Genomic DNA, 111909 nt, shown 5'->3' with positions numbered 1-111909 from the left:
CAGTGCCAATTTATGGCTCGCAAGCTTCGCCAAGGCCGGGGGTCCTTCGTTTGTCCGATTTGAAGGCTGGCGCCCGCTGTATCAGCCTTTCGGGCTCCGCCCGAAGTAGGACCGCAGGAGCGCGGCCGAGTCGGCTTCGAGGACGCCGCCGTAGACGTCGGGGTTGTGGTTGAGGCGGGGGTCGCGGACGACGTCCCAGAGGGAGCCGGCCGCGCCCGTCTTCGGCTCCCAGGCGCCGAACACGATTTCACCCACCCGGGCGAGCACCGCCGCCCCGGCGCACATCGTGCACGGCTCCAGGGTCACCACTAGGGTGCAGCGCTCGAGCCGCCAGCCGTCGCCGTGGACCGCAGCGGCCTCCCTGAGCGCCAGCACCTCCGCGTGCGCGGTCGGGTCGCCGAGGGCCTCGCGGGCGTTCGCGGCGGCGGCGAGTTCGCGTCCGTCGGGGCCGATGACCAGCGCCCCCACCGGGAGGTCGCCGCGGGGTGCGGGGTCCGGGGTGTCGGTCGGCCCCGGAAGGGGCCGCCGGTCCGCCGGGAGGCCTCCGGTGCGCGCGATCTGGAGGGCGCGTCGCATCCAGGTCTCGTGGACCTCGCGGCGGGACTGCATGGGGCTTCGGCTCTAGGAGCCGGTCGCGTCTTCCAGGGCCTCGGCGAAGCCGATGGTCTTGGCGACCTCGGCGACGACGTCGGAGGGCATCATGCCTTCCTTGGCGCACAGGGCCAGCAGGGTCGAACCGGGCACGCCCAGGTCGCCCAGCACGTCCGCCTCGCCGACGGGCTCGGCGTCGAGCTCGGTCGGGCGGGCCGAGATCGACTCCTCGTCCTCGGTGTCGATCTCCTCGGTGTCCTCGGGCTCGAGGTCGCCCAGGAGGGCCTCGCCCAGGCGCGACTGCGACGCGTACTCGGCATCGGAGCCGAAGGTGCGCAGGTCGTCGCCGTTGTCGAGGCGCATCACCGTCAGGTACTCGTCGTCGGCGTCGACGAACAACAGCGTCAAGTCGGCGTCAGGGAAAGCCTCACGCATGGCCTCAGCCGCGTCCTCGACGTCGGCAACAGCGTCGAGGTCGACCTCCGCGGCCTCCCACTCGTCGCCCTCGCGGCCCACAGCCACAGCGAAATACGACACGATCCGTCCCCGTCTTCTCATTCAATGGAACCTGCGGCCCGATTGGGCAGCCGTTCGATACGACCTACTGAAGGATGTGGCGACCCGCGGTTGATGTAACCACAGGATCCAGTCGCCGGTCAGCAAAAGATACAGCTCGCATGAGAGCCCCGTGACGCCAGCGGCCGTCCCTGCGACCGCCGCTACGCCGACCGCTGCCCCGCGGTCACCGTAGCGCGCCAGCAGCGCGGCGGCGACCGCTCCGATCGTACTCGCGGCCAAAGTCACCCAGGCGAAGCCCGCCCCTGTAGGCAGGGCCTCGCCGGCGCTCCTGGCGTACGCCAAGAGCCACAGGAGCACCCAGAGCCCGGACAGGACCGAGCCCGCCGCGGCGGGTCCGACGCGGACCGGGTGGGGCTCCCTCCAGCGCGGCCTCCCGGAGCGCGGCGGGGGCGCTGTCGCGGGCGGCTCAGCGGGGCCCGCCCACGAGGTGGGCCCGATGGGTCCCTCATGCATACGAGACAGGGTACGCAGGCGGGGGCGCCAGCGGAAGCGGCATCACCGGCTGCGGAGGCGGCTCGACGGCGCGGACCTGGCCGTCGGGGAACGTCACGTGGTACCGGCGGCCGTCCCAGAGCGCGGGGGGCGTCTGCGGGTCGGACCCGGCGTAGACGGCGCGGGCGGCGTGCATGGTGCGCACGGCGTGCTCGATGCACCCCTGGTCCCAGGGCCTGCCGATGGACGCGAGGTCGTACTGCTCGGCGAGATCGGAGGCGGCCCTTTGGAAGTCCCGCATGGCCGTCTCGCCCGGCTTGCCGCGGTGGCGGTAGGCCCAGGCGCGGGCGGCGGCGCGGCGCGCGAACGTCGCGAGGGACGCCAGCTCGGGCGGCGAGACCTGTCCGGCGGCCACCATGGGGGCGAGGGAGGTCTGGGTGCGGCGGGCGTCGGCGGCGCGCAGCCACAGGGCCGCGCCGACCATGGTGAAGAACAGGGGCGCGAGGAACGCCGGGTAGAGCGCGAACCACAGGGCGGGCATGTCGAGGTTGACGCCGAGCACGGAGGAGCCGTTCCACAGGGCGTGGAGGCCCATGCCGCACAGGAGCATCCCGATGATCCACACGGTCTGGAGGCCCTTGCGTCCGGGCTTGCGGGCGGCCTTGCCGAGGCCGATCGCCGACAGGCCCGTCATGAGCGGGTGGGCGAACATGGTGGCGAGGCCGCGCACGGCGACGAGGATGGTGACCTGCGCGATCCCGGCGGCCGCGTCGAGCGACTCGGCGCCGTACAGGTACGCGCCGGAGGCGTAGAGGACGTTCTCGGCGACGGCGAAGCCGGCCCCGGACAGTCCGCAGTAGACGAGGGCGTCGAGGGTGCCGGTGAGGTGGCGGCGGGCCGTCCAGTACACCAGGAGCGGGCCGAGGAGCTTCGCGATCTCCTCGATCACGGGCGCGGAGACGACGGCCGCGAGGTTCGGGTCGAGGTCGTTCCGTTCCAGGAGGATCGAGGCGCTGGTGTTGACGACGAGGGAGATCGCGGTCGCGACGCACGCGCCCCAGCCGAAGCAGAACGCGAGCACGAGCCACGGGCGGCGCCGGTAGCGGCCGAGCCACAGGAACGTGCCGACCAGCAGCGGCGCGGGCAGGATCGCGGCGGCGAGGCCGACCGCGAAGGCCTGTGCGCCCGAGCCTTCGACGATGGCCCAGGCGAGGACCGTGGCCCCTGCCGCGAAGAGCATGGCGGTCCCGGCGATGAGGAAGGCCTTGGTCTTGCGGGCCAGGCCGATCCAGGCGAGCACGATGCCGCCGAGCGCGAGGACGATGGCGGCGCCGAGGATCGCCTGCGCCGTGGTCGAGAGGTTCATCGCGGGGGCTCCTGGCCGGAGTCGGTGGCGGGGTCGGGGCGGCCGAGGGTCTGGCCGGAGTCGGTGCCGGTCTCCTCGATGTCGCTGAGGCCCAGCGAGGGGCTCTCGGCCTCGGGGGCGCTCTCGCGGATGACGAAGTGCTCGCCGATGCCGGAGACGGCGAGGAGGCGCTTGAGGAAGTCGCCGAGGTTAGCGAGGACGAGCACCGCGCGGGCGCGGGCGGCCGCGCGGGCGACGATCACGAGCGTGCCCAGTCCGCGCGAGTCGCAGAACGTCACGCCCCGCATGTCGAGGACGACCCGCACGGGGTCCTCCACGAGCGCGGCGTCCACGGCCGCGGAGAGCCGGGGCGCGGTGTGCAGGTCGATTTCGCCGGTCAGCACCACGATCGTCTCGTTCGCCTCGCGGTGTACCGAGATGTCGAGCTTCTGGTGCGTCACGAGGACAACCCTAACCGGTTTCCCACGAAAGGAGGAGCCCCCGGCGCGGATCGGACGCGAAACCTTGTCGCGCTTGCCGTTCGAACAACCGAGGCGCGACGATGTCGTACCCGCCTGTCAGGTTTGAGACGGGGGGCCCACGCCGCGGCCGAACCTCTTCAGCATGCGCATCGATCGTTCGAACACGCTGCGCCACTGCGATGTCACACCCCTGTGTCAGGGTTTGAACCGGGGGCCCACTCGGCGGTCGAACCTCTTCAGCGTGCCTTCCGTCCCGCGCCTACGCCTGCCCCGGTTCCAGGAGCCCCAGGATGCGGGCGATCTCGGGGTCGTCCGCCCGGCCCTCCTGCCAGGCCGCGAGGGCGTCGCGGGCCTGGTCGAGGCGGCTCGTCAGGTGCCCCTCGCGCTCGCGCAGGTCCCTGGTCCGCTCGGAGGTCTGCCGCAGCGCCTGCCCCTGCGCCCACAGGTCGATGAACACCTTCACCTTGGTGCGCAGCATCCACGGGTCGAACGGCTTCGTGATGTAGTCGACCGCGCCCACCGAGTACCCGCGCATCGCCAGGTGCGCGTCCCGGTCGGCCGCGGTCAGGAAGATGATCGGCGTGTGCCGGGTCTTCTCGCGCTGTTTGATGTGCCGCGCCGTCTCGAACCCGTCCATGCCGGGCATCTGCGCGTCCAGCAGGATCGCCGCGTAGTCCTCCGACAGGAGCCGCTTCAGCGCCTCCTCGCCGGACGTGACCGCGATCGTGTTCACCGGCAGCCCTTGGAGAATGGCTTCCAGCGCGAGGAGGTTCTCGGAACGGTCGTCAACGAGCAGGACGCGGGCGGTGCTCATCTGGTGCCTCCAACGGTCGGTCCGTCATTGTCGCGTTCGGACGCGACGGCCCCGCCCGCGGGGCCCGACTCGTGTGCGCCGCCTCGCGCAGCGTGGCGCCCGTTCCCGCTCGGGGCCGTGACGATCCACTGCGACATGGTGTCGAGCAGCAGGTCGAGGTCCACGGGCTTGGTCAGGTACGCGCTCGCGCCCGCCTCGACGGACTTCTCCCGCTGCTCGGCGAGGGCCTGCGCGGTGAGGAACACGATCGGCAGGTCCGCGAACTGCGGCATGCGGCGGATGACGCGGGTCGTCTCGTTCCCGTCCATGCCCGGCATCATCGAGTCCATGAGGACGATGTCGATGCCCGGGTGGTGCTGGAGGGCGTCGATGCCGTCCGCGCCGTTCTCGGCGTAGTGCACGTCGATGCCGTGCAGCTCCAGGGCCGCGGTGAGCGCGAAGACGTTGCGGATGTCGTCGTCGACGATGAGGACCGTGGCGCCTTCGAGGTGCTGGGCCGCGGCCGACGACGAGGGCGTCTCCGGTGCGCCCGTGAGGATCCCGGGGGAGGGCTCGCGGACGGCCGGGAGCTCGGAGCGCACGGGCGTGTAGTCGCCGTCGGCGTCGATCTCGACGGGGACGACGAACGTGAACTTCGACCCGGCGTCGCCGGTGTGCTCGATGAACACGTCGCCGCCGAGCATGAGCGACAGCGACTTCGAGATCGAAAGGCCCAGGCCCGTACCGCCGAACGTGCGCCGCGTCGTGCCGTCGGCCTGCTGGAACGGCTCGAAGATGATGCCCTTCTTGCCTTCGGCGACGCCGATGCCGGTGTCGACGACGCTGAACGCGAGCCGCTCGCCCGCCGCGTTCAGGTGCGGGGCGTCGAAGCGCAGGTCCGCCGGGACGCGCCGCACCGCGAGCGTCACCGAGCCGACCCGCGTGAACTTCACCGCGTTCGACAGGAGGTTGCGCAGGACCTGCTGGAACTTCTGCCCGTCGGTCTGCATCAGCTGCGGCACGCCCGCGCCGACGTCGACCTTGAAGTCCAGGCCCTTGTCCTCGGCCTGCGGCCGGAACGCCGACTCGATGTCGCCGAGGATCTCGGCCAGGTCGACCGGGTGGACCGACACGTCCATGCGCCCGGCCTCGATCTTCGACAGGTCGAGGATGTCGTCGATGAGCGTGAGCAGGTCGGTGCCCGCGTTGTAGATCGTGCGCGCGAACTCGATCTGGCGCTCCGAGAGGTTCCCGTCCGAGTTCTCCGACAGGAGCCGCGCGAGCAGCAGCAGCGAGTTCAGCGGCGTGCGCAGCTCGTGCGAGACGTTCGCGAGGAACTCCGACTTGTACTTCGAGGCCTGCGCGAGCTGCTCGGCCTTCTCCTCGATGTCCTTGCGGGCGGTCTCGACCTCTTCGTTCTTCAGCTCGATCGCCTTGTTCTGCGCCGAGAGCAGCTGCGCCTTCTCCTCGAGCTCGACGTTGGTCTCCTGCAGGCGGTTCGACTGCGCCCGCAGCTCCTGCGCCATCCGCTGGGACTCGCGCAGCAGCACCTCGGTGCGGGCGTTGCCCTCGATCGTGGCGAGCGTGACGCCGACGTTCGGGGCCAGCGCGTCGAGGAACCGCTTGTGGAGCCCGGAGTAGGTGTTGAACGAGGCGAACTCGATGACGCCGCGCACCTTGTCGCCGAACTGGACGGGCAGGATGATGAGGTCGGTCGGGGTGGCCTGGCCGAGGCCCGAGGAGATCTCCAGGTAGCCCTCGGGGATGTCGTGCAGGTGGATGGTGCGCTTGGACGCGGCGGCCTGGCCGACCATGCCCTCGTTGTCCTCGATGAGCTTCTTCTCGCCGGGGTTGGGGTGGCCGTAGACGGCGTTGAGCCGGTAGGTGACGTGCCCGGAGACGTCCTCGTGGCGGACGTAGAACGTGGAGGTCTGCGCGTCGATGAGCGGCGTGACCTCGTCGAGGACCATGCGGGTGACCTCTTCGACGCCTCTGCGGCCCTGGAGGAGCGAGGAGATGCGGGCGAGGTTCGAGTTGAGCCAGTCCGCGTCGGTGTTCTGGCGGGTCTTGTCGCGCAGGGCGGTGATCATCTGGTTGATCGACTCGGTGAGGTCGGCGATCTCGCCCGCGGCCTCGAAGTCGACGGACTGGGTGAGGTCGCCGCGGGCCACGGCGTGGGCGACGTTCGCGATGGCGCGCAGCTGGAGTGTGAGCGTCGCGGCGAGCGAGTTCACGTTGCGGGTGAGGGCGAGCCAGGTGCCGGAGACGCCCGCGACCTCGGCCTGGCCGCCGAGGTTGCCTTCGACGCCGACCTCGCGGGCGACGCGGGTGACCTCGGTGGCGAAGCTGGAGAGCTGCTCGACCATGGTGTTCACGGTGGTCTTCAGTTCGAGCATCTCGCCTTGGACGTCGACGGTGACCTTCTGCGTCAGGTCGCCGCGCGCCACGGCCGTGGTGACCGAGGCGATGTCGCGGACCTGGCTGGTGAGGCTGGAGGCCATCGAGTTGACGTTCTCGGTGAGGTCCTTCCAGGTGCCGGAGACGCCCTGCACGTTGGCCTGGCCGCCGAGGACGCCGTCCGTGCCGACTTCGCGGGCGACGCGGGTGACCTCGTCGGCGAACTGGGAGAGCTGGGCGACCATCGTGTTCATGGTGGTCTTCAGCTCGAGCATCTCGCCCTGCGCGTCCACGGTGATCTGCCGGTTGAGGTCGCCTCGGGCGACCGCGGTGGCGACGGAGGAGATGTTGCGGACCTGGGCGGTCAGGTTGGAGGCCATGGAGTTCACGTTGTCGGTGAGGGCCTCCCAGATGCCGGAGACGCCCTGGACGTTCGCCTGTCCGCCGAGGCGGCCGTCGGTGCCCACTTCGCGGGCGACGCGCGTGACCTCGTCGGCGAACTGCGACAGCTGCGCCACCATCGAGTTCATCGTCGACTTCAGCTCGAGCATCTCGCCGCGCGCATCGACGGTGATCTGCCGGGACAGGTCGCCGGTGGCGACGGCCGTGGCGACGGAGGAGATGTTGCGGACCTGGGCGGTCAGGTTGGACGCCATCAGGTTCACGTTCTCGGTGAGGTCCTTCCAGGTGCCGGAGACGCCCTGGACGTTCGCCTGGCCGCCGAGGCGGCCCTCGCTGCCGACCTCGCGGGCCACGCGCGTGACCTCGTCGGCGAAGCTGGAGAGCTGGTCGACCATGATGTTGACGGTGGTCTTGACCTCGAGGATCTCGCCCTGGGCGTCGACGGCGATCTTCTGCGTCAGGTCGCCGCGGGCGACGGCGGCGGTGACGGTGGAGATCGAGCGGACCTGCTCGGTGAGGTTGGAGGCGAGCTGGTTCACGTTCTGGGTGAGGTCGCGCCAGGTGCCGGAGACGCCGAACACCTGGGCCTGGCCGCCGAGGCGCCCCTCGGTGCCCACCTCGCGGGCCACGCGCGTGACCTCGTCGGCGAAGCTGGAGAGCTGGTCCACCATCGTGTTGACGGTGGTCTTCACCTCGAGGATCTCGCCCTGCGCGGGGACGGCGATCTTCTGCGTCAGGTCGCCGCGGGCGACCGCGCTGGTGACCTTGGCGATGTCGCGGACCTGGTCGGTGAGGCTCGCGGCCATGTCGTTCACCGAGTCGGTGAGGTCCTTCCAGGTGCCGGAGACGCCGGGCACGGCCGCCTGGCCGCCGAGGCGGCCCTCGGTGCCGACCTCGCGGGCGACGCGGGTGACCTCGCCCGCGAAGACCTGGAGGGTCGCGGTGAGGGAGTTGATGGTGTCGGCGAGTTCGGCGACCTCGCCGGAGGCCTTGACGGTGATGGTCTGGCCGAGGTCGCCCGCGGCGATGGCGCGGGTCACGGTGGAGATGGAGCGGACCTGCTCGGTCAGGTTGGAGGCCATGGTGTTCACGGCGTCCGTCAGGGAGCGCCAGGTGCCGGAGACGCCCTGGACGTCGGCCTGGCCGCCGAGCTGGCCTTCGGTGCCGACCTCGCGGGCGACGCGCGTGACCTCGCCGGCGAAGGAGCGCAGGAGCCCGACCATCTGGTTCACGGTCTCGCCGAGGCGGCGGAACTCGCCGCGCAGCTGCGAGCCGTCGATCTCCATGGCGGCCTCCTGGGAGAGGTCGCCCGCGGCGACCGCCTCGAGGACGCGGCCGAGCTCGGTGGTGGGGCGCACCAGGTCCTCGACCAGGCGGTTGACGCTGGCCGCGCCGTCGGACCAGCCGCCGTCGAGGTGCTCGATGACGAGCCGGTGGTTCCAGGAGCCCTCCTGGCCGACGACGCGGGCGATGAGCGCGAGGTCGCGGGCCTGCCGGTCGGCCTGCTCGACCACGGCGTTGAACCGGTCGACGACCTCCCCGGCGAGCCCCTCGCCGCGCGGCAGCCGCACCGAGAAGTCGCCCCGTTCGACGGCGCCGAGCGCGTCGGCGAGGCTGCGGAGCAGGTCCGACTCGTCGGTCGGGCTCGCTGTACGGGAAACGGTGTCCGTCATGGCGTGGTTCCTCAGCTGCGGAGACAGGCTTGGGTACCAGGTTGTCACATGAACCGGGCAAACGTGAAGGCAGGTTACTCAGGGCATTGTGTTCGGTCACGGCAAGTTAGGGAAAGAAAACTGACTGAAGCTCGCAACCGGTGTCTTCTGTGGTGCGTGTGATCTATCGCAGCGCTCCCGCGGTGAGTTCGACGATCAGTGGAGACCGCGAGAGCGCCGCACCCCCCAATCGAAGATTCCCATAGGAGACATATGTCCCCCCTGAACAAGACCGGTCTGCGCGTCGCCGCGGCCGGAGCCGCGGCGGCCCTCGCGCTCGCGGTCGGCGCCCCCGCCTTCGCGCAGGAGACCGAGCCGGAGAACCCCGAGAACACCGAGAACACCGAGACCACCCCCGCGGCGGAGGAGTCCACCCCCGAGGCAGAGGCCACCACCGAGGAAGCCCCCGCCGAAGAGAACCCGGCCGAGGAGGAGGCCCCCGGCGCCGGCTCCGAGAACGCCGAGGAGAAGGACCCTGCGCTCGAAGAGGTCCCCGAGACCGAGGTCCCCGAGGGCGAGCTGCCCGAGGCCGGCGAGGACGACGAAGACGAGTTCGGCTCCTTCTACTCGTACTCCTACATCGACGAGGTCCTCCAGAACGCGAACCTCGGCGAGTCCGTCGAGGCCCACCCCGAGTTCTACATCGAGGCCGCCGCCGAGAACCCCGACGACGTGGCCGCCACCGTCCTCGTCTTCAACGACTCGGTCTCGCTCGCGAGCATCGAGGACGTCTGGGAGCTCACCAACCACGCGTGGGCCTGGGCCCCCTACGACAACTGCACCGTCTGGGAGTGGGGCACCACCTGCGTCGTCCTCGACTTCGAGGGTGAGGCCGGCACGACCTACGGCCTCGACGCCCCGCTGTACTTCGACATCGTCGACGAGGTCGACGACAACGACATCGCCCCGTACTACGCGGTCGACGTCGACGCCGAGACGCTCGACCTGGTCCTCGAAGAGGGCTACTACGACCTCGAGACCGACAACCAGCTCGGCCTGACCGAGATCGAGCCCACCGAGGGCGACTGGTGGAACGGCTTCGGCGCGTTCTACTTCGAGGCCGGCCAGGCCCTCCCGGACGTCCCGACCGCCGAGCAGCCGGGCACCGGCGGCGGCCAGCTGCCGACCACCGGCAACTCCTCGATCGTCCTGATCAGCTCGGCCGCCGCCGCGCTGCTGGCCGGTGCGGTCGTGTTCTTCATGCTGCGCCGCCGCAAGGCCCAGGCCACCTGGGAGTAGCTCCCGCAGGGGTCCGCTGAGGTACGAGAGAACCCGGACCGACTCCGCTTGCACGGCGGCCGCCCCCACGGGCGGCCGCCGTTTCGCGTTCCCCCTGCACCGCAACGCCTCCGCGCACCATGCGACATGCGGGTCCGCGGCGGGCCCGACGCGGCGACGCGGTCCCCCGCACCGTTACCGGACCGGCATAGACTTGGGCCCGTGACGTACCCCGAGAGGTTCGCCAGGCGCCTCCGGCTCCCGGCCGACGACCGCTCCCCCGCCGCCGCCCGCGCCGCCGTCCGCGCGGTGCTCACCGAGGCCGGGCTCACCGAGCTGCTCGACGAGACCCTGCTGCTCACCACCGAGCTGGCCACCAACGGCGTCGTCCACGCCGGCACCGACATCAACCTCACCGTCGCGGCCGACCCGATCGGCGTGCGCGTCACCGTCACCGACTACCGCTCCGGCGGCATCGACCCCCTCGACACCGCGATGCCCGAGGTCACCGCCGAAGGCGGCCGCGGCCTCCTCCTCGTCGACCGGTTCGCGTCCTCGTGGGGCACCACGCACGACCAGACCGGCAAGTCCATCTGGTTCCGCATCGACCGCGACCCCGACGCCCGCCCCGCCACCCGCCCCGACCCGGACGCCGACACCGAGACCCACCTCCCCGACCTCGGCCAGCTCGCCGCGCTCCTCACCGTCGCCCCCGCGATCCAGTCGCGCCTGCCGGTCGACCAGATCGTCACCGAGCTCCTCGCCCGCTGCCACGACGCCACCGCCGCCGCGGGCGGCGCGATCGAGTACGACGCCGGGGACGGCGCCGGAGCGCAGATCCTCGCCAAGTTCGGCGACGTCGGCACCGTCTCCGTCGCGGTCCCCCTCCCGCTCACCGCCCCCGCGACCGGCAAGCTCATGCTCGCCGGGGAGCCCGAGCCGTCCTGGCGGCCCCTCGCCGAGCTCGTCGCCGAACGCATCGCGCTCGCCGTCCAGATCGACCGCATGCGCACCGACGAGCAGCGCCGCTCCGGCTGGCTCACCTACCTCGCCGAAGCCGGCGAGCTCCTCGCGCACTCCCTCGAAGAGCACCTGACGGTGGCACTCATCCCGCAGCTCGTCGTCCCCCAGCTCGGCCGCTGGGCCGCCGTCCACCTCACCGGCGACGGCCCCGACCTGCGCCTCGCCTCGCTCACGCACGCCGAGGAAGGCGAACTGGAGCACCTGCGCGCCAAGCTCGACACCGCGGCCCCGGCGCTCGCCGCCGCGCTCGCGACCGACGGGTGGACGGGCATGGAGCTGCCCGTCCCGCGCGGCCTCGACGGCATCGCCGTGCCGCTCTCGGCGCGCGGCGCCACCATCGGCGTCCTCACCGTCGGCAAGCACGTCGACCGCCAGCACTCCTCCGAGGAGCGCGCGGTCGTCGCCGACCTCGCCAAGCGCAGCGCGCTCGCCCTCGACAACGCCCGCATCCACGCCGAGCGCCAGGCCGTCGCCAACGAGCTGCAGGCCGCGCTCATGCCCGGCTCGCTGCCGGACGTCTCCGGCGTCTCGTTCGCCGCCGAGTACCTGCCCGCCACGGCGCGCCGCCTGCCCGGGTCCGGGCCGGGACCGGTCTCCGGCACCGAGGTCGGCGGCGACTTCTACGACGCGACCGAGCTCGCCGACCACCGCCTGTGGGTCGCGATCGGCGACGTGTGCGGCAAGGGCGCGCAGGCCGCAGCCGTCACCGGCGTCGTCCGCGACGTCCTGCGGGTCATGGCCCGCGACGGCCGCCCGCTGCCGCGCGCCCTCGAACTGCTCAACGCGACGCTCCTGGAGCAGCCCGGCGACATGCGGTACGCGACCATCGCGTCCGCGCTCCTGGACCCCGGCCGCGACGGCACTCTCAACGCGACCCTGTGCCTCTCCGGCCACGAGAAGCCGCTGCTGCTGCGCGCCGACGGCGAGACCGCCTGGGTCGGCCGCGAAGGCACCGCCGTCGGGCTCTTCCCCGACGTCAAGGTCAACCCCGAGGAGGTCCGCCTCGACGCCGGGGACGCCCTCGTGTTCTTCACCGACGGCGTCACCGAGCGCCGCGACGGCGCCGCCATGTTCGGCCACGAACGCATCGAGCGGGCCGTCCGGGACGCGGCGGGCAAGGGCGCCAGGCAGATCGCCACGGCCCTGCTCGAGGCCGTCGAGGCGTTCTCCCCCGAGTCACCCCGCGACGACATCGCGATCCTCGTCGTCCGCTGCGACCCGAAGTAAGGCAAAGGGAGAGGGCCCCGCGAGGTGACTCGCGGGGCCCTCTCCGTTCGCCTTAGTGCAGGAGCGTGCCCGCGCCGTAGTAGCTGTTGCCGTGGTGCAGCTCGACGACCTTCACAACGGTGGTCGAGTTCGGGGCGTGCACGATCAGGCCGTTGCCGATGTACATGCCCACGTGCGCGAGGCCGTTGTAGAACACGAAGTCGCCCGGCTGCAGCTCGTCCTCGCTGATGTGCGCGACCATGTCCCACTGCGCGGCCGCGTTGTGCGGCAGGCTGATCCCGATCTGCGAGTACGCGCCGAGCATGAGGCCCGAGCAGTCCCACGAGTCCGGCCCGGCCGAACCCCACACGTACGGCTCGTCGAGCTGGTCGAGCGCGAAGTCCACGACGGCCCACTGGTCGTCGGTCATGCGCGGCAGGTCGTACTCGAGGACCTCCTCGCCCGCGGCGGTCTTCCACTCCTCTTCGAGGTCGTCCATGCGGGCGGTGAGGTCGTCGGCGGCCTTCTGCAGGTTCGCCTGCTCGGTCTCCAGGTCGGCCTGGAGATCGGTGAGCAGGTCCCGCTGGGTCGTGTACTCCTCGGTCGCGGTCCGCAGGTCGTCCATGAGGTCGAAGTTGTAGAGGTTCGCCGAGTTCAGCCGGTCCATGCGCTCGACGAACGCGTCCGGCGTGCCCGATTCGAGCAGCAGCGCCGCGTCCCCGATGCCTTGGTCCACATAGGTCTCGCCGATGAAGTCGGCGAGCTGGTCGCGCAGGACGTCCAGGTCGGCCTCGGCGGTCTCGAGGTTCGCCTCGGTCTCCGCGATGAGCTCCCGGTTCTCGTCCACCTCGGACGCGAGCTGGTTGTACTCCTCGACGGCCGCAGCGAGGTCGACGTCCAGGTCCTCGATCTCGGCGTTGATGTCCTCGGGCGAGTCCTGTGCCCAGGCGGGCCCCGAACCGACGGTGACCAGCAGGCCTCCGGCGACGGCGGCGGACATCCACTTGCGTCGAACAGGCGACTGCTTCACGAGGAGGGCGCTCCTTCGGATGGGAAGACGGGGTGCACTCAAAACACGCACAGGGCCGCCCGCGGGATGCACGGCGCTGGGGGCGCCGCCGGGAGGCCGAACATGAGCCTAGCGCGCGGGATTACGGGCGGGTAGCCCCCGGGAGTGACAAATTCGCAGCGTAACGAGCATTCCACCGATGGTGTGTCGCTCCTGTGAGTTGCCTGGGAATGTGTACCATTGACCGCATGACCTCCCCGATGTGTCCCTGTCGCCGCTGTCACCAGCGCTGAGCCGCCGCGTGCCGCTCGGCGCTTCCCCGCCGACAACCGTTCCGACACATCGAAAGCCACGTCTTCGGATGAACTCCAGCACTCGAATGAGCTCCAGCCTGCTGCTGCTGCCGCCCGCCGCCCTCGACACCGAGCGGCTCGAGGCGCTCGCCGCGTTCTACGCCGCGAACCTCCACCTCAACCCGCGCTTCACGAAAGGCAGCCGGTGGGCGCGCCGCGTGCTCGCCGGACCCGGCCACGAAGCGTGGCTCCTCGCCTGGCTGCCCGGACAGGGCACCGACCTCCACGACCACGGCGGCGTCACCCGCCCCGCGGCGGCCGCGGTCGCCGTCGTCTCCGGCGAGCTCACCGAGTTCACCGTGCAGCCGGGCGACTTCCCCGGCCTGCGCCGCGAGCGGCTCGGCACGGGCGACGTCTCGGTCGTCGACGACCGGACGGTCCACGGCATGCGCAACCTGTCCGACGCCCCCGCGGTGAGCCTCCACGTGTACTCGCCCGGGCTCGAGGCGATGCGGACCTACCTGCTCGACGAGACCGGCCTCGCGCCGTCGAAGATCATGCGCGCGGGCGAGGACTGGTAACGGGCCGAACGTGAACGGAGGGTCCCGGGCAAATCGGGCATTGATGGGCCCCCGGCATCAACCCTGACCCATGGGTACGACACCGTTTCCGGTCAGCCGCGGCGCCCGGGCGTGTCGGCCGCCGACAGGGTCTCGCCCACCGCCTGCGGCAAGGCCTTCGCCACGTCTGAGGCGGTCACCGTGCGGTGTCCCGCACCGGCGATGCCGCCCGCCCGACCGTGCAGGTAGGCGGCGGCGACCGCGGCCTTCACGCCCGACATGCCCGAGGCGAGCAGCGAGGCCACGAAACCCGCGAGCACATCGCCCGAACCGGCCGTCGCCAGCTGCGGGCGGCCCGTCGGGTTCGCCCACACCTCGCCGTCGCTCGAAGCGACGACCGTGTGGTGCCCCTTCAACAGCACCGTGCAGTTCAACCGCTTCGCCAAAGCTGCCGCGGCCGCGCCCCGGTCCTCGCTCGGCGGCGAACCGTAGAGCCGCTCGTACTCGCGGTCGTGCGGCGTGAGCACCACCGGCGCCTCCCGCTGCGACAAGACCGACGGGTACTCGCCGATGAGCGTCAGCGCGTCCGCGTCGAGCACCACGGGCGCAGGCGATTCGAGCACGTGGCGCAGCTCCGCGAGCGCCGCCTCGTCGGTCCCGAAACCGGGCCCGGCGAGCCAGGCCTGGACGCGTCCGGCCTCCTTGACCTCCTGCGTGCACACCACCTCGGGGTGGCGGCGGCGGACGTGCTCGGCGGCGGTCCCGGCGTAGCGCACGTACCCGGCCGGTCCCGCGAGCGCGCCGGAGGAGGCGAGGACGGCCGCGCCCGGGTACTGCTCGGAGCCCGCGGCGACGCCGACGACGCCGCGCGTGTACTTGTCGTCGTCGGGGCCCGGCTCGTGCCACCAGGCGGCGAGGTCGCCGTCGCCCGCGACGCGCACGGCCGGGTGCGGGTCGAGGTAGGGGCCGAGTCCGATGTCGACCAGGACGAGGCGGCCGACGAGGAGGGCGGCGCGGCCGAGCACGTGGCAGGGCTTGCGGGAGCCGAAGGCGACGGTGACGTCGGCGGTGACGGCGCTGGCGGGGACGGCGCCGGTGTCGACGTCCACTCCGGAGGGGACGTCGACGGCGACGACGGTGTCGGCGTCGATGGCGGCGAGGGCGTCGATGGCGCGTCCGGGGAGGCCGGGTCGGCCGCCGATGCCGAGGACGCCGTCGAGGAGGAGGTCGCAGTGGCGGGGCGGGCGGGCGACGAGTCGGCCTCCGGCCCTGGTGAGCGCGGCGGCGGCGACCGGGTGGACGCGTTCGCCCATGACGGGGACGGCGAAGACGCGGGCGCCGCGGCGGGCGAGGCGGGCCGCGGCGAAGAGGGCGTCGCCGCCGTTGTCGCCGGGTCCGGCGAGGACGATGACGGTGGCGCCGTAGACGCCTCTGCCGCCGGTACGGGTGGTGTTGCGCCGCTTCAAGATTCGTGCGCATTCGACGGCGAGTCCGGCGGCGGCGCGCTGCATGAGGGTGCCCGGCGGGAGCTGGGCCATCAGCTGGGCTTCGGCGCGGCGTACTGCCGCTGCTGACCAGGCACCGTCCATGGTGTTCCCTCTCAGGCCCGCTGGGGCCGTCATGCCGTTTCGGCGATCACCACCGCTGTAGCGATACCGCCATCATGCGACAGCGACACGTGCCAGCGTGAGACGCCACGCTGCTCGGCCGCTGCCGCCACCGTTCCGGTGATGGTCAATGTGGGGCGGCCGTCGGGGAGGGAGAGGACTTGGCAGTCGGCCCAGTGCATGCCGCCGGGGGCGCCGAGTGCTTTGGCCACGGCTTCTTTGGCGGCGAAGCGGGCGGCGAGGGACTCGGTGCGGCGGGCGTGCCCGTCGGGGGTGCGGCGTTCGGCCTCGGTGAAGAGCTTCTCGGCGACATGGGGGGTCCGTTCGAGCACGCGCTCGAACCGGTCCACTGCCACTACGTCTATGCCCACGGCGACGATCACCCCCCAAGAGTGCCACGGGATCGGGCGTACCGCCCCCGCATCTGAAGGTTCACCGCACCGGGTGACGCCTTGCGGGTCCCCGCTTGGGGTCTCAAGGGGCGGGGTCGAGGCCGACGGCGGGGAGGATCGCCTGGTCCACGATGGCCTCGAGGTAGTCGTCGCCGGGGTCGGCGCCGGTGTCCATCATGCGCTTGGTGACGAGGGCTTCGCCGATGTCGAGGACGACGGGGGTGAGGCGGGCGGGGTCGATGCGGCCTTGTGCGGCGTAGTGGCGCAGGACGGTCTGGGTGAAGGTGCCGCCGCGGGCGTCGAAGACGCGGGTGAAGAGGGCTTCGACGGCGGCGGGGTCGCGGCGGGGGTCGGCGACGATGGCCATGACGGCGCGTCCGGCGGGGCTGAAGGCCCAGTCGCACATGAGGCGGAGGGCGGCGAGGAGGTCGCCGCGGAGGTCGTCGGCGCCGGGGTCGGGCTGTTCGAGGGGATGGAGTTCGGCGAGGGCGTCGAGGAGGAGGTCGACGGGGTCGGACCAGCGGCGGTAGAGGGTGGAGCGGGGGGTGGCGGCGCGTTTGGCTATGGCGTCCATGGTGAGTCGGCCGGGTCCGGCTTCGGCGGCCTCTTCGACGGCGGCGGTGTAGATGGCGTCGAGGAGCGCCTTGCCGCGTCTGCGCGTCTGTCCTTCGGCCACGGACCGCCCCCGATCGTTAGCTACAGTCGTGTATCTTCAATTTTTAGATACAGTTGTGTACCTAAAAATCTGGAGGCGAGATGACCCTCTCCCCGCCCGCCATTATGAGCACGCCGCTGCGCGAACGCTCCCCCGCACCCGATCTGGCCAGGGGCCTCATGCTCCTGCTCATCGCGCTCGCGCACGCCCACATGTTCCTCGCCCACGAGACGACCGGCTGGCGCGGCTACGCGGTCGACGGCACCGTCCTCGACCGCACCGTCGCCGGGGCGCAGGTCCTCCTCGTCGACGGCCGGGCCCTGCCGATGTTCGCCGCGCTCTTCGGCTACGGCCTCGCGCTGCTCGCGGGCCGCCGCCTCGCCGCGGGCGTCCCTGCGCCCCAGGTGAAGCGGCTCGTCCGCCGCCGCAGCGCCTGGCTCCTCGCGTTCGGCGCCGCGCACGCACTGCTCCTGTTCTTCGGCGACATCCTGGCCGCCTACGGCCTCATCGGCCTCGTGTTCGCGGGTCTGCTGTGGAGCCGGGACCGGACGCTCGTGCGCACCGCGTGGATCGCCGCCGCCGCGCACGTCCTCGTCGTGGCCGCCCTCGGCGCGTCCGCCGAGGCCGCGGGCCACGCGAACTCGTCGCCGACGCTCGTCGCCGACCCGCTCGAGGCCGCCGCGATGCGCCTGGCCGTCTGGTCGGCCCTCACGGCCAGTTTCTACGTCGTCAGCGTCCTGCCCGCCTTCGCGCTCGGCGTCTGGGCGGCCCGCCGCCGCGTCCTCGACGAGCCCGGCCGCCACCTGCCGCTGCTGCGCCGGACCGCGTTGTGGGGCATCGCGATCGGCGTCGCGGGCGGCGTCCCGCTCATGCTTGCCGACACGCGGCTCCTGCATCCCGAAGGGGCTGTAGGGATCGGCCTGTACGCCCTCCACAGCGTCACCGGGATCGCCTCCGGACTCGGCTACGCGGCCCTCGTCGCCCTCGCCGCCCGCCGGGGAAGGGCGCGCGGACCGGTCGCGGACGCGCTCGCCGCGACCGGCCAGCGCTCGCTCACCTGCTATCTGCTGCAGTCGGTCGCGTTCACGGCACTGTTCACGCCGGTGTTCGGGAACCTCGGGGCGAGACTGGGGGACGCGGCCGCGTCCGGGGTCGCCGTCCTCGTCTGGGCCGCGACGGTGGTCCTCGCGGCGTGGATGGCGCGGGCCGGGCTGCGCGGCCCGTTCGAGGTGCTGCTGCGGCGGCTCACCTACGGCCGCGCCTGAAGACGGCACAGGGGCCCGGACGCGACCGCGTCCGGGCCCCTGTCGTGCAAGCGGGTCTAGCAGATTGCGGGTTCGTACCAGGTGCATTCGAGGCTCGCGGGCATCTCGCCCTCGGCCGGGAACGCGGCCTCCTCGGCCTCTGCTTCGAGTTCGGCGAAGTCGGGCGTGTCGACCTCGGAGGAGAAGGTGCTGATCTCGGCCTCGGTCGTCGCGGTGCTGTGCGAGGCGACGGCCACGGCGATCTTGTCCTCGATGTCCTTGACCGTGGACCACAGGAAGTCGTTGACGACGATGCCGAAGACCAGTTCGCGGCCGTCGGCGTCGGTGACGTACCCGGAGAGGGCCGAGACGCTGGTCATCGAGCCGGTCTTGGCGCGCACGTTCGCGGCGGCGGGGGTGCCGCACATGCGGCTCGCGAGGGTGCCGTCCTGGCAGGCGATCGGCAGCGAGTCGTACCAGGTGCCGAACCAGTCGGCCTTCTTGGCGCCGACGAGGAGGTCGGTGAGCATGTTCGATGTCATCATGTTGTGGCGCGAGATGCCGGAGCCGTCGACCTGGCGGATGGGGCCGGTGTCGACGCCGTACGGCTCGATCCCGGCGTAGGTGGCGGCCTTGCCGCTGGCGAAGGTGCCCTTGCCGGTCGCCTCGTAGCCGAGGGTCTTGAACAGGGCTTCGGCGACGGAGGCGTTGGAGGGCTTGAGGACCACGCCCGTGAGCTCGGTGAGCGTCATCGACTGGTGGGACGCGAGGGTCTCCAGGCCCTGCGGGGTCGCCTCGCCGAAGCGGAGGTCGCCGTTGAGGGTGATGCCCGCTTCGGCGAGGGAGTCGGCGAAGACGTCGGCGGCGAGCTGCGTCGGCTCGATGACCGAGCGGGTCGCGTAGGTGCCGGTGGTGCCCGCTTTCACGGTGCCGCTGATGCGGATCACGTTGTCGTGCGGGTCGCGGTCGACGACGACGCTCGTGGCGGTGCCGGTCGTGGCGTTGTTGACGATCTCGACGTAGTCGTTCGCGGGGGCCATGCTGATCTGGGCGGGGTCGCCCGCGGCCGCGCCGGGTTTGACGAACACGCGCACGGACCCGGCGTTGTAGTCGTTCCCGGAGGCGACGGTGAGCGCGGAGACCTCTGCGGCGTACGTGTACTGGAGGTCGGCCCAGCCCCATTCGGTGCCGGAGCGGACCGCGTCGAACGCGGTGTCGTCGGCGACGAGGTCGCCGTCGATCGTGGACACGCCTTGGGCGGCGAGGTCCTCGGCCATCCGGTCGTAGTCGGCTTCGAGGATCGTCGGGTCGCCGAAGCCGCGCAGGTACAGGTCGCCCGCGACGACGCCGTCCGCGGGGCGGTCGCCCGCGACCTCGGTGCTGTAGGTGAAGTCGCCGCCGAGCTGTTCCAGGGCGGCGGCGGTGGTGGTGAGCTTGTCGTTGGAGCCGGGGATGGCGCGCTTGGCGCCGCCGCGCTCGTACAGGACCTCGCCGGTGTTCGCGTCTGCGACGGTGACGCCGATCTGCGAGTCGGTGAGGCGCTTGTCGGTGAGGATCGCGTCGATCGCGGCGGCGAGCGCCTCGTCTCCGGTCTCCTGCGCTTGGGCGACGACGGTGCCCGCGATGGTGATGGCGCCCGCGGCGGTGACGGCCACGGCGCTCGAGATCAGGGTGCGTTTTCTCACGACGCGAGTCTATGCGCGTCAATCGCGTAACGATGCCCGATACGGGGGCCCTGTGGCGAATCTCGTTGGGACGCAGCGCGACCGGATCGTCACGGAGACGCGGACGGCGTGCGCGGAGCTCCGCGCACGCCGTCACAGCAGCAGTCTTACTCCACCGTCACGGACTTGGCGAGGTTGCGCGGCTGGTCGATGTCGCGGCCGAGCGCGGTGGCGAGCTCGATCGCGTACTCCTGCAGCGGGACCGTGGTGAGCAGCGGGGCGAGCAGGGTGGGCGTCGCGGGCGTCTCGATCACGAAGTCCGCGTGCGAGGCGGTGATCGCGTCGCCCTCCTCGCAGATCGCGATGACCTTCGCGCCGCGCGCCTTGACCTCCTGGATGTTGGAGATCATCTTGTCGTGCAGCAGGGAGCGGCCGCGCGGGCTCGGCACGATCGCGACGACGGGCGTGCCGTCCTCGATGAGCGAGATCGGGCCGTGCTTGAGCTCGCCCGCCGCGAAGCCCTCCGCGTGCAGGTACGCGAGCTCCTTGAGCTTCAGCGCGCCTTCGAGGGCGACCGGGTAGCCGACGTGGCGGCCGATGAACAGGACGCGGTCCTTCCCGGCGGCGGCCGACTCGCGGGCCATCTCGCGCACCGGCTCGAGGTGCTCGATGACCTTCGCGATCTTCCCGGGCGAGGCCACGAGCTCGTCGAGGATCGCGGAGACCTCGTCGGCGTACTTGATGCCGCGCACCTGCGCGAGGTGCAGGCCCACCAGGTAGCAGGCGGCGAGCTGGGTCAGGAACGCCTTCGTGGACGCGACCGCGACCTCGATCCCGGCGCGCGTGTAGAGCACGGCGTCGGACTCGCGCGGGATCGTCGACCCGACGGTGTTGGAGATGGCGAGGACGCGGGCCTTCTGGTCCTTCGCGTGGCGCAGCGCCATGAGCGTGTCCATGGTCTCGCCCGACTGCGAGATGACGACGACCAGCGTGGAGCGGTCGAGGACGGGGTCGCGGTAGCGGAACTCGCTGGCGAGCTCGACCTCGCAGGGGATGCGCGTCCAGTGCTCGATGGCGTACTTGGTGACGAGCCCGGCGTGGTACGAGGTGCCGCACGCGACGATGAAGACCTTGTCGATGTCGCGGAAGTCCTGGTCGGACATGCGGACCTCGTCGAGGACGATCTGGCCGGTCTCGTCGATGCGCCCGCGCAGCGTGTCGGCGACCGCCTGCGGCTGCTCGTGGATCTCCTTGGCCATGAACGTGTCGTAGCCGCCCTTCTCGGCGGCGGCGATGTCCCAGTCCACGGAGAACGGCTTGCCTTCGGACGGCAGCCCGTCGAAGCCGCGCACGGTGATGCCGTCCTTGCGGTTGATGGTGACGATCTGGTCCTGGCCCAGCTCGATCGCCTCGGTCGTGTAGGCGATGAACGCCGCGACGTCGGAGGCCATGAAGTACTCGCCGTCGCCGAGGCCGACCACGAGCGGGGAGTTGCGGCGGGCGCCGACCACGGTGTCGGGGTCGTCGGCGGCCACGGCCAGGAGCGTGAACGCGCCTTCGAGGCGCGCGCAGACGCGGGTCATGGCCTCGGTGAGGTTCCCGTCGACGGCGTACTCGCGGGCGAGGAGGTGCGCGGCGGTCTCGGAGTCGGTGTCGGACTGGAACTCGATGCCCGCGGCCTCGAGCTCGGCGCGCAGCTGCCCGAAGTTCTCGATGATGCCGTTGTGGATGAGCGCGATGCGCCCGTCCGCGGAGAGGTGGGGGTGGGCGTTGCGGTCGGAGGGGACGCCGTGCGTGGCCCAGCGGGTGTGCCCGATGCCGCACGCGGCCTCCAGCTCGCGGTCCTGCTCGGCGAGGACCGCCTCGAGATTGGCGAGCTTCCCGGCCTTCTTGTCGAACTCCAGGTACGGGTCGGCGCCTTCGGGGGCGTAGACGAGGGCGACGCCCGCCGAGTCGTAGCCGCGGTACTCGAGACGGCGCAGGCCGTCGATCACGACGTCGACGACGCTGCGCGCCCCGACGTATCCAACGATTCCACACATGCGAAGAACCCTACCGCAGTTTCGCGCATCACTCCTGCGCGGATGACCTAGAACTGATCACACCGTTTGATCGTTCCCGGCGTTCGCGGCCCGTTCACCACCGCTTCACCGCGCGTTTGCGCAGCATGAGCGGCACTCGCGAACGCGCCTAGGCGCTACTCGGCGGCCCTGCCCGACGCGCTCCTGCGCGGCGCTACTCGACAGCGCTACTCCGCAGCGCTATTCGACGACGGCGATGCCGCGGGTCCCGTCCTCGTCCACGAAGCTCACCGCCGCGCCGGTGCCGACCGGGCTGAGCTGCGCGTCGTGGCACCAGTTCGCCGGGATCGGCTCGCCGTCGGCGGTCTCCTCCGCGAACGGGACCTCGGCGGCCGTGCCGTTCGCGATCTCGTACAGGCGGCACTCGGGCCGGGTCGGGTCCAGCGACAGGTCGGCCGCGAGCACCGCCCGGTTGTCCGGCAGCACCGTCCCCCAGCCGCGCGCGACCTCCGGGTCCAGCGGCGTGAAGCCCAGCCGCACCGCCTTGCGGTACAAGCGGTCCCCCGAGTCCACGTCGTACGCCATGACCCCCAGCCAGGAGCCCTCCCTGTCCTTCGCGGTGTAGCACTCGATGATCTGCACGCTGCGCCGCTCGGCCGCCGGGGCCTGCGCCTTCGACTCCCCGCCCGCCGCGACCCCCGAGGCCGCCGCGGCCGTCGGCTGCGACAGGTGCAGGGTCCCGCCGCACGCCGACGAGTTCGTCGAACCGAACCGCTGGTCGTCGACCCGCCAGCGCTCGACGCCGTCGGCGATCCCGTAGGAGATGAGCTGGTGCTCGAAGCTGCGCGCGGAGAACGGCCCGTCGGTCACGCGGTGCTCGACCCGGCTGTCGAGGACGATCGCGTCCTCGGTGACCAGGAAGGACTCGGGGACGACCTGGGCGCTGATGCTGATCTCCTGCTGCCACGCGGGCGTGCCGGCTTCAAGGTCGAAGGCCATCACGATGTCGCGCGCCACGGACCGGTCCGGCGCGGGCACGCAGTCGGCGAGCACGAGCGCGCGCCCGCCCGCGAGCTGCGCGGCGGTGCCCTCGCAGCCGTCGGGCATCGCGGCCTCCCACACGAGGCCGCCGCCGAAGTCGTAGACGGAGAAGGACTCGCTCTTGTCCTTCGTGAACAGCAGCCGGTCCTGGGCGAGCGCGAGCAGGACGCCGGGCGAGCCGTCGAAGTCGGCGGTCGCGACCTCCCCGCCGTCGCGGGCGTTGAGCACGCGGGTCTGGAAGTCGCCGTTGTTGTCCGCGCGCGGCCCGGTGAGCGCCACCAGGTCCTGCGCCTGCGACAGGACCGGCGACTGCGAGGCCAGCCAGTTCCAGCGGCGGTGGTACCAGACGGCCGCGCCCGTCGCCGGGTCGAGCATCGTCACCGCCTGCGGGGTCGGATCGGCCGGGTGGTCGGTGCGCAGGAGCCCGTACGGGGTGTCGGTGAAGCGGCCGACGCCCGCGAGGTCGGCGAGGCTGTCGAGCCCGGGGTCGGTGACGCTGCCGGTGGCGGCCGCGTCTCCGACGAGCACGTCCTGGTTCGCGAGTTCGGCCCAGCGCTGCATCGCGGGCGCGAGCGCCGCCGCGATCATGACGATGATCGCGGCCGCGAGCACGCCCATCTTGCGGCGCAACTGCTTCGGGGCGGGCACGCGCCCGCCCGAGTAGCCCTCGACCACGAACTCCGAGAGCGCCAGGAGCCCGCCGCCGACGACGCCGAACACGTACGCGAGCGCCGCGACGCCCGCGCGGTGCGTGATGAACTGGCCCGGCCCGGCTTCGGGCATCGACGAGTAGACGGCCCACCCGGCTCCGGCCGCGAAGACCGCCGTGAAGAGGGCCGCGATGATCGTGCGCAGGCCCGCGTGGGTGGCGGCCGTGGCGATGACGACGGCGACGAGCAGGACCGACCCCACCGTGCCGATGATCATGTAGACACCGGAGGAGCCCGAGCTCGCACCGGTGCCGAACGACGCCCAGACGAGGAGCACCGCCCAGCACACCAGGGCCGTGATCCCGGCCGCGCGCAAGAAGACCCGCGCGAGCGGACGCCCGAACCGGGTCGGTTCGCCGCTCGCTGACGGCGTGCTGGAACGGCCGGTGCCGGTGGCGCTGTGGGACATGCCCTCTTTCTACCGGTCACCGTTGCCCAGAGCGGTGCTTTCGCGCAGATCGCGAGGCGGTTTCTCCCTTGCGCCCGAACGCCGGGGCCCCGGTGTCACCGGGCGGCAGCGACCGGCCCGCGGGGTTCAGCCGAGCGGCGCGGAGGCGACCGGCGTGTAGAGCGGCTGCGCGCCGACCTGGCCCTTGCCGAAGTCGGAGCGGTACAGCACGACCTCGTTCGCCGTCCAGCTCGGACCGTAGTAGCGGCGCAGGGTCAACAGGTCCTGCGCGGCCTGCTGGTTCGTGACGCGGTCGCCGGGACGGGCGAGGGTCACGTGCGGGCGGTACTGCTTCTGGTCCACCGGCAGGCCCCCCGCGAGGAGCCCGGCGCGGATGCGGTGCACGAGGTCCACGAGCGCGGCGACGTCGCCGTCGAGCCCGGCGTAGACCACGGAGTAGCGGCCGCGCCCGAACCGGCCGCCGCCGGAGACGCACAGCCGCATCGGCGCGGACTCGCGCGCGGCGGCGGCGATGACCTCGGCGGTCTCGGCGCAGCGTTCTGCGGGGACCTCGCCGAGGAAGGAGAGGGTCAGGTGCCAGTTCTCGGAGCGGACGAGCCGCGACGAGGTGCGGCCGGTCGCGCCGGGGCGGCTGGGCGCGCCGCGACGGGCGATGTTCAGGTCCGCGACGACCTCGGCGAGGTCGGCGACGGCGTTGTCCGGCAGCGGGAGCGCGGCGAAGAGGCGCTCGGTGCGCACTTGGGTCGCGGCCTGCGGGACCGCGGTGGCGGAGGCACTCACTGGATTCCCTCCAGGGGCTCTACTCGGGGTCAGTGACACGCGCTGCGGCGAGAGGTGTGTCGACGCGGCGTGGTCGGGGCTGTCACGATGTGACCTATCCTCGCAGCAACGCCAACACTTAATTCAGTGAAATCCCACGGGACGGGACAGTAATTTCGTCGGAGTAACACTCCTGTTGACGCCTGATGCAGCGGAGGCGCAGGAGGTTCCGGGTACGGCGGGAGCACTCGGACGATTCACGGGGACGGCGGCCCGCCTTGCGTTCATGGAGTGGGAATCACCGGACAACAGTGAATGAAAAGTCGGGGGCCGACTATGGCATCGCTTTGCCGGTGAGGACGGCCGCGCGGCGCTTCAGCTGGGCGCGCTTGGCGAGGGCCAGCGCGGCAGGGGTCACGATGCCGACGATACCGCCGAGCCACAACCCCGCGCGGGCCCCGTAGACCTCCATGAAGAAGCCGACGATCGGCGCGAAGACTGCGGTGGAGCCGAGGAAGACCAGCATGTAGAGGCTCAGGACGCGGCCGCGGAAGTCGGCGCGGACGCCCATCTGGACGCGCTGGTTGGCGGCCTGGGCGTAGTAGACCATCGCGAAGCCGGTGGGGGCGAGGAGCGCCATGGCCGACCAGATCGAGGGCGCGAAGCCGACGAGGAGCGTGCCGACGCCCAGGAGCGCCGAGGAGGCGAGCATCGTGTTCAGGCTCGGGCGGGTCGAGCGGCGCCCGGAGGCGAGGGACCCGGCGAGCGCGCCGACGGCGAGGGCGGTGAGGAGCAGGCCGTAGGAGTCGGCGCCGGTGTTGAACTCGGTGCGGGCGAGCATCGAGAGGGTGAGCGCGAAGTTGAACGTGAAGCCGGAGACGAGGAGCGAGACGATGAGGACCGCGATGATGTCGGGGCGGGCGGCGGTGTAGCGGAGGGCGTCGCGGATGCCTCCGGCGGCGGCGTCGCGGCGTACCGGGTTGGAGAGGCTGCGGCGCAGCAGGACCGCGCAGGACAGGGCGGGGCCGAGGAACGCGAAGGCGCACAGGACGATGACCGTCCCGGTGGAGGTGAGCGCGATGAGGACGCCGGCGAGGGCGGGCCCGGCGATGCGGCTCATGTTGAAGATGGCGGAGCCGAGGCCGACGGCGTTGGGGAGGGCTTCGCGGTCGACGAGTTCGGAGTAGAAGGCCTGGCGGGCGGGGCCTTCGACGACGGCGACGGAGCCGAAGGCGAACATGCCGACGTAGACCATCCACAGTTCGATGTGCCCGGTGAGGACGACGGCGGCGAGTCCGGCGGTGACGGCGGCGGAGCCGAGGGAGCACAGGAGGAGGACGCGGCGCTTGTCGAAGCTGTCGGCGATCTTGCCGCCTTGGAGGGCGAAGAGGAGGTAGGGGCCGAACTGGAGGGCGAGGGTCCAGCCGAGGGCGGTGCCGGAGTTGCCGGAGAGTTCGAGGACGAGCCAGCTGACGGCGGTGGTCTGGAGCCAGAAGGCGAGGGTGCCGAGCAGCTGCCCGGCGGCGTAGACGCGGAAGCCGGGGTAGGCGAGCGCGCGGAAGGTGCGCTGCAGCTGACTGAGGATCACCGGGGACATCGCATGCAAGGATATCTACTTACCGGTCGGCTAGCCAGTAACCGTGACCGACTTCTCGCAATCCCGGGCACGACGAGAAAACAGGCGGGCCGGAGGCCGCTCCCGCCTATACGGGAGGCCCCGGGTACCCGCCCAGTCCCACCTTCACCACTACCAGTGAAAAAGGACAGGGTCCCATACGGGTACGACAAAGGCCCGCACTCGAACAGAATGCGGGCCTTCCTCGTATTCGGGCTTGTCGGCGGAGCCGCCCTACTTCTTGTCGGCGGAGCCGAACAGGACGTCGTCCCAGCCCGGGAGCTGGTTGCGGGGCTTGGAGCCCGCGGCGGCGAGGGGCGGCGTGTTCATGTCGTCCTCGGCCGCCGAGCGCTTGCCCGGGCGCAGCACCGCGAGCGAGGGCACCTCCGGCGTCTCGCGCTGCTCCGGCGCGGACGTGCCCGGCAGGCCCAGCTGCGAGGTCCGCTTCCCGCGGCCCGGCATGTCGTCGAGCGGGCGCTCCAGCACCTCGCGCAGGCGGTCGCGCCGCAGCGGGTCCGGGTGCGAGGCGTCGTCGTCGCGGTCGCGCAGCCCGTGCATCGGGTCGCGCGAAGGCCGCACCGGGTCGCCGGGGCGCACCCCGAGCTCCGAGACCGCGTCCTGGTGGCCGGGCACCTGCTGTGGCAGCGGCGTCGAGAGGAACTGGGCCATCTCGTCGTCCGGCGTCACCGTCTGGCGGGCCCGGTCGAGCTTCCAGCGCGCACGCGCGGTCGTCTTGCCCGACGACCACGAGGCCTGCACGAGCCACGAGCCGTCCTCGGTGCGCCAGGCGTCCCACGAGACGGCCTCGGGGTCCACCCCGTGCGTCCCGAGCTTGACGTCGACCACATTGGACATGCGCTCGCCGCGCTCCGAGGTCGCCAGCCGCGAACGGCGGGCGGCCTGGGCGAGCATCGCGCGCTCCTGGAGCACCGGACCGGCGTAGCGCAGGACCCGGTCGACCGCGACCTGCGCGGACGCGGCGATGTCCTCGGCGCTCTCACCGGCGCGGATGCGGGTCTGGATGTCGCGGGGGGAGAGGCTGACGGCGGCGGGGCGCTGCGGCACCGGGCGGCGGGAGGACTCGGGCCTGCTCGGCGGACCCTCTACTTTGGCCCGGAGGGCCTTGCCGTCCTCGGGGACGTCGACCACGGCCGCGACACGCTCGTCGATCGGCAGCGCGAGCAGCCTCCCGAGTTCGTCGGCGAGCACCAGCGCATGACCGTCCTCTGAGAGGGCTACGAACCGTACCGGCCTCATGCCTTTCCACCCCTCGCGTTCGTGTGTCAGCGCCGCTTCGCCAGCTCATCCGAGCGTACGCCCAACCCTACCGGCGGACCACAACCGGCGGGGTGCCGATAACGGATCGCCTTCGCTCCAGGGAATCCCGCGGCGTCCGTGCCCGCCCGCGTCGACGCGACGGCCTTTCATGTCAGCGTGACCGATTGTCGCAGGCACTGACGCAGCGTACATTGGCAGCGTGCCCACCGACGGAACTTCCCAGCCACCGGCCTCGCCCGGCTCGTCGGCGTCCCCTCGCGAGGCGTACCAGCGCGTCAAGCGGACCCCGGACCTGCCGGCGCCCGAAGCGGTGAAGATGCGCATGGCGCCCATCGCCGCGATCGGCACTCTACTGTGGGCGGTCGCGCTGGTGCTGACGCAGATCTTCCGCGACGAACTGGCCGACTCCGGCCGCGAGTGGTGGGGGGCCTGCGCCCTCGCGGGCGTCGTCATCGGCCTCCTCGGCACCGCCGGGATGGCGTTCGCCGACAAGCGGCACTTCCGGAAGCCTTAGAGGAGCTCGGAGCCTTCGTCGTCGTAGACGACCTCGGACTTCTCGACGCCCTGCGGGGTCGTGTCGACGAACTCGCTGATCTGGGAGTGGGCGCCGCAGCCGTGGTCGGCGGAGACGACGCGGGCGTCCTCCGACGAGTACAGGTTCGCGCACGCGCCGAAGACCAGGCGCATCGATCCGGCCAGCGGCATGAAGAAACCGCAGGTGCCGCACCGCGCAGGGGCCGGGGCGGCCTCGGCGATCGGGGCGTGCGGGCCTCGGTCGCCGTCGTACCAGCGCTGCGCGGTCTCGGCGCGGCCCTCGCGGTTCATCACGCGTTCGCGGCCCAGGCCGAGCTCGAAGGCGATGTCCTCGACGGCGTCGTCGTCGGAGAGCTGGTAGGCGGGCATGAGGCGGTCGTCGTCGTCCTCGGTCGGGAGGACTTCGCCGGTGCCGACCTCGCCGCCCTGGAGGCGGTCGGCCCACGGGACCCACGCGGGCGAGCGGAGCGCGTCCGGCCCGGGCAGGAGCGCCGACTCGGAGACGGTCGCCACGCGGGCGCGCGGCGCGCGGGTGAGCACGACGGCCCAGCGCCAGCCGCGGTAGCCGGGCAGGGTGCACTCGAAGTAGTGGGTGACGACCCGCTCGGTCTCGGCCTCGACGCTCAGGTGCTCGCCGATCCCGTCGCCCGCTTCCTCGGCGGCCTCGCGGGCGAGGTCGAGGGCGTCGGCGAGGACCCGGTCCAGGCGCGGTTTGCGGCTGCGGGTCTTGGCGGCGGCGGTAGAGGTGTCAGGCACGCTTTCAAGCATAGGTCAGCTCGGGCCCGCACCCGGCGGACGGTGCGCCGGGTGGGAAGCGGAATACACCACACTCCGCGGCCGAGACCCGAGGGATCGGCCCGGTAGCTTTGAGGCCATGCGAATACTCGTCGTGTGCGCGGTCGCCGAGGAAGCCCAGGCCGTCGAGGCCGGGCGCTCACTCCGCCACGAGCTGGACGTCCTGGTCTGCGGCGTCGGACCGGCCGCGGCCGCGGCCGCCACCGCCCGGACCATCGCCGAGAACAGCCACATGGGCCGCGCCTACGACGTCGTCGTGAACGCGGGCATCTGCGGCGCGTTCCGCGGCAAGGCCCGGATCGGGGACCTCCTCATCGCCACCGACTCGGTCGCCGCCGAGCTCGGCGTCGCGCTCCCGTGGCGGTTCCAGCCGATCGACGAGATCGGCTTCGGCACCAACCGGATCGGGTGCAACACGGTCCTCACCGTCGCCGTCGAGGGCGTGCGCGGCGAGATCCTCACGCTCGCCTCGATCACCGGCTCCGACGGGCTCGCCGCGAACCTCGCGCACCGCTACCCGGACGCGATCGGGGAGGCCATGGAGGGCTTCGGGGTCGCCACGGCCGCACAGCAGGCCGGGCTGCCGTTCGCGGAGATCCGCGCCGTCTCCAACTACATCGGCGACCGCGACGTCGAGCACTGGGACTGGGCCTCCGCGTTGAAGACGCTCACGACCGGGATCAGGGAGCTGTAGGCATGGCGGCACTGGGCACCCCGTTCGACCTCGCCTCCGACCGCGACCCGGCCGGCGCGCTGCACCTGGCGCACTCGCCGTGCCCGAACGACACGTTCATCTACCACGCGTGGACCTCCGGCCTCATCGACGGCGCCCCGGCGACGCGGCTGACGTTCGCCGACATCGACGTCACCAACACCGCTTGCGCGCGAGGCGAGTTCGACGTCGCGAAGGTCTCGTACGCGGCCCTGCCGTACCTCGGCGACGAGTGGCGGCTGCTGCCCGCGGGCGGCGCGCTCGGGCGCGGGTGCGGGCCGCTCGTCCTCACCGGCGGCGGCACGGAGGTCGGCGACCTGGCGGGGAAGCGCGTGGCCGTGCCCTCGGACCGCAGCACCGCGTTCATGCTGTTCAACCTGTGGCTGCGCGACCTCGGCTCGCCCGAGGTGGCGTGGGAGGTCGTGCCGTTCGACCAGATCATGCCCGCGGTGCAGGGCGGCCGGTTCGACGCCGGGCTCGTCATCCACGAGGCCCGGTTCACCTACCGCGAGTACGGGCTCGAGTCGCTGGTCGACCTCGGCGAATGGTGGGAGGGGAGCACCGGCTGCCCGATCCCGCTCGGCGCGATCGTCGCGAAGTCCCATCTCGACACCGACGCGGTCACCGACGCGATCCGCGCCTCGCTCGACCACGCGTGGGCACACCCGGAGGCGAGCCGCGCCTATGTGGCCGAGCACGCGCAGGAGATGTCGGAAGCGGTGTGCCGCATGCACATCGACCTGTACGTGAACGAGTTCTCGCGGGACCTCGGGTCCGAGGGCCGCATGGCGGTCGAGCGGCTCCTGGGCGGCGCGGCCGAGCTGGGGCTGGTGCCGAAGCTGCGCATCGCGGTCCCGTAGCGCGACCTGCGTAGCCGTCCGGTCACCCGAGCGTCCATGCCGTCCGGTTCGTGCCAGGCTAGGCTTGACGGACTCATCAGTTCCCTGCGAGACGAGAAGTTCGAGGTTCAGCGGTGCCCAGTGGTCGAGTGAAATGGTTCGACACCGAGAAGGGATTCGGATTCGTCTCCCGCGACGACGGCGGGAAGGACGTGTTCGTGCACCGCGACGCGCTGCCCGAGGGCGTCGAAGAACTCGCCAAGGGCACCAAGGTCGAGTACAGCATCATCGACACGCGCCGCGGGGTCCAGGCGATGGGCTTGCACGTCGTGGCGGCCCCGCAGGCCGGCGCGGCCCCGGCGGCCGAGACGCCGAAGCGCTCGCCCGAGGAGCTCAACAGCCTGCTGCAGGACATGATCGGCGTCCTCGAGCAGCAGATCATGCCGCCGCTCTCGCGCGGACGCCGCCCGGACCGCAAGACCGGCGCCAAGATCGCCGAGATGCTCCGGGCCGTCGCCAGCGACCTCGAATAGCCGACACCGCACGAGGTTCCTTTAGCCGATACCGGCACGAGGTTCCTTCGCGACCGCTTCGTGTCGTACCCCGATGTCAGGGTTGTTGACGGGGGGCCCATCGTGCGGAACATTTCCGGAATATCGGGAGAAAACGGTCGACCGCGAACGGCGGGATAGTCTCTGTGAGGTGACCTCCCAGGCTCAGGCGACTCCCCAGACGACCGATGTGCACACCCGCGCCGACGCGGCCGCCACTCCCGACGGCGCGCCTTCCGCCCCGGTCGAGGCGCTGCTCGAACGGCTCGCGTCGCTGCCGTCGCTCATGGTGGCGTTCTCGGGCGGCGCCGACTCGGCGTTCCTGCTCGCGGCCGCAGTGCGGGCGCTCGGCCCGGAGCGGGTCGAGGCCGCGACCGCCGTCTCGCCTTCACTGCCGCGCGTCGAGCTCGAGCGCGCCCGCGAGTTCGCGGCCGGGCTCGGCGTCGCGCACCACGCCCCGGTCACCGACGAGCTCTCGCGCGAGGGCTACCGCGCCAACGCCGGGGACCGCTGCTTCTTCTGCAAGACCGAGCTGATGAGCGTCGTCGGGCCGCTCGCGGCCGAGCGCGGCATCGCGTTCGTCGCGACCGGCACCAACGCCGACGACCTCCGCGCCGGGTTCCGGCCCGGCATCCGCGCCGCCGCGGACGCGGGCGCGATCACGCCGCTCGCGGACGCGGGGCTCAGCAAGTCCGAGATCCGCGAGGCCTCGCTCGCGTGGGGGCTGCCCACTTGGGACAAGCCCGCGGCGGCGTGCCTCGCGAGCCGCATCGCGTACGGGGTCGAGGTGACCGCGGGCGGGCTCGAACGCGTCGCCGACGCCGAGCAGGCGCTGCGGCACGCGCTCGCCGAGGCGATGATCCCCGTGCGGAACCTGCGGGTGCGGGACATGGGCGGCGACGCAGCGAAGGTCGAGATCGACGCCGAACTGGTGGCGGCCGTGGCCGAGCGGCCCGAGGTGCTCGCGGCGGTCGAGGGCTTCGCGGAGGTGCGGCTCGACGAGCAGGGCTTCCGGTCCGGGGCGATGAACGAGCTCCTGCCGAACCCCGAGCGGTATCGCTGAGCGGGCTTCGCTGAGCGGTGCGACAGGGCAGCGACCGGTGCCGCGGGCGGCGATCGGGCTGGGTTCGCCTGAGCAGGACCGGATCTCGGGTGGCGCCGTTGGGCGGGCTTCACTGGGCGGGCTTATCAGGATATTCCGGATATGTTCCGCACGATGGGCCCCCCGTCGACAACCCTGACATGCGGGTGTGACAGCAGGCGGTTCGAGAGGAATGCTCGGAGTGGCGAGCCGGGTGGAGAGTGCCCGGTGAGACGGGCCAGCGGCGATCGTCAGTGGAGGATGAGTCCGAAGATCCGCCTCACCGGGTCCATAACCCCTCGGGAACCCCTCATTCCCCGAGGCCCCCACCGTGGGCCATGAGGCTGAGCGCGGCCTGAACCGTCCCTGGCAATTCCCTGATATAGGGGTGTTCACCTCATAACGGGCAGTGCGCCGTCTTATGTGGCGCATGGCCCGCAATCATCCCCAATCGACATTCGGCCGGGCGATCTTCCTTCACTTCCGCCTCTGCCGCATCGCGGTTCCCTCGGGCGGGCGGCGTGCGGGCGGCGCGGCGTGTAGAACGGTCCTGTGGATGTGTCGGGCTGCGCCAGCGCCTACCAGCCGGGCTGCTCGGCCGGTTGCGGCGCGCCGCTGGGCGCGTCCTGCGGTCCCGGCGGTCCGTGCAATCCGTGCGCGGCCGCGTGCGGCGGGGCGACCGATCCGGGGCCGTACCATGCGCTCATGGCGGGGCTCTTGGGTTTCGGGCGGTTGACGCCGGAGCAGTTGGAGGCCGCGCGGGCGCGGCACCGGCCCGGGCCGCGGCGGTTCGGGCTCCGGTTGATAGCGGTGTACCGGCGGTGGCTGTCACCGCGCGTGCAGGTGGAGTGCCGGTTCACGCCGAGCTGCTCGGGTTTCGGGTACCGGGCGGTGTCGCGGTACGGCCTGTGGACGGGCGGGCGGCTCGCGCTGGGGCGGGTGCTGCGGTGCCGTCCGGGGGTGACTCCCGGCACGCATGATCCGGTGCCCGGTCGAAGCGGCGACCGTTAAGATCCAGCGCATGAGTGACTCGAACATCGCCGGCCGTCCGTCCGACCTGCCGGCCAAGACCCGCAGCCGCGCCGTCAAGCCCGGGCACCTGGAGGTCGGTGAGTTCACCTCCGGCCACATCGGTGCGTCGTCGCCGTTCGGCACCTCCTCGTTCCCGCTGCCCGCGGGCACCGTCTACTACGAGAACACCGGGCCGGTGGAGACGCGCGTCCTGGAGGACGAGCGGCACTAGTGCCGGACAGCAACGGATTACCAAGACGTTGTAAGAAAATTTCATAGGTGGTATGTTCTTGCGCACACGGGGTGCGCGTCTCGTCGTGCGCTCGGCACGTCGCGGCGCGCGCCCCGTCCCCCCGTTCAACCCCGGAGGAAGAAGCGCAATGTTGCGTACCGCCCGCATCGCGGCGGGAGTGCTGGGCACAGCCCTGCTACTGACCGCCTGCGAAACCCCTGATCAACCGCCCGGCGACGGCGGCTCGTGGACCGACGAGCCCACCGATTCGCAACTGGCGTCCCTCGCACAGGACACGGCCGCTGAGGCCGAGCAGTTCTACTTCGTCATGACCGACCGCTTCGCCGACGGCGACGCCGCGAACAACACCGGCGGCCTGGAAGGCGACTCGCTCGCCACGGGCTACGACCCCACGAAGCGCATGTTCTACCAGGGCGGCGACCTCGCCGGGGTCGAGCAGCAGCTCGACTACATCGAGGGCCTCGGCACGACCGCGATCTGGCTGACCCCCGTCGTCGTCAACCAGCCCGTGCAGATCACCGACAACTGGACCGGCGCGGGCTACCACGGCTACTGGGGCACCGACTTCACCGCCGTCGACCCGCACCTGGGCGACGACGCGCAGCTCCAGAGCCTCATCGACGCCGCGCACGACCGCGGCATCGAGATCTACCTGGACATCGTCGTGAACCACACGGCCGACGCCGTCGAGTACGCCGAAGGATCCAATACGTACGTGGAGAAGGAGGACTCGCCCTACACGGATGCCGACGGGCGGGCCTTCGAGGACGCGAACTACGCCGAATCCGACGAGTTCCCGCAGGTCGACGGGTCCTCGTCGGCTTACACGCCGGTGCTGGAGGACGACGAGGCGTCGCTGAAGTCGCCCGAGTGGCTCAACGACCCGACGATGTACCACAACCGGGGCGACTCGACCTACACCGGCGAGTCCTCGACGTACGGCGACTTCTCCGGCCTCGACGACCTGTGGACCGAGCGTCCCGAGGTCGTGGACGGCTGGATCGACGTGTACTCGGAGTGGATCGCCGAATCGGGCGTCGACGGTTTCCGCATGGACACCGTGAAGCACGTCAATCTTGAATTCTGGCCGCAATTTCTTGCAGGGATCCGCGAGGCCTCCGACGCGAAGGGCATCGACTTCTTCGCGTTCGGCGAGGTCTACTCCGGCGACCCGAACGTGACGAGCGAGTACGTGCGCCAGGGCGACCTCGACGCCGTCCTCGACTTCGGGTTCCACGGCGCGGCCACCGGCTTCGCGTCCGGCACCGCCGGGGCCGACGGCCTCGCGAACCTCTACGCCTCGGACGCGCTGTTCACGACGGACGGGACCGACGCGCTCGCCAGCCCCACGTTCGTGTCGAACCACGACATCGGCCGCGTCGGCCGCACGATCACCGAGACCGCGGACGAGTCGACGTGGACCGCGCGGGCGATCCTCGCCCAGCAGCTCATGTTCCTCACCCGCGGCCAGCCCGTCGTCTACTACGGCGACGAGCAGGGCTTCACCGGCTCGGGCGGCGACGACTACTCGCGCCAGACCATGTTCGCGTCCCAGGTCGACGAGTACCTCGACGACGACCTCATCGGCACCGACGCGACCCACGCCGTCGACAACTACGACACGTCGCACCCGATCTACCAGGCCATCGCCGAGCTCTCGCAGCTGCGCGAGGCGCACCCGGCGCTCGCCACCGGCACCCAGGTGACCCGCTCGACCGGGGACGGCGTCTTCGCGTTCTCGCGCATCGCGAACGCCGAAGGCGTGGAATACCTTGTGGCCGTGTCGAACTCGACCGAGGCGCAGACCGTCGCGGTGGAGACGTACTCCGACACGTTCACGCCGGTGTACGGCGACGGCGCGATCGAAGCCGCCGACGGGACCGCCTCGATCACCGTGCCGCCGCTGTCGGCCGTGGTCTTCAAGGCCGACGACGCCGTCGACGGCGGGGACGCGCCTTCGGTCAGCCTCACCGTGGACGAGGAGTCGGCGACCACCGCCTACGTCTCGGCCGAGGTCGCGGGCGACCCGCTCGCGCGCGTCGCCTTCGCCGTCTCCGTGGACGGCGGCGAGTGGACCTACGCGGGCACCTCGCCCGGCCCGGACCACCGCATCGCCTACGACCTGGACGGCCTCGCGGGCGGGAAGTCCGTCGAGTTCAAGGCCGTCGCCGTCGACCGCGAGGGCCGCACGGCCTCCGCGCTCGCGACCACCACCGTGGCCACGCCCGACCAGGCCGGCGGGTCCCTCGACTGGGCCCAGGTCCACTACGACGGGGACGCCTCCGAGTGGGGCGTGTACGCGTGGGGCGACATCGCCGAGTCCTCGCAGACGACCTGGCCCGAGTCGAACGCCTTCGCGGGCACCGACTCCTACGGGTCGTTCGCCTCGCTGCGGCTCGCCGAGGACGCGAAGTCCGTGGGGTACCTGGTCATCGACGGCGAAGGGAACAAGGACTACGCGTCCGACCGGACCTTCGACCCGAACGCGACGCCGGAGATCTGGCTCAGCGCCGGTACCGGCGACGTCGCGTACTCGCTGGCCGAGGCCAACGGGTACGTCACCGTGCACGCACCCGACGACGGGACCGGCTGGGGCCTGCACCTGTGGGGCGACGCCCTCGCCGACGGCGTTGCGACGCAATGGGACGCGCCCCGCGCGCCCGACGGCCACGACGCATGGGGCAAGTACTGGCACGTGCCCGTCGACGACGTGAACGCCGACATGGGGATCATCGTCCACTCAGGAGACACGAAGCTGTACGGCTCCGACATCCTCCTCAAGCCCGCCGCCATGGGCGAGACCTGGGTGACCGCCTCCGGCGCGCACGCCTCGCAGGCCGCCGCCGACGGCAAGGCCGTCATCCACTACCAGCGCCCCGACGGGGACCTCGACGGCTGGAGTCTCCACACCTGGGAGGGCGCGGCCGCCCCGACCGACTGGAACAACGGGCTCCAGCCCGTGCGCACCGACGCCTACGGCGCGGTGTACGAAGTGCCGCTTGCGGACGGCGCTGAGGCGCTGTCGTACATCCTCCACCGCGGCGACGAGAAGGACCTCCCCACGGACCAGCGCCTCGACTTCGCCGAGTACGGCCAGGAAGTGTGGATCACCGCCGCGACCCCGGGCTACGTCCGCCCGGCCGGGGCCTCCAACGGCCGTTCGCAGGAGCTCGACCTCGCTGCGGAGCAGGCGGTCTGGCTCGACGGCGACACCCTCGCCATGGACGTCGACGCCACCGACGGGAAGGTCTTCGAGCTCCTCGCCAGCGCCGACGGGTCGATCACGGCCCAGGACGGGTCGCTGACCGGGAACTTCACGACCATCCCGCTGACCGCCGCGGGCGGCTTGACCGAAGCCCAGCGTCAGGCGTGGCCGCAGTACTGGGGCTACCGGGCGTTCAAGGTTGGCGCGGACGGCGACGCGATCCGGGAGGCCCTGCGCGGGCAGCTCGTCGCGGTCGAACGCGACCACACGGGCGCGGCCTGGTACGCGACGGGCGTGCAGACCGCCGGCGCGATCGACGCGGTCTACGACGACGCGCGCAACGCCGACCTGGGCGTGACGTGGAAGGGCAAGAAGCCCCAGCTCTCGTTGTGGGCGCCCACCGCGCAGTCGGTGCGGCTCGAGCTGTTCGACTCGCCCGAGGACACTGAGCCGGCAGTGCACGAGATGTCCTTCTCTGAGCGCACGGGCGTGTGGTCGGTGAAGGGCGCGAAGGACTGGGACCGCAAGTACTACCGGTTCGCGCTGGAGGTGTGGCACCCCGCTTCGCAAGCGGTGGAGTCGTACTCGGTGACCGACCCGTACTCGCTGTCGCTGGCGGCGGACTCGACGCACAGCCAGATCGTGAACCTCGACGCGGCCGACCTCGAACCGGAGGGCTGGGACAAGGAGGACGCGCCCGCCGAGGTCGACCCGGCCGCGGCGCAGGTGTGGGAGCTGCACGTCAGGGACTTCTCGATCGCCGACGAGTCGATGGACGAGGAGCTGCGCGGCACCTATGCGGCGTTCACGCAGGAGGACTCGACGTCGGTGCGGCACCTGGCGGAGCTGGCCGAGGCCGGGTTGACGCATGTGCACCTGCTGCCGACGTTCGACATCGCGTCGATCCCCGAGACGAACCAGGCCGCAGTGGACTGCGACCTGGACCTGATGGCCGCGAACTCGACCGAGCAGCAGGCGTGCGTCGGGGCGGTGCGCTCCGAGGACGCGTTCAACTGGGGCTACGACCCGCTGCACTTCAACACGCCGGAGGGCTCGTACGCGACCGACCCCGATGGGGCGCAGCGCATCCTGGAGTACCGGCAGATGGTGCAGGCCATGCACGAAATGGGCCTGCGCGTGGTGAACGACGTCGTCTACAACCACACGGCCGCGTCGGGGACCGCCGACAAGTCGGTGCTCGACCGGATCGTGCCCGGCTACTACCACCGCCTGGACGCGGACGGCGAGGTCCACACCTCGACGTGCTGCGCGAACACCGCGACCGAGCGGCCGATGTTCGACAAGTTCATCGTCGAGTCGACCGAGCTGTGGCAGGACGCCTACCACGTCGACGGCTTCCGCTTCGACCTCATGGGCCACCACCCGAAGTCGAACCTCCTCGCGGTCCAGGCCGCCCTGGACGAGGACATCCTCCTGTACGGCGAGGGCTGGAACTTCGGGGAGGTCGCGAACGACGCCCTGTTCGAGCAGGCCACGCAGGTGAACATGGCGGGCACCGGGATCGGGACGTTCAACGACCGGATGCGCGACGCCGTCCGCGGCGGCGGCCCCTTCGACGGCGACCCGACCACGCAGGGCTTCGGCTCGGGCGCGTGGACCGACGACAACGACGGCACCGCAACCGATCAGGAGCTGGCGGCGCTGCTGCACGCCCAGGACCTGACGAAGCTCGGCCTGGTCGGCAACCTCGCCGACTACGAGTTCACCGCGACCGACGGCGAATCGACCACGGGCGCGGAGCTGGACTACAACGGGACCGGCGCCGGATACACCGCCCAGCCGGGCGAAGCGGTGAACTATGTGGACGCCCACGACAACGAGATCCTGTTCGACGCGCTGGCGTACAAGCTCGACGCCGACGTGAGCGGGACCGAGCGGGCGCAGATGCAGGTCCTGTCGATGGCGACTGCGGTGCTCAGCCAGGGCACCGGGTTCTCCACGGCCGGTTCGGAACTGCTCAGGTCGAAGTCCCTCGACCGCGACTCGTACGACTCCGGCGACTGGTTCAACGCCATCCGCTGGAACTGCGAGGGCGCCGAGGGCTTCGGGACCTCCAGCAACGGGTTCGGGGCGGGGCTGCCGCCGCAGTGGACCTCGGAGGCCAAGTGGCCGTACGCCGAGGACGCGATCGCGGCGGTGGACCAGCCGAGCTGCGCGGACATCGAGCTGGCGAACCAGCGGTACCTGGAGCTGCTGCGGATCTCGGCGTCGACGTGCGCGTTCAACCTCGGGGACGCCGAGGCCGTGGCCGAGCGGGTCTCGTTCCCGCTCTCGGGCACCGGCGCGGAGCTGCCGGGCGTCATCACCATGCGCGTCGACCTCGACGGGCTCGACGACGCGTTCACGTCCGTGACCGTCGTGTTCAACGCGAGCCCGGAGGCGGTCGCCCAGACCGTCGCCGACGCGGCCGGGTCCGGCTCGGCGCTCCACCCGGTGCTGCAGGACTCCGCCGACCCCGCGTTCGCGGACGCGTCCTTCGACGACGCGACGGGGACGTTCCACGTCCCCGGCCGGACCGTGGCGGTGTTCACGAGCTGAGCCGATGTAGCGATTCGCTAACGAAACCGCTCTTGACAGGGCGGGAATACTAGGGATTAGTTTCGGATCCCTGAAGCCGGGGCGGGCGCGGCACCCGTCCCGGTTTAATGTTTTCTCAAGAAACCTGAGGAAGACAGGCGCGGCGCGTGCCGGATACGATCGCAGCATGACGTACCCCCCGCAAGACCCCGCCGCGCAGCCCGGCGGCCAGTACGGGCCCTCCCAGCCCGGCGCGCAGCCGAACGCGGGAGGCTACGCCCCGGGCCAGGCCGGCCCCGAGACCTACGCGACCACGCAGCTCCCCGGCCAGTACCCCGGCCAGCCCGACCCCCAGTACGCGCAGCACCCGCAGTACGACCCGGCCTCGGGCTACCAGGCCCCCTACGGCCAGTACGGGCCGCCGCCGGTGCAGCCGAACACGAAGAGCAGCAGCGGCACCGTGTTCCTCGTCCTCGGCGTCGTCCTGCTCATGGCGATCGGCGCGTTCGGCGGCTACTACTTCCTCGGCAACGACAAGGACGCCACGCTCGCCGACGACGCGACCGTCGAGAACACCCCCGGAGGCGGGAACGGCGAGGACGAGAGCGGCGACGAAGGCGGCGAGGAGTCCGAAGGCGCGCCGCTGCCCTCCGGCACGCACCTCACGGTGACCTCGCTCGGCTCGGTCACCCCCATCCCCGGAGACGAGTGGCAGTACACGGCCGGGCCGGGCGTCTCGTCCGAACCGCTCGCCGACGCCGAGATCTACCAGGTCAACCACACCGAGTCGTGGGTGTCGATGTTCGCCGTCGGCCTCTACTCGGGCGCGGCGGCCGTGTTCGACCCCGCCGACCTCCCCGCCAGCGCGCTGAGCGCCTCCGAAGTGTGGCTCGGCTCCGGGTTCTCCACTGTGGAGGGCTACCAGATGAGCGAGATCAAGTACACCGAAGTCGAGGTCGACGGGCGGCCCGGCGTGCTCGCCGAATGGCGGAACTCCTGGACCGCCTCCCCCGACACCCCCGACCTGTACGAGGACACGGCACTGCTCGTCGTGGACGTGGACGGCGTCAACGGGTTCATCGGGGTCGCGTCCGTGTCCGAGTCCGGCACCGCGATGTACGCCCCCGCGATCGAGGCGCTGCTCGCCACCGACTTCGGGGCCGAGACCGCCTGAGACGCAACGAAGGCCGCGCCGACCGGCGCGGCCTTCCGCGCGCTCAGGGGCGGGCGAGCTTCTCGCGGACCCGCGCGAGCTCGCGCGTCGCCCGGTACCGGACGTACACGGCCTCGGCGGTCCGCCACAGACCCTGCGCGCCCGCCTTGTCGCGCATGGCGTCGAGGACGTCGCCGACGAGCTCGTCGGTGTAGGCGGCGCTGGACTCCTGCCCGTACTCGTTGAAGCCCTCGCGGGCGTGCGCGTAGTGGCGCAGCGCGTCGTCGCAGCGGTCACCGAGGTGCGCGACGTAGCCGAGCCCCAGGTGGGTGTGGGCGACCGCCAGGGGCGCGCCGACCTCCAGCGACAACGCCATGAGCTGCTCGTAGTGGGCGAGGGCCTCGTCGACGAGGCCGAGGCGGGCGATGTGCCAGCCGACGACCCAGCTCGACCGGTACGACCAGATGCGGTCCCCCGCCTCGAGGAAGTACACCGTCGCGTCCTGCGCGTACTTGACCGCGTTCGCGTCGTCGTCCTCGCGGGCGGCGTGCACCGAGAGCCCGAACGACACGAAGCCCTTCGCCCACGGCTGGTCGATGTCGTCGGCGATCGCCATGGCCCGGTCGATGAGCCGCCCGCCCTCCTCCTGGTCGCCGTGGAGCATCGTCGCCGCCGACAGGTAGCCCAGCGAGATGACCTGGCCGAAGCCGTCCCCGGAGCGCTCGGCGGCGGCGAACGCGGCGGTCTGGACCTCCATGAGGTCGACCCCGAGCGACCGGTCGAGCATGTACCCCGAGACGCACCAGGCCAGGAGCCAGAACCGGCGGTCGCCGCCGGGCACGGCCTCGCGGCGCAGCAGGCCCAGGAGCACCTCGTACTCGGTGGCGAACCAGGACGCGGCGGCGGGCATGTCCGGGACGGGCTCGGGCGTGGTGCCGGGGGCGGGCTCGCCGACGTCGATGGTGCCGCCGTGGAAGGTGAGGCGCTGGTCGGCGGCGTGCGCGGAGTGGATGTAGTAGTCGACGAGGCGCGCCTCGGCGGCGTCGCGGTCGGGCGCGGCGACCTCGTCGCGGAAGCGTTCGGCCGCATAGGAGCGCAGGAGGTCGTGCATCGTGTAGCGGCCTTCGCGGTGCTGGTCGGCCAGGTGCACGTCGGCCAGTTCCTGCAGGGCCGCTTCGGCGTCGGCGGCCGGGGCTCCCATGAGGCTCGCCATGGCCGGGACGGTGAGGTCGGGGCCGGGGTGGAGGCCGAAGAGCCGGAACGCGCGCGCCGCCCGGGAGCCGAGGGCCTGGTAGGAGCAGGCGAACACCGAGCGCGGGTCGGCGGCCGGGTCGGCGGTGGAGAGGACCCGGAACACGTTCGTCGTGGAGTCGAGGCGGTCGGCGAGCGAGGACAGCGAGAACTGCGGGTGGGCGGCGGCCCACGCCCCGATGAGGGTGAGCGCCAGCGGGAGCCTGCCGCAGGAGGCGACGATGCGCAGGACCGCGCGCTCCTCGTCGATGGCCCGGTCCATGCCGATGCGGCGCACCAGGAGCGCCCACGCGTCGGCGTCGGAGAGGAGGTCGAGCGGGACGATGTCGGCGCCTTCGGTCGCGTCGAGGCCGGTGAGGCGGTCGCGGCTGGTCACGAGCGTGAACGATCCCGGCGCGACCGGCAGGAGCGGGCGCACCTGCGCCGCGTCCTTGGCGTTGTCGAGGACGACGAGGAGGCTGCGTCCCGCGAGGACCGTGCGGTACAGGCCGATCCGCTCGTCGAGCCCGGCCGGGAGCTGGTGCGCCTCGACGCCGAGGGCGGCCAGCGCTTCGCCGAGGACGGTGGCGGCGTCGGTGCCGGGCGCGAGGGGGTCGAAGCCGCGCAGGTTGAAGTACAGCTGCCCGTCGGGGAAGCGGTGGGCGACGCGGTGGGCCCAGGAGACGGCGAGCGCGGTCTTGCCGACGCCGCCCATCCCGGTGATGACGGCGAGCCCGGCGGCGCCCGCGGACATCTCGAGGACGCCGTCGAGGACCCGCAGCTGGCTTGCGCGGCCGGTGAAGCGGGTGTTCGCGCGCGGGAGCATCGCCGGGACGCGGCGGGGGAACGGCGTCTCAGCGGCGGCGGGGACGGCCGGGCCCGGGGTCGGCGGGCCGTCGCGGAGGATCGCGGTGTGGAGGTCGCGCAGGCCCTGGTCGGGGTCGGCGCCGAGTTCGTCGGCGAGGCGTTCCCGCAGGGCCGCATACGCTTCGAGGGCTTCGGCGGTGCGTCCGCACAGGTGGAGGGCGCGCATGAGCAGGGCGGTGAAGCGCTGCCTGGTGCCGTGGACGGCGACGATCTGCCGCAGCTCGTCGACGACCTCGGCGGCGCGGCCCAGCTCCAGGTCGAGGTCGATGCGGCGCTCCAGGAGCGCGAGGCGGTGCTCGTCGTAGCGGCGGCGGACCGCGTCCACCGTGGGCCCGGAGAGGTTCGCGAGGGCGGGCCCGCGCCATTCGCCGAGGGCTTCGCGGAGGGCGGCGACGGCCTCGTCGAGGCGGCCTTCGGCGCGCAGCGCCCTGGCCCGGTCCTCGTTCGCCCTGCAGCGCAGCGTGTCCAGCTCGGCGGTGTCGATGCGGAAGCGGTAGGCGCGGCCCACGGTCTCCACCCGGTCGCGGGCGGCGCCGAGCTTGCGGCGGAGCACCCCGACCGTGTTCTGCACCTGCGTCTCCGGGTCCTGCGGGATGTCGAGGCCGTAGACGGCGCGCACGATGCTCTCGAGGGGGACCACGCTGTTCGCGTCGTCGAGGAGGATCGAGAGCACGGTCGCGGTGTTCCCGCGCGGGACCGCGCACGGCGTGCCGTCGACGCGGAGTTCGAGGGGCCCGAGCAGGCGCACGTCGAGGTGGGGCATGTGGTTCCGCCTTCGATCCGGGACGGGACGGGGGGACATCCAGTGTCCCACAACGCCATAAGTGACGCATTCCTCAAGACCTGCGCGACGGGGGCATGACCGATCGGTGACCGATCCGTGAGCGGGCCCGCGACGATGCCGTTCCACAGCGTTTGAGGAGGCAGACTGATGCACCGGATCGAGATCCCCGAGGACTACGAGGACCGCCTCGCCGCCGGACGCCACGCCGCCGCGCGGCTCCCCTTGGGCGACATCCGCGACGGCGTCGACCGCGCCCTCGACGCCGCGCCTTCCCGGGAGCGGTACGAGGAGGCGGCCGACCTGGCCGACCGCGCCGAGTCCCTCACGCGCGAACTGACCGAGCGCGGCTTCGACGGCACCGACGCCGACCGGGTCGCATGGCTGCGCCTGGACTACCTCGGGCGGCTGCAGTCGCTCGCGCTGAGCCCGACCATCGACCGGTTGAGCAACCCCGCTGTGGCCGACGCGATCCAGGCGGCCTGGACCGCCGCCGAGGCGGCCCGCTCGGAGTACGTGCTCGTCCTCGAACGCGCCCACGCCGACATGCTCGCCGCCCGCGTCCCCGACCGCGGCGGCGACGAACTGCGCGACCGCATCGCCCGCGCCGCGCACGAGCGGTTCGGCCACACCACCGACGACGACCTCTGCTCCGCGGAGGTCAATGTGGAGGGACGGTTGACGGAGTTCAAGTTCCTCGTCCCCAACGCCACCCTCGACACCGAGTGCGAGGAGCTCTCCGAGCAGGCCACCGCGACCATCCAGGCGGCGCAGGCGAAGGCCGTCGAGCGCCTCGGCGGCCTGCTCGCGTTAGGGCCTGATGGCGACCGGGAAGAGGACCGTGCTGGCCACCGCGGCGTCGCGCTCTTCGGCGAGGGCGAGGCGGCGGGGGTCGGCCATGTAGGCGTCCAGCGCCGCCTGGCCGGGGAAGCGGTAGACGTGGACCTCGTGCGGGGCGCCGTCCGCGCCGTCGCCGACCGCGCGGGAGACGAGCTCGCCGCCGTGCTCGGGGACGAGCGCGGTCACCTTGTCCTCATAGGCGTGGAGGGCCTCCTCCGCGCCGGGGAGGGCGCGGAGGAGGCAGCACAGTTCGATCGGGGCTTCGGCCATGCGTCCATGATCCCCGGCGGTCAGGCCTCGTCGCCCGGGACCCAGCGGAGGAGGTCGCCGGGCTGGCAGCCGAGGACGCGGCACATCGCCTCGAGCGTGGTGAAGCGGACGGCTTTCGCCCTGCCGTTCTTCAGGACCGCGACGTTCGCGGGCGTGATCCCGACGGCCGCGGCGAACTCGCCGACCGACATGCCGCGCTCGGCGAGGAGGACGTCGAGGTCGACGACGATCGGCATCAGACGACCTCGGCCATCTCGGTCTCGAGGTCGGTGGCCTTGCGGAGCAGGCCGCGCATGATGACCATGAGGAGGGCGAAGGCGAGCCCGACCCCGACGCAGACGACCGCGCCGCCCCACAGGCCCAGCTCGTCCATGCTCGCGTCCTGGGTGAAGGGCATCGCGCCGAACGTGAGGTGCAGGAAGACGCCGAAGGCGAGGACGGTCGCGCCGAGGGCGGCGCCGATGATCGTGTCGAGCCAGCGGAACGCGCGGAGCGAGAAGATCGCGCCTGACTTGATCATGGCGAGCAGCCGCCAGAGGGCGAACAGCGCGACCTGGACGCAGGCGACGCCGAGGACCGCGACCGCCGTGTAGGCCAGCACATACGGGCGCGTCTCGGTGGCGGAGCCGACGATGGCCTGCGCCATGGCCTCTTCGACGGCGTTGGGGGCGACCACGATCTGCCCGAAGAGACCGGCGGCGAAGGCGGCGGCGATGGCGAGCTGCAGCAGGGCTATCGAAAAGCGATTCATGCATCGATTATCGATCGATAGCTATCGAAAATCAATAGGGCGCTTGGGGTTGGCACGAACCCGGGAGCGGCCCCCGCAAAACCGGTCGCGCCCGACCCCTCGGCGGCGGCAGGATGTGGGCATGGCAGACCACCTGGGCCCCTGGGAACCCGAGACACCCGCCGAAGTCCGCGAACACCTCGCGAAGGTCGACGTCCCGTGGTGGATCGCGGGCGGCTACGCGATCGAGTTCGCCGTCGGCACGCCCTTCCGCACCCACGCCGACATCGACATCCTGCTCCTGCGCCGCGACCAGCTCGCCGCGCAGGCCGCCCTCCCCGGCTGGGAATGGTGGGCCGCCGACCCGCCGGGCACGCTGCGCCCCTGGGAAAGCGGCGAGACCCTGCCGCCCCACGTCCACGACATCTGGTGCCGCCCGACCGCTGACGCGCCCTGGCGGCTCCAGTTCATGCTCGACGAGGCCGACGGCGACGACTGGGTCTCCCGCCGCGACCCCGGCATCCGCCGCCCTATCGACGCGATCGGCCGCACCGGACCCGGCGGCATCCCGTACCTCGCCCCCGAGATCCAGCTCATGTACAAGGCCGGGAACATCCGCCCCAAGGACCAGCAGGACTTCGACGCGATGCTCCCGCACCTCGACCCCGAAGAGCGCCAATGGCTCCGCACCGCCATCACCGCCGCGTACGGGACCCGTCCATGGCTCGAACAGCTCTGACGCGCTTTGGGCCGCTCTGGGCCGTCAGCGGCGCGCCCGGGGCCGGGAAGACCACCGCGCACGCCGAACTGCTCGCGCGCGGGGACGGACTCGTCGCCATGGACATCGACGAACTGCTCGAGGACAGTGCGCTCCTCGGCGTCCCGATCGCGGTCCCCGAAGCCGCACCGATCTGGCCCGCCTACGGCAGGATGTGGCGGCGGATCATCGACATGACGCGCCGCTCAGGCCACCCCGTGGTCTTCCTGAGCCCCAACATCCCCAGCGAGTTCCCCGGCGCCACCGGCCACCTGCTCCTCGACTGCGACGACGACGTCCGCGCCGAGCGGCTGCGCGCCCGCGGATGGGACCAGGCCCAGGTCGACGACGCCCTCCGGGACGCCCGCGCCTACCGGCCCCTGTTCCGCGCGTCCCTCCGCACCGACGACACCACCCCCGCGGGCGTCGCCGACCGCATCCTCGACTGGATCGCCCGATCCGCGTAGGGTCGGGATTCGACCAGGGAGGCAACGCGATGGCACACAACGACACACCCGAAGAGCGGCTCTGGCAGGACTCAGGGACGATCCGCGAGCTCACCGCCGGGCGGCCGTTCTGCGCGGGCGTCCTGCTCGTCCGCGACGGCAAGGTCCTCACCACCCTCAACGCCGACGGCGTCGACGCGGCGGACGCGGACGGCACCGAGTGGCACGTCGGCGGTGTCGGCGGCGGCATGGAACCCGGCGAGGACCCCTGGGAGTGCGCGCTGCGCGAAGCCCGCGAAGAACTCGGCGTCCCGGTGCGGCTCGTCGCCGCCGACCGGACCTACCTGCACGACATCGCGACCGACACGCTGCGCCAGGCCCGCACCGGCGACGCCCCGGCCCCGTTCATCGTGCACCGCAACCCGAACCCCGACCCGACCAGGCCGTACCGTCCCGACCTCCCCGCCGGTCCGTACACGTACTTCTGCATGTTCCTCGCCGAGTTCATCGACGAACCCGACCGGTTCGCACCCGACGACCCCGACATCGCCGCCCTCGTCTGGATGCCGCTCACCACCGGCGACCTCATCCGGGGCGGCACGACCTTCGCGACCCTCACCGCCGCCGGGGCCGCGATCGCCGCGGGCGGACCCATCGCGGCCGACGCCCGCATCCACCTGACCCGGACCGAAAGCCTCCGCGTCGCGGGCCCGCTCCTCGCCGACCGCCTCGCGTGATCAGCCCCGGGCGATGTGGAACGTCATGTGCGGCAGCATCCGCCCGGGAATCGACGCGCTCGGCAGCTCCCCCGTGCGCACGAACCCGTACTTCGCGTAGAACGACTCCGCGTTCGGATCCGCCTCCAACGTGACCGTCTGCGCCCCGAGCGCCTCGGCGGCGCCCAGCGCCCGCTCCAGCAGCGCCTTCCCCACCCCGGTCCCGATCGCCGGCGGATCCACGAACAGCGACTCCAGCCGGGCCTCCGGCACCCCCTCGACCAGGCGGTAGAACCCCAGCAGCCGCCCCGCCCGCTCGGCCACCACCAGCATCCCCGACCCGCACACCAGCGGCGAATACGTCAACTCGTCCCGGATCGCCTCCATGAACGCCTCGCCGTAACCCCAGTACGCCTTCGACCGCACCGCCAACGCCGAAACCGCCCCCGCCTCATCAGCCCGCGCAGCCCGAAACTCGATATCCACCAACCGAAGTCTACGGACCAACCCCCCGAGAACACCGAACCGCACCGCCGAACACCCGCGCACCAGTTCCCGGCCACATCCAGGCCTTTTACCGTGTGCACCAGCGATTTTGGTAGTGCTAGCCGCAATGTGCTGAGCACGGAACCCGCATAGCTTCCAAACCATGCGAAGTTCCAACAGATACCTCATCGCCGCAGGCACCGCCGCGGCCACAGCCCTCGCGCTCGTCCCGAGCGCCGCAATCGCCGAAACGCCCGGCACCGAAGGCCATTCGTCCATCGACTGGCAGCCGTGCGCCGAAGCACCCGAGTTCGACTGCGCCACCATCGAAGTCCCGCTCGACTACACCAAGCCGCGCGGGCCCAAGATCGAGATCGCCCTCGCCCGCCGCCTTGCGACCAACCCCGACGAGCGCATCGGCACGATCCTCATGGACCCCGGAGGCCCCGGCGGATCCGGCGTGCAAGACGTGATCAACGGCGAATATGCCCTGGCCGCGGATGCCGCCGAACGCTTCGACTTCATCGGCTTCGACCCGCGCGGCGTCGGCGACAGCACCCCGATCAACTGCGACGCCGAACTCCTGGCCGCATTCGAGTCCACCCCGGTTCCCACGACCGAAGCCGCGTTCCAGACCTGGCTCGAACGCAGCGAAGCCACCGCCGAATCCTGCCGCGAGCTCACCGGCCCGCTCTTCGACCACGCCGACAACCTCCACGTCGTCGAGGACATCGAACGGATCCGGCGCGCCATCGGCGAAGGCGACCTGAATTATCTGGGCTTCTCCTACGGCACCTTGATGGGCCAGCAGTACGCCGAGCGGTACCCCAAGCGCATCCGCACGATGGTGCTCGACGGGAACCAGGACCACAGCCAGACGACGATGTGGGAGTTCATCAGCGCCAACACCGCCGCGTTCGAGCAGAACTTCAGCGAATTCGCGCAATGGTGCGACACCACCGAGACCTGCGCACTCCACGGTTCCGGCACGGTCGAGGTCTACAAGGAACTGCAGGACCGCGCCCGGGCAGGCGACCTGACCGACCCCGGCAGCGGCGCACCGCTCGACTTCTTCGGCCTTACCCGCTTCGCCTTCGCCGCCAACCAGCCCGCCGCCTGGTCCTCCCTGGCCGAGGGCCTTCGGGCGATGCACGACGGAACCCCCGTCTCCGCCGCGCTCACCGACACGATCAGCGCCGCCGCTGAAACCGACCCCGTCGCAGGGGCCCTGCGACAGTTCCCGGAGATGCCGATGTTCTGCCAGGACTGGGATTTCCGCATCGACGAGTTCGCCGAGTGGGAGTCGATGATGGCCAAACTGGCCGAGGAGTACCCCGTCACCGAGTGGAGCCCGTACGCCGGTCTGCCCCTGTTCTGTTCGGGCTCCGGCATCGAGCCCACGAACCCCCAAGGGCCGCTGGACACCGAGGGCGCACCCCCGATCGTGCTGATCGGGACTGTGCATGACTACGCGACCGTGTACCCGTGGTCGGAGAGCGCCGCTGCGCAGACCGGTGGGACGCTCGTGACGTACGAGGGCTACGGCCACACGGCCTACGGGCTCAAGACCCCGTGTCTGGACGAGGCCGTCGACGCCTATTTCATCGACCTGGAGGTTCCTCCGGCGGGTCTCAGCTGCCCTGGTGTGGAGCGCTGACCCAGCGACGCCCGTGGCCGGCGGCCGCCGGCCACGGGCGTCCGGTCTCACGAGTAGGGGTTGTTGTCGTCGTCCTTGCCGATGCCCCAGACGTCTTCCTCAGGGTCCTCGACCAGGAAGGACTCGCGCTCGACCTCGTTGTCCTGGTTGCCACCGGCACCGCGGCCGCCGCCACCGCCCATCATGCCGCCGCCCGCGGTCTTGGAGGCAGCGCCACCGGCGGCGCCTCCGGCCGCGGCGCCGACCATCGTCGCGGCGCCCATGCCGCCGCCGGTGGGCGCGCCGCCAGCGGGGAGGCCCGAGCCGAGTCCGCCCGCGCCGCCGCCCATGCCGCCGCCGAGGCCGGCGCCTCCGGAGGCGAGACCGCCGGAGAGGTCTTCAGGGTCTTCAAGTTCGGAAGCGTCCCAGGGGTTGTCGAGTTCGGGCATCTCCGGCTGCGCCATGTCCTCCATGCCGGAGGGCGTCTCGGGCATGGTCGGCTGCTGCTGGTCCTGAGGCTGGCCCGGGTCCTGCTGCTGTTGCTGCTCTTGTTCCTGCTGCTGTTCTTCCTCGGTCTTCTCTTCCGCCTCTTCCTTCTTCTCCTCCTCTGAGGACTCCTCTTCGTTCTCCCCGCCTGTGCCGCTCGAGGAGTGGTCCTCGGCGGCCTTGTGCGACTCCATGTCCTTGCCGCCGCCCGACTTGTCCTCCAGCGGCTTGAGGAGCTCTGCCGCCTGGCTCAGGGCCGCTCCGGCGGTGGCGTCGGCGGCGTTGATGAGGGACGTCAGGGTCTGGAGTCCGAAGGTCCCCGCCGCGGCCTGGGCCTGCAGGGCCGCTTCGAGGATGCCGCCGAACGGGCCCGCCATGGCGATCGCGGTGCGCTGCGCCGGGCCGAGGGTCACCATCGGGGCGGGCTGGATGTTGAAGCCGAGGGCTTTGAGTGCGGCGTCGGCGGCCTTGAGGCCGGTGCATTCGAGGAGCATCTGCGCCGCCGTCCCGGCGAGGCCGCTCGCGGTCGCGGTGACCTCGCCGATGACCTGGGTGAGGTGTGCGTTGACGTTGCCGACCTCGCCGTTGAAGGCGTCGTTCGCGGTGTCGCGCCAGTGGCTGTTGATCTCGGCGACCTTCGTGCCGTAGTCGGTCTGCTGCGTGGCGAGGTCCGTTGCGGCGGCGGTCATCTCAGTGGCGTACGTGAGGAACTCCGAGGGGTGCGCCGAGAGCGCGTCCTGATAGCTGGGCATGGGGTCCTCCTAGGCTTTCGGCGTGGTGGGGAGCTGTGACTGGATGCCGCCGAAGCGGGCGCCCGTCTCCTGGTCGGCGGCGGAGAGGTCGTCGGCGCTGCCGATGACCTGGTCGCCCTGCCAGGTGAGGCGGCGCTCGACGCCGGTGGCGACGGCGGCGAGGGCGGTCTGCCAGCGGCGGCCCGCCTCGCCCGTGGCGAAACCGGTGTTCTGCTCGGCCGCGGTCGCCGCCGGGCGCTCCACCCGCCTGGTCGCGGCCTGGCTGTTCGGTGCCAGGCCGCGCAGGCCGGTGCCGCCCGTTCGCACATCGTCAACGTCCATGTGCACGGTCATGGGCTCCTCCTTCTCGAGGTGTCGACGCCCTCGCGGGCGGACGCCCGGCGGCGTCAGGAGTACTGTCGCGCGGCCCGTCACGGGTCGGTCCCGGTGCGGGCTTGATCAACCTATGACGGATTCGTGACGCCTCCGCTTTCCATGGGCCGCACACGCAATCGAAGCCCGGGTCCCGGGCCGCCACGTGAGGAGGTGCGCCGCCGATGACCGATTTCTTCGCGGACAGTGGGGACGGTTCGCTGGAGCTGCCGTCGTTCGAGTTCACGATCGCGTTCGGCGACACGTCGGCGCTGACCTCGGGGGACCGCGCCGGGTGCTCCGCGGCGGCGTGCCCGCATCCGGTGGCGCACCCGGCGGAGGAGGCGTGGGTGCAGTTGGCGTCGGCGGTCCCGGTGGAGGGGCAGCGGGGCCGGTTCAAGCCGCGGTGCGAGGGGATGGCGTACCCGACGGAGGAGGACTTCCGGGCGGCGGTGACGGCGGTGCGGCCAGAGGACGCGGATGCGTTCTCGCTGCAGCGCTTGCGCACTGGGTGGTCGGAGGAGATCGGGTCGCGGCTCGGGACGTGGCCGCAGCGGTTCAGGTCCAAGCTCGCCGCCCTCGCCGAGCACTGGGCGGGTGAGGATTTCGACGCGTTCGCGGTGCAGGCCGGGGAGGCGCGGGCCCTTGTGGAGGGTGCGCTCGACGACATCGAGGCGACCGTGGCGGAGCTGGGGAGCCGCGAGTCGGCGATCTACACGCTGCAGGGCGGGGACTCGGGCGAGATCCCGTACCCGGCGCCGATGGTCGGGACGGAGGGCGAGTGGTCGAGTCTCGTTGCGCTGCATGTGCGTCCGGCGTGGTGGCACGGGGACTGCATCACGATGACGTGCGAGGAGGCCGAGAAGGCCCTGGAGCTGGCGGGCGCTGACGCGGGCCTGGCGACGGAGGTGCGGGAGTTCGTCGAGGAGCGCGTGGGCCAGCAGCTGTCGGGGCTGGGGGCGCTGGTCGCGGACGTGCGGGCGCTGGTGGGCGAGGAGGCGAAGGAGGTCTTCTCGGAGCGGGTGGCGGCCGAGCTGGCGGCGTACGTGGAGCGGCAGGCGGCGATCGACGAGGCGATCGCGGAGAAGCGGGACGGGCAGAGCGCCGAGCTGGCAGCGGTGACGACGACCGGTGAGGACCGGCCGTATCCGAGCAGCGCCGACACGTCCTATATGGAGTTGACGGTGCCGGAGGCGGAACAGCCCGCCGCGCCTGTCGCACCGCAGACGACGCAGGATCCGAGCCCGGTGCCTCCGGGCGGCGACGGCACGGTCGTCGAGGAGGAGAACCCTTGGGAGGCTGCGGAGGCCGACGAGGAGGACGAGCCTTCGGGCGGTCTGGCGAGCGGCGGGTCGGGCTTCGGCGGCGGGACCGGCGGCGGTCCGTTCGGGCCCGGCGGCGGGCGTCCGGGCGGCGGGATGCCGACCGGTCCGGGCGGCGGCGCTGTCCCGCAGGGGCTGTTCGGCCCGGCCGTGACCACCCCGGCCACTACGGCGACGACCGCTTCGACGAGCGGGTCCCGGGGCGGCGGCGGGCTGTTCCAGCAGAGCCAGACCGCGGGCGGTTCGGCCGCGAACCAGTCCCGGAAGGGCTCGGACCGTTCGGATTCGGACAAGAAGCAGGACGGCGAGCAGGACGACAAGCCGCAGGACCTGGCGCGCCGCGAGACCGGGAACGTCTGGGGCTACGTCAAACCGAACGAAGACCCCTACAACTAGGCGAGGGAAGGCGAGATCATGGCGGACCGCGTGTTCGACCCCGAGGCGATCGGCGAGTACCGGCAGTTCCTGGTGGAGCTGATCGAGGAGCTCGAGAACGAGTTGCTGCCGGTCATGGCGACCGGCACCCTGAGCCGCGCGCCCGCGTTCGGCACCGCGCCCGGCGCGGCCGAGAACGCGCTCGGCCAGTACCTGGAGTTCCACGCCGCGATGTGGCGGAACCTCCAGTACCTGCGCGGGACGCTGTACGGCCTGGACGCGGCGCTCGCCGAGATGACCAGCGGCGACGACCCCGCGGCGGTCTACTTCGACTTCGGGACCGCAGGCCCGGCGGTCTGAGGCCTTCACGATTCGCGCTTGCAGGGCCGCAGGCCCGACGGTCTGTCGCCTTCGCGATTCGCGTTTGCAGGGCCGCAGGCACGGCGGTCTGTCGCCTTCACGCTTCGCGCTTTCGGGGCCGCCGACTTGGAGGCCTGAGGCTTTCGCGCTGCTCAGGGGTGGTGTGTGGCAGCTTGTGGCCCGGGCCGTTACGTGCCGTCCCTATCCCCCACCCACCCAAAAGGGGATGCGGCTCATCATCGCCGAAGGGTCCGACAAGAACCCGACGCATCCAGGGCCCCGGGCCGGGAAGTCACCCGAAAGTGGTGGCGGTGCGAGAGCGGCTCTGAAAAGCGGAGGCCCGCGCCGAAAGGCGCGGGCCTCCGTCTCGTCGTGCGGGCCGGCTGGCCCGTCGGTAGGAAAGCGCGGTCGAGAAGGCGCCTTCGAGAAAGCGCCGTCTAGAAGGCGTCGTCGGGGAGGTCCATCGCGGTCAGGTCCGCGGCCTCGACGATCTTGCGGTCGGCGGTGAGGCGCGGCAGGACTTCCTTGGAGAAGAACGTCGCGGCCGCGACCTTCCCGCGGTAGAAGTCGTCGTCGGCCCCGGCGTCGAGCTTGGCCTGGGCGATCTCGGCCTGGCGCAGCAGCAGCCAGCCGACCATGAGGTCGCCGACGGCCAGCAGCAGGCGGCGCGAGTGCAGTCCGGCCTTGTACAGCTCACGGGGCTCGTCGCCCATCGCGGCCATCAGTGCGGGCTGCAGCGCCTCGAGGATGCCCTGCACGTCGCCGAGCGCGCGCAGGACCTTGCCGCGCACGCCCTCCAGCGCCGGGTGTCCGTCCTGCGTGGACTCCATGATCTCACCCGCGACGACCATGAGCGACTCGCCGTTGTCCTTGATGATCTTGCGGAACAGGAAGTCGAGGCTCTGGATCGCGGTCGTGCCCTCGTACAGCGTGTCGATCTTGGCGTCGCGCACGTACTGCTCGAGCGGGTAGTCCTGCAGGAAGCCCGAGCCGCCGAACGTCTGCAGCGCTTCCGAGCTGAGCAGCTCGTACGCCCGCTCGGAGCCGCAGCCCTTGACGATCGGGAGCAGGAGGTCGTTGACCTTCTTCGCGGTCTCGGCCGCGTCCTCGTCGCCGTCGATCTCGGCCAGGCGGGACTTGTCCTGCCAGGACGCGGTGTACGCGACGAGCGCGCGCAGGCCCTCGGCGTAGCTCTTCTGCATGAGCAGCGAGCGGCGCACGTCCGGGTGCTTGATGATCGGCACGCGCGGCGCGGTCTTGTCCGCGGATTGGAGCAGGTCCGCGCCCTGGATGCGACTCTTCGCGTAGTCGAGCGCGTTCAGGTAGCCGGTGGAGAGCGTCGCGATCGCCTTGGTGCCCACCATCATCCGCGCGTACTCGATGATGAGGAACATCTGGCGGATGCCCTCGTGCTTCTCGCCGAGGAGCCAGCCCTTCGCGGGGGACTTCTCGCCGAAGGTGAGCTCCGCGGTCGCCGAGACCTTGAGGCCCATCTTGTGCTCGATGTTGGTGACGTTCACGCCGTTGCGCTCGCCGAGCTCGCCCGTGGCCGGGTCGAACAGGAACTTGGGGACGATGAACAGGCTCAGGCCCTTGGTGCCCGGCCCGCCTGCGCCCTCTTCGCCCACGGGGCGGGCGAGCACGTAGTGGATGATGTTCTCGGTCATGTCCTGGTCGCCCGAGGTGATGAACCGCTTGACGCCCTCGATGTGCCAGGAGCCGTCGGCCTGCTTGTAGGCCTTCGTGGTGCCCGCGCCGACGTCGGAGCCCGCGTCGGGCTCGGTGAGGACCATGGTCGCGCCCCAGCCCTTCTCGACGAAGAGCTTCGCCCACTCCTGCTGCTCGGGGGTGCCCTCGAGGTGGGCGGTGTGCGCGAAGGAGGAGCCCGCGGCGTACATCCACAGCGCCGGGTTGGCGCCGAGGACGAGTTCGGCCAGGGACCACCAGAGCATGCGCGGGGCGACGGTGCCGCCGAGGACCTCGGGGAGGTCCAGGCGCCAGTACTCGGCGTCGATGAACGCCTTGTAGGCCTTCTTGAACGACTCGGGCAGCGTCACCGAGTGGCTCGCCGGGTCGAACACGGGCGGATTGCGGTCGCCCTCGACCCAGCCGGAGGACAGCTCCTCCTGGGACAGGCGCGCCAGCTCGGCCAGGATCTCGCGGGCGGTCGCCTCGTCCAGGTCCGCGAAGGCCGGGTTGTCGAGAATCTTGTCCGCTCCGAAGACCTCGAAGAGATTGAACTCCAGGTCTCGAAGGTTGTGGCGGAAGTGCGTCATTGCGGGTCCTCCATTACTCGGTGGTAACCCTGATCATATTACCCGTCAGTAGCTAGCTCAAGTATGCCGCGCCGAAACGCCGCGCGAAAGTGGTCTCACCAGGAAAATCCAGTCCGATTTCCGACTGGCCCGCCACAGGGCGCTCATTCGATCGGGTGATCGTCGCCGCCGTGCGGCCGATCCGCCGTAACCTGCGCACCCGTGCCTCGTTGAACCCGGTGAACGACCGCCTGTGCGAAACCACCGGGAGCACCCCATGATCCGAGCCGTCGCCGACCGCATCGCCGCCCGAGCGCGGCCCTCCTACGTCGGCCGCCACCGCCGCGCCAAGCCCGTCCTGCACCGGGTCCTGCGCATCGAGATGCCGCTGGACCTGCCCGCCGAGGAGGCGGCGCAGTGAGGTTCAGGAGGCACCTGCCCGTGCGGTTCACCAAGCGCCGCAAGGCGCTCTCGCGGATGCGGCACCTGCGCCGGTGCCGCCTCGCCAGGCCCGAGTGAGCCAGCGGCCAGCGCGGGCCCACCGGCCAGCGCGGCCCACCGGCCAGCGCTGTCCTACCGGCCGGCGCTGTCGGGGCGGTAGTCCAGGAGCAGGAGCGCGATGTCGTCGGTCAGCGGGCCACCCACCCAGCGGCGCAGGGCCGACTCGAGGGACGCCAGGCCGTCGCCCACGTTGCCGTGCCCGATGAGGCTCCAGGCCCGCTCGCGGATGGGGAAGAACTCGCCGTCTTTGCGTGCCTCGGCGAGGCCGTCGGTGTACAGGAAGATCCGGTCCCCCGGTTGCAGCCGCACTGTCAGCTCCCGTGCCGAGGGGCTCAGCCCCAGCGGCGGGGCCATCGACTCGGGTTCGAGGTAGGTGGCGACGCCGTCGCGCACGAGCATCGGCGGCGGGTGGCCGCAGTTCATGATCTCGAGGGTGCCGCCGCGCTCCTGGAGGAGGATTGCGGTCACGAAGTCCTCGTCGCCTGCGTTCCGCGCGACCGCGTGGTCCAGGTCGTTCACCATGCACCGCTGGTCCGAGCGCTCGAACGCCACGTGACGGTAGGAGCCGAGCACCGTGGAGGAGAGCCGCACCGCGTCCAGGCCCTTCCCGCGCACGTCGCCGATGATGATCCGCACCCCGTAGTCGGTGTTCAGCGCCTCGTAGAGGTCACCGCCGATCTCCGCGCCCGAGCGCGCCGACACGTACCGCGCTGCGATGTCGAACGGTCCCAGCCGTTCTCCGATCGGCCGCAGGATGGCCTGCTGCACGACCGAGGCGAGTTGCGTCAGCCGTTTCATGCGTTCGTCGTCGCGTTCGCGCACGATCGCGACCGCCGCCGAGATCACCACGGCCACGGCGACGACAAGGAAGTCCACGCCGTGTGAGGCGACGCCGTCCATTGCGAAGCCGTAGAGGACCCACAGGTACACGAACGCCGCCGCCATGCTGGCCAGTCCGACTCCGGCGACCCAGCGCCACGGCAGGAACGCCGAGGCCGCCAGGGGAGGCAGTGCCAGCCATGAGACCGCGTGCGAGTCGTCGCGCACGGTCAGGCGCAGGCCCACGAGGACCACGACGACTGCGAACGCGGCGGTGAACGCGGTCCGCACCGAGGGCGCCGACCAGCCGTTCCAGCGGTCAGCGCGGGCCATCTGCGGCCTCCGTCGCTGCATAGTGCGCATATGGGTGAATGCCTCCTTCCTACCGGATCACGGCCGGGTAGCCCGCACGATCGCCGAAGCTCCGCGCGCGGCGGCTCCCGCACGGGGTTCGGGCGCGGGCGGGGGCCCGCGCCGCCGGGAGCGCCCGGCCGGAGCCGGGGGGATGCGCGCGCCCGCGTGCGTTCGAAGGCGATGGAGGGCCCGGGACGCCGGACCGATCAACACAATCGCCGATGTGAAGATCGTAATGGTCGCGGAGGCGATACCGGCCGTGGAGGACGCCGCCGAAGGGGTGAGCGCCAAGTCTGTGCGTTCGGTCGGCCGTGGCCGCCGAACGGGCCTCCCGCACCTCGGCCGATCGGCCGGTTTCGGGGCGGTTTGCGCAGGGCCGGGGCGTGAGCAAGGGCGCTGGCGCGTGCGGGGGCGCCATGTCAGCATTGGACGCGTGCAGTACACGCTTTCGAGGACCCGGTTCGACAGCCCTGTGGCGCAGTTGCTCTGCGCCGAGATCCAGGAGGAATACGTGCGCCGCTACGGCGGCGGCGACGAGACTGAGCTGGGTGAGGACGACTTCCATCCGCCGAACGGGGACTTCATCGTCGCGTTCGACGAGTCCGGGGAGCCGGCCGGGTGCGGTGGCTGGCGCTCGCACGGCGAGGACGGCGGGTCGAGGGACGCGGAGATGAAGCGCGTGTACGTGCGTGAGCACGCCCGCAGGCAGGGTCTCGCGAGTCTGCTCGTGGCCGCGGTCGAGGCGTCGGCGGCTGAGGCGGGGTGCAAGCGGGTCATCCTCGAGACCGGGCCGCGTCAGCCTGAGGCTGTTGCGATGTACGGGGTGCTCGGGTATGCGCCGGTGACCCCGTTCGGGCATTACGCGTGCACTGAGGGCTCGATCCATCTGGGCAAGGAGCTCGGCTCCGCGAAGGAGTAGAGCGGAACCTGGCTGCAGCCGGACAGGCGTTCGCCTGTCCGGCCGTTTCCGTTGCCGTGAGCGACCTTTGCCGCTATTCACCGAAAAAAGTTCTTTCTCCGCACGCAACCGTGAATCTCTCTCATTGCGTCTTTCGGTCTAGGACGGCCAAACGGCCCAACCCTCACATCCACCCCGAAAGGATTCACAGTGGACAGAAAGAGGAAGCACCTGATCCGTCTCGGCGCCGGCGTCGCCGCAGGACTCGGCGCGGCCGCCATCGCATGGGCGGGCGTCGCCGCCAACGCGGAGGAGCCCGCTGACCCCAAGGGCGACTTCGAAGCCCAGATCATCGGCGGCGGCGACGTCGTCGACGGCCAGTACCCGTGGCTCGTCGGCCTCGGCTCCCCCGGCGAGGGCACCCCCTACGAGCGGCAGTTCTGCGGCGGCTCGGTGATCGCCGAGGACGTCGTCCTCACCGCCGCGCACTGCGTCGAGGACGTGACCGACCCCGAGGAGCTCGTGGTCTTCTCCGGCGCGATCGACCTCGAGTCCGAGGACGTCGTCGAGACCTCCGTGGCGGCCGTGCACGTCGCCGAGGACTACAACGACCCCATCGCGATGTCGAACGACTGGGCGCTGCTCAAGCTCGACGAGGCACTCGACGTCGAGCCGATCGCGCTCGCCACCGAACCCGAGGAGTACGACCTCCTCGAGACCGCCGGGTGGGGCGACACCGGCGAGGGCTTCCCGACCACCGCGCAGTGGGTCGAGGTGCCGTTCGTCAGCGACGCCGACTGCGAGGCGGCCTACCCCGACGAGGTCGACGCGCAGACCATGCTGTGCGCGGGCGACCTGGAGAACGGCGGCGTCGACTCCTGCCAGGGCGACTCCGGCGGCCCGATCATGACCCCCGCGGGTGACGAGCAGGTGCTCGTGGGCATCGTCAGCTGGGGCTACGGCTGCGCCGAGCCGAACCAGCCGGGCGTGTACGGCGAGGTCGCCGACTTCAACGACGCCATCGACGAGGTCATCGCCGGCTGGGAGTAGTCCCTTCCGGAAACCCTCAGGGCCGCAGGCAGGCGGCCGCACATCAATCGAGGCCGGGCGGGCCGCGCGCGACGCAGCCCGCCCGGCCTTCGCTCACCCTCTGAAAGGAACCACCTTGCACACCAACAGGAAACGCATCGCCGGCGCGGCTGCGGCCGCCGGTCTCGCCGCCGCGGCGCTCGCCTTCGGCACCGCAGGCGCATTCGCCGAAGAGCCCGAGGGCGGCTTCGGCACGATGATCGTCGGCGGCGACGAGGCCGCCGAAGGCCAGTTCCCGTGGATGGTCTCGTTCACGTGGAAGGACGGGGACGAGCACTACTGCGGCGGTACGCTCATCCAGGACGACCTCGTCCTGACGGCGGGCCACTGCCTGGAGGACGTTGCCGCGTCCGACATCGAGGTCCGGCACGGCGATGTCACCCACGCCCAGACCGACGCCTACGCGGTCGAGGAGTGGATCGTCGCCGACGGGTACGACTCCTCGCTCGAGTACGACTGGGCCGTGGTGAAGCTCGCCGATCCGGTGCCGGACGCCCAGATCCTGCCGCTCGCCACCGCGGACGAGGACGACTGGACGGAGTTCCGGATCGCGGGCTGGGGCGTGCAGGGGCACACCGGCACGTCGCCGGACCTGCTGTGGGCGGAGGTGCCGTACATCGACGATGCTTCGTGCGGCGAGCTGGCAGCGGCCGAGGAGTGGTCGTTCTATCCGCGGACGCAGATGTGCGCGGGCGTGCTCGAGCCGGGCGCGGAGGTCAACGCGTGCCCGGCGGACTCGGGCGGGCCGCTCATGGCCGAGGTTGACGGCGAGACGGTCGTGGCCGGGCTTGTGAGCTTCGGGTCGGACTGCTTCGCGCAGCCGGACCCCGGGGTGTACGCGAGCGTGGGGGCGCAGATCGACGACATCGCGCTCGCGACCATGTGGCTGAGCGTCAACGAGTAGCGGCTGCGCGGGGCCGGGCGGTGGTCCGGCCCCGCACCGTCCACAGCGGCCACCGAAAAGGACCGTTATCAGTGCCGTGTCCTTATTGGTATGACACGTACGTTAATTCAGGGATATTCACTGAAATACCGGTGATGCCGGAAATATATGAATATGAGGGCCTTTCCCGTATGGTCACGGGATGGCGGCACACCACCGGCACACCGAAGCCGCCGCTTTCGAACCACCCACATCGAAAGGACCTGCGCGTGCAGAACCGCAGCAAGACCCTCACCCGGATCGGCGCCGCCGTCGCGGCGGGGCTCGGCGCCGCCGCCCTCACCCTCGGCGCGACCGGCGCGTACGCCGAAGAAGGCAATGCCAACGGCGACTTCGAAACCAAGATCATCGGCGGCGAGCCCGCCGCCGACGGCCAGTTCCCCTGGATCGTGGCGCTCGCCGACGCGAACGACCCGTCCTTCAACTACTGCGGCGGCCAGCTCATCGAGGCCGACGTCGTCCTCACCGCCGCCCACTGCACCGAGGGCACCGCGGCCGCCGACATGGTGATCCGCCACGGCGGCACCGACATCACCCAGACCGAGGTGTACGAGGTCGCCGAGATCAAGGTCGCCGACGGCTTCGACGGGTCCACCATGGTCAACGACTGGTCGCTCGTGAAGCTCGCCGCGCCGATCCCGGGCGCCGAGACCGTGCCGCTCGCCGACGCCGACACCAAGGACTGGGGCACGCTCACCGTGGCCGGGTGGGGCACCACCGAGTCCGGCTCCGGCTCGCAGGACCTCCTGTTCGTGGACGTCCCCTACGTCACCGACGCCGAGTGCTCGGGCGCGTACGGCGCGGAGTTCGACGCCGACAGCATGATCTGCGCCGGGGACCTCGCCAACGGCGGCGTGGACTCGTGCCAGGGCGACTCCGGCGGCCCGCTCGTCTCCGCCGACGGCGTGCTCGTGGGCGTGGTCAGCTGGGGCTACGGCTGCGCGGAGGCAGGCAACCCCGGCGTCTACGCCAATGTCGGCCTGCTGCACGGCGACATCACGGCCGCGCTCGCAACCCTGTGACGAAAGCCCTGGCGGCGGGGCGTTCCGGCCCCGCCGCCGCGGCCTTGTATACTTCGATCGGCTCTGTTCGCCAGAGTTCGCGGGTGTAGTTCATTGGTAGAATGCGACCTTCCCAAGGTTGAGAGGCGAGTTCGATTCTCGTCACCCGCTCCAGAAGTTTCACGGCCGTCCGGTTCCCCGGGCGGCCGTTTCGCGTTCCCCGCTCCTCCCCCCACCTCCAGGCATAGACGCAGGTCAATGCCGTGGTGCCCGAGACCGTGAGCGGTAACAGAGACCCTCTTCACATTCCCATCGGTCACCGGTAGTATGACCGCATCGATAATTTCCGATACTTCACTCCGAAAGTTTCGGACACTCTCCATCCCTCGAGAGGACGAGCAACGATGCGAAATCCCCTATTCCGGCCGCGAGCCCTGGTCGCGGCCGGTACGGCCGCGGTCCTCGCGCTGAGCGCCGCCGCGTGCGGCGACAGCGGCGAGAGCAGCGCCGACCTCACGTTCTGGCACATCCAGAACGAAGACCCGATGAAGGGCACCTGGCAGGCCATCGCCGACGAGTGGGCCGAGGACTCCGGTACGACCGTGGAAGTCTCGGCGATCCTCAACGAGGACTTCAAGGCCCGCATGTCCACCCAGACCCAGGCGGGCGACCTCCCCGGCCTCTACCAGACCTGGGGCGGCGGCGTCCTCGCCGAGCAGGTCGAAGCGGGCCTGGTCCGCGACATCTCCGGCCTCCCCTGCCTCGACAAGGTCAACCCGGCCGCCCTGGAGGCCTACACGATCGACGGCAAGCTCTACGCCGTCCCGTACGACCAGGGCGTCGTCGGCTTCTGGTACAACAAGGACCTCTTCGCCCAGGCCGGCATCACCGCGCCCCCGGCGACCTGGGACGAGTTCATCGCCGACGTCCAGCTCCTCAAGGACGCCGACATCACCCCGATCGCGCTCGGCGGCGGCGACAAGTGGCCCATCCACTACTACTGGACGTACCTGGTGATGCGCCTCGCCGGGCTCGACGGCCTCCAGGCCGGAGCCGAGGCCGGGGACTTCTCCGACCCCGCGTTCGTCCAGGCCGGGCAGATGCTCGCCGACCTCGCGGCCATGGAGCCGTTCCAGGAGGGCTACGAGTCCGCCCCCTACGACAAGACCGACGGCCAGGCCGCCGTCATGGGCGAGGGCCTCGCGGCCATGGAGCTCATGGGCCAGTGGGCCCCGCAGGCCCAGCGCGACAACTCCGGCACCGAAGGCCCCGGCGACGCCCTCGGCTTCTTCCCGTTCCCGGCCGTCGAAGGCGGCCCCGGCACCGCGACCGAGTTCCTCGGCGGCGGCGGCGGCTTCGCGGCCAGCGCCGAAGCGCCCGAAGAGGTCGAGGACTTCATGTGCTACCTCCTCGAGGAGGAGAACCAGGCCCGCATCGTCAAGGACGGCAACATGTCCACCGTGGCCGCCAACCCGTCGGCGGTCGTGCCCGAGCCGAACGCCGAGCAGCAGATCGTCATCGACGCGATGGCCACCGCCACGGCGATGCAGCTCTACCTCGACCAGGCCTACCCGCCCGCGATCGGGAGCACCGTCAACGACGCCTCCCAGGGGCTGATCCTCGGCGAGCTCACCCCTGAGGACTTCGTCGCCATGGTCAACGAGGCCTGGGCGGCCGAGCAGTGACCGCAGTGAGCACCAAGCCCCCGGCGCCGGCAGCTGTCGGCGCCGGGGGCGCTCCCCGCAAGCGCCGCGGCCGGGTCGGCGCGGGGACGCTGACCGTGTTCATCGCCCCGGCCCTCGTCCTGTTCGTCCTGTTCGTGCTCTTCCCCGTCCTGTTCGCCGCGTACACCGCGTTCTTCCGCTGGAACGGGCTCGGCGGGCTCCCCACCGACTTCGTGGGCCTGGAGAACTTCAAGACGCTCGTCGGGGACGAAGTGTTCCTCGGCGACATGTGGCGGATCGGGCTCATCACCGTCCTCTCCATCGCCGTGCAGCTGCCGCTCGCCTTCGGCCTGGCGATGCTGCTGCACCAGAACTTCCCCGGCCGCACCGCGTTCCGGCTCCTGTTCTTCGTGCCGTACATCCTCACCGAGGCCGTCACGGCCGTGCTGTTCTCGCTCATCTTCTCGCCGCGCCGCGGCTTCGCCGACACGCTCCTCGCCGGGCTCGGCTTCGACGGGCACATCGGCTGGCTCTCCGACCGCGGGCTCGTCATCTTCGTGCTGTTCGGGATCCTCACCTGGAAGTTCTTCGGCTTCCACATGATCCTGCTCCTGGCCGGGCGCCAGAACATCCCCGAAGAGCTCTACGAGGCCGCCAAAGTGGACGGTGCGACGGGCGGGCAGCTGTTCCGCCACATCACCCTGCCGCTCATGGGCCCGACCATCCGCATCACCGTGTTCCTCTCCGTGATCGGCACCGTGCAGCTCTTCGACCTCGTGTACGTGCTCACCAAGGGCGGACCGTTCCACGCCTCCGAGACGCTCGCGATCACCATGTACGAGCAGGGCTTCGTGCGCAACCAGATCGGGTACGCGTCGGCGCTGTCGATCGCGATGTTCCTCGTCAGCCTCGTCTTCGCCCTCATCTACCAGCGGTACGTCCTGGGCCGGGACCTCCAGGGCTCCATCACGAACGGAGGCCGCGCATGAGCGTCAACACCAGGCGCGGGCGGATCCTGCGCAACACCGGGTTCTACGCGGCCGCGTTCGCCGCGGCGGCCTTCGTCGCGACCCCGATCCTGTTCGCGCTCCTCGGCGGGTTCAAGGACAACAAGCAGCTGCGCGAGAACTCGCTCGGCCTGCCGAGCCCCTGGAACTGGCAGAACTACGCCGACGTCGTCGTCGACACCACGTTCTGGCGCCAGCTCGGGAACTCGGTGTTCATCGCGCTCGCGACCACGTTCATCGTCGTCGCGGCCGCCGCGGCCGTCGCGTACGTCTTCGCGCGCTTCCAGTTCCGGGGCCGCGAAGGGCTCTTCACGCTGTTCGCGGCCGGCATGATGTTCCCGTTCGCGGTGGCCGTGCTGCCGCTGTTCATCATCCTGCGCACCTTCGAGATGCTCAACAGCCCGTTCGGCGTGATCCTGCCGCAGGCCGCGTTCGGCCTGCCGCTCACGATCATCATCCTGCGCAGCTTCTTCCGCCAGATCCCCGGCGAGGTCGAGGAGGCCGCCACGATCGACGGGGCCGGGCCCTGGCGGTTCTTCCTCCAGATCCTGCTGCCGATGTCGCGGCCGGTGCTCGCCACCGTCTCCGTGCTCGCGCTCGTCGGGTCGTGGAACTCGTACCTGCTGCCGCTCGTGGTGTTCAACAAGCCCACGTGGCAGACGCTGCCGCTCGGCGTGACCCAGTTCCAGGGCGAGTACTCGTCGGACACGGCGAAGGTGCTCGCGTACGTCATGCTCGCCATGCTCCCCGCGCTGATCTTCTACGCGTTCGCCGAACGCCAGCTCATCTCCGGCCTGACCTCGGGCGGCACCAAGGGGTGAACCGACCGATTCCAAACGGGCCCGGGGGATATTTGGGACGCCCCCGGGCCCGTTTATCCGCCCGGGAACCGAATCGCGGGGCGCGGCGTCCGAAGGGCATGAAGACCAGACTCCTCATCGCATCCGCCGCGGCCGCGACCCTCGCCGCCGCCAGCGCGTGCACCTCCTCCTCGTCGGATGACAACACCGACATCTCCCTCGCCACGCCCCCTTGGGTTCCCGTGTCCGCGCAGCTGACCGCATTCGACGACTGCGACGACGCTTTGACTAGCATCCAGGACGCGGCGGTCACCGCGCTCGGCAACCAGGACTTCGACATGTTCGCCCGAGGCGGCGACGAAGAGCTCGCCGCCGACGCCGGGGCGACCAGCTCGGAGTCGGGCGGGTCGCAGGCCGCCGGGGACGACGCGTACTCGGGGACGAACAACGCCGTTGCGGGCGTTGACGAACCAGACATCGTGAAGACCGACGGCACGTTCATCTACAGCGTGGTCGACTACGACGCGCTGCGGGTGGTGGACTCGCGGTCGGGCGAGATCGTGGCGGAGCGGCCGGTCGGGGACGAGGCGTGGAACCACCAGTTGTTCCTCGGCTCCGATGAGCTGCTGCTCATGTCGACGGTGACGACCGAGCGCGGGGACGAGTGGGTGAGCGAGTTCCGGCTGGAGCGGCTCGACCCTGCCTCGCTCGACGTGCTGGACACGTTCACGATGGAGGGATCCATGGTGGACGCCCGGCTCGTTGACGGCGAGGTGCGGCTGGCGGTCGGTTCGGCCCCGCAGCTCATGCCGGTGTGGGAGCGGCTGTCCGAGAACCCCGGGGACGGCGAGATCCTGGACGCGTTCCGGGACACCGAGCTCGAGGACTGGCTGCCGTCGTTCTCGGTCAACGGCGAGTCGCACGAGATCGACTGCACCCGCATCGCGCACCCCGAGCGGTACACCGGGTCCTCGGTGAGCGTGCTCGCGCTTCCGGCCGCCGGGGGTTGGACCGAGGCGTCGCCGCAGACGGTGATGGTCGACGGCGAGACGGTCCACGGCACCGCCGAGAGCCTGTACCTGGCGCACTACGACTACCCGTGGGCCGGTGAGGGCGCTGACGAGGCGAAGGCCGAGAGCGAGATCTACCGGTTCGTGTTCGACGGCGGCGAAGCGCGCCTGGTCGGCGAGGCGGCCGTGCCCGGGACCCTGCTCAACCAGTACTCGCTGAGCGAGTTCGACGGGCATCTGCGGGTGGCGACGACGGAGCAGGAGCTGGGCGGGAACTGCGGTTTCTGGAACGACTGCGCTTGGGAGGTCGCTCCGGACGAGCCGAGCGAGCCGTCGAAGTCGACGGTGACGGTGTTCGCTGTCGGCGACGACTCCCTGGAGGAGACCGGTTCGGTGACCGATCTCGGTGTGGACGAGCAGATCTACGCGGTCCGCTTCATCGGCGACACCGGTTATGTCGTGACGTTCCGACAGACGGACCCGCTGTACACGGTCGACCTCTCCGACCCTGCGAATCCGGTCGTCACGGGCGAACTGAAGATCACCGGCTATTCGGGCTACCTCCACCCGGTCGGCCCGAACCGGCTACTCGGCGTCGGCCAGGAGGCCACGACCGAGGGCATGACCACGGGTCTGCAGGTGAGCCTGTTCGACACGGCCGCTCCTGAAGCCGCGGTGCTCGACCAGTACTACCGCGAGGGCGCGGACTCGATGGTGCAGTGGGACCCGCACGCGTTCCTGTACTGGGAGGACGCTTCGATCGCGGTCCTGCCGGTCTCGGACTGGGACATGGAGTACGCCTCGGGCGCGGTGGTCCTGACCGTGGGGGCGGACGCCCTCACTGAGACGGCCTGGATCGACCACGAAGAGGCGGGCGCGGACCCGTACAACACGCAGATCCTGCGGACGGTCGTGATCGGCTCGCAGCTGTGGACGCTCTCGAACGCGGGCCTGCAGGCGAACGAGCTCGGCGGCGACTACGCCCGGACCGGCTGGGTCGCCTGGACCTAGAGCCTTCCCTCAGGCCCCGGAGGGAAATGAACGGGGCCCGCACTGCTTTCGGGTGGCGGTGCGGGCCCTTTTTCAACGCCTTTATTGGCCGTAGTGGCCTTCCCAGCCGGTCGCGTCGGGGTTGTAGTCGTCGTCGGGATCGGCTTCCGGCATCTCATGGACGTCCCAGACCAGGTAACCGCGGCCCGCCTCCATGTCCCAGACCAGGACAATCGCCGGAACGCTGCCGTCCAGGCGCATCTGCGGCGGCGTCAGCCCGAGTTCATCCACCGCGTATCGTCCGAGCTCGACCGAACCGAGGATTCCATCTTTCGCATTCAATGCATTGAGCATCGCGGGGTCATCGGTGACCGGGAAGTATTCGACGTCGTTAATGATCATGTGATCGCCTCCCCCGAGCCACGATAGTTGATCATCTGCGGAGCGCCCTTCTCCGGGACGATCCAGACCTTGAGCGTCGATCCGACAGGCACGAGCTTGGCCAGGTTGGGGTCACATCGCCACTGGTCCTGGTCAGCTCGTCCGCAGGGCGGAAGGTTGATGTACAGGACCGCCTCCTTCAGGGCATGGATCCGCATGATGGCTGCGGCGTGGCCCTCGATGTGCCAGCGGGTTGTCATGCGTTCGTCGGAGGCCCAGGGTTCCTTCAGGTCGGTTGCCTTCGCTGCGGGCCCGTTCCCGGCCTGGACGGTTCCGGTTATCGGTCGGCCATCGCTGTCGTACAGCCTGCCTCGGGCGGCGACCCTCCCGTTCTTGTTGACCGGCCAGCCGACTCGACGGGTCTCCTCGATGCAGGTCTTATGCGGGACAGACGGCTTGAAGCCGGGCACAGGCGGGTGGTCGGCCCAAGGATGGCGCCGAGGTTGTTGCGAGGGCTCAGGTGTCGATGTCGACACCGGCGGCCTGCCATCACCGTTGCCGGTGCGGGCCGCTTCCGCTGCGGCGAGCGCGGACTGGAGTCGGTCGGCGATGGCTCGCGCGAGGGCTTGGCCCTCGGCCAGGGAGTCTGCGGCGGTCGTGAGCCGTTCGGCGGTGCGCTCAATCCCCAGCTGCCCGGCGCGGGATCTGGTCTGGGTGGTTTGCTCGGCAGATCTGGCGATACCGGCCAGGAGATTCGCGGCTTGGTTGATCGCGGAGTGGATCGAGGCGATGAGAGTGTCGATCGACGCCAAGCGAAGGCTCCTGCGCGGTCGACTAGGCGATCTCGCCGGACTTGATCCCGGAGACCAGGCCGCCGAAGTCTGCGGCCGAGACACGGAAGTGCTGGTAGGAGTCGCCTTCAGGGGTCTTGGTGTCGCCCACTGCAACAACGCCGCCATGAGCCGCCACAGCCACGCAGTTGCCGTCCCCGCTGCCGTCGCTGCGGGAGCTCTTGCGGAAACGCGCACGCGACCACGGCTCCTGAACGGGACGGTTCAGACTCATCAATCCAGCTCCTTCAGCATTCGTGCCAGCTGGTCGCGGGTCCGCTTCTCATCGAGCGTGTTGGCTTCCCACAGCGACTCATAGGCATCTGTGAGGGAGTCTACGTCAGGTGTCTCCGCAACCATCCCACCGAGAGGAGTCTCAACATGCGCCAGCATCGGCCATGAATCGGGCATATCGAGAATGGTGAAACCGGTCGTCACACCCAACGCCGTGTGCGCACCGAATCCCAACGGCGCGACGCGAAGTTCCACGTTCGCCTGCTCGGTGGCTTCGAGGAGGCGCTCGAACTGCTTCCGGTACACCCGCGTACTGAACCCTTCGATGCGCTGATGAAGCATCGACTCATGCAGCAGGAACCTCGCCTCTGGTGCATTCGGTTTGGCGAGCGCCCTACCTCTCGCCAGCCTGGCCTCCACCAGGGCCACCTTGGCCGAGGCCTCGTTCGGGCCTGATTCGATCAGCGCTTCAGCGTATTCCGGGGCCTGAAGAGATCCGGGGAAGACCGCGAGCTGAAAGCTCCGGATTCGACGGCACTTGCTCTCGGCCCATACAAAATCCGCGAACGATCGCTTCGAGACCAGTGACTCGACCCAGCCGCGCTCGGCGACTTCCTTCGCGAGCTTGAACAGTTCATCGCGCTCACCGCCGTCGGGCAGGCTGAACATGTTGAGCAGCATCAACATCTCTTCGCCCTTAAGCGGATAGGTGCCGAGCTCGAATCGGTTGACCGTCGCGGTACTGCACCCGAGCCGGTCTGCGACATCCGCGATGGTGAAGTTCTTGTTCTTGCGCAGAGCCCGCAGCTTTTGACCCAGCCACTTTGCGCGCCAAGTAGGTTCGCGAGGTTCAGCCATGATCACTCCTTCCGCATCCTCAAGAATTCTAGTAGACGCCCCAAAATTTCCGCCGTGTCGGTACTTGACACAGGGCCAGAGAATTTACATACTAGATTCGGGAACACCGGACATCAAGACTAGATCCGGACCGACAGCTTCATACAGGGTCGTGTGGGCACGGAGCTGACTCGCAGAGGGGCCGATCGGTGGGGGTCGGTCGCTGCCGGGCCACCCGACCCGCCCCCGCGCCGGATTTGATCTCAACGGCGCGGGTTCCACAGGAAATGGTGGATACGGCGGCCTGCCGGGAATTCTTTGGCGAGAGTCCGGCAGGCCGCCCAACCAGAGAGAAGGTACTTCTCATGGCACTGCTGAGCCTACGCCACGACCCGGTTCCGCCCCGGGTCAAGATCGACCTGCAACTGCACCGCGCCTACCGCACATGGTTCGGCTTCGGACGCCTCCGCTGCGAGTGGTGCGGCGGGCGCTGGGGCGCGCACGGCTGCACCTTCCGCGAATCGGCCGCCCGGCTGTTCGCCTACACCGCGACGCCCGTCCAGAAGTCCGAAGCGCTCGCCTCCGGCCTGGTGACCCGTGCGGACCTGAAGCTGAAGCGCCCCAGGCGGGTCGGTCGCCACCGCGAAAAACAAGGTCCGTCCCTCTCGACGCTCCTCGGTTTCCCGGCGGCGACCGCATGACGGACCTGATCGGCGGCTGGACCGCCGAACCCGACGCGTTCGAACTCTATGCCGACGACACCGCAGGCGAGGCGCACCTGCTGCGCGCCAACGACTCGGAGCCGTCAGAGCAGGTCGCGACGTTCTTCCACTCCAGCGGCGTCACCCGCGCGACGATCTGGCGCGGCACCGCCAGCAACGAGAGCAACCTGTGGCGGGAGGCCCAGCGCGCCAAGTCGGCCGCGCTCATCGCCGCCCGTCACGCGGGGAGGCCGTGATGGTCCGCGACGACCTGCGCAACCTCCCGACGCCGCCGGACAAGCCGTGGCCGCACGTCGCGGAACCGCCCGAGGCCGGTACCGACGACTGGTGGTTCCTCATGGCCCGCAAGCAGATCCACCGAGCCCGCCGCCGCGCCCTCCAACGGAGCGGCGAACCGGGCGACTACTCCGACCTCGTCTAGCGCCACCGTCTGGCAGGGCGTCGATATGTTGGAGGCGGTTGGCGAGGGAAGGCGGCGGACTCATGGGGATCGGTCTGCGAGGCGACCGGGCCGAGGTGCGGGTGCGGCATGTCACGGGTTATCGGCGGCGCAGGTCGGGGAGCGGGTTCGGGTACAGCACGACGCACTACGGGCCCGTGACCGCGTTCAAGCTCGAACGGCCACAGGGCAGCGACTCCAAGCAGGCCGTGGTCTGCCCGCATTGCGATGCCGAACTGACGGTCGAGGTCCAGTCGGCGGAAGGCTCGCGGCGGCATGTGCGGATCCTGGTGACGGTCGGGGCGGTCGCCGCTGCAGTGATGATCGCCTGCATCGCGATCCTGTTCGGTCTCGACCAGGAGGACCCGAGCGAGGTACAGGGCCGGTGGAACGTCGCGCTGGGGACCGTCGCGGCTTTCGGTGGCGTCGTGTGGGCGTTCGCGGTGGCCCACTGGTGGCAGGAGAAGGGCGCGAAGCTGGTAGGCGGAGGGGCGAGCTATGTGCAGCCGCAGCGGCGGGAGCTGCCCGTGTCCGACCAGTTCCACGTCCTCTCCTGAGCGGTCTAGGCGGAGTAGTCGACCTTGTAGTAGTTGAGCGGGTCGCCTTCGACGATGTACAGCCAGACGTCCTCGCGGTAGTAGTGCTGCTCGTGGGTCACCTGGAAGGCGAACTCGATGACGGTCATGTCGGCGGGCACCGCGAACTGCATGGTGATCGCGAGCGCCTCGCCTTCGCCGTCGGGGTTGTCGTTCTCGTGGAAGTAAGGATCGGCGACGACGCTGCTCGCGTAGATCGGCCCGGCCTCGGTGTTGACCCAGAACTGCGTCGCCGGGTCGAATTCGGTCCGGAGATCGTGCGCGACGGTGTCGGTGATGTAGAAGAACTCGGCGGTGACCAGGGCCGAGTCCGGCTCGCACAGCCAGCCCGTCGCTTCATCGAAGACCTGGCGAGAAATGGCGAACGGATCATCCATAAAGGATTCATTGGTCCACTCCTCGTCGCGTGATGCGCGTTTGACCTCCCATTCGACCTGCATGACGCGGTCGCCGAGCTGACCGTGATAGAGGGCGCTGACCGGGTCCTTGACCGCGCCGGTCCCGAAGTCGAGGGATTGGCTCCGGTCGGCGTCGGTGACCTTCACTTCGGCCGGGTCGCCGTCGGGGATGACGCCGTAGTAAAGCGTGTCCTCGACCGGGAGCCCGGTGAGTTTCCAAGTGCGGTCGCCGATCACGACTTCGGTGGCGACCTCGTAGACGCTGTCGGCGGGCAGGTCGAGCAGTTGTGCGGCCGCGTCGAAGTGGACGACGGCCAGGCGCTGGTCCGGGTTGAGTTCGGGAAGGTCCTCGATGAGCCAGTCCAGAGCCTCGGCCTCGGTGGGGGTGAGGGTGCCCGCGCAGGAAGGCCGCAGCTCGAAATGGGGGCCGCGCAGGAAACCGGTCGCGCCTTCAGGGAAGGCGGGGACGGCTTCGTCGCAGACCGTCCCGGCGGTGGTTCCGATCGAGCCGGAGACAGGCCCTTGCTCGGCACCCGGCCAGAAGCGGCTGTTGGGGAGGTAGATCCCGGCGGCGAGCATCGCGAGGGCGGCGACAACTGCGCCCGCGATGGCGAGCCGTCTGCGGGGCCTGCGCGGGTGGGCGGGCAGGATCGGTTGGGCGCCAACGGGTGCTGAGGGCGGGGTCAGGTTGACGTTCGGGGGCGTCAGCGGTCCGGGGGTGCCGTCGACGAGGGTGGCCGCCGCGTTGGTGTCCGTCGGCGCTGTGGCGTTCGGTGCAGTGGGCGCTCCCTCGGCTGGGGCCAGCGGGGCGGTGGTCGCGGCGGCGGCGGAGCGTTCGGCGGTCGCGTCGGCGTCGGCGAAGCGGGCGGCGCCGTCGGCGACCACGAGTTCGGGGCGTTCGATCAGGACCGGGGCGATGCCGGTGGACCGGTGGATGACGCTGGCGGCCAAGGGCATCCGGGCCGCGCCGCCGACGAGGAAGATCGCGGCGAGCACGTGCCCGCCGGACTCGGCGCGCTCGCGGACCCGGTCGAGTTCGGCGGTGACGGGCGCGAGCAGCGGTTCGGCGATGGCTTCGAGCTCGGTGCGCGTGAGGTGCGCGGTCGTGTCGCGGCCGGGGAGGGCGACGGGCGCGGTCGTGGCCCGGGAGAGCATCTCCTTGGCTTCGCGGGCCTCGGTCCAGACCTGGTTACGTTCGCGGCGTTGGCGATCGGTCTCGGGCTGTGCGACCCCGGCCCAGAAGTCGGCCTCGTCTTCCGGTGCGGTGGTTCGCAGGTGTTCGACGACGGCCATGTCGATGTCGATGCCGCCGAAGCCGCTGAGTCCGCCTTCGACGACCACCGCGGGCGGGCCGTCCCCCTGCCGGGCGAGGACGGCGATGTCGACGGTGCCGCCGCCGAGGTCGACGACGGCGAGCGCTTCGCCCGGCTCGATCCGCTGGCCGAGTTCGCGTTCGTAATAGGAGACTGCGGCCACCGGCTCGCTCACCGTCTCGACCGAGGGGAACCCGGCCGCGGCGGCGGCATCGCGGAGCAGGCCGATCTTGCGATCGCCCCAAGTCGAGGGGTGGGTGAGCACGACCGGAGGCGGGACCGGGGTCTCCTCCGCGCAGGCCCGCTGGACCTTGGCGAAGACCGCCGCGAGCACGGTGCTCATCTCGATCTCGCTGTCGCCCAGGAGGATCGAGGATTCACCGACGTGCCGTTTCGGGTTGGGCTCGAACCGGTCCGGGGATCCGACGGCGAGCCGGAGCGCGTCGCGTCCGATGTGGACCTCCTCGGCGACGTCGAGGAAGACGGCCGAGGGCAGGAGCGGGGATCCGTCGAAGAGGAGCGGGCGGGTGCGCCCGTCAGGAGTGCGGAGCGCGGCGACCACATGAGAGGTGCCGAAGTCCACCCCGAGGAGGTGGTGAGGGGTCACAGGCCAACTATATCGACGCGGGACCCCAAGGGGGAGGGCGAAACAGACGCCGTCCGAGGCGGGTCCGGTCGACTGACCCGGTGGACCTCTTCGGTCCGGTCATGCGCGAGACCCCGCGGCTCAAGGCGATCCTCGACGGCCAGCAGGGCAAGTGGAAGGCAGGTACGTCTCCGGCGACCTCGCTCGTCGAACCGCCCTCCGGATGCGGCACGTCAACACGCACCTGGGTTGATCCGGTCGAAGGCGGCCAGGCGGACCTCCGGCCAGGCAGGGTTACCGGCCGTTACGATGCCACTATGCGCGTACCCCTCACGCCGACAACCGCATTGGGCATCGATTTCGGCACCTCGCACACCGTTGCGGTGGTCCGGTCTGGTGACGGCCGGACTCGTCCGCTGCTGTTCGGCGGGACGCCGCTGCTGCCCTCGGCGGTGTTCGCGACCGAGTCCGGGGAGGTCCTGACCGGGCAGGCGGCGCTGCAGCGCGGCCGGTGGCGGCCGGAGCGGTTGGAGGCCAACCCGAAACGACACGTGGATGCGGAGACAGTCCTGCTCGGGGACGGCGAGTTCGCGGTCACCGCGCTCATCGCGGCCGTGCTCGGGACGGTCCTCGCCGAAGCGGAACTCGTCGCGGGGAAGCCGGAGCGAGTAACGCTCACTGTGCCGGCCGACTGGGGTCCTGCGCGTCGCCTCGTGCTCCAGGAGGCTGCCGAGCTCGCGGGGCTCTCCGGGGCGCGGCTCGTGCCCGAACCGGTCGCCGCCGCGACGTTCTACAGCGAGACCCTGCGGCACCGCCTGGGGCCGGGCGCGGCGATCGTCGTCTACGACCTGGGCGCGGGCACCTGCGACGTGAGCGCGGTGCGGCGGACCGCGACCGGTCTGGAGACGGTCGCGGTCGACGGCCGGAACGACTTGGGCGGCTTGGACCTCGACGCCGCGCTCATCGAGTACTTCGGCGGCGTGTACGGGCAGCGGGACGGCTGGGAGCGCCTGACGCGGCCGCAGTCTATTGAGGAGCGGCGGGCGCTTCGGGAGTTCCAGCAGGAGATCCGGACGGCGAAGGAGCACTTGTCGCGGCACCAGCAGGCGGATTTCACGGTGCCGCTCTTGGAGATCGAGGCACACCTGACGCGCGGCGAGCTCGACCGTGTGGCCGCCCCGATCCTGGAGCGGACCGTGCGGTTGACGAAGGCCGTCATCAAGGCGGCGGGGGTCGCGGACACGCCTGCGGAGGTGTTCCTGGTCGGCGGCGCGAGCCGGATGCCGCTCGTCGCGAATCTCCTGCACCGGGCACTCGGCGTGCCGCCCACCGCGATCGAGCAGCCGGAGACGGCGGTCGCCGAGGGGAGTGTGCTGTGGGAGGAGCCGGAGGCCCCCGAGACCACTCCCGCACAGGGGTACTCGCCAGCGCCGCCCTACTCGACCGTGTCGCCGCCGGTGACGAGTCCGCACGAGGCCACCCCGCCAGCGCCGTCGCACCCGCCGATCGTGGCACTTGGCACCGCCGCCGATCCGGCCCCCGCAGGCTTCCTGGGACCGACGCCGCCGGCCGACTTCGATCAGGGCTCCGCGCGCGCCGCCGCACTGGATCCGACGCCTCCGGCCGCGCCCGGACCGGTCGCCGCGTCGGCGTTCCCCGTCTCACCTCCGTCCGGCCCGGAACCGGAAGGCCCCGAACGCGAACCGACCCCGCCGAATCCGGAAGCGGGCTCGGACGGGCCCGTCGACGCCGAGGCGGCCGAGTCCCTCCCGCCGCGACGCCGCCGTTTGAAGGAGGAAGGCCTGGCGCTCATCTTCATCGTCCTGCTGGTGCTCGCGGCCGTCGCCTACACGATCTACTCGGGCTTCGACAGTCGGCTCCTCTCCGGGAGCGACCAGCCCGCTTCGGACGACGGCCTGCTCTCCGCGTCGTGGGCGTCGGCCGAGGCCGGGACGGTCGTGGGCGACATCCCGCAGGCGCACTCCTCACCGGTCGTCGCCGTCGCCCAAGGCGTCAACGCCGAGTCCGACACCCTGTTCTCGGCCGACGAGTCGGGCACCGTCAAGCAGTGGTCGACGGAGACCGGGGACCTGCTCGGGACCTTCTCGTTCAGCCCGCCGGTCCTGGAGTTCACGACCTTCCTTCATGCCGAGACGGAGGTGCTCGTCGCGTTGGACGCCGACTACCGGGTCCACGTCTGGAACGAGTCCGAGGGCGAGTTCAAGGCGCAGAAGGCCAGCTCACTGCCCATAGAGTCCATTGAGGATGCGGCTATCGGGGTCGTCGGCACTGAGCCCGCGCTCGTGACCATGACCGCCGACTCGTACCAGGTGATCTCGTTCGTCTCGGGCGCGGCGCTCGCGCAGGGGGACTTCGGGGATGTGCGCTGGTCGCGCCTGGTCAGGTCGTCGACGGCGGGGGTCTCGTTCGCGCTGCTCACGTCGGACAACCGCCTCAGCGACGGCTTCTTCGACTCGAGCGGCATCACGTTCGACGCGTCTTCGATCGCCTGGGACATCGGGCAAGTCGTCGGGTTCGAGGCGCTCAACGCGGGATCGGGTGAGGTGATCGCCCTGGCGCACACCGACAACGGCGGCGTCCAACTCTTCGGGCTGGGCGACTTCGCGACGCCGCCGAACGCGACGGTCGCGGTGCCCGACCTCGTCGACTACGAGTGCGCTCCGGACACGGTCATGCTCAGGCAGGAGACCGCCGCGCTCGCGTGCTTCGGTAACCCGAGCGCGGGCGATCTGCTGCTCGTGCCGGTCACGGGCGACGAGGAGCCGGTGTCGGTCCGGAACCCCGATGCGCCCCGGACGGCGGTCTCGGTCGGGGCCTTGGCCGTCGGCGGCCGGACGATGCTGGCGGTCGGCGACAAGGCCGGCGGGCTCGCCTTCGTGAGCCTGGGGAGCTGAACGTCTCGCCCGCGCCGACCACTGTCGGCGCGGGCGTCCCGGTTCCTATTCGGCCCTTCGGATCTCGGTGAGCATGCGGACGCCGCCGAGGCCCCACATCTCGTTCCAGAAGCTGGGGTAGACGCCGGGTTCGCCGGTGTTGCCGTCGGGCCAGCCGGTCCAGACCGCGTTGCAGGCCTGGGACCACGCGCCGTTGTACCAGATCGGGATGGCCGGGAGGTCGCGCATCGCGATGCGCTGCAGCTCGGCGATGAGCTCGGGGTAGCGGGGGTCCTCGGTCGCGAGGGTCGCGAGCTCCTGCGTGAGGTCCCAGGCGGTCTCGTCCTCCCAGCGGGAGTAGTTGGCGAGGCGCTGGGTGTCGCGCACGGGCAGTTCGAACAGGTACTGGAAGTGGCTCCAGGGCGAGTTGGTGAGCCAGCTGTTGTTGTTGATGAGCAGGTCGAAGTCGCCGGAGCCGCGCGCGGCGTCGACCTCGGCGGCGTCGATGAAGGCCGCTTCGGTCTTGATGCCGACGTCGGTGAGGTCGCGGGCGATGGCGATCGCGGCGGCCTCCCAGTCGGTCCACCCGGCGGGGACGACGAGCTGGAGTTCGAACGGGTCGCCGTCGCGGTCCTCGACGAAGCCGTCGCCGTCCTCGTCCTCGTACCCGGCGGCGGCGAGCATCGCGACGGCGCTGGAGGGTTCGAACACGAAGCCGTGCTCGCTGACCGCCGCCGCGTCGTAGTAGCGCTCCCAGATCGGGAGGAGTCCGGTGGGGTGCGCCTCGCTCACCATGCCGCCGTAGACGGAGTCGACGATCTCGCCCGGGCTGATCGCGTACGCCATGGCCTGGCGGAACGCCGGGTCGTCCAGGGGCTTGCGGGTGGTGTTGGGGATGAGCATGGCGGTGTTGACCGGGGCCATGAACGGCGGCTTGTCGAAGTAGGTGGTGAGTTCCGGGTCGCCGGTGAGGAAGTCGTCGATGCCGGACATGAAGTTGTTGGCGAGGTCGAGGCGGCCTTCGATGAGCATGTTGAGGATGTCGGCGTTCGGGAGCGTCACGAGGTCCACGATGTACTGCGGTTGCACTTCGAGACCGAGTGCCTCTGTGGCCCACCAGTTGTCGCGCTTGGCCCAGACGACGCGGGTGTCGTCGAAGCTGTGCACGGTGTAGGGCCCGGTGACCACGGGATTCGGGTCGAGCGGGCCGGTCAGCAGCTCTTCGGGGGTGTAGGCCTCGAACACGTGCTTGGGGACGATCTCGTTGGTGTACAGGAAGTTGTCCCACTCCTGTTGGCGCGCTTCGCCGAAGGTGAAGGTGACGGTGCGCTCGTCGACGACGGCGACGGCGTCGAGCCAGTCCCAGACGCCGCCGTAGGGGACGCCGTCGACCTTGCCGAGCTCGAAGGTGAACGCGACGTCGTCGGCGGTGAGGGGCTTGCCGTCGCTCCATTCGATCCCGGAGCGCAGGCGCAGCTCGAACACGTTCGCGCCGGTCCACTCGCCGGATTCGGCGAGCCAGGGGGTGATCCGCTGCTCGACGGTGTCGAACACGAACAGGTACTCGTAGCCGAGGCCGTTGAGGCCGGTCACCCCGCCCGCGGAGATCGGGTTGAAGTCGCCGGGCGGGCCCCAGGCCGTGCCGGTCGAGTACAGGGTCTTGCTGCGGGGGAACTCGTCGCCGTCGCCGTCCTCCGGGCTCTCGTCGTCGGTGCAGGCGGCGGCGGTGGCCAGTGCTGCGGTCGCGAAGAGCGCGGGTAGGTGTCGCCTCTTGGTCATTTCAGGGCTGCTTTCGATGCGAGGGATGCCGCACCTCGACTGGGCTCGCCAGAGCCAGTGCGCAACGGGGCCGAAGGACCAGAGCGGGGATCGAGCACCGGGAGGGACGGCGCTCGCGTCCGGTCGACGACGCCGCGGAGGCGCGGTCATTTCTGAAGCCGGTCCGCGCTGTCGGGTTCCGACCACAGACCGTGAGGAGCCTTCCCAGCGAGAACGCTCCGGTGCCGGTGCGCGAGGACGCGAGCGCGCGCGGGGTCGCCGCGCAGCGGTGCGCGGCCTCGCATCGCTTCAAGCTATCGCAGGTCGCCGGTGGCCGCAGAACACCGAAATCCGGAATGACCGGCTATGGCGCCCTTGCAAAAGGCAGATAACGTGCACAGCGGTGGAATCGCTCCCGCAAATCGGCGGACTTCGATATCAAATTGAGACCGGCGGGCGGCCCGGCCGCCTGGCGGTTCGCGCCGATTGCGGTGGAGTGCCCCGAATGCGGGCGGGGCCCGCGCCGTCCGGCGCGGGCCCCTGTTCCTGTTTCCTTCAGGCGCCGGGGCTCAGCGGCCCAGGTTCTTGAACCTCTGGACGCCGAGCGGCAGGAAGATCGCGGTGATGATGACGGGCCAGACGATCGCGGCGGCGATCGCGTGCTGCTCGGGCCAGGACGAGCCGACCGCGCTCGGGTTGCCGAAGAGCTCGCGGATGGCGGTCGCGGTGGCGGACACGGGGTTCCAGGCGGCGATCGTGCCGAGCCAGCCGGGCATGAGCTCGGGCGGGGTGAACACCGAGGAGACCATGCCGAACGGGAACGCGATGGCGAAGAGGTTCCCGGCCTGCTCGACGTTCTTGACCAGGAGGCCCATGAAGACGCCGACCCAGATGAGCGCGAACCGCAGCCACAGCAGGAGCGCGAACGCTCCCAGGGTCTCCGCGAAGGTGCCCTCGGAGCGCCAGCCGATCGCGAGGGCGATGAGGACGAGCACGACCAGGTCGACGGCGGCGTGGATGGTGTCGGTGATGTTGCGGCCCACCACGACCGCCGAGGAGGCCATGGGCATCGAGCGGACGCGGTCGATGAAGCCCTTCTGCTTGGCCTCGGCGATCGCCCAGGCGGTGTTGGTGAAGCCGAAGGCGATGGTCATGGCGAACATGCCGGGCATCGCGTAGGCGACGTAGTCGACGCCGGCGCCCTGGCCGGTGACGTCCATGGCGGATCCGAAGACGTACACGAACAAGAGCACCATGACGATCGGGAAGCCCAGGCCCCACGCGAAGTTCGCGGGCTGGCGCACCAGGTGGGTGAACTCCTGGCCGACGATGGCCCGGTAGTCGTGGAGCGTCCACTTCAGACGCGAGGCGAAGGTCTCGTCGGGCAGCGGGGCAAGCGTGGTCACTGGTCCTCCTTGGCGATGAGTTCGAGGAAGGCCTCGTCGAGGGTGGGTCGGCGCAGGCCGATGTCGGCGACCGTGAGGCGCTTGTCCTGCACGGCGGTCGCGGCGGCGGTGAGGGCGGGGACCGCGTCCTTGACGGGCGCGGCGACGCTCGGCCCGGCCTCGTCCTCGACCGTCTCGCCGTCGGCGACGGATTCGATGATCTGCCGCAGCACGGGCAGGTCGGCCGGGTCGGCGGCGACGATCTCCAGCCGGTCGGCGCCCATGCGGCGCTTGAGCCCGGCGGGGGTGTCGTCGACGAGGTTGCGGCCGTGATCGATCACGGCGATGCGGTCGCAGAGGCGGTCGGCCTCGTCGAGGTAGTGGGTGGTGAGCACGACGGTGGTGCCGTCGGCGGCGAGGCCCTCGACGGCGTCCCAGACCTCGCGCCGCCCGGCCGGGTCCAGGCCCGTCGTGGGCTCGTCGAGGAAGAGCACCTGCGGGGCGAGGATCATGCTGGCCGCGAGGTCGAGGCGGCGCTTCATGCCGCCCGAGAAGCCCTTGGCCTGGCGGTTCGCCGCGTCCTGCAGGCCGAACTGGGCGAGCAGCTGATCGGCGCGTTCCCCGGCCCGGGTCTTGTTCAGGCGGAACAGCTTCCCGAACAGGACGAGGTTCTGGCGGGCGGTGAGGAGTTCGTCGACGGCGGTCTGCTGGCCGGTGAGGCCGATGCGGCGGCGCACCTGGCGGGCGTCGCGGGCCACGTCGAACCCGGCGACGCGGGCGGTGCCGGTGTCGAAGCGGAGCAGGGTGGTGAGGATGCGCACTGTCGTGGTCTTGCCCGCGCCGTTGGGCCCGAGCAGTCCGAGTACGGTTCCGGCCTCTGCCGAGAGGTCGAAGCCGTCGAGCGCGGCGGTGTCCTTGAATCGTTTGCCGAGGTTGAGGGCCTCGACGGTGGTGGTTCCCATTGCGGTTCACCCTTCAATCGGGTACGTTGTACCCAGTAATAGCATACGGCGTACCCGATTAGCAAGCGCGATACGATGAGGCCGCTATGGCGACACCACAGACGGGGGCGGGCGACCCCAGACGAAGCCTCGAGCTGCTCTGGCGCGAGTACGGACCGCAGGTCAGCAGACCGGGGCCGAAGCCGAAGCTCACCGTCGACCGCATCGTCGACGCCGCGATCACCGTCGCCGACCGGGAAGGCAGCTGCTTCGGGATGCGCAGCGTCGCCGCCGAACTCGGCGTCGGCGCGATGACGATCTACCGGTACGTCCCGGGCAAGCGCGAGCTCATCGACCTCATGGTCGACCGCCTCTCCCGGGTCGGCCCCGACGCGCCCGACCTCGGGACCCTCGCGTGGCGCGAAGGCCTCGAGCTGTTCGCCGAAGGCTCCTGGGCGGTCTACGAGGCGCACCCGTGGCTCCTGGAGATCAACCAGAAGCGGCCCGTGCTCGGCCCCGACTCGCTCGACGGCTACGACTTCGTGCTCGCCGCGTTCGACGCCCACGACCTGCCCGACCGGGAGGTCAACCTCGTCACCACGGCCATCATGAACATCGTCACCGGCACGGCCCGCCAGTACCTCATCCGCGACAGCGACGACGAGGCCCCCGAGACCGCCGAGCTCGAATGGTGGAACGCGCAGGGGCCGTACCTCGAACGCGCCATCGTCTCCGGCCGCTACCCGCGCCTCGCCCGCTTCACCTCGCCCGACGCGTGGGACCTCACCGGCCACGACGCCATGCGCTACGCCGTCGACCGCTTCCTCGACGGCCTCGCCCCCCGCATGGAGGCCAGCCGCAAGGACTAGCGGCGCTCGCCGGGGCGCACGAAGCCCGACTCGTAGGCCATGATGACCGCCTCCGTGCGGTTGCGCGCCCCCAGTTTCGTGAGCACGCTGCCCACGTGGGTCTTCACGGTCTCCAGGCCCAAGTAGAGGCGCGACGCGATCATCTGGTTCGACAGGCCCTCGGCGACCAGCCGCAGCACCTCCGCTTCGCGGCGGGTCAGCGCCACGGGACCGTGAAGGTTCCCGGGCGGCGGTGCGTGCGAGGCCGCGAGCGAACGGACCGCCTCGGGGAACAGCAGCGCGTCCCCCTGCGCGACGACCCGGACCGCCAGCGCGATCTGCGCGATGTCCGCCCGTTTCAGCACGAAACCGCTTGCGCCGCTGCGGAGCGCGTCGTAGACGTACTCGTCGTTCTCGAACGTGGTGATGACGAGGACCGGCGGCGGGTCGTCCAGTTCCGCGCGCAGCAGCCGGGTGGCGGCGATGCCGTCGAGGTCGGGCATGCGCACGTCCATGAGGACGACGTCGGGCCGGTGCCGCTTGACGAGCGGGAGGACCTGCGCGCCGCCGGGGGCCTCGGCGACGGGGTCGATGCCGGGCTGGGCGGCGAGGAGGGTGCGGAGTCCGCTGCGCACCAGGGGATCGTCGTCGGCGATGAGCACGGTGATCGGTGCGGGCTCGGGCGCAGCGGTGGAGCCGGGCGGGGTGGTCACCGCTCGATGATGACACCCCGTCCCGACGTCGGCCTCCCTCGCGGGAGTGAGAACGCGGTCAGCGCACCGCGACCGGGACGCGCTCGGCGGCGGGGGCGTCGGCGGGCCGGTCGGCCGCCAGGCGCCCGCTCATGACGATCCATGCGGCCACGACGGCGCACGGGACGATCCCGATGAGCGTCCCGGCGATCTGGTGGCCGTCGCCGAGGGCGGTGCCGATGAGCAGTGCGAACACCATGTTGTTGCCCGCGTGGGCGAGACTGGCGGTCCACACCGAGCCGCTGCGCATGCGCAGCCAGGTGAGGATGACCTCCTGGAGCATGAAGGAGACGGTCCAGACCGCGAGGCCGAGCACGACGTTGTCGAACTCGATGTAACCGAGGAACGCGAGCGGGTAGTGCCAGACGGCCCAGATCAGGCCCGTGAGCAGTGTGGACAGCATGGGGCGTTCGGGGAAGAGCCGCAGCCTGAGATAGCTCGTCCAGCCGAACTCCTCGCCCCAGTAGATCGGCGTCAGCACCACCACGACCGCGAGGAGGATCGCGATCGAGACCCACACGGGCGCGCCCGGCAGGAGCGCGAGCGCCGCGGGGTCGAAGACCCACAGGCCGACCGCGACCGCCACCGCGAGCGAAGCGCCGGCGAACGCGAGCGGGCCGAGCCACGCGGCGAGGTAGAGGCGCCACTGCTCGCGCAGGCGCAGCCGCAGGCCCGCATCGGCGAAGCCCTCCCGGGTGACCCATTTGCGCACGACGAACGCGGCGATCGCGGGCGTGAACGCGATGCCCGCCAACTGGACGAGCGGATTGACCAGCGACAGGCCGAACAGCAGCGGCGCGGCGAACATGCCCGCCCAGGCCATGCCGAACGATATGGCGATGAAGACGACGAGGCCCTTGGTTCTGGTTGGCACGGGGTGGTCCCTTCTCGAAACGATGTCGGGGCCAACGTTCGCCGCCGCGGGACTCCGGTGCCTCCCGAGCAGTGGGGAATCCCGTATCCCTCCCAGGAGGGAGCCGCGGCCCCGCCGCCGGTGCCAGACTCGACGGCATGCGACAGCTCCTGCACCCCTTGCGGCGCTTCCACCTCGGGTGGGCACACGCGTTCCTGGCCGCCGCGCTGGCGTCCCTGGTCGGCCTGCCGGTGGCGGCCGTGCTCGCGCTCGCGTGGCCCGGGCCGGTCCCCGGGCCCGTGCTTGCGGCGGCCGGGTGCGCGACGGTCGCGGCCTGCGGGCTGCCCGGGTTCTCGCGGCGGTGGGCGGTGGGCGCGGCGAACCGGCTGCTGGGCGCGGGACTGCCCGAACCCGTTGCGGCGCGGCGCTTCTCGACGGCGGCGTGGTCGCTCGTCTCGGTGTTCGCGGGCGCGGCGCTCATGTTCGTCTCGGTGGTGGCGCTGGTCGGGCTGGCGCTGCCGGTGGTCTGGCTCGACGGCGGCGAGTCCGTCACGATCCTCGTCCCGGTCGAGGTCCGACCCGGGGCGGCCGGAGCGTGGACATGGGCGGTCGCGGTCGGCCTGGTCGCCGCCGCGTTGTCGTGCAGCGCTGTGTACGGGGCGCTCATGCGGCGGCTGGCGGTGCGGCTGCTCGGTCCGGGGCTGGCCGAGCGCCTCGCGGCGGCCGAGGAGGAGGCCCGCCGGGTCGCTTCGCGCAACCGCCTGGCGCGGGAGCTGCACGACGCGATCGGGCACACGCTGACCGCCTCGACGATCCAGGCGGCGGTCGCCCGACAGGTACTCGAAACCGACCCGGAGTCGGCGCGGCTGGCGCTGGCGGCGATCGAGGAGTCGTCGCGTTCGGCCCTGGACGACCTCGACCGGGCGCTGGGCGCACTCCGCGAGGAGCCCGCGGCCCTGACGGCGGCGCCGACGCTCGCCGACCTGCCGCGGCTGGGCGAGCGGGTGCGCCAGGCGGGCACGGGGTTCGACCTCACGGTCGACGGCGAGCTCGGGGCGGTGCCCGCGACGGTGTCGCGGGAGGCCTACCGGATCGTCCAAGAGGGAGTGACGAACGCACTCAAGCACGGCGGCGGCGCCGCGGTCGAGGTGCGGGTGAGGGTCGCGGGCGAGCGGCTGGAGCTGGCGGTGTCCAACCCGGTCGAAGCGGGAACGGAGGGACCGGCGGGGATGTCCGGAGCCGGGCCCGGCGCGAGCCGGCGCGCGGGCGTGACGAGCAGCGGGCGCGCAGGCGGCGTGGAGGGCGGGCGCTCCGGAGTCCCCGGAGGCGGACGCGGCCTGGCCGGGATCGCCGAGCGCGCGCGACTCCTGGGAGGAGAGATGACCGCCGGTCCCGACGGATCGGACCGGTGGGCGATGCGGGCGTCGCTGCCGCTGCGCTCAGGCGAGAGCGCACCGGTCGGCGACGATGCCGGAACGTTCACGGCGTGAACGTTCGCGGCAGAACGCTGTCCGAGGCGTGAAGGTTCCCGGCGAAGCGCATTCGAAAGCACCTTCGCGGCGTGAACGATCTCGGCCCGCAAGGCTCACTTCGCGAGCCTTGCGGGCCGTAGAACTCAGACGGGCTGACCCTCTCTGCTCCGCCGGACTACGTCCACCGGAAGTACCAGGCCTTGGACCGGATCATGTGCTCGGCGAGGTCCTCAAGCGTCGGCACTCCGGAGTCGAGCAGGTCCGGGCAGTACGCGTAGACCTCGTTCGCGACCGCAAGGGCCTCTTCGGCATTGGGCGGGTGCGGCACGTACAGCTCGATCACGTCGTAGGTCATGGCGACCAGCTCGGCCTCGAAGCGGCGGTGCCAGCCGTGCAGGACGGCCGCGTGCTCGGCGCCGTACAGCTCCCAGTTCGTGGAGCCCTTCCACGGGAACATGGCCGGGATCTTCCAGCCCGCGTCGGTTCTGACCAGTCCGAGGAGGCCGTGCTGCTCGTGCGGCGTGGCGAAGTCGGAGTCGCCGCGGCGCGGCAGGATAGGGACGCCGCGGGCGGGCTCGCCCGCCTCGGCGGCCTTGTCGTGCAGGAGTTCGGCGGCGTCGATCTCGTCGGCGCGGGCGAGCTCGTCGTCGCCCTCGTGGATGATCGCCTCGCCGTTGTCGCGCCACTCCTCGGCAGACCCGAGGAGGACGGGCATCCAGCCGGTCTGGTCGGCGGCCTGGCGGATGTCGAGCCACCAGCGCAGGGCCTCGGAGGACCGGACGGCGAAGGCCCACATGGCGGTGTCGCCGCGGCGCACGAGCTGGTGCATCTTCGGCACGGCGAGTCCGGCGGCGCGCAGTTCGGCGCGGGGGGACCCGGCGATGTCGAGGGACTCGTCGTCCTCGATGCGCGGCATCATCTCGTCGCGGCCGGTCGTCGGCGCGCGCGGCGGGACGGGCTTGTCCAATGTGAGCAGTTCGCGGCGGGGCCGCTCGGGCACGAAGATCGCCGCCTCTGGTTCCGGTGCTGGAGCGCCCGCGGGCGCCGCGTCTAGTGCGAGGTCCGGTTCGGGGTCCTGGTCGGGCTCGTCGAGGTCCGGTACGGCCGTGAGGACCGGGCCGGCGGGCTCGGGCTCCGGCTCGTACTCGGGTTCGAGCGCGGGCACGAGACGCAGACCGGTGACTGGCGCCTGGGTAGCGATGCTGTCCTCCTCCGCAGGTTCCGGCGAGGGGGCCGGGCTGCTCTCGGGGGCGGCATCGTCAAGGGCGCCTGAGGAAACGCTCGGTTCGGGCGCGGTCTCGGGCTCAGGGGCAGGTTCGGGTTGGGCGGCGGGATCTGGCACTGAATCAGGTGTGTCCCGGCGCCCCAACAGACGCTGGAGAAGTCCCACAGTTCTCCATGATGCCCTGTCGCGCCGACAGATGAAACCCCGCCCCGGCGTTTCGTTTCCGAGTTATGCTTTCTATGGGATATACCGTCGAATGCATGGAGGAAGGATTCTCGCTCGAACTCGAACCGGAGGTCCGCGCCTGGCTGGAAAGCCTGCCGAGGCGCGAATACGACCGCGTCGAGTTCTACGGCGACCTGCTGGCCGACCAAGCGGATGCCTTGGGGGAGCCCTACTCGCGCCATCTCGGCGGCAAGCTCCGCGAACTGCGGTTCCACCTGCCGCAGCGGCAGGTACGCATCACGTACTGGCTCGCTCCGAACCGCCGCGTGGTGCTGCTGACGGTCTTTCCGAAGACCAGGGCCCGCGAACGGTTCGAGGTGGAGCGGGCACGAAAGGCGCAGGCCGAGTGCGAGTCGCGGCATCCGCACGCGACCGCCGTTTACGATCGAGACAAGGAGGAGATGTGATGCGCAGGTCGGAAGAACACACGGTGTGGCGCCGCAGCGGCTCGCACTCCGAGGAATACGAGGCCGCAAGGCGCGGATTCCTGCTCGGGAAGATGGTCTACGACCGCCGACGCGAGCTCGGCCTGAGCCAGGTTCAACTGGCGGAGAGGGCCGGCATGACCCAGCCGCAGCTGTCGCGGCTGGAAGGCGGCGGTGTCACTCCGACGATCCCGCTGCTCGAACGCCTGGCGGCGGCCCTCGAAGTGGACCTCGTCATCGACTTCCAGCCGCACGCGGCCGCCTGAGTCGGCCCGCGCCCGGGATTACTTGCCGCGGCCCTTCTTGAAGAGGAGGCCGAAGAAGAAGGCGCAGGTCAGGATGATGACCAGCACGGCAAGGAGTTTGAACAGCAGGCCCATCAGCGTTCCTCGGTTCCGGTAGGGCGGGGCATCATTTCACCTTGGTCAGTTCGGGGCGCTTGGGGTCGACGGTGTCGCCGCTCGACTTGCCGGTGAGGCGGCGCTTGACCCAAGGTGCGAGGTGCTTGCCCGCCCACTGGACGCCGTTCATCTCGCGGCGCGGCCGGGGCAGGTGCGGCAGCGGCTCGGACCAGGCCGGGTCGGCCTCGACGCCGAGGGCCTCGCACACGTCGAAGGCGACGCGCTGGTGCCCGTACGTGTTGAGGTGAAGGCGGTCCGCCGACCACAGGCGCGGGTCCTCGAAGGCCTTGTCTGCCCAGAGGTCGACGAGGATCGCGTTGTGGCGCTTGGCGACGCGCTTGTAGGCGTCGTTGGTGGCGACGAAGCGCTTGCGCAGGACCGCGATGCCGGGGATGTGCGGGGTGATGTCGGCGCACGTGAAGAGGATGACCTCGGCACCGGAGGCCTTGAGGAGGCGGACGACCTCGTGCGCGCGGGTGGAGAGCTGCACCGGGTTGAAGCCGGGGCGGAGGGCGTCGTTGCCGCCCGCGGCGAAGGAGACGAGGTCGGGGCTCTGCTTGATCGCGGGGACGACCTGCTCGTCGACGATGCGGTCGAAGAGGCGCCCGCGGATGGCGAGGTTGGCGTAGGCGAACGCCGGCCACTGCTCGGCGGCGCGGAGGGCGAACAGGTCGGCCCAGCCGCGGTAGCCCTCGCCGCCCGGGTCGGGGTCGCCGACCCCTTCGGTGAAACTGTCGCCGATGGCTACGAAACTCGAGTACTCCGCCGCCATTGCACCCCACCTCCGTCTGAGCCGTTCCGCTGCACGTCGCCCAGCCGCGGTGACGGCGCGGGCGCTGACCAGCATGCCTCATCCAGATAACGATCGGATTGCGATCAGGTGGCGAGCACGGCCACAGCCGTCCACAGCGAGCGGTGAAGCGGCGGGAGGGCGTCGGCACCGAGACTGGCCGACCCCCTCCCGCCACCGCTGGTCGCCCCGCGGCGCGGGGCGGGCTCGTGTTCGGCGGTGAAGGCTAGGCGTGCTCGCGGTGCACGACGACTTCGCCCGCCGGGACGTCGATCAGGGCGTCGGCCGATTTGACCTGCGCGTCGGCGTCGGTGTGGTTGATGCAGAACAGCCAGCTGCGGCCGTCCTCGTGTGCGCGCCGCACGACCTCGACGCCGACCGGGGCCTCGGCCGCCGGGGTGACGCCCGCGTCCTGCGCCGCCGCCGCGACGATGCGGTCGAGGGTGGTGTCGTCGGGGAACGTCGTCAGGTAGTGCGCGGTGCCCTCGCCGAAGCGGTTGACCAGCCACGCCGGGGTCCCGTCCGCGTAGGTGTCGCGCACCTCGGCCCCAGTCGACGCGGCGTCCTCGCTCCAGATCGTGCCGTGCCCGCCCGAGGCGAGCTCCACGCGGCCGCCGATGAGCGGGTAGAACTCCTCGCTGCGCACGCCGAGCACGTCGCGGAGCGCGCCCGGGTAGCCGCCGAGGTAGACCGTGTCGGTCTCGTCGGCGATCCCTGAGTACGGCGTGACGAGCACGGTGCCGCCGCCGTCCACGAACCGCCGCAGGTTCTCCGCGCCCTTGCGCGAGAGCAGGTAGATCGCGGGGACGACCACGAACTTGTACTTCGACAGGTCCCCTTCGGGCTCGGCGACGTCGGCGGTGATGCCCGCCCGCCACAGGGCCGCGTAGTAGACGTTGAAGATGCCCTGCGGGTCGAGTTCGTTCGTGGGGCGGGCCTCGTGTTCCTGCGCCCAGCGGTTCGGGAAGTCCCACAGGATCGCGGTCGCCGCGCTCACCGTGGAGCCCTCGACCTCGGCCAGCTCGCCCAGGCGCGCGCCCAGCTCGCAGACCTCGCGCCAGATCTTGGAGTCGGTGCCCGCGTGCGGGACCATCCCCGAGTGCCACTTCTCGGCGCCCTGCTTCGAGGCGCGCCACTGGAAGAACATGATCGCGTCCGCGCCGCGCGCGAAGTGCGCGAGCGAGTTGCGGAGCATCTCGCGCGGGGCCTTCGCCCGGTTGCGGCCCTGCCAGTTGACGGCGGACGTGGAGTGCTCCATGAGGATCCACGGCCTGCCCGCGCCCAGCGAGCGCGCGTAGTCGGCCGCGAAACCGAGGTTGACGTGCGCGTCGGCGTCCTCGCCCGCGAGGTAGTGGTCGGTCGAGACGATGTCGACGGCCCCGCTGAACTCCCACAGGTCGATGTCGGCGTGCGAGCCGGTCATGAAGTTCGTGGTCATGGGCTTGTCGGAGTACTTGCGGATGACCGCGGCCTCGGCCTTGTAGTTCTGCACCAGCTGCCAGGACGAGAACCGCTTCCAGTCGAGCACCTGGCCCGGGTTGGGGATCGTCGGGGTCGGCAGCGGCGCGTACACCTGGTCCCAGGAGGAATAGGCCTGCGACCAGAACGCGGTGCCCCAGGCGGCGTTCAGGCCGTCGAGGTCGCCATAGCGCTCGCGCAGCCACACGCGGAACTTCGCGGTCGCGGCCTTCGTGTACGAGCGGGCGTTGTGGCAGCCGTACTCGTTGTGGATGTGCCACAGGCCGACGGCGGGGTGGTCGGCGTACCGCTCGGCGATCTTCTCGGCGATCGCGAGGGCCTTGGCGAGGTAGACGTCGGAGGACGGGTCGAAGCCCTGCCGGGAGCCGTGCGTGAGCTGGCGGCCCTCGGCGTCGACCATGACCGCTTCCGGGTAGTGGGCAGCGAACCACGGCGGCGGGGACGCGGTGGGGGTGGCGAGGCAGGCTTCGATGCCGTTCTGGTGCAGCAGGTCCAGGACCTCGTCGAACCAGGCGAACTCGTAGCGGCCTTCCTCGGGCTCGAAGAGGGCCCAGGAGAAGATGCCGACGCTGACGCGGTTGACGCCCGCCTCGCGCATGAGGCGCATGTCCTCGGCCCAGGTCTCGCGGGGCCACTGCTCGGGGTTGTAGTCACCGCCATAGACGATCGCCATGCGGGGTGCTCCTTCGCTGGGGAGGTATTGGGTGCGCACTCCAGGCTACGGGAACCGAGAGCAGGCTTCAACCCCATTGACCAGCTTTTTCGCCCCGTTTTACAAAGTTTCGCGGAGGCGTGGCGAAGGTCTCGAAACGTTTCAATCGCGAGCGCCTGAGCAGGCGAAACCGCCTCCTGGACTGTGCGCCGCTAGGCCGTGTACCAGAGCGCCGCGCCCGGTTCGACCCACCAGGTGCGCTTGCGCCCGAGTTCGCTGACGAGCCCGTCCTGGATGAACGTCACCGAGTCCTCCGGGTGCACCGCCACGGCCCGCCCGCGCGCGCGCCGCACTTCGATGCGCAGCCTCTTCCGCAAGCGCCCCACGGTGACCGGCACCGCGACCGCGACGTCGACCTTCCCGTCGGCCGGGTCGGGCTCGGCCAGGACCATGTCGTCGGCCGCCGCGTACCCGTCGGCGTTCGCGACCACGCACGCCAGGATCTGCTCGGAGCCGTCGGCCAGCACCACGTCGTCGATGTTCACGACCCCGCGCCACGGCCGGTCGCCGCCGCCGAGCCGCACGCCGTCGACCGCGACACCGCCGCCGTCGTGACGCAGCAGATCAGTGCGTTTCACCACTCCCTCGGCGACCGCCGCGGCGACCTCCGCGGGCTTCTCGGGGAGGCCGAGCCGCGCGACGATCCCCGGGACGGTTCCCAAGGGCAGGATCGCGACCGCGGGCAGGTCGGGGATGGTGCGCCCTTCCGGCAGGCCCTCGGGGCGCTTGCTCGGTGCCGGGGCGGCCTGGCGCACGAGCCGCGCCATCACGGCGTTGACCTGCTCGTCCGTGTCCGCGCAGAGCACGATCCGCTCGTCCGGGTCGGACAGCGCCGCGTCGACGTCCTCGGGTTTGTCGGCTTCGGCGGTGCGCACGGCCGCGCCCCGCGCCTTGAGCTCGTCCACCAGGTGCAGCGCCTGGGTGCGCGGCCCGGGGTTCGCGCAGTTGGCTTCCACGAGTGTCAGTACGACGACGTTCACAGCAGCCCACACTACGGTGTGATGAGGGTCCAACTCATAGCGCTCGGGCCTGGTGAGACACGAGGTCACCGCATGCCAGTAGGCTTACCAAGTAATCGGGTGATCAACTTCCCGGGAGGATGGGCAGATGCCAGCGATCGCGGTCGTCGGAACGCAGTGGGGCGACGAGGGCAAGGGCAAGGTCACCGACCTGCTCGGCGCCGAGATGGACTACGTCGTGCGCTACCAGGGCGGCAACAACGCCGGGCACACCGTCGTGACCCCTGACGGCACGAAGTACGCCATCCACCTGGTGCCCGTGGGCATCCTGACGCCGGGCGTCGTCCCCGTCATCGGCAACGGCGTCGTCGTCGACCCGAAGTTCCTCATCTCCGAGCTGGACGAGCTCATCAGCGGCGGCGTCGACGTCTCCAACCTGAAGCTCTCCTCGGACGCGCACCTCATCATGCCGCACCACCGGGCCCTCGACCGCGTCGTCGAGCGGTACCTCGGCGGCGCCCGCATCGGCACCACCGGCCGCGGCATCGGCCCGGCCTACGCCGACAAGGTCGCGCGCCAGGGCATCCGCGTGCAGGACCTGCTCGACCCGAAGATCCTCTCCATCAAGCTGGAGCAGATCCTCCGCGAGAAGAACCAGATCCTCGTGAAGGTCTACAACCGCAAGGCGATCGACCCGCAGGCCGTGGTCGAGGAGTACCTCGGGTACGCCGAGCGGCTCAAGCCGTACATCGCCGACACGCGCCTGCTGCTCAACCAGGCCCTCGAAGCGGGCAAGAACGTGCTCCTCGAAGGCGCCCAGGCGACCATGCTCGACGTGGACCACGGCACCTACCCGTTCGTGACCTCCTCGAACCCGACGACCGGCGGCGCGTGCGTCGGAACCGGCATCGCGCCGAACAAGATCACGACCGCGATCGGCATCATCAAGGCGTACACGACCCGCGTCGGCTCGGGCCCGTTCCCGACCGAGCTGTTCGACCAGTACGGCGAGTTCCTGCTCAAGAAGGGCGGCGAGTACGGCGTCACCACGGGCCGCCGCCGCCGCTGCGGCTGGTTCGACGCGGTCCTCGGCCGGTACGCGGTGCGCGTCAACGGCATCACCGACCTGTTCGTGACGAAGCTCGACGTGCTCTCCGAGCTCGAGCGCGTCCCGATCTGCGTCGCCTACGAAGTGGACGGCGAGCGCGTCGAGGAGATGCCGATGACGCAGACCGACGTGCACCACGCGAAGCCGATCTACGAGTACCACGACGGCTGGTTCGAGGACATCTCCCACTGCCGCAAGTTCGACGAGCTGCCGCTCAACGCGCAGCGGTACATCGAGCGCCTCGAAGAGCTGTGCGGCGCCCAGGTGAGCGTCGTCGGCGTCGGCCCGGGCCGCGAAGAGAACATCATCCGCCACCCGATGATCTAGCGCGACAAGCGAAAAGGGCGCCGACCATAGGCCGGCGCCCTTCGCTGTGCCTAGCGTTCGTAGACGGGCTGCCCCATCCACCAGTTGCCGGGCGCGTCGGGGTCGGTGCTCGACCAGTACTCGACGATCGCGGAGGTGAACTCGTCGGCGGTGAGGGTCCCGTCGCCGTCGAGGTCGAGGTGCGCGAAGGCCTTCTCGGTCTGGTCGCGGTCGAGGTCGGGGAAGTGCCCGCGCTGGAACGCCGCGAACTCGTTCAGGCTGACGGTGCCGCTGCCGTCGTCGTCGGCGATCGAGAGGAACGCCCGCGCCAGCGCGCCGACGGTGGACTGCGCGGCGGCCGGGTCGTCGGCGAGGGACGCGACGACGGCGACGAAGGCCGCCTTGTCGATGTGGTCCTGGCCTTCGGGCAGGCTCGGGCGGTGGAGGTCGTTCCAGATCGCGACGTACGCGTCGATGATGCGGGCCTCCTCCGGCGAGCCGGTCGTGTAGCCGAGGTTGGCGGCGGTGCGCTGCCCGAGGACGACGTGGTCGTGCTCGTCGAGGCGGCCGTCGCCGTTGGCGTCGAGGTAGTCGAAGCCGTGGGCGATCTTGGCGGTGAGGATGTCGTCGGTCATGGCCTGCTCCATACGTCGGTGGTGTCGATCGGATGCAGGATCGCAGAGCGGGCCACGGGAATCGGGGAAGCGGACGCGGTGTCGCGCCGGTCAGAAGTGTGTCGCCACGCCGAAGGCCTCGCGGAGGCGGCGCATGTCGTCGCGGTCGCGTCCGGTCGGCTCGTAGCCCTGGTGGAACTCGACCTGCTGTTCGACCGACAGGCACGGGACCGTCTCGCCCGCAATCGATCCGGTGACGAAGGCGCTCGCGGGGTAGCGGAACGGCTTTCCTTCTTCCAGCGAGGACTGCTCGGCTGAGCCGTCTTCGTTGAACCGCAGCGGGTGCAGGTCGATCTCGCGCCCCTCGGGGCCGGTGACGACGAACCGGGCGGGCCGCCAGTCGAGGGTCTCGGCGTATCCGAGGCCGGCGAGCACGTCGAGCAGTCGCGGCTCCTGCTCGGCCCGGTGCATCAGGTCGAGGTCGCGGTGCGGGCGGGTCTGTTCCCCGAGGAGGGCGTCGATGCCCCAGCCGCCGCCCACCCAGACGTCGACTCGCGCCTCGCGGATCGCGGCCAGCAGGGCGAGCGCGGTTTCGGATTCCATCGCCCGAGACGATACCGGGCACGCGAACGCCGCCGCCCCAAGCGGTCCCGGGCGGGACCGTCGGGGCGGCGTCGGCGGTTCGGCTAGGCGGCCAGGGCGTCCTCGATCTTGCGGGTCATGTCGGCCATGACGGGGCTGGGCCCGCCCTTGTGGGCGCGGTTGGCGGCCTCGATGACGATGCGGATCGTGGAGCGGAAGTTCTCGGCTTCGGCCGGGTCGTGGGCTTCCAGGACCCGCACCGACTCGGTGATCGCGGGGAACACCTGGTCGGCGAGTTCGGCGGTGGACTTGCCCTTGAGCTTGACGCCCTTGGCGTCCGCGACGACGTGGCCGACGGTGCCCGTGGCGGCGACCAGGGCCAGGCCCGCCTCGGTGCCGATCTTGTGGGCCGACCCGGCGAGCCCGGCGGCGGAGAGGAGGGAGACGACGCCGTAGGCGGCGGTGCGGACGGTGATCTGGTCCTGGGTGGAGAGGCTGGCGGTCATTTCGGTGCTCCTTCAAGCGTTTCGGTGAGGTGTTCCTCGTTGATGAAGCAACTATGTCGGCCCGCGCTTGCACGCCCCTGACACCGCTCTGACACGTCCGCTGACATGTGCACCGGCCGCGTGGAGCGCTTCGGCGGAGAAAACCCGCGTATCACTCGCGCACCACCGGCCCCGGTGCGATGCTGGAGTCATGCCACCCCGAGGTTCTCGTCCCGCGTGAGCGGAGAAGGCACATGAGCAGCGAAGACGCCCATTACGTGACCGTCGGCGACGGCACTGTCGTCGCCGGGGCCGTGAGCGGCGAGGGGCCGCCCCTGGTGTTCGTGCACGGGATCATCGGCGACGGCGCGAGCGACTGGCAGGCGCTGGTACCGCACCTGGCCGACCGGTTCACCTGCCACCTGCCGAGCCTGCGGGGGCGGGGCCTCAGCGGTGCGAGCCCTGACCTGGGCTTCGCGCGGCTCATCGACGACCTCCTGGCGTACGTCGCGAGCATTCCCGGGCCCGTCGGCCTGGTCGGATGGTCCCTGGGCGCGGGCATGGCGCTCGCCGCCGCGGGCACGCGGCCCGGCGCGGTCGACGCGCTGGCGGTGGTCGAGCCCGGGATGCCGGGCCTGATGACGCCGGAGGAGCAGGCGGGGATCGGCGCCGCGATCGGCGGCATGGCCGAGCAGGCGGCCGCTGGCTCGAACTTCGACGCGGTGCGCGCGTTCGCCGGGTTCGTCTTCGAACCCGACGACATCGCGGCCGCGGAGGACTCCGGATACTTCGCGGCCACTGAGCGGTACGTCCCGGCGATGCTCGACTTCTTCGGGCAGCCGCCGCAGGGGCCGGCCCCGGACGACCCGGTTTTGCTCGGCGCGATCACCGCGCCCGTGCTGGTCCTGCACGGACCTGATCCGAAGCCGTACGTCGCCGCGGGCGTGCGGCAGGTCGTCGATCACGTTGCGGCCGTGCAGGTCCGGGAGATCACCGGGGCGGGGCACGCCATCCCGCTCACCCACCCCGCGCCGCTCGCCGAAGCGCTCGCCGAGTTCTTCACGGGCAGGGACCCGCAGGGGCATCACGTCTGAGCGGCTGGACCGATGAATCTCGGTCGGCCGCCTCGTCCTCACTGTGGCGAGCGCGTTCGCTCCCGTGAACCGTGAAGGAGCCCGACATGGACGATCGCGAACCGCAGCAGGCCGAAGGCAAGGTCATACTCCACTTCAGCATGTCACTGGACGGGTTCGTGGCGGGACCGGGCGACGACTTCGCCTGGTTGGAGGGCGTCACCGGCCGGGACGGCGTGATCGAGGAGTACGAGGCGACCACGGGCGCGGTCCTCGGCGGACGGGACGGCTGGGACCGCGACCCGACCGCCCGGCCGTACAGCGACAACTGGAACGGGCCGATCTTCATCCTCACCCACCACCCCGAGGACGCCGTCCCCGGCGAAGGCGTGACGTTCCTGAACTGCGATGCGGCAGAGGCGGTCCGGATCGGACTGGAGGCCGCGAACGGCAAGAACCTCGAGGTCCACTCGCCGAACATCGGCCGCCAGCTGCTCGAACGCGGCCTGGTCGACGAGATCGACCTGCACGTCGCGCCTGTGCTGCTCGGCGACGGCATCCGCTTCTTCGACAACCCCGGCGGCAAGCCGATCCGCCTCAGGCACGCGCAGGGATCGACGCCCTTCGCCGAGATCGACGTGCGGTTCCACCTGCGGGACAAGCCCTAGACGCGAACGAGCCCGGGACCCCTCCCGGAGTCGCGTTGGTACAACCGGGGTCTCGGAGGTCTCGCCCGGAGCCCTCACCGTCCTGTCGGGAGCACCCCCATGAACCGTTCCGCAGATCCTGTCCTTCCCCGCATGCCCGGTTCGGCGATCCTCGCGGTGGTGTTCCTCGGGCTCCAGGCCCTCCTCGGACTGGGCATCGGCGTCGCCTCCGCGTCGCTGGGTTCCCTGGGACTGACTGTGCTGGTGTTCGCAGCTGGCGTACTGAACGCGGTGCTCGCCGTCGGCGTCGCGATGCGCAAGAACTGGGCGCGTATGACCGGGATGGTGCTGTGCGGCGTCGCGATCGGATTCACGGTCATCGGCATGTTCGTCGCGGCGGCCGAGGGGGTCCCGGCGGGCAACCCGGCGGGGCTGGGCATCGCGATCCTCCTGTGGTTCTTCCTCGCGCACAAGAACTCCCGGGCCTGGTGCAACGACCTCGGCCGGGAGGCGGCCGTACTCGGGCCGCGCGGCGGGGCCGACGAGCCGTTCACGTACCGCGACCGGGTCGAACTCGTGGAGGACTTCGCGAAAGCGGGGCTCCGGGCGGGGGCGGTCGGCACGGTCGTCGATCTGCCCGCCGCGCCGGGCACCGTCGTCGTGGAGTTCGACGACCACCCGGACCGCGAGCCGGTCCAGGTGACGCTGCATATCGACGAGATCCGGCCGGCCATCGCGGCCGGTTAGGCCCTCGGCCGGTTCAATCGGCGAGCGGCCTGGCCATGAACCGCTCGACGCCCGGTTCGGCGCCGCCCGGCGGCGCGATGTCGGTGAAGCCGTTGCGGCGGTACAGGAGTGCGGCGGCCGTGTTGTGCTCGTAGACGGTGAGGCGCAGTTGCTCCGCGCCCTCGGTCCTCGCCCATGAGGCGACCGCGTCGATGAGGGCGTCCGCTACGCCCCGGCCTCGTGCTTGGGGGTGCACCCACATGGCGATCAGCTCGCGCGCGGCCGGATCGCCGGTCGGGACGCCGCTGGCCATCCCGGCCGGGCGGCCGTCGGTCTCTGCGACGAGGTTGCGCGAACCGGGCATCGCCAGGCGCGACCGCCAGGCCTCCTCGGCCGCGTTCTGCCAGTCCGCCAGCCGCGACCCGAAGGCGTCCGGGGCGTCCGCGAGCGCGGCGAGCCGCAGCTCCCTCCACAAGCGCCAGTCGTCCTCGGTGAGGACCCGCAATCCGGTCATCTCCGCATTGTGGCAGTCCCGGCCGCCGCCGCGCACGGCTGATTCCGGCACCGCCGAGGAATGCCACGAACGGGCGGAGGCCTCCGGCCGGGCCGCTTCGCGCTCGGACACGAACCTGCGATTCGCGGGCACGCAGGGGTACCGTCCGACCACGGTTCGCCGCTATAGTGCGGATTGGACGCTGTTCGCGCCGATTCGCCCCTTAGGAGCGGCTATGAGGACAATGACGACCTGCGTAGCGGCCGCGATGCTGCTGCTCGCCGTATCCGCCTGCAGCCCAGAGGAGTCCGAGGAGGGCGACGGCTCGATCGTCTTCTGGACCCCGTACACGACGCCCGAGCGGATCGCGGCGCAGCAGCCGGTGATCGACGCGTTCACCGCGGCCACCGGCATCGAGGTCGAGATGGTGCCGCTGGAGCCCGACCAGGCCGGGCAGACGCTCGTCACGTCGGCCGCTTCGGGGGACGTGCCGGACGTGATCGCGCACAACCCGTCGAGCACGGCCGCGTGGGCCGCGCAGGGACTGCTCGACGACCAAGCGCCGCAGGAGGTCGTGGACGAGCTGGGCGCCGACACGTTCAGCGCCGCGGCGCTGGAGATGGTCACGATCGACGACCGCCTGCACGCCGTCCCGTCGGACGGGTGGGGGCACACGATCGCGTACCGGACCGACCTGTTCGAGGCGGCCGGGCTGGAGCCGCCCGCGTCGGTCGCGGACATCGCGGCGGCGGCCGAGGCCCTCGATGCGGACGGCTTGGCGGGCATCGCGATCGGGACCACCCCTGGCGACGTGTACACGCAGGAGGGCATCGAGTCGATGCTGCTCCCGTTCGGCTGCCAACTCGCGACGGACGGCGCCGTCACGATCGATTCGCCCGAGTGCGTCGAGGGCCTGGCGCACTACCAGCGGCTCGCGGCGGCGGCCGGTCCGGCGCAAGTGGACGTCGAGGCGGCGCGGGCGGCGTACCTGTCGGGGTCGGCGGCGATGGTGCTGTTCTCCTCGCACATCGTCGACGAGGTCGCCGCGCTCGACGTGGACAACCCGGTGACCTGCGCCGAATGCGCGGAGAACCCGCGGTTCCTCGCCGAGAACACCGCGTACCTGACGACGTTCACCGGGACCGGCACCGAAGCGCCCGTCGAGTACGGGCAGACGACGAACTACGGGATCCCGGCGGGCGCGAACACCGCCGACGCCAAGGAGTTCGTGAAGTTCATGCTCACCGACGGGTACGTCGAGAACCTCGCGTCGGCGACCGAGGGCCGCATCCCGGTGCGGCCGGGCCCTGAGGCAGGGTCCACGGAGTACCTGGACGCGTGGTCGAAGCTGCCGTTCGGGAACGACCAGGCGCAGGAGGTCTCGATCGAGCAGGTCTACGGCCCCGCGCTGGTCGAGCGGCTCGCGGCCGGGGCGGAGGAGTTCACGCGCTGGGGCTGGGGGACGCCGGACGCGGAGCTCGCCGGGATCGTGTTCTCCCAGACGCTGCTGGCGACCGAGGCCGAGGCGCTGTTCGACGGCGCCCCGCCCGCCGAGGTCGCGGCGGCGATGGCCGCGAGCGTCGAAGCGGCGCAACAGGACCTGGGCGGATGAGCGGCTCCGGGCGGCCGAGTTCGAACACGGTCCGCGATCCGGTGTCGGACCCCCGTGCGACCGTTGCAACCGGGGGCCCTTCCCCGGCGCCCCGTAAGACTGTTCGCATGCCCGGCCGCCGCCCGATGACGATGGCGCGGCGCGAGGACCTGCACGGGCGGCTCCTCGTGGGCCCCACGGTGATCGTCGTGCTGCTGTTCGCGGTGCTGCCGTTCCTGGCGGTCGCGCTGTTCGCGTTCCTCGACGTGCGGCTCGTCGACATCCCGCGCCTCTACATCGACAACCTCGTGTTCACCGGCGAGAACGTCGCGGCCGTCTGGAACTCGCCGCGTTTCTGGTCCGCCGCGACCACCACCGTGGTGTACGCGGGGGCCTCCTCGGCCGGGGCGGTGCTCGTCGGCCTCGCCGTCGCGCTCGCGCTGCGGCGGCCGTTCCGGGGGCGCGGGCTCATCCGGGCGCTCGTGCTCGTCCCGTACGTGCTGCCCGTGGTCGCCGCCGCCACGATCTGGAAGACCCTGCTCAACCCCGGGTACGGCCTGGTCAACGCGGTCGGCGTCGAATGGCTCGGCTGGGCCGAGCCGATCGCGTTCCTCACCACGACCAGCCGCGACCTCGGGCCGTTCGCGGTGCCCGTGGCGCTGTTGTGCGTCATCGCGTTCGAGGTGTGGAAGACCTTCCCGCTCGCGTTCCTGTTCATCACGGCCAGGCTGCAGGTGGTGCCCGAGGACATCGAGGAGGCCGCGCAGATCGACGGCGCCGGGAAGACCCGGGTCTTCCGGCACCTGCTGCTGCCCGAGCTCGCCGGGGTGATGGCGCTGCTCGCGGTGCTGCGGTTCCTGTGGTCCTTCCAGAACTTCAACGACATCTACCTGCTCACCGGCGGCGCGGGCGGCACCGAGGTGCTCGCCGTGCGCGTCTATTCGGAGCTGGTGGTGCGCGCCAACATCGGGACGGCCAGCGCGACGGGCCTGCTCATGACCGGGATGCTCGTGGTCGTGGTCGCGGTGTACGCGTGGATGATCAAGCGGGAGAAGGCATGAGGCGACCGACCACTGAGGACCGCGTGCTCGGCGTGCTCCGCTGGGCCGTCATCAGTGCCGCCGTCCTCGCCACCGCCGGGCCGCTGCTGTACGGGATCCTGCTCTCGCTGCGGCCCTTCCAGTCCGTGGTGTCCGAGCCGCTCGACCTGTTCCCCGCCCCCGACGAGGCCACGTTCGACGCGTACCCGACCGCGATGGCCGAGTACGGGCTCGGCGGCAACATGTGGAACTCCCTGCAGGTCGCGCTCGCCACGGCCGCGCTCGCGATCCTCTTCAGCGTCCTCGGCGCGTACGCGGCGGTGCGGCTGCGCTTCTTCGGGCGGAACGCGGTCAACGTCGTCTTCCTCGGCGTGTACCTCCTCCCCGGGATCGTCCTCGCGGTGCCGCTGTTCGTGCTGCTCAGCCGGGTCGGGCTCACCGGGTCGCTCGTGGGCCTGGTGTTCGTGTACGTCGCGCAGACCGTCCCGGTGGCGCTGTACATGCTCCGCACCTACCTCGTCGCCGTACCGTCTTCAGTGGAGGAGGCGGCGATGATCGACGGGTGCGGGCGGCTCGCGCTCATCCGCCGCGTCGTCCTCCCGCTCGCCCTCCCCGGCGTCGCCGCGACCGCCCTCTACGTCTTCATGATCGCCTGGAACGAGTACCTGTTCGCGCTGCTGTTCCTCGTCGCCGACCGCGACCGGTGGACGGTCTCCCTCGGCATCGCGCAGCTCACCGAGTTCTCGGTGCCCACCACGGTGCTCATGGCCGGGTCGATCGCGATCACCGTGCCGGTGGTCGCCGGGTTCTTCCTGGCGCAGCGGCTGCTCGTCACGGGACTCACATCGGGAGCGGAGAAAGGCTGAGGCGCATGGCGATACGACTGGGGATCCTCGGGGCGGGGGCGCGCGGCTCCGACACGTACGGCCGGTGGGCGCTGGAACGGCCCGGCCGCGCTTCCATTGCGGCCGTGGCCGATCCGGTGCCGCACCGGCGCGACAGGCTCGCCGACGCCGGGGGCGTGCCCGCCGCGCACCGCTACCCCGACTGGCGCGACCTCGTCGCCGACGCCGCCGCGACCGGCCTGGACGCGCTCGTGATCGCCCTCCCCGACCGGCTGCACATCGAAGCCGCGCTCGCCGCCGTCGAGACCGGCCTGCCGATCCTCCTCGAGAAGCCCGCCGCGACCACGCCCGAGGACCTCGAAGCGCTCGCCGAAGCCGCACGGGACCGCAAGGCCCGCATATGGGTCAGCCACGTCATGCGCTACCAGCCGTTCTGGCTCGCGATCCGCCGCATCGTCGACTCCGGCGCGGTCGGGCGGCTCGTCACCATGCGCATCGAGGAGAACATCGGGTTCTGGCACTACGCGCACTCGTACGTGCGCGGCAACTGGCGCAGCCTCGCCGTCTCCAGCCCGATGGTGCTCGCCAAGACCTGCCACGACCTCGACGTCATCCGCTGGTTCGCGGGCGAGTCCCCCGCCACCGTCGCCAGCGCCGGGAGCCTGAGCTACTTCCGGCCCGAGAACGCGCCCGAAGGCGCGCCCGACCACTGCCTGGACGGGTGCCCGGCCGCCGACTCGTGCCCGTTCTACGCCCCGCGCTACTACGTTGCGGCCCTTGCGGACCGGGACGGCTGGCCGGTCGCGCTGCTCGGCGACGACCCGAGTCCGGAGGGGCGTCTGGAGGCGCTGCGGCGCGGGCCGTACGGGCGGTGCGTGTTCCGCTGCGACAACGACGTGGTGGACCACCAGCAGACGGTCGTCGCGTTCCCGGGCGGGCTCACCGCGACCTTGTCGACCTCGGCGTTCACCGGGCAGAACACGCGGACGGTGCGGTTGACGGGGACGGCGGGGGAGATCGCGGGGAACCTGCGGACGGGTGCGCTGGAGGTCGACCTGTTCTCGCCGACGGCGGTGCTGCCGGTGGTCCCGGGGGCGCGGGCCGGTACTGGTTTCACGCGGGAGCCGATGGGGCACAGGGTGTTCGAGTACTACGCGGGCCCGGTCGACGCCGATGGGGAGCCGGACGACCGGGGGCATTCGGGCGGGGACGCGGCGCTCATCGACGCGTTCGTCACCGCGCTGGAGGGCGGCGAGTCGGCGGCGTCGGACCTGGAGGCCGCGCTGGACAGCCACCGGATGGCTTTCGCGGCCGAGCGGGCGCGGCTCGAACGGCGCACGATCCTCTGGGAGGCAATGTGACTTGGTGGCGGGACGCGGCGATCTACCAGGTGTACCTGCGCAGTTTCGCGGACGGGAACGGCGACGGGGTCGGCGACATCGCGGGCCTGGAGTCGCGTCTGGGGTACCTGCGGGACCTCGGCGTCGATGCACTGTGGATCAACCCGTGGTACGCCTCGCCGATGGCCGACGGCGGGTACGACGTGGCCGACTACCGGGCCGTCGACCCGTCGTTCGGGACGCTCGGCGAGGCCGAGCGGCTGATCGCGGCGGCGCACCGGCACGGGCTGCGGGTGATCGTCGACCTCGTGCCGAACCACACGTCGGATCAGCACCCGTGGTTCCAGGAGGCGCTGCGGGCCGGGCGGGGTTCGCCTGCACGCGAACGGTTCCACTTCCGGGACGGGACGAACAACTGGCAGTCGCGCTTCGGCGGCCCCGCTTGGTCGCAAGTGGACGACGGGCAGTGGTACCTGCACCTGTTCGACTCGTCGCAGCCGGACCTGAACTGGGACCACCCGGACGTGCGGGCCGAGTTCGAGTCGATCTTGCGGTTCTGGCTCGACCGCGGCGTGGACGGCTTCCGCATCGACGTGGCCGCGCGCCTGGTCAAACAGGTCGGGCTGCCCGACAAGCGCGGCCTGTTCGAGGGCGTGCCGACGTTCGAGGACGCCGACGACGAGCCCGACAAGGACCGGCCTGAGGTGCACGGGATCTACCGCGACTGGCGGCGCGTGCTCGGCGAGTACGGGCCCGACCGGGTGTTCGTGGGCGAGATCTGGGTGCGCGACCCCGAGCGTTTCGCCAAGTACCTGCGACCCGATGAGCTCCACACGGCGTTCAACTTCGCGTTCCTCAAGTGCGCGTGGGACGCCGGGGCGCTGCGGGCGGTGATCGACCGGACCCTCGCGACGCACGCGACGGTGGGCGCTCCTGCGACGTGGGTCTTGTCGAACCACGACGTGACGCGGCACGTGACCCGCTACGGCCGCAAGGACAGCGCGTTCATGAAGCGCGAGCACGGCGTCCCGGCCGACCTCGCGCTGGGCGTGCGGCGGGCGCGGGCGGCGGCACTGCTGAGCATGGCGCTGCCCGGCGGCGTCTACGTGTACCAGGGCGACGAGCTGGGCCTGCCCGAGGTGTTCGATCTTCCGGACGAGCTGCGGGAAGACCCGGTGTTCCGCCGGACGGGCGGCCTCGACCTGGGCCGCGACGGATGCCGCGTGCCGCTGCCGTGGGACGGTGAAGAGCCGCCGTTCGCGTTCGGGACGGGAGGCTCGTGGCTGCCGCAGCCGCCCGAGTGGCGGGAGCTGACGGCGGCGCGGCAGCTCGGCGACCCGGACTCGGTGCTGTCGCTGTACCGGCTCGCGCTGCGCGTGCGCCGGGACGAGGCGGCGCTGGGGGACGGCGGGATGCGCTGGCTCGACGCCGGGCCGGGCGTCCTCGCGTTCGAGCGGGACCCCGGTTTCGCGTGCGTGGTGAACCTGACGGACGAGGACATCGCAGTGCCCGAAGGGGAACCGCTCGTCGCGAGCGCGCCGCTCGCAGGCGGGCGGCTCCCGGCGGACGCGGCGGTGTGGCTGCGCACCGCCAGCTGAGTCACTCAGGTTCTGGCGCTTCGAGCCAGAGTTCGGGGACGCGGGCCTTGACCGCGGCCATCGCCTCGACGTGGGTGCCGCGCGGGAGCCGGATCATGTACCGGGGCGGGTCGGCGGGGAGGAGCAGCCGTTCGACGAGCGGGTCGCCGCGGTCGATCGGCTCATGCAGGCGCAGGTCGAGGGACCAGGAGATGAAGAAGGAGTCGGGGAGGGGCGAGGAGTGGGCCACGACGTACTCGTGGAGGCCGATCCCGGCGACGTCGTTCCAGGGGACGACGGCGGCGGTGCCGTCGTCGGTCAGCCACAGGCCCGCGGAGTCGGTGCTGATCACGGTCCCGCGGATCTTCCGGGCGTGCCGCAGGCAGAGGAAGGCGAGTGTGCCGCACAGCAGCAGGACGAAGCCGCTCAGCAGGACCGACCCGAGCGGGTACTGGGCCCGGACCGTGTAGCTGCCCGTCGCGATCCTGAGGAACGTTCCGAGTACCGCGAGCGCGGCGAGAGCGACGCCGAGCAGCGTCCACAGGCGCGCGGCGCGGCGGCCGATCGGGACGTGCGTCGCGTCCGGTTCGGGGGAGCGGGTCGGTGCGGGGTACATGGCGGTCCAGCCTACGGGCGGCACGCCAGTGCGCTCGTGCGTGGCGTGGTTCGCCGTGTCTCGCTACAGTTGCGGCCGAGGAGGTGAGCCGTGCGCAGGAGCTCGGAATGGGTGGCCATCGAGCGCAGTTCGCCGACCCGCCGGATCTCCTCGCTGGTGCTCTACTCGCTCGCGTGCGCGGCGTTCGTCGTCGGCCTGTACCTGCTCGTGCGCACCGAGCCGGACACGCTCGACTCGGGTGAGCCGAACCCGGTGGCCGCGCTGCCGGGGTTCTTCACCGTTATCGCGGTGCTGGGGGCGACGAGCTTCCTCGTGCCGCTCGTGCGGCCGCCGAAGCTCATGGTGAACCACTTCGGGCTGCGGGTGCGGGCCGGATTCGGCAAGAGCCTGCTCATCCCGTGGAGCAACATCGAGGAGCTGGCCGCGATCCACGTCGGGTCGAAGCGGCGCGGCGCCGCCTATCTGCTGTTCGCGGCCGACAACTACCTGGGGCGCGGCGGCTCGGACCGGCCCGGGTTCCTCGGGCGGTCGGTGCTGCGCGAGGCCAACCGGGCCACCGAAGGGCTCGTCGCCGGATTCGACCTGGCCGTGCGCTGCAAGGACTTCGCGCTCGAACCGCAGCAGCTGCTGGCGCGGCTCGCGTCCTTCGCTCCCGGGCACGTGCAGGTCGTCGACCGGCTCTGAGCCGCGACGCGTCGGCCTGTTCGCCCTGAGCGAAATTCTCTCTGATCGCACGTCGCGGCCCTGCGGGTCGCGCCGCGCCTTGCCAAGCGGCGCACAGGATGCGCGCCTTGCCCCAAATGCCGCTCCCTGACCCGTGCTGGTGGTCCGTACACTGGAAGCGACCTGACCGTCCCGCGCCCCTGGACGAGCGGTCACCGCAACCGACCGGCCTGCCGCGCCGGCGGACCGTCCAGCATTGGGGGTACCCGTGGCGTCGATCCCGGACGAAGGCCTGCGCGCGACCCTGGCCACCATGGCGCCCGGCACCGCGCTGCGCGACGGCCTCGAACGCATCCTGCGCGGCCGCACCGGCGCGCTCATCGTCGTCGGCTGCGACAGCCTCGTCGAGGAGATCTGCACCGGCGGCTTCGAGCTCGACATCGAGTTCTCGGCCACCCGCCTCCGCGAACTGTGCAAAATGGACGGCGCGATCGTCATCACCACCGACGGCTCCCGCATCGTCCGCGCCGGCGTCCACCTCATGCCCGACCCCTCGATCCACTCCAACGAATCGGGCACCCGCCACCGCACCGCCGAACGCGTCGCCATCCAGACCGGCTTCCCCGTCATCTCCGTCAGCCAGTCGATGCACACCATCGGCCTCTACATGGGCTCCATCCACCACCTGCTCGAGCCCTCCACGCAGATCCTCTCCCGCGCCAACCAGGCCCTCGCCACCCTCGAACGCTACAAACTGCGCCTCGACGAAGTCGCCGGAAGCCTCTCCAGCCTCGAGATCGAAGACCTCGTCACCGTCCGCGACGCCGTCACCGTCCTCCAGCGCCTCGAAATGGCCCGCCACATCGCCGACGAAGTCGAAGGCCACGTCATCGAACTCGGCACCGACGGCCGCCTCCTCGCCCTCCAGCTCGACGAGCTCATGGCCGGCGTCGACACCGACCGCGAACTCATCGTCCGCGACTACCTCCCCGACGGCGCCGACTACCGCAAGGCCCTGCGCACCGTCGACGCCATGAGCTCCCCCGAACTCCTCGACCTCATCGCCGTCGCCCGCTCCCTCGGCTACCCCAACTCGCCCGACGTCCTCGACCGGCGCGTCAGCCCCCGCGGCTACCGCATGCTCGCCAAGGTCCCGCGCCTGCCCGAGACCGTCATCGAACGGGTCGTCGGCCACTTCGGGGCGCTCCCCGAACTCCTCGGCGTCACCGTCGAGGAACTCCAGGACGTCGACGGCATCGGCCCCGGCCGCGCCCAGAGCATCCGCGAATCGCTCACGCGCCTCGCCGAAGTCTCGATCCTCGACCGCTACCTCTAAGTCAGCCGCAGGCTCGTCGGCGACGACACCGCGTCGCCCAGCCGCGCCCGCAGCTCGTACTCGCCCGCCGGAAGCTCCCGGCGCGAACCCGCGCACTCCTCCTCCGACGCCAGCCCGTCCACCGTGAACTCCACGGTCTGCCCCGCGCCGTCGGCCAACTCGACCTGCTCGCCCTGCGGCGTCTCGCAGTGCGCGGTCGAATAGACGACGTCCGCACCGGCCGTCAGCTCCACCGCCACCTCCCGCAGATCCGCCGTGCACGCCGTGTCCGCGCCGCTCGCCACCAGGACGCTCACCGGCACCTCCGATCCCGACCGCGCCTCCCCGAACGCCGCCACCACCTGCAGCATCAGATCCTCCGGCGCGCACGCCGACACCGGCTCCACCGTCGGCGACTCGCTCGGCTCAGCAGCGGGCGTCGTCTCCTTCACGTACGGCCGGTTCAACGTCGTCGTCGGCGACGGCGCCTGCCACTCGCCCGGCGACGCGTCGGCCTCCGCCGCGGGCTCCTCCCCGCCGCCGCCCAGCGCGCCCACGCCCAGCACCACCAGGAGCACCACCGCGAGCACCGCCCCGGCCACGATCGCCCGCCGCCTCCAGTAGACCGACTCCGGCTCCGAGCCCTTCACGAACCTGCCCTTGAAACCCTGCACGCCGGGACGCTAACGCAGCGGAGTCGCGCAGCAGCGGAAATACACGCGACCCTCGCCGCCGGTTGTCGGACCCCGCCGCGACAATGGAGGACATGCTCGCCGCCGACACCGCACAGGCACTGCCCGACCCCGCCGAGGTCAGCGACCGGCTGCTCCCCTGGTTCGACGCGCAGGGCCGCACCGAACTGCCCTGGCGCAGGCCCGGCACCACCGCGTGGGGCGTCCTCGTCTCCGAGGTCATGAGCCAGCAGACCCAGGTCGCCCGCGCCGCCCCCGTGTGGGAGGCCTGGATGGCGCGCTGGCCGACCCCGGCCGACCTCGCGGCCGCGCCGACCGCCGACGTCCTGCGCGAATGGGGCCGCATGGGCTACCCGCGCCGGGCCCTGCGCCTCCAGGAGTGCGCGCGGATCGTCGCGACCGAGCACGGCGGCACCGTCCCCGCCGACCCGGCCGAGCTGGAGCGGCTGCCGGGCATCGGCGTCTACACCGCGGCGGCGGTCGCGGTGTTCCACTACGGGCGCAGGCACGCCGTGGTCGACACGAACGTGCGCCGCGTCGTCGCCCGCCTCGGCGGGCAGAGCGACGCCGGGACGGCGACCACGAAGGCCGACCTGGCCGCCGCCGAGTCGCTGCTGCCCGAGGACGCGCCGACGGCCGCGCGGGTCTCGATCGCGCTCATGGAACTCGGGGCGCTGGTGTGCAAGGCGCGCGAGGCCGCGTGCGGCGCTTGCCCGGTGAGCGACGTGTGCGGGTTCTCCGGCCAGGAGGTCCCGGCCGGGCCGAGCCGCAAGCGCCAGAAGTACAAGGGGACCAACCGGCACGTGCGCGGCGAGGTGATGGCGCTGCTGCGGGACGCCGAGGAACCTGTCGAGCGGGAACGGGTCGACGCCGTCTGGCCGGACCGGAGGATGCTCGACGAGGCCGTCGCGCAGCTCATCGCCGAAGGCCTCATCGGCACCGACGAATCGGGACGATTCGAACTCCCGAGTCGGTGACAAACCGAGCGGTCTGGGGTAGCGTCGAAATCGAGAGAACTTCACGATGCTCGGTCGGCGCCGATTCTCAGATCGGCGGCCCTGGGTCGAACCTCACTCGTCACCAAGTGAGGCGCCGGAAGGACCAACGGGTCCACTCACCGCCGGTGCCAGGGCCGAATCGCCTACCGCAGGGCCGCCCCCGAGCGGCCGGCCAGGAACACGACGACGCGGCTCGCGCCATGAACCGTCGCGTCGACCGCGGACCGGACGCACGAAAAGCGGGCCATGCGGGAGCGGACGCCTTGAGCGACGGACGCGACCGGGCAACGGCAATGCCGTCTCGGTACCGCGCGCTCAGACCGGGGCGGCATTGCTACGTGCCTTAAGACAATTCTCCTTCACGTTCGACCCGATGTCGTACCCGTGTGAGACGGTGTGTCTTTTCACTGGTAGTGGTGAAGGTGGGAACGGGCGGGTACCCGGGGCCTCCCGTATGACCACTCTGACCTGCGAAAACGCACCTAAGCCGCTTCCGGTTCCCGCACCACCGGCGCCTCCGCCCGCTTCGCCCAGCGCACCAGCCACCACACGATGAGCACCGCGGGCAGGCCCTTGAGCATGATCCCGGCGAGCACGCCGAGCACGCCCAGTCCGAGGCCGTCGCGCAGCAGCGGCGAGTTCCACAGCGCGTGCAGCGCGATCACCCCTGCCAGCGCCCCCGCCGCGACCCACACCGACCGCATCGTCCGCCGTGTCGCCGCGTAGGCGATCCCGGCCCCCGCGATCGCCGTGAACACGGCGTGGCTCCACAGCCCCGCGAGCACGCCGCGCACGATGAACACCGCGATCACCGGCTCGACCACGTCCCCGGCCCGGTTCACCACGGTGCTCGACATCGCGAACGCGTACCCCTCCACGATCTGGAACCCCACGCCGCAGAACGCGCCCAGCACGATCCCGTCGAGCACGCCGTGGAGGCGCCCCCACGCGATCGCGACCACCAGGACCACGCCCGCGGCCTTCACGACCTCCTCCACCAGCGGCGCGGCGAGCACCGGCGACCACCGTTCGGCCCACGCGGGGCCGTTCGCGGTCGCCAGCAGGCCGTGGAGGGCGCGCGAGCCGAACAGGGACGTCATGACCGCGACGGTGGCGCCCCAGACCAGGCCGATCGCGAGCGCGGCGGCCGGGAGGGCGAGCCGGTCGGCGACGCGGCCGCGCAGCCACCAGAACGGGACCGCGAAGAGCGAGAACAGGACCAGGGCGGTCGTCCCGGCGCGCGGGTAGGCGAGGGCGACCGGGAGGGTGTTGTACAGGAGCAGGATGCCGGAGGCGCCGATGAGCAGCACGGCCGTCCACTGGACCGGGGAGGCCGGGTCGATCCGCATGTCAGGCGGTCCCGAAGGACAGCTGGCCGATGAGTGCGTCGATTCTGTCCACAGTGGCCGAGTCTAGCGACGTGCCGGTGGCGGTGACCTCGGCGCGGATCGTGTCGTGGACGAAAGCGCACGCGAAGCCCGCGCCGGTCTCGGTGACGAAGCTGCGCCCGGCGCCCTCGACGCCGTCGGCGGCGCAGTCGCGGGGTTCGGTGAGCTGCACGCCGGGCTGGACTTCGAGGAGGCGCGACATCTCGTCGGCCAGGTACTCGGCGTCGAAGTCGTAGGGCGAGGCGACGGCGATGTCCACTTCGGCCTCGCCGACGAGGAATTCGACGCGGCCGGAGCCGGGCTGGTAGTAGCCGGGGCGCATGCGGGTCTCGTCGGGCGCGGTGAGGGTGACGCCGGAGAGGGTGAAGGTCTCGCCGCCCACGTCGACATGGGGGGACACGGCCTTGTTCAGGAGGGGCACGGCGAGCGAGAACGTGAGGACCACCGCGGCGACGGCGGTGGCGATGGCGAGGCTCTTCGTGCGAGTCACCGTTCAAGCGTGGCACGAGTGTCGCGGCGGCGCATCGGGAATGCCCGCGTATGGACGGTTACCAGGCGGTTCGCGCAGGGCGTACGGGAGGCCCCGGGTACCCGCCCGTTCCCACCTTCACCACTACCAGTGAAAAGGACACCGTCTCATACGGGTACGACATGCCCTGGAGGGTGAGGAGGGTTCGCGATCGCTGCGAGGAGGCGGGCCCTGAGGGAGGGCCCGCGTCCTCGATCGTCGGAATCCGCGGCGCCGACGTCCGCGGCTTCGATGGGGCGGTGCTGGCGGCCGGAAGGGTGGTCCGGCCTGGGTTCCTTGCGCCGTGCGGGCACGGCCTTGCTGTTCCAGGTGGCGGCGCCCGGTCGGTGGCGCCTCCGCTGCTTTCCTACTCGGCGGCGACGCGCTGAGCGGGGATGTCACCGTTGATCAAGGCGCGGATCTCGGACTCGCGGTAGCGGCGGTGGCCGCCGAGGGTGCGGATCGCAGAGATCTTGCCGGCCTTGGCCCAGCGGGTGACGGTCTTGGGGTCGACGCGGAACATCGCGGCGACCTCGGACGGGGTGAGCAGGGCCTCGGATTCCACCGGAAGGTTCAGCTCTGTCGTCATCGTTCTTCTCCTCCACAGACGGGCTGCGAATCACCGGCGCCGAGCCTTGATTCGTTCCTTCTGCAATCGTCCGGCCTGTCGTAGATGTCCGACATAGGCCGAACGGCCGATTTTGCTTGGACTTTCCGCTCGCGTCGCTCATCCGAGTGATCACTCCACATGCGAACGTGCTGGCAGCGGGCTCGTCGTGCTGCGGCGTCCGAGGTCAGTTCAGTCGTTCCGCGAGACGACGATCACGCCACCGGTCGACAAGGCGCGCATAGCACTCCTGCGCCTCCTCGGGCTCGGACGCGCCGAGGTGGTCGAGGGCCTGCCAGGTGAGGTCGACCGAGTCCTCGGCCCGCAGCTCATCGGCGTCCATGCGCGTGGCGAGCCCGCCGTAGTCGAGCTCGACGACCGAGTCGCGGTGGAAGCCGTCGAGCCAGTCGCCGGTCTCGGCGAGGGCCTCGGCCAGTTCGGCGCCCTCGCCGAACTCGGAGCGCACCAGGTTGCGGGCGACGACGAGTCCCGTGCGGGCCTTGGTGATCGGGGTGCGGTAGCGCAGCTGGGCGACGCCGCGCTGGATCACGAGCTCGCGGTCCTCGGGCCGGACGGCCGCGAACCAGCGCAGCGGCACCGACCAGGACGCGACGTGCTCGTGGGCGTCGGCGGGGGCGTCGTGGCGGTCGACGCCGTCGTCGAGGGCGACGACCTCGGCCGCGGAGGACAGGAACTCGGGCGGGAACAGCGCCTCGGCGACGGCCTCGGGGGTCAGGCGGCGTACTTCGAGCGCGGAGGCGGCGACGCGGTAGCGGAGGTTCCAGGGGCACACGAGCGGGTCGGCCTCGCGGCCGCGGTCGATGACGTACGCGTCGCGGGGGAAGGACGGCACGCCGCGCCAGGGCCACCCGATCCGCTCGTACAGCGCCTCGCGGCGCAGCCGCGGCCCTTCGAGCGGGTCGACCGCGCGCCCGGCCGCGGCGTACGCACGCCAGTAGCCGGCGTCGGCGAACGCCCCCGCCGGCTCGTAGACGCGCAGATAGGACGCGTTCGGTGCGTACACGAGGCAGATACTTCCATATTGACGTCCTCCGCACCGAGACCGGTGCGGGTTCCCGACTCCCCCGTCTGCGGCGCCTCACGGTGCAGCAGCGGGTCCACGGGTGGGTTCTCGCCTCCTTCCCGGCTTGGATTGCCGGGTCTTGCGGGCATCGCCGCACCTGGCAGACGCCAGGCCCGGTCTCCCGGAGGTCACCTCCGGTCCCGTCCCTCAACGAGCGTTTCGACTCTCCGGTTTCACGCCACGATCGGCGCTACTTCGTCCCTCGGCGAGCTTCTTGCAGGCGGTTTCCCGCCGTTCGTTCATGAGCCGGCGACCCTCCCGGCGGATGTTGACCTCCGCGTTCCGGTCCCGGTCGTGTGCGACTCCGCAGGGGCACGACCAGGTTCTGAGCCCGAGGTCCCGCCGCCCTTTCGGACCGGTGACCGCCCCGCAGCTCGAACACAGCTGCGTTGAGGGGAACCACCGGCCGATCCGCACGAAATCGCGACCGTACCGGCCGCACTTCGACTCCAGCATCCGCAGGAACGCGCCCCACGACGCGTCCTGCACCGACTTCGCGGCCCGACCGCGGGCAAGTCCCAGCACAGCGAGGTCCTCGACTACGACCGCTTGGTTGTCGCGGACGATGCGAGTGCTCAACTGCTCCAGGAAATCCTTGCGCTGATCGGCGATCCGCTCATGCCGGCGTGCGACCTTGACCCGCTGCGCCTCCCAGCGTTTCGAGCCCCGCCTTGCGCGGGAGAGTCCGCGCTGCAACCGGACCAGCTTCGCCTGGCCCTTCGCGTAAGACTTCGGGTGCGCTACCGCTCTCCCATCGCGCAGTACGGCGAAGTCCTTCAACCCCAAGTCGATGGCCGTCTCCCGAGACACCGGCGGCAGCGTGTCGCCATCTTCGACCGTGAAGCAGAAAGATACGAAGAACTTCCCCGAGGGCTTGCGGACGACCGTCACCGAGCTCGGGTCTGCCCGGAGCCGGATCGGCATGCCCGCAGGATCCTTCAGTGACCAGCGCACGCGCAGGTCGCCGATCTTCGCCAGGTACAGGCGACCGTTGTCGCGCAGCACGAACCCGTGCCGCGCGAACCGCGCGGCCTGCCGCCCGTGCTTGGACTTGAACCGCGGTGCCCCGACCTTCGGGCCCCGGCGCCTGCCGGATAGGGAGGCGAAGTAGTTGCCGCGCGCCTGCCGCAGATCGTTGAGCGACTGCTGCAGGGCCACGTTCGACACCTCGGACAGGAACGCCCGCTCCGGCGTGCGCTTTGCCAGCGTCGTCACCTGCTTGACCACGTCACCGAAGTGAGGCGCCGCCTGCCCTGAGCGGTAGGCGGCCAGGAAGACGTTGAGCGCGTCGTTCCAGACAAGGCGCGCGCACCCGAACGTCTTCGCGAGCATGACGCGCTGCGGCCCGGTCGGGTACACCCGGAACTCCGCCCGCCGCGTCTCGCTCATGCCGACACGCTAGCCCGAGGGTCCGACATACCGCCCAGGACGACACCCGCCGCCCCGCGGTGAAGGACAGGACTCGGAGCCGGAAAATCAGGTCATATGCTGGGGGCGTAGGCATACCCGCGCTACAACGAGAGTGTCGGCCGAGACCCGGCCGCCCCCTGGGGGGAGCCCGCAGCGACGGCGGCGCAGGGCACCCCCGCGAAACGAACTGGAGAGCAAGCCATGAGCATCTTCGACGGCAGCGGCCACGAGCAGGTCGTGTTCTGCCACGACCCCGATTCGGGGCTGCGCGCGATCATCGCGATCTACTCCACCGCCCTCGGCCCGGCCCTCGGCGGCACCCGCTTCTACCCGTACGCGACCGAGGAGGACGCGCTCAACGACGTCCTGCACCTCTCCGAGGGCATGGCCTACAAGAACGCGATCGCGGGGCTCGACCACGGCGGCGGCAAGGCCGTCATCTGGGGCGACCCGGCCGTGGACAAGAGCGAGGCGCTGCTGCGCGCGTACGGCCGCTTCGTGGAGTCGCTGGGCGGGCGGTACGTGACCGCCTGCGACGTCGGCACGTACGTCGAGGACATGGACCACGTCGCCCGCGAGACCCGCCACGTGAGCGGGCGCAGCCCCGAGGCTGGCGGCGCCGGTGACTCCTCGATCCTCACCGCGTTCGGCGTGTTCCAGGGGATGCGCGCCGCGGCGCAGCACCGCTGGGGCGCGGTGGACCTGGCCGGGCGGACCGTGGGCGTCGCCGGGCTCGGCAAGGTGGGCCGCCACCTCATCCCGCACCTGCTCGAAGCGGGCGCGGAAGTCGTCGCGTGCGACGTGAACCAGGCCGCGATCGACTGGGCGAGGGACAACTTCCCGCAGGTGCGGATCGTCGCCGACGCCGACGAGCTCATCGCCTCCGGCATCCACGTGTACG

Annotated in this window: 102 protein-coding genes and 1 tRNA gene (1 of these 103 running past the window's edge); 51 read left to right on the top strand and 52 right to left on the bottom strand. The window is 71.1% G+C overall.

The genetic code is table 11. From position 1 onward, the window contains the following. Positions 1–81 precede the first annotated feature (81 nt). The 6 genes from ACGGCP_RS02280 to ACGGCP_RS02255 all read right to left on the bottom strand — a co-directional run bounded on the left by ACGGCP_RS02280 (position 82) and on the right by ACGGCP_RS02255 (position 8694). On the bottom strand, positions 82–609 hold the full coding sequence (locus ACGGCP_RS02280; protein ID WP_392959862.1) for a nucleoside deaminase: 528 nt from the start codon (positions 607–609) through the stop codon (positions 82–84). Between the two features lie 12 nt (positions 610–621). Further along, positions 622–1128 (bottom strand): tRNA adenosine deaminase-associated protein, encoded by a 507-nt coding sequence (locus ACGGCP_RS02275; RefSeq protein WP_392959860.1) that lies wholly within the window; start codon positions 1126–1128, stop codon positions 622–624. 487 nt (positions 1129–1615) lie between these two features. After that, entirely contained in the window at positions 1616–2968 is a 1353-nt protein-coding gene (locus tag ACGGCP_RS02270; RefSeq protein ID WP_392959857.1) for a PrsW family intramembrane metalloprotease, read from the bottom strand. After that, positions 2965–3408, bottom strand: a complete 444-nt coding sequence (locus ACGGCP_RS02265) for an STAS domain-containing protein (RefSeq protein ID WP_392959855.1) — start codon at positions 3406–3408, stop codon at positions 2965–2967. The genes ACGGCP_RS02270 and ACGGCP_RS02265 overlap by 4 nt, the downstream gene beginning before the upstream one ends. 280 nt (positions 3409–3688) lie before the next feature. Beyond that, entirely contained in the window at positions 3689–4243 is a 555-nt protein-coding gene (locus tag ACGGCP_RS02260) for a PleD family two-component system response regulator (protein WP_392959853.1), read from the bottom strand. Next, positions 4240–8694, bottom strand: coding sequence for a HAMP domain-containing protein (locus tag ACGGCP_RS02255; protein WP_392959851.1), 4455 nt, complete (start codon positions 8692–8694; stop codon positions 4240–4242). Before ACGGCP_RS02255 ends, ACGGCP_RS02260 begins: the two co-directional genes overlap by 4 nt. A 252-nt stretch (positions 8695–8946) precedes the next feature. On the opposite strand from ACGGCP_RS02255, the gene ACGGCP_RS02250 reads away from it, so the two are divergent. Together ACGGCP_RS02250 and ACGGCP_RS02245 are read left to right on the top strand one after the other, a co-directional pair. Then, a complete protein-coding gene (locus tag ACGGCP_RS02250; RefSeq protein WP_392959848.1) occupies positions 8947–9972 on the top strand; it encodes an LPXTG cell wall anchor domain-containing protein in 1026 nt (341 codons plus the stop codon). Positions 9973–10173: 201 nt separating this feature from the next. After that, positions 10174–12201 carry a SpoIIE family protein phosphatase gene (locus ACGGCP_RS02245; RefSeq protein WP_392959846.1) on the top strand — a complete coding sequence of 676 codons (2028 nt, stop codon included), beginning with the start codon at positions 10174–10176 and terminating at the stop codon, positions 12199–12201. 52 nt (positions 12202–12253) lie between these two features. On the opposite strand, the gene ACGGCP_RS02240 is transcribed toward ACGGCP_RS02245, so the two are convergent. Beyond that, positions 12254–13210, bottom strand: a complete 957-nt coding sequence (locus ACGGCP_RS02240) for an NlpC/P60 family protein (RefSeq protein ID WP_392959844.1) — start codon at positions 13208–13210, stop codon at positions 12254–12256. Positions 13211–13568: 358 nt separating this feature from the next. On the opposite strand from ACGGCP_RS02240, the gene ACGGCP_RS02235 reads away from it, so the two are divergent. Beyond that, complete coding sequence (locus ACGGCP_RS02235) at positions 13569–14063, top strand: cysteine dioxygenase (RefSeq protein WP_392959841.1); 495 nt, start codon at positions 13569–13571, stop codon at positions 14061–14063. A 92-nt stretch (positions 14064–14155) separates the two neighbouring features. Here the strand turns inward: ACGGCP_RS02235 and ACGGCP_RS02230 are convergent, their stop codons facing one another. The 3 genes from ACGGCP_RS02230 to ACGGCP_RS02220 form a co-directional block, all read right to left on the bottom strand. Next, a complete protein-coding gene (locus ACGGCP_RS02230; protein WP_392959839.1) occupies positions 14156–15631 on the bottom strand; it encodes an NAD(P)H-hydrate dehydratase in 1476 nt (491 codons plus the stop codon). 29 nt (positions 15632–15660) lie between these two features. Beyond that, positions 15661–16032, bottom strand: coding sequence for a holo-ACP synthase (locus ACGGCP_RS02225; protein ID WP_270115441.1), 372 nt, complete (start codon positions 16030–16032; stop codon positions 15661–15663). A gap of 91 nt (positions 16033–16123) precedes the next feature. Further along, the gene (locus ACGGCP_RS02220; protein WP_392959836.1) at positions 16124–16717 is read right to left on the bottom strand and encodes a TetR/AcrR family transcriptional regulator C-terminal ligand-binding domain-containing protein; all 594 of its coding nucleotides are present in this window, start codon (positions 16715–16717) and stop codon (positions 16124–16126) included. A gap of 80 nt (positions 16718–16797) precedes the next feature. On the opposite strand from ACGGCP_RS02220, the gene ACGGCP_RS02215 reads away from it, so the two are divergent. Beyond that, positions 16798–17961 (top strand): DUF418 domain-containing protein, encoded by a 1164-nt coding sequence (locus ACGGCP_RS02215; RefSeq protein ID WP_392959833.1) that lies wholly within the window; start codon positions 16798–16800, stop codon positions 17959–17961. A gap of 56 nt (positions 17962–18017) precedes the next feature. Here the strand turns inward: ACGGCP_RS02215 and dacB are convergent, their stop codons facing one another. From dacB to sepH, 6 genes are all read right to left on the bottom strand, one after another. After that, a complete protein-coding gene (dacB, locus tag ACGGCP_RS02210) occupies positions 18018–19625 on the bottom strand; it encodes a D-alanyl-D-alanine carboxypeptidase/D-alanyl-D-alanine-endopeptidase (RefSeq protein ID WP_392959830.1) in 1608 nt (535 codons plus the stop codon). A gap of 146 nt (positions 19626–19771) precedes the next feature. Then, positions 19772–21646 carry a glutamine--fructose-6-phosphate transaminase (isomerizing) gene (gene glmS, locus ACGGCP_RS02205; RefSeq protein WP_392959827.1) on the bottom strand — a complete coding sequence of 625 codons (1875 nt, stop codon included), beginning with the start codon at positions 21644–21646 and terminating at the stop codon, positions 19772–19774. A 219-nt stretch (positions 21647–21865) separates the two neighbouring features. Further along, positions 21866–23785, bottom strand: coding sequence for a PQQ-binding-like beta-propeller repeat protein (locus ACGGCP_RS02200; protein ID WP_392959825.1), 1920 nt, complete (start codon positions 23783–23785; stop codon positions 21866–21868). A gap of 126 nt (positions 23786–23911) precedes the next feature. Then, the gene (gene thpR / locus ACGGCP_RS02195; protein WP_392959822.1) at positions 23912–24565 is read right to left on the bottom strand and encodes an RNA 2',3'-cyclic phosphodiesterase; all 654 of its coding nucleotides are present in this window, start codon (positions 24563–24565) and stop codon (positions 23912–23914) included. A gap of 313 nt (positions 24566–24878) precedes the next feature. Then, entirely contained in the window at positions 24879–26141 is a 1263-nt protein-coding gene (locus ACGGCP_RS02190; RefSeq protein WP_392959820.1) for an MFS transporter, read from the bottom strand. Positions 26142–26393: 252 nt separating this feature from the next. Continuing rightward, positions 26394–27416 (bottom strand): septation protein SepH, encoded by a 1023-nt coding sequence (sepH, locus tag ACGGCP_RS02185; protein ID WP_392959818.1) that lies wholly within the window; start codon positions 27414–27416, stop codon positions 26394–26396. Between the two features lie 220 nt (positions 27417–27636). Between sepH and ACGGCP_RS02180 the strand changes: the two genes are divergently transcribed. Then, a complete protein-coding gene (locus tag ACGGCP_RS02180; RefSeq protein WP_392959817.1) occupies positions 27637–27951 on the top strand; it encodes a DUF2530 domain-containing protein in 315 nt (104 codons plus the stop codon). Here the strand turns inward: ACGGCP_RS02180 and ACGGCP_RS02175 are convergent. After that, positions 27948–28727, bottom strand: a complete 780-nt coding sequence (locus ACGGCP_RS02175; protein WP_392959815.1) for a DUF3027 domain-containing protein — start codon at positions 28725–28727, stop codon at positions 27948–27950. The two genes, ACGGCP_RS02180 and ACGGCP_RS02175, sit on opposite strands and share 4 nt — an antisense overlap. 118 nt (positions 28728–28845) lie before the next feature. Here ACGGCP_RS02175 and mqnB point away from each other — a divergent pair, with 118 nt between their 5' ends. From mqnB to larE, 4 genes are all read left to right on the top strand, one after another. Next, positions 28846–29460, top strand: a complete 615-nt coding sequence (mqnB, locus tag ACGGCP_RS02170; RefSeq protein WP_392959812.1) for a futalosine hydrolase — start codon at positions 28846–28848, stop codon at positions 29458–29460. 59 nt (positions 29461–29519) lie between these two features. After that, on the top strand, positions 29520–30338 hold the full coding sequence (locus ACGGCP_RS02165) for a 1,4-dihydroxy-6-naphthoate synthase (RefSeq protein WP_392960421.1): 819 nt from the start codon (positions 29520–29522) through the stop codon (positions 30336–30338). Positions 30339–30451: 113 nt separating this feature from the next. Beyond that, positions 30452–30850, top strand: coding sequence for a cold-shock protein (locus tag ACGGCP_RS02160; RefSeq protein WP_392959809.1), 399 nt, complete (start codon positions 30452–30454; stop codon positions 30848–30850). 169 nt (positions 30851–31019) lie between these two features. Next, positions 31020–31931: an ATP-dependent sacrificial sulfur transferase LarE gene (gene larE / locus ACGGCP_RS02155; RefSeq protein WP_392959807.1), complete on the top strand. Its 912-nt coding sequence runs from the start codon at positions 31020–31022 to the stop codon at positions 31929–31931. A 596-nt stretch (positions 31932–32527) separates the two neighbouring features. On the opposite strand, the gene ACGGCP_RS02150 is transcribed toward larE, so the two are convergent. Further along, a complete protein-coding gene (locus ACGGCP_RS02150) occupies positions 32528–32656 on the bottom strand; it encodes a hypothetical protein (RefSeq protein ID WP_392959804.1) in 129 nt (42 codons plus the stop codon). On the opposite strand from ACGGCP_RS02150, the gene yidD reads away from it, so the two are divergent. The 4 genes from yidD to ACGGCP_RS02130 all read left to right on the top strand — a co-directional run bounded on the left by yidD (position 32655) and on the right by ACGGCP_RS02130 (position 40130). Then, entirely contained in the window at positions 32655–32960 is a 306-nt protein-coding gene (yidD, locus tag ACGGCP_RS02145) for a membrane protein insertion efficiency factor YidD (RefSeq protein WP_392959801.1), read from the top strand. The two genes, ACGGCP_RS02150 and yidD, sit on opposite strands and share 2 nt — an antisense overlap. Before the next feature lie 10 nt (positions 32961–32970). Then, positions 32971–33192, top strand: a complete 222-nt coding sequence (locus ACGGCP_RS02140) for a hypothetical protein (RefSeq protein WP_392959799.1) — start codon at positions 32971–32973, stop codon at positions 33190–33192. Between the two features lie 148 nt (positions 33193–33340). After that, positions 33341–38977, top strand: a complete 5637-nt coding sequence (gene pulA / locus ACGGCP_RS02135) for a pullulanase-type alpha-1,6-glucosidase (RefSeq protein ID WP_392959797.1) — start codon at positions 33341–33343, stop codon at positions 38975–38977. A 166-nt stretch (positions 38978–39143) separates the two neighbouring features. Then, positions 39144–40130, top strand: a complete 987-nt coding sequence (locus ACGGCP_RS02130; RefSeq protein ID WP_392959795.1) for a hypothetical protein — start codon at positions 39144–39146, stop codon at positions 40128–40130. Positions 40131–40173: 43 nt separating this feature from the next. On the opposite strand, the gene ACGGCP_RS02125 is transcribed toward ACGGCP_RS02130, so the two are convergent. The 4 genes from ACGGCP_RS02125 to ACGGCP_RS02110 all read right to left on the bottom strand — a co-directional run bounded on the left by ACGGCP_RS02125 (position 40174) and on the right by ACGGCP_RS02110 (position 44848). Beyond that, positions 40174–42969, bottom strand: a complete 2796-nt coding sequence (locus ACGGCP_RS02125) for a BTAD domain-containing putative transcriptional regulator (RefSeq protein WP_392959793.1) — start codon at positions 42967–42969, stop codon at positions 40174–40176. Positions 42970–43797: 828 nt separating this feature from the next. Next, positions 43798–44097, bottom strand: coding sequence for a hypothetical protein (locus tag ACGGCP_RS02120; protein ID WP_392959791.1), 300 nt, complete (start codon positions 44095–44097; stop codon positions 43798–43800). A 20-nt stretch (positions 44098–44117) separates the two neighbouring features. Next, positions 44118–44333: a helix-turn-helix domain-containing protein gene (locus ACGGCP_RS02115; protein WP_392959789.1), complete on the bottom strand. Its 216-nt coding sequence runs from the start codon at positions 44331–44333 to the stop codon at positions 44118–44120. Then, a complete protein-coding gene (locus ACGGCP_RS02110) occupies positions 44333–44848 on the bottom strand; it encodes a DUF2975 domain-containing protein (RefSeq protein WP_392959787.1) in 516 nt (171 codons plus the stop codon). The genes ACGGCP_RS02115 and ACGGCP_RS02110 overlap by 1 nt, the downstream gene beginning before the upstream one ends. Before the next feature lie 121 nt (positions 44849–44969). Here ACGGCP_RS02110 and ACGGCP_RS02105 point away from each other — a divergent pair, with 121 nt between their 5' ends. From ACGGCP_RS02105 to ACGGCP_RS02095, 3 genes are read left to right on the top strand one after another with little or no spacing between them, the layout of a single operon-like run. Continuing rightward, complete coding sequence (locus ACGGCP_RS02105; RefSeq protein ID WP_392959785.1) at positions 44970–45566, top strand: nucleotidyltransferase domain-containing protein; 597 nt, start codon at positions 44970–44972, stop codon at positions 45564–45566. Beyond that, positions 45548–46051 carry an AAA family ATPase gene (locus ACGGCP_RS02100; RefSeq protein WP_392959782.1) on the top strand — a complete coding sequence of 168 codons (504 nt, stop codon included), beginning with the start codon at positions 45548–45550 and terminating at the stop codon, positions 46049–46051. The genes ACGGCP_RS02105 and ACGGCP_RS02100 overlap by 19 nt, the downstream gene beginning before the upstream one ends. A 29-nt stretch (positions 46052–46080) precedes the next feature. Next, positions 46081–46767, top strand: coding sequence for an NUDIX domain-containing protein (locus tag ACGGCP_RS02095; protein WP_392959780.1), 687 nt, complete (start codon positions 46081–46083; stop codon positions 46765–46767). Here the strand turns inward: ACGGCP_RS02095 and ACGGCP_RS02090 are convergent, their stop codons facing one another. Next, positions 46768–47232, bottom strand: a complete 465-nt coding sequence (locus tag ACGGCP_RS02090) for a GNAT family N-acetyltransferase (protein ID WP_392959777.1) — start codon at positions 47230–47232, stop codon at positions 46768–46770. Between the two features lie 163 nt (positions 47233–47395). On the opposite strand from ACGGCP_RS02090, the gene ACGGCP_RS02085 reads away from it, so the two are divergent. Then, a complete protein-coding gene (locus tag ACGGCP_RS02085; protein ID WP_392959774.1) occupies positions 47396–48889 on the top strand; it encodes an alpha/beta hydrolase in 1494 nt (497 codons plus the stop codon). 47 nt (positions 48890–48936) lie between these two features. Here the strand turns inward: ACGGCP_RS02085 and ACGGCP_RS02080 are convergent, their stop codons facing one another. Together ACGGCP_RS02080 and ACGGCP_RS02075 are read right to left on the bottom strand one after the other, a co-directional pair. Next, positions 48937–50106, bottom strand: a complete 1170-nt coding sequence (locus ACGGCP_RS02080) for a WXG100 family type VII secretion target (protein WP_392959771.1) — start codon at positions 50104–50106, stop codon at positions 48937–48939. A 9-nt stretch (positions 50107–50115) separates the two neighbouring features. Continuing rightward, a complete protein-coding gene (locus tag ACGGCP_RS02075; protein ID WP_392959769.1) occupies positions 50116–50439 on the bottom strand; it encodes a hypothetical protein in 324 nt (107 codons plus the stop codon). A 203-nt stretch (positions 50440–50642) separates the two neighbouring features. On the opposite strand from ACGGCP_RS02075, the gene ACGGCP_RS02070 reads away from it, so the two are divergent. Next, positions 50643–52175 (top strand): hypothetical protein, encoded by a 1533-nt coding sequence (locus ACGGCP_RS02070; protein ID WP_392959766.1) that lies wholly within the window; start codon positions 50643–50645, stop codon positions 52173–52175. Between the two features lie 18 nt (positions 52176–52193). Beyond that, positions 52194–52514 carry a hypothetical protein gene (locus ACGGCP_RS02065; protein ID WP_392959764.1) on the top strand — a complete coding sequence of 107 codons (321 nt, stop codon included), beginning with the start codon at positions 52194–52196 and terminating at the stop codon, positions 52512–52514. A 437-nt stretch (positions 52515–52951) separates the two neighbouring features. On the opposite strand, the gene ACGGCP_RS02060 is transcribed toward ACGGCP_RS02065, so the two are convergent. Continuing rightward, positions 52952–54790 (bottom strand): acyl-CoA dehydrogenase, encoded by a 1839-nt coding sequence (locus tag ACGGCP_RS02060; RefSeq protein WP_392959762.1) that lies wholly within the window; start codon positions 54788–54790, stop codon positions 52952–52954. A gap of 256 nt (positions 54791–55046) precedes the next feature. Between ACGGCP_RS02060 and ACGGCP_RS02055 the strand changes: the two genes are divergently transcribed. Then, on the top strand, positions 55047–55190 hold the full coding sequence (locus tag ACGGCP_RS02055; RefSeq protein WP_392959760.1) for a hypothetical protein: 144 nt from the start codon (positions 55047–55049) through the stop codon (positions 55188–55190). 152 nt (positions 55191–55342) lie between these two features. On the opposite strand, the gene ACGGCP_RS02050 is transcribed toward ACGGCP_RS02055, so the two are convergent. Continuing rightward, on the bottom strand, positions 55343–56422 hold the full coding sequence (locus ACGGCP_RS02050) for a PP2C family protein-serine/threonine phosphatase (RefSeq protein WP_392959758.1): 1080 nt from the start codon (positions 56420–56422) through the stop codon (positions 55343–55345). 454 nt (positions 56423–56876) lie between these two features. On the opposite strand from ACGGCP_RS02050, the gene ACGGCP_RS02045 reads away from it, so the two are divergent. The 9 genes from ACGGCP_RS02045 to ACGGCP_RS02005 all read left to right on the top strand — a co-directional run bounded on the left by ACGGCP_RS02045 (position 56877) and on the right by ACGGCP_RS02005 (position 65866). Further along, positions 56877–57362, top strand: coding sequence for a GNAT family N-acetyltransferase (locus ACGGCP_RS02045; protein WP_392959756.1), 486 nt, complete (start codon positions 56877–56879; stop codon positions 57360–57362). A 189-nt stretch (positions 57363–57551) separates the two neighbouring features. Continuing rightward, a complete protein-coding gene (locus ACGGCP_RS02040; RefSeq protein ID WP_392959754.1) occupies positions 57552–58391 on the top strand; it encodes a S1 family peptidase in 840 nt (279 codons plus the stop codon). A gap of 115 nt (positions 58392–58506) precedes the next feature. Then, positions 58507–59334 (top strand): S1 family peptidase, encoded by an 828-nt coding sequence (locus tag ACGGCP_RS02035; protein WP_392959752.1) that lies wholly within the window; start codon positions 58507–58509, stop codon positions 59332–59334. 248 nt (positions 59335–59582) lie between these two features. Further along, positions 59583–60395, top strand: a complete 813-nt coding sequence (locus ACGGCP_RS02030; RefSeq protein ID WP_392959749.1) for a S1 family peptidase — start codon at positions 59583–59585, stop codon at positions 60393–60395. 79 nt (positions 60396–60474) lie between these two features. After that, a tRNA-Gly gene (locus ACGGCP_RS02025) sits at positions 60475–60548 on the top strand. A 230-nt stretch (positions 60549–60778) separates the two neighbouring features. Continuing rightward, on the top strand, positions 60779–62059 hold the full coding sequence (locus tag ACGGCP_RS02020; RefSeq protein ID WP_392959747.1) for an extracellular solute-binding protein: 1281 nt from the start codon (positions 60779–60781) through the stop codon (positions 62057–62059). After that, positions 62056–63027: a carbohydrate ABC transporter permease gene (locus ACGGCP_RS02015; protein WP_392959744.1), complete on the top strand. Its 972-nt coding sequence runs from the start codon at positions 62056–62058 to the stop codon at positions 63025–63027. The genes ACGGCP_RS02020 and ACGGCP_RS02015 overlap by 4 nt, the downstream gene beginning before the upstream one ends. Continuing rightward, the gene (locus ACGGCP_RS02010; protein ID WP_392959741.1) at positions 63024–63866 is read left to right on the top strand and encodes a carbohydrate ABC transporter permease; all 843 of its coding nucleotides are present in this window, start codon (positions 63024–63026) and stop codon (positions 63864–63866) included. Before ACGGCP_RS02015 ends, ACGGCP_RS02010 begins: the two co-directional genes overlap by 4 nt. Positions 63867–63964: 98 nt before the next feature. Continuing rightward, complete coding sequence (locus ACGGCP_RS02005) at positions 63965–65866, top strand: beta-propeller domain-containing protein (protein WP_392959738.1); 1902 nt, start codon at positions 63965–63967, stop codon at positions 65864–65866. 81 nt (positions 65867–65947) lie between these two features. Here the strand turns inward: ACGGCP_RS02005 and ACGGCP_RS02000 are convergent, their stop codons facing one another. From ACGGCP_RS02000 to ACGGCP_RS01985, 4 genes are read right to left on the bottom strand one after another with little or no spacing between them, the layout of a single operon-like run. Further along, complete coding sequence (locus tag ACGGCP_RS02000; protein ID WP_392959736.1) at positions 65948–66247, bottom strand: hypothetical protein; 300 nt, start codon at positions 66245–66247, stop codon at positions 65948–65950. Further along, positions 66244–67038 (bottom strand): DddA-like double-stranded DNA deaminase toxin, encoded by a 795-nt coding sequence (locus ACGGCP_RS01995; RefSeq protein WP_392959733.1) that lies wholly within the window; start codon positions 67036–67038, stop codon positions 66244–66246. Before ACGGCP_RS01995 ends, ACGGCP_RS02000 begins: the two co-directional genes overlap by 4 nt. 22 nt (positions 67039–67060) lie before the next feature. Further along, the gene (locus ACGGCP_RS01990; RefSeq protein WP_392959730.1) at positions 67061–67291 is read right to left on the bottom strand and encodes a DUF397 domain-containing protein; all 231 of its coding nucleotides are present in this window, start codon (positions 67289–67291) and stop codon (positions 67061–67063) included. Continuing rightward, complete coding sequence (locus tag ACGGCP_RS01985; protein ID WP_392959728.1) at positions 67291–68148, bottom strand: helix-turn-helix domain-containing protein; 858 nt, start codon at positions 68146–68148, stop codon at positions 67291–67293. Before ACGGCP_RS01985 ends, ACGGCP_RS01990 begins: the two co-directional genes overlap by 1 nt. Positions 68149–68492: 344 nt before the next feature. Here ACGGCP_RS01985 and ACGGCP_RS01980 point away from each other — a divergent pair, with 344 nt between their 5' ends. From ACGGCP_RS01980 to ACGGCP_RS01965, 4 genes are all read left to right on the top strand, one after another. Then, complete coding sequence (locus ACGGCP_RS01980) at positions 68493–68828, top strand: hypothetical protein (RefSeq protein ID WP_392959726.1); 336 nt, start codon at positions 68493–68495, stop codon at positions 68826–68828. Further along, complete coding sequence (locus tag ACGGCP_RS01975; RefSeq protein ID WP_392959723.1) at positions 68825–69085, top strand: hypothetical protein; 261 nt, start codon at positions 68825–68827, stop codon at positions 69083–69085. The genes ACGGCP_RS01980 and ACGGCP_RS01975 overlap by 4 nt, the downstream gene beginning before the upstream one ends. Then, positions 69085–69270 (top strand): hypothetical protein, encoded by a 186-nt coding sequence (locus ACGGCP_RS01970; protein WP_392959721.1) that lies wholly within the window; start codon positions 69085–69087, stop codon positions 69268–69270. Before ACGGCP_RS01975 ends, ACGGCP_RS01970 begins: the two co-directional genes overlap by 1 nt. Before the next feature lie 176 nt (positions 69271–69446). Beyond that, the gene (locus tag ACGGCP_RS01965; protein WP_392959719.1) at positions 69447–69845 is read left to right on the top strand and encodes a hypothetical protein; all 399 of its coding nucleotides are present in this window, start codon (positions 69447–69449) and stop codon (positions 69843–69845) included. 5 nt (positions 69846–69850) lie between these two features. Here ACGGCP_RS01965 and ACGGCP_RS01960 read toward each other — a convergent pair whose 3' ends face one another. Next, on the bottom strand, positions 69851–72202 hold the full coding sequence (locus ACGGCP_RS01960; RefSeq protein ID WP_392959716.1) for an Hsp70 family protein: 2352 nt from the start codon (positions 72200–72202) through the stop codon (positions 69851–69853). 296 nt (positions 72203–72498) lie between these two features. On the opposite strand from ACGGCP_RS01960, the gene ACGGCP_RS01955 reads away from it, so the two are divergent. Beyond that, a complete protein-coding gene (locus ACGGCP_RS01955) occupies positions 72499–75096 on the top strand; it encodes an Hsp70 family protein (RefSeq protein ID WP_392959714.1) in 2598 nt (865 codons plus the stop codon). Positions 75097–75141: 45 nt separating this feature from the next. On the opposite strand, the gene ACGGCP_RS01950 is transcribed toward ACGGCP_RS01955, so the two are convergent. The 3 genes from ACGGCP_RS01950 to ACGGCP_RS01940 all read right to left on the bottom strand — a co-directional run bounded on the left by ACGGCP_RS01950 (position 75142) and on the right by ACGGCP_RS01940 (position 79180). Beyond that, entirely contained in the window at positions 75142–76854 is a 1713-nt protein-coding gene (locus ACGGCP_RS01950) for an ABC transporter substrate-binding protein (RefSeq protein ID WP_392959711.1), read from the bottom strand. Positions 76855–77402: 548 nt separating this feature from the next. Continuing rightward, positions 77403–78239: an ABC transporter permease gene (locus ACGGCP_RS01945; protein WP_392959709.1), complete on the bottom strand. Its 837-nt coding sequence runs from the start codon at positions 78237–78239 to the stop codon at positions 77403–77405. Then, positions 78236–79180 carry an ATP-binding cassette domain-containing protein gene (locus ACGGCP_RS01940; protein ID WP_392959706.1) on the bottom strand — a complete coding sequence of 315 codons (945 nt, stop codon included), beginning with the start codon at positions 79178–79180 and terminating at the stop codon, positions 78236–78238. The genes ACGGCP_RS01945 and ACGGCP_RS01940 overlap by 4 nt, the downstream gene beginning before the upstream one ends. 86 nt (positions 79181–79266) lie before the next feature. Here ACGGCP_RS01940 and ACGGCP_RS01935 point away from each other — a divergent pair, with 86 nt between their 5' ends. Continuing rightward, a complete protein-coding gene (locus ACGGCP_RS01935; protein ID WP_392959704.1) occupies positions 79267–80028 on the top strand; it encodes a TetR/AcrR family transcriptional regulator C-terminal domain-containing protein in 762 nt (253 codons plus the stop codon). Here the strand turns inward: ACGGCP_RS01935 and ACGGCP_RS01930 are convergent. Then, the gene (locus ACGGCP_RS01930) at positions 80025–80720 is read right to left on the bottom strand and encodes a response regulator (RefSeq protein ID WP_392959701.1); all 696 of its coding nucleotides are present in this window, start codon (positions 80718–80720) and stop codon (positions 80025–80027) included. The two genes, ACGGCP_RS01935 and ACGGCP_RS01930, sit on opposite strands and share 4 nt — an antisense overlap. Positions 80721–80778: 58 nt before the next feature. Beyond that, positions 80779–81633: a CPBP family intramembrane glutamic endopeptidase gene (locus tag ACGGCP_RS01925; RefSeq protein WP_392959699.1), complete on the bottom strand. Its 855-nt coding sequence runs from the start codon at positions 81631–81633 to the stop codon at positions 80779–80781. A 137-nt stretch (positions 81634–81770) separates the two neighbouring features. Here ACGGCP_RS01925 and ACGGCP_RS01920 point away from each other — a divergent pair, with 137 nt between their 5' ends. Further along, positions 81771–83102, top strand: a complete 1332-nt coding sequence (locus ACGGCP_RS01920; RefSeq protein ID WP_392959696.1) for a sensor histidine kinase — start codon at positions 81771–81773, stop codon at positions 83100–83102. A 157-nt stretch (positions 83103–83259) separates the two neighbouring features. Here the strand turns inward: ACGGCP_RS01920 and ACGGCP_RS01915 are convergent, their stop codons facing one another. Further along, on the bottom strand, positions 83260–84426 hold the full coding sequence (locus ACGGCP_RS01915) for a DUF4253 domain-containing protein (RefSeq protein ID WP_392959693.1): 1167 nt from the start codon (positions 84424–84426) through the stop codon (positions 83260–83262). A gap of 122 nt (positions 84427–84548) precedes the next feature. Between ACGGCP_RS01915 and ACGGCP_RS01910 the strand changes: the two genes are divergently transcribed. Both ACGGCP_RS01910 and ACGGCP_RS01905 read left to right on the top strand, forming a co-directional pair. Then, the gene (locus tag ACGGCP_RS01910) at positions 84549–84941 is read left to right on the top strand and encodes a type II toxin-antitoxin system RelE/ParE family toxin (protein WP_392959691.1); all 393 of its coding nucleotides are present in this window, start codon (positions 84549–84551) and stop codon (positions 84939–84941) included. Next, complete coding sequence (locus tag ACGGCP_RS01905; RefSeq protein ID WP_392959688.1) at positions 84941–85225, top strand: helix-turn-helix domain-containing protein; 285 nt, start codon at positions 84941–84943, stop codon at positions 85223–85225. The genes ACGGCP_RS01910 and ACGGCP_RS01905 overlap by 1 nt, the downstream gene beginning before the upstream one ends. A gap of 145 nt (positions 85226–85370) precedes the next feature. Here the strand turns inward: ACGGCP_RS01905 and ACGGCP_RS01900 are convergent, their stop codons facing one another. The 3 genes from ACGGCP_RS01900 to ACGGCP_RS01890 form a co-directional block, all read right to left on the bottom strand. Next, the gene (locus ACGGCP_RS01900; protein ID WP_392959685.1) at positions 85371–86132 is read right to left on the bottom strand and encodes an SGNH/GDSL hydrolase family protein; all 762 of its coding nucleotides are present in this window, start codon (positions 86130–86132) and stop codon (positions 85371–85373) included. 244 nt (positions 86133–86376) lie between these two features. Next, positions 86377–88302, bottom strand: coding sequence for a beta-galactosidase (locus tag ACGGCP_RS01895; RefSeq protein ID WP_392959681.1), 1926 nt, complete (start codon positions 88300–88302; stop codon positions 86377–86379). A gap of 191 nt (positions 88303–88493) precedes the next feature. After that, entirely contained in the window at positions 88494–89321 is an 828-nt protein-coding gene (locus ACGGCP_RS01890; RefSeq protein WP_392959678.1) for a diacylglycerol kinase family protein, read from the bottom strand. A 127-nt stretch (positions 89322–89448) separates the two neighbouring features. Here ACGGCP_RS01890 and ACGGCP_RS01885 point away from each other — a divergent pair, with 127 nt between their 5' ends. Next, a complete protein-coding gene (locus ACGGCP_RS01885) occupies positions 89449–90735 on the top strand; it encodes an adenylosuccinate synthase (protein WP_392959675.1) in 1287 nt (428 codons plus the stop codon). Between the two features lie 50 nt (positions 90736–90785). On the opposite strand, the gene ACGGCP_RS01880 is transcribed toward ACGGCP_RS01885, so the two are convergent. The 3 genes from ACGGCP_RS01880 to ACGGCP_RS01870 all read right to left on the bottom strand — a co-directional run bounded on the left by ACGGCP_RS01880 (position 90786) and on the right by ACGGCP_RS01870 (position 92416). Continuing rightward, positions 90786–91349, bottom strand: coding sequence for an EF-hand domain-containing protein (locus tag ACGGCP_RS01880; protein WP_392959672.1), 564 nt, complete (start codon positions 91347–91349; stop codon positions 90786–90788). Positions 91350–91439: 90 nt separating this feature from the next. Then, complete coding sequence (locus tag ACGGCP_RS01875) at positions 91440–91931, bottom strand: nucleotidyltransferase domain-containing protein (RefSeq protein ID WP_392959671.1); 492 nt, start codon at positions 91929–91931, stop codon at positions 91440–91442. A gap of 83 nt (positions 91932–92014) precedes the next feature. Beyond that, positions 92015–92416, bottom strand: a complete 402-nt coding sequence (locus tag ACGGCP_RS01870; RefSeq protein ID WP_392959668.1) for a hypothetical protein — start codon at positions 92414–92416, stop codon at positions 92015–92017. A 233-nt stretch (positions 92417–92649) separates the two neighbouring features. Between ACGGCP_RS01870 and ACGGCP_RS01865 the strand changes: the two genes are divergently transcribed. The 3 genes from ACGGCP_RS01865 to ACGGCP_RS01855 all read left to right on the top strand — a co-directional run bounded on the left by ACGGCP_RS01865 (position 92650) and on the right by ACGGCP_RS01855 (position 94862). After that, complete coding sequence (locus tag ACGGCP_RS01865; protein WP_392959667.1) at positions 92650–93489, top strand: alpha/beta fold hydrolase; 840 nt, start codon at positions 92650–92652, stop codon at positions 93487–93489. 86 nt (positions 93490–93575) lie between these two features. Then, positions 93576–94136 (top strand): dihydrofolate reductase family protein, encoded by a 561-nt coding sequence (locus ACGGCP_RS01860; RefSeq protein ID WP_392959664.1) that lies wholly within the window; start codon positions 93576–93578, stop codon positions 94134–94136. Positions 94137–94235: 99 nt separating this feature from the next. Next, a complete protein-coding gene (locus tag ACGGCP_RS01855) occupies positions 94236–94862 on the top strand; it encodes a hypothetical protein (protein WP_392959662.1) in 627 nt (208 codons plus the stop codon). Between the two features lie 13 nt (positions 94863–94875). Here ACGGCP_RS01855 and ACGGCP_RS01850 read toward each other — a convergent pair whose 3' ends face one another. After that, entirely contained in the window at positions 94876–95355 is a 480-nt protein-coding gene (locus tag ACGGCP_RS01850; RefSeq protein WP_392959660.1) for a GNAT family N-acetyltransferase, read from the bottom strand. 214 nt (positions 95356–95569) lie between these two features. Here ACGGCP_RS01850 and ACGGCP_RS01845 point away from each other — a divergent pair, with 214 nt between their 5' ends. From ACGGCP_RS01845 to ACGGCP_RS01825, 5 genes are all read left to right on the top strand, one after another. Next, positions 95570–96946, top strand: a complete 1377-nt coding sequence (locus ACGGCP_RS01845; protein WP_392959657.1) for an ABC transporter substrate-binding protein — start codon at positions 95570–95572, stop codon at positions 96944–96946. A gap of 107 nt (positions 96947–97053) precedes the next feature. Next, positions 97054–97986, top strand: a complete 933-nt coding sequence (locus tag ACGGCP_RS01840; RefSeq protein WP_392959654.1) for a carbohydrate ABC transporter permease — start codon at positions 97054–97056, stop codon at positions 97984–97986. After that, positions 97983–98831, top strand: coding sequence for a carbohydrate ABC transporter permease (locus ACGGCP_RS01835; protein ID WP_392959652.1), 849 nt, complete (start codon positions 97983–97985; stop codon positions 98829–98831). The genes ACGGCP_RS01840 and ACGGCP_RS01835 overlap by 4 nt, the downstream gene beginning before the upstream one ends. A gap of 5 nt (positions 98832–98836) precedes the next feature. Then, positions 98837–100171 (top strand): Gfo/Idh/MocA family protein, encoded by a 1335-nt coding sequence (locus ACGGCP_RS01830; RefSeq protein ID WP_392959649.1) that lies wholly within the window; start codon positions 98837–98839, stop codon positions 100169–100171. Beyond that, entirely contained in the window at positions 100168–101748 is a 1581-nt protein-coding gene (locus tag ACGGCP_RS01825) for a glycoside hydrolase family 13 protein (RefSeq protein ID WP_392959647.1), read from the top strand. The genes ACGGCP_RS01830 and ACGGCP_RS01825 overlap by 4 nt, the downstream gene beginning before the upstream one ends. Position 101749: 1 nt before the next feature. Here ACGGCP_RS01825 and ACGGCP_RS01820 read toward each other — a convergent pair whose 3' ends face one another. After that, on the bottom strand, positions 101750–102343 hold the full coding sequence (locus ACGGCP_RS01820; protein WP_392959645.1) for a hypothetical protein: 594 nt from the start codon (positions 102341–102343) through the stop codon (positions 101750–101752). A gap of 90 nt (positions 102344–102433) precedes the next feature. On the opposite strand from ACGGCP_RS01820, the gene ACGGCP_RS01815 reads away from it, so the two are divergent. Together ACGGCP_RS01815 and disA are read left to right on the top strand one after the other, a co-directional pair. Beyond that, the gene (locus tag ACGGCP_RS01815) at positions 102434–103027 is read left to right on the top strand and encodes a hypothetical protein (protein WP_392959642.1); all 594 of its coding nucleotides are present in this window, start codon (positions 102434–102436) and stop codon (positions 103025–103027) included. 247 nt (positions 103028–103274) lie between these two features. Then, positions 103275–104342, top strand: coding sequence for a DNA integrity scanning diadenylate cyclase DisA (gene disA, locus ACGGCP_RS01810; RefSeq protein WP_392959639.1), 1068 nt, complete (start codon positions 103275–103277; stop codon positions 104340–104342). On the opposite strand, the gene ACGGCP_RS01805 is transcribed toward disA, so the two are convergent. Next, positions 104339–104995, bottom strand: coding sequence for a hypothetical protein (locus ACGGCP_RS01805; protein WP_392959637.1), 657 nt, complete (start codon positions 104993–104995; stop codon positions 104339–104341). The genes disA and ACGGCP_RS01805 overlap by 4 nt on opposite strands. Before the next feature lie 92 nt (positions 104996–105087). Here ACGGCP_RS01805 and ACGGCP_RS01800 point away from each other — a divergent pair, with 92 nt between their 5' ends. Beyond that, positions 105088–105990 (top strand): A/G-specific adenine glycosylase, encoded by a 903-nt coding sequence (locus ACGGCP_RS01800; protein WP_392959635.1) that lies wholly within the window; start codon positions 105088–105090, stop codon positions 105988–105990. Between the two features lie 503 nt (positions 105991–106493). Here ACGGCP_RS01800 and ACGGCP_RS01795 read toward each other — a convergent pair. The 5 genes from ACGGCP_RS01795 to ACGGCP_RS01775 all read right to left on the bottom strand — a co-directional run bounded on the left by ACGGCP_RS01795 (position 106494) and on the right by ACGGCP_RS01775 (position 110987). Continuing rightward, positions 106494–107360, bottom strand: a complete 867-nt coding sequence (locus tag ACGGCP_RS01795) for a PrsW family glutamic-type intramembrane protease (protein WP_392959632.1) — start codon at positions 107358–107360, stop codon at positions 106494–106496. Between the two features lies 1 nt (position 107361). After that, positions 107362–107889, bottom strand: a complete 528-nt coding sequence (locus ACGGCP_RS01790) for a hypothetical protein (RefSeq protein ID WP_392959629.1) — start codon at positions 107887–107889, stop codon at positions 107362–107364. 385 nt (positions 107890–108274) lie between these two features. Next, positions 108275–108496 (bottom strand): BldC family transcriptional regulator, encoded by a 222-nt coding sequence (locus ACGGCP_RS01785; protein ID WP_205328228.1) that lies wholly within the window; start codon positions 108494–108496, stop codon positions 108275–108277. A gap of 205 nt (positions 108497–108701) precedes the next feature. Continuing rightward, positions 108702–109538, bottom strand: a complete 837-nt coding sequence (locus tag ACGGCP_RS01780) for a hypothetical protein (protein WP_392959626.1) — start codon at positions 109536–109538, stop codon at positions 108702–108704. A gap of 207 nt (positions 109539–109745) precedes the next feature. Beyond that, complete coding sequence (locus ACGGCP_RS01775; RefSeq protein ID WP_392959623.1) at positions 109746–110987, bottom strand: RNA-guided endonuclease InsQ/TnpB family protein; 1242 nt, start codon at positions 110985–110987, stop codon at positions 109746–109748. A 222-nt stretch (positions 110988–111209) separates the two neighbouring features. Between ACGGCP_RS01775 and ACGGCP_RS01770 the strand changes: the two genes are divergently transcribed. After that, positions 111210–111909: the 5' portion of a Glu/Leu/Phe/Val dehydrogenase dimerization domain-containing protein gene (locus ACGGCP_RS01770; protein ID WP_392959621.1), read on the top strand. 371 nt of this gene lie beyond the right edge of the window; 700 of the gene's 1071 nt are visible here — the first part of the coding sequence; the start codon lies at positions 111210–111212; its stop codon lies off the right edge, out of view.

The organism is Glycomyces sp. NPDC048151, from assembly GCF_043202775.1.
Taxonomy (GTDB): Bacteria; Actinomycetota; Actinomycetes; order Mycobacteriales; family Micromonosporaceae; genus Glycomyces.
The sequence above is the reverse complement of the archived record's forward strand: the minus strand, read 5'-3'. Positions and strand labels throughout refer to the sequence as shown.

What these genes read in the sequence shown, in the direction of transcription:
- mqnB (WP_392959812.1), top strand. Translation starts at nt 28,846, where the DNA reads ATGCGAATACTCGTCGTGTGCGCGGTCGCCGAGGAAGCCCAGGCCGTC.
- ACGGCP_RS01835 (WP_392959652.1), top strand. Translation starts at nt 97,983, where the DNA reads ATGAGGCGACCGACCACTGAGGACCGCGTGCTCGGCGTGCTCCGCTGG.
- ACGGCP_RS01845 (WP_392959657.1), top strand. Translation starts at nt 95,570, where the DNA reads ATGAGGACAATGACGACCTGCGTAGCGGCCGCGATGCTGCTGCTCGCC.
- ACGGCP_RS01990 (WP_392959730.1), bottom strand. Translation starts at nt 67,291, where the DNA reads ATGAGTCTGAACCGTCCCGTTCAGGAGCCGTGGTCGCGTGCGCGTTTC.
- ACGGCP_RS01985 (WP_392959728.1), bottom strand. Translation starts at nt 68,148, where the DNA reads ATGGCTGAACCTCGCGAACCTACTTGGCGCGCAAAGTGGCTGGGTCAA.
- ACGGCP_RS02080 (WP_392959771.1), bottom strand. Translation starts at nt 50,106, where the DNA reads ATGCCCAGCTATCAGGACGCGCTCTCGGCGCACCCCTCGGAGTTCCTC.
- ACGGCP_RS01785 (WP_205328228.1), bottom strand. Translation starts at nt 108,496, where the DNA reads ATGACGACAGAGCTGAACCTTCCGGTGGAATCCGAGGCCCTGCTCACC.
- ACGGCP_RS02105 (WP_392959785.1), top strand. Translation starts at nt 44,970, where the DNA reads ATGGCAGACCACCTGGGCCCCTGGGAACCCGAGACACCCGCCGAAGTC.
- ACGGCP_RS01940 (WP_392959706.1), bottom strand. Translation starts at nt 79,180, where the DNA reads ATGGGAACCACCACCGTCGAGGCCCTCAACCTCGGCAAACGATTCAAG.
- ACGGCP_RS02250 (WP_392959848.1), top strand. Translation starts at nt 8,947, where the DNA reads ATGTCCCCCCTGAACAAGACCGGTCTGCGCGTCGCCGCGGCCGGAGCC.
- ACGGCP_RS02270 (WP_392959857.1), bottom strand. Translation starts at nt 2,968, where the DNA reads ATGAACCTCTCGACCACGGCGCAGGCGATCCTCGGCGCCGCCATCGTC.
- ACGGCP_RS02130 (WP_392959795.1), top strand. Translation starts at nt 39,144, where the DNA reads ATGACGTACCCCCCGCAAGACCCCGCCGCGCAGCCCGGCGGCCAGTAC.
- ACGGCP_RS01795 (WP_392959632.1), bottom strand. Translation starts at nt 107,360, where the DNA reads ATGCGGATCGACCCGGCCTCCCCGGTCCAGTGGACGGCCGTGCTGCTC.
- ACGGCP_RS01935 (WP_392959704.1), top strand. Translation starts at nt 79,267, where the DNA reads ATGGCGACACCACAGACGGGGGCGGGCGACCCCAGACGAAGCCTCGAG.
- ACGGCP_RS01905 (WP_392959688.1), top strand. Translation starts at nt 84,941, where the DNA reads ATGCGCAGGTCGGAAGAACACACGGTGTGGCGCCGCAGCGGCTCGCAC.
- ACGGCP_RS02110 (WP_392959787.1), bottom strand. Translation starts at nt 44,848, where the DNA reads ATGAATCGCTTTTCGATAGCCCTGCTGCAGCTCGCCATCGCCGCCGCC.
- ACGGCP_RS01855 (WP_392959662.1), top strand. Translation starts at nt 94,236, where the DNA reads ATGAACCGTTCCGCAGATCCTGTCCTTCCCCGCATGCCCGGTTCGGCG.
- ACGGCP_RS01820 (WP_392959645.1), bottom strand. Translation starts at nt 102,343, where the DNA reads ATGTACCCCGCACCGACCCGCTCCCCCGAACCGGACGCGACGCACGTC.
- ACGGCP_RS02260 (WP_392959853.1), bottom strand. Translation starts at nt 4,243, where the DNA reads ATGAGCACCGCCCGCGTCCTGCTCGTTGACGACCGTTCCGAGAACCTC.
- ACGGCP_RS01800 (WP_392959635.1), top strand. Translation starts at nt 105,088, where the DNA reads ATGCTCGCCGCCGACACCGCACAGGCACTGCCCGACCCCGCCGAGGTC.
- ACGGCP_RS02255 (WP_392959851.1), bottom strand. Translation starts at nt 8,694, where the DNA reads ATGACGGACACCGTTTCCCGTACAGCGAGCCCGACCGACGAGTCGGAC.
- ACGGCP_RS02280 (WP_392959862.1), bottom strand. Translation starts at nt 609, where the DNA reads ATGCAGTCCCGCCGCGAGGTCCACGAGACCTGGATGCGACGCGCCCTC.
- ACGGCP_RS02005 (WP_392959738.1), top strand. Translation starts at nt 63,965, where the DNA reads ATGAAGACCAGACTCCTCATCGCATCCGCCGCGGCCGCGACCCTCGCC.
- ACGGCP_RS01865 (WP_392959667.1), top strand. Translation starts at nt 92,650, where the DNA reads ATGAGCAGCGAAGACGCCCATTACGTGACCGTCGGCGACGGCACTGTC.
- sepH (WP_392959818.1), bottom strand. Translation starts at nt 27,416, where the DNA reads ATGAGGCCGGTACGGTTCGTAGCCCTCTCAGAGGACGGTCATGCGCTG.
- ACGGCP_RS02070 (WP_392959766.1), top strand. Translation starts at nt 50,643, where the DNA reads ATGACCGATTTCTTCGCGGACAGTGGGGACGGTTCGCTGGAGCTGCCG.
- ACGGCP_RS01950 (WP_392959711.1), bottom strand. Translation starts at nt 76,854, where the DNA reads ATGACCAAGAGGCGACACCTACCCGCGCTCTTCGCGACCGCAGCACTG.
- ACGGCP_RS01970 (WP_392959721.1), top strand. Translation starts at nt 69,085, where the DNA reads ATGGTCCGCGACGACCTGCGCAACCTCCCGACGCCGCCGGACAAGCCG.
- ACGGCP_RS01885 (WP_392959675.1), top strand. Translation starts at nt 89,449, where the DNA reads ATGCCAGCGATCGCGGTCGTCGGAACGCAGTGGGGCGACGAGGGCAAG.
- ACGGCP_RS02050 (WP_392959758.1), bottom strand. Translation starts at nt 56,422, where the DNA reads ATGGCCCGCGCTGACCGCTGGAACGGCTGGTCGGCGCCCTCGGTGCGG.
- ACGGCP_RS02010 (WP_392959741.1), top strand. Translation starts at nt 63,024, where the DNA reads ATGAGCGTCAACACCAGGCGCGGGCGGATCCTGCGCAACACCGGGTTC.
- ACGGCP_RS01900 (WP_392959685.1), bottom strand. Translation starts at nt 86,132, where the DNA reads ATGGCGGCGGAGTACTCGAGTTTCGTAGCCATCGGCGACAGTTTCACC.
- ACGGCP_RS02060 (WP_392959762.1), bottom strand. Translation starts at nt 54,790, where the DNA reads ATGACGCACTTCCGCCACAACCTTCGAGACCTGGAGTTCAATCTCTTC.
- ACGGCP_RS01975 (WP_392959723.1), top strand. Translation starts at nt 68,825, where the DNA reads ATGACGGACCTGATCGGCGGCTGGACCGCCGAACCCGACGCGTTCGAA.
- ACGGCP_RS02065 (WP_392959764.1), top strand. Translation starts at nt 52,194, where the DNA reads ATGGCGGACCGCGTGTTCGACCCCGAGGCGATCGGCGAGTACCGGCAG.
- ACGGCP_RS01880 (WP_392959672.1), bottom strand. Translation starts at nt 91,349, where the DNA reads ATGACCGACGACATCCTCACCGCCAAGATCGCCCACGGCTTCGACTAC.
- ACGGCP_RS02095 (WP_392959780.1), top strand. Translation starts at nt 46,081, where the DNA reads ATGGCACACAACGACACACCCGAAGAGCGGCTCTGGCAGGACTCAGGG.
- ACGGCP_RS01775 (WP_392959623.1), bottom strand. Translation starts at nt 110,987, where the DNA reads ATGAGCGAGACGCGGCGGGCGGAGTTCCGGGTGTACCCGACCGGGCCG.
- ACGGCP_RS02100 (WP_392959782.1), top strand. Translation starts at nt 45,548, where the DNA reads ATGGCTCGAACAGCTCTGACGCGCTTTGGGCCGCTCTGGGCCGTCAGC.
- glmS (WP_392959827.1), bottom strand. Translation starts at nt 21,646, where the DNA reads ATGTGTGGAATCGTTGGATACGTCGGGGCGCGCAGCGTCGTCGACGTC.
- ACGGCP_RS02150 (WP_392959804.1), bottom strand. Translation starts at nt 32,656, where the DNA reads ATGAGCGCATGGTACGGCCCCGGATCGGTCGCCCCGCCGCACGCGGCC.
- pulA (WP_392959797.1), top strand. Translation starts at nt 33,341, where the DNA reads ATGTTGCGTACCGCCCGCATCGCGGCGGGAGTGCTGGGCACAGCCCTG.
- ACGGCP_RS01955 (WP_392959714.1), top strand. Translation starts at nt 72,499, where the DNA reads ATGCGCGTACCCCTCACGCCGACAACCGCATTGGGCATCGATTTCGGC.
- ACGGCP_RS02115 (WP_392959789.1), bottom strand. Translation starts at nt 44,333, where the DNA reads ATGCCGATCGTCGTCGACCTCGACGTCCTCCTCGCCGAGCGCGGCATG.
- ACGGCP_RS01910 (WP_392959691.1), top strand. Translation starts at nt 84,549, where the DNA reads ATGGGATATACCGTCGAATGCATGGAGGAAGGATTCTCGCTCGAACTC.
- ACGGCP_RS01840 (WP_392959654.1), top strand. Translation starts at nt 97,054, where the DNA reads ATGCCCGGCCGCCGCCCGATGACGATGGCGCGGCGCGAGGACCTGCAC.
- ACGGCP_RS02000 (WP_392959736.1), bottom strand. Translation starts at nt 66,247, where the DNA reads ATGATCATTAACGACGTCGAATACTTCCCGGTCACCGATGACCCCGCG.
- ACGGCP_RS02215 (WP_392959833.1), top strand. Translation starts at nt 16,798, where the DNA reads ATGACCCTCTCCCCGCCCGCCATTATGAGCACGCCGCTGCGCGAACGC.
- ACGGCP_RS01830 (WP_392959649.1), top strand. Translation starts at nt 98,837, where the DNA reads ATGGCGATACGACTGGGGATCCTCGGGGCGGGGGCGCGCGGCTCCGAC.
- ACGGCP_RS01875 (WP_392959671.1), bottom strand. Translation starts at nt 91,931, where the DNA reads ATGGAATCCGAAACCGCGCTCGCCCTGCTGGCCGCGATCCGCGAGGCG.
- ACGGCP_RS02020 (WP_392959747.1), top strand. Translation starts at nt 60,779, where the DNA reads ATGCGAAATCCCCTATTCCGGCCGCGAGCCCTGGTCGCGGCCGGTACG.
- ACGGCP_RS02200 (WP_392959825.1), bottom strand. Translation starts at nt 23,785, where the DNA reads ATGTCCCACAGCGCCACCGGCACCGGCCGTTCCAGCACGCCGTCAGCG.
- ACGGCP_RS01895 (WP_392959681.1), bottom strand. Translation starts at nt 88,302, where the DNA reads ATGGCGATCGTCTATGGCGGTGACTACAACCCCGAGCAGTGGCCCCGC.
- ACGGCP_RS01850 (WP_392959660.1), bottom strand. Translation starts at nt 95,355, where the DNA reads ATGACCGGATTGCGGGTCCTCACCGAGGACGACTGGCGCTTGTGGAGG.
- ACGGCP_RS02055 (WP_392959760.1), top strand. Translation starts at nt 55,047, where the DNA reads ATGATCCGAGCCGTCGCCGACCGCATCGCCGCCCGAGCGCGGCCCTCC.
- ACGGCP_RS01980 (WP_392959726.1), top strand. Translation starts at nt 68,493, where the DNA reads ATGGCACTGCTGAGCCTACGCCACGACCCGGTTCCGCCCCGGGTCAAG.
- ACGGCP_RS02140 (WP_392959799.1), top strand. Translation starts at nt 32,971, where the DNA reads ATGAGTGACTCGAACATCGCCGGCCGTCCGTCCGACCTGCCGGCCAAG.
- ACGGCP_RS01870 (WP_392959668.1), bottom strand. Translation starts at nt 92,416, where the DNA reads ATGACCGCCAGCCTCTCCACCCAGGACCAGATCACCGTCCGCACCGCC.
- ACGGCP_RS02230 (WP_392959839.1), bottom strand. Translation starts at nt 15,631, where the DNA reads ATGGACGGTGCCTGGTCAGCAGCGGCAGTACGCCGCGCCGAAGCCCAG.
- ACGGCP_RS02190 (WP_392959820.1), bottom strand. Translation starts at nt 26,141, where the DNA reads ATGTCCCCGGTGATCCTCAGTCAGCTGCAGCGCACCTTCCGCGCGCTC.
- ACGGCP_RS01920 (WP_392959696.1), top strand. Translation starts at nt 81,771, where the DNA reads ATGCGACAGCTCCTGCACCCCTTGCGGCGCTTCCACCTCGGGTGGGCA.
- ACGGCP_RS02120 (WP_392959791.1), bottom strand. Translation starts at nt 44,097, where the DNA reads ATGGCCGAAGCCCCGATCGAACTGTGCTGCCTCCTCCGCGCCCTCCCC.
- yidD (WP_392959801.1), top strand. Translation starts at nt 32,655, where the DNA reads ATGGCGGGGCTCTTGGGTTTCGGGCGGTTGACGCCGGAGCAGTTGGAG.
- ACGGCP_RS02235 (WP_392959841.1), top strand. Translation starts at nt 13,569, where the DNA reads ATGAGCTCCAGCCTGCTGCTGCTGCCGCCCGCCGCCCTCGACACCGAG.
- ACGGCP_RS02125 (WP_392959793.1), bottom strand. Translation starts at nt 42,969, where the DNA reads ATGCCCCACCTCGACGTGCGCCTGCTCGGGCCCCTCGAACTCCGCGTC.
- ACGGCP_RS02085 (WP_392959774.1), top strand. Translation starts at nt 47,396, where the DNA reads ATGCGAAGTTCCAACAGATACCTCATCGCCGCAGGCACCGCCGCGGCC.
- ACGGCP_RS01860 (WP_392959664.1), top strand. Translation starts at nt 93,576, where the DNA reads ATGGACGATCGCGAACCGCAGCAGGCCGAAGGCAAGGTCATACTCCAC.
- ACGGCP_RS02075 (WP_392959769.1), bottom strand. Translation starts at nt 50,439, where the DNA reads ATGACCGTGCACATGGACGTTGACGATGTGCGAACGGGCGGCACCGGC.